The sequence below is a fragment of the Variovorax paradoxus genome, from assembly GCF_000834655.1.
Taxonomy (GTDB): Bacteria; Pseudomonadota; Gammaproteobacteria; order Burkholderiales; family Burkholderiaceae_C; genus Variovorax; species Variovorax paradoxus_F.
This window is the reverse complement of the sequence record NZ_JXQQ01000076.1, coordinates 1-85,050: the sequence shown is the minus strand read 5'-3', so window position 1 is coordinate 85,050 and position 85,050 is coordinate 1. Positions and strand designations below refer to the sequence as shown.

At 68.4% G+C, this 85,050-nt stretch carries 75 protein-coding genes; 29 read left to right on the top strand and 46 right to left on the bottom strand.

Translation table 11 applies throughout. The annotated features are described in order from the left end of the window. Window positions 1-493: 493 nt before the first annotated feature. From RT97_RS25980 to RT97_RS25960, 5 genes are read left to right on the top strand one after another with little or no spacing between them, the layout of a single operon-like run. Window positions 494-1,015: a DUF6622 family protein gene (locus tag RT97_RS25980; protein ID WP_042581736.1), complete on the top strand. Its 522-nt coding sequence runs from the start codon at window positions 494-496 to the stop codon at window positions 1,013-1,015. A gap of 54 nt (window positions 1,016-1,069) precedes the next feature. Continuing rightward, window positions 1,070-2,026 carry a sterol desaturase family protein gene (locus tag RT97_RS25975; RefSeq protein ID WP_042581735.1) on the top strand — a complete coding sequence of 319 codons (957 nt, stop codon included), beginning with the start codon at window positions 1,070-1,072 and terminating at the stop codon, window positions 2,024-2,026. Then, window positions 2,023-2,319, top strand: coding sequence for a 2TM domain-containing protein (locus RT97_RS25970; protein WP_042581734.1), 297 nt, complete (start codon window positions 2,023-2,025; stop codon window positions 2,317-2,319). Before RT97_RS25975 ends, RT97_RS25970 begins: the two co-directional genes overlap by 4 nt. Beyond that, window positions 2,316-3,389 carry a sensor histidine kinase gene (locus tag RT97_RS25965; protein ID WP_042581733.1) on the top strand — a complete coding sequence of 358 codons (1,074 nt, stop codon included), beginning with the start codon at window positions 2,316-2,318 and terminating at the stop codon, window positions 3,387-3,389. Before RT97_RS25970 ends, RT97_RS25965 begins: the two co-directional genes overlap by 4 nt. A 14-nt stretch (window positions 3,390-3,403) precedes the next feature. Continuing rightward, window positions 3,404-4,255, top strand: a complete 852-nt coding sequence (locus tag RT97_RS25960; protein ID WP_042581732.1) for a LytR/AlgR family response regulator transcription factor — start codon at window positions 3,404-3,406, stop codon at window positions 4,253-4,255. Window positions 4,256-4,336: 81 nt separating this feature from the next. Here the strand turns inward: RT97_RS25960 and RT97_RS25955 are convergent, their stop codons facing one another. Next, on the bottom strand, window positions 4,337-4,690 hold the full coding sequence (locus tag RT97_RS25955; RefSeq protein WP_042581731.1) for a hypothetical protein: 354 nt from the start codon (window positions 4,688-4,690) through the stop codon (window positions 4,337-4,339). A gap of 147 nt (window positions 4,691-4,837) precedes the next feature. Here RT97_RS25955 and RT97_RS25950 point away from each other — a divergent pair, with 147 nt between their 5' ends. Further along, window positions 4,838-6,652, top strand: coding sequence for a glutamine--tRNA ligase/YqeY domain fusion protein (locus RT97_RS25950; RefSeq protein ID WP_042581730.1), 1,815 nt, complete (start codon window positions 4,838-4,840; stop codon window positions 6,650-6,652). Window positions 6,653-6,709: 57 nt separating this feature from the next. On the opposite strand, the gene RT97_RS25945 is transcribed toward RT97_RS25950, so the two are convergent. Further along, window positions 6,710-7,012, bottom strand: coding sequence for a hypothetical protein (locus RT97_RS25945; RefSeq protein ID WP_042581729.1), 303 nt, complete (start codon window positions 7,010-7,012; stop codon window positions 6,710-6,712). Between the two features lie 120 nt (window positions 7,013-7,132). Here RT97_RS25945 and RT97_RS25940 point away from each other — a divergent pair, with 120 nt between their 5' ends. The 6 genes from RT97_RS25940 to RT97_RS33225 are packed head-to-tail and all read left to right on the top strand — an operon-like array spanning window position 7,133 to window position 9,650. Beyond that, window positions 7,133-7,681: a pseudouridine synthase gene (locus RT97_RS25940; protein ID WP_042581728.1), complete on the top strand. Its 549-nt coding sequence runs from the start codon at window positions 7,133-7,135 to the stop codon at window positions 7,679-7,681. Window positions 7,682-7,728: 47 nt separating this feature from the next. Further along, window positions 7,729-8,637, top strand: coding sequence for a M23 family metallopeptidase (locus RT97_RS25935; RefSeq protein WP_042581727.1), 909 nt, complete (start codon window positions 7,729-7,731; stop codon window positions 8,635-8,637). A gap of 34 nt (window positions 8,638-8,671) precedes the next feature. Beyond that, window positions 8,672-8,962 (top strand): nucleotidyltransferase family protein, encoded by a 291-nt coding sequence (locus RT97_RS25930; protein ID WP_042581726.1) that lies wholly within the window; start codon window positions 8,672-8,674, stop codon window positions 8,960-8,962. After that, window positions 8,959-9,318 (top strand): HepT-like ribonuclease domain-containing protein, encoded by a 360-nt coding sequence (locus RT97_RS25925; protein WP_042581725.1) that lies wholly within the window; start codon window positions 8,959-8,961, stop codon window positions 9,316-9,318. The genes RT97_RS25930 and RT97_RS25925 overlap by 4 nt, the downstream gene beginning before the upstream one ends. 8 nt (window positions 9,319-9,326) lie before the next feature. Beyond that, window positions 9,327-9,497 carry a hypothetical protein gene (locus RT97_RS33230; RefSeq protein ID WP_155403892.1) on the top strand — a complete coding sequence of 57 codons (171 nt, stop codon included), beginning with the start codon at window positions 9,327-9,329 and terminating at the stop codon, window positions 9,495-9,497. A gap of 15 nt (window positions 9,498-9,512) precedes the next feature. Further along, complete coding sequence (locus RT97_RS33225; protein WP_155403891.1) at window positions 9,513-9,650, top strand: hypothetical protein; 138 nt, start codon at window positions 9,513-9,515, stop codon at window positions 9,648-9,650. Here RT97_RS33225 and RT97_RS25920 read toward each other — a convergent pair. From RT97_RS25920 to RT97_RS25900, 5 genes are all read right to left on the bottom strand, one after another. Then, window positions 9,640-10,050 (bottom strand): DoxX family protein, encoded by a 411-nt coding sequence (locus RT97_RS25920; RefSeq protein WP_253278319.1) that lies wholly within the window; start codon window positions 10,048-10,050, stop codon window positions 9,640-9,642. The genes RT97_RS33225 and RT97_RS25920 overlap by 11 nt on opposite strands. Beyond that, window positions 10,050-10,985 carry a succinylglutamate desuccinylase/aspartoacylase domain-containing protein gene (locus tag RT97_RS25915; RefSeq protein WP_042581724.1) on the bottom strand — a complete coding sequence of 312 codons (936 nt, stop codon included), beginning with the start codon at window positions 10,983-10,985 and terminating at the stop codon, window positions 10,050-10,052. The genes RT97_RS25920 and RT97_RS25915 overlap by 1 nt, the downstream gene beginning before the upstream one ends. A 151-nt stretch (window positions 10,986-11,136) precedes the next feature. Then, window positions 11,137-12,105 carry an MBL fold metallo-hydrolase gene (locus RT97_RS25910; RefSeq protein WP_042581723.1) on the bottom strand — a complete coding sequence of 323 codons (969 nt, stop codon included), beginning with the start codon at window positions 12,103-12,105 and terminating at the stop codon, window positions 11,137-11,139. Between the two features lie 82 nt (window positions 12,106-12,187). Next, window positions 12,188-13,390 (bottom strand): ammonium transporter, encoded by a 1,203-nt coding sequence (locus tag RT97_RS25905; RefSeq protein ID WP_042581722.1) that lies wholly within the window; start codon window positions 13,388-13,390, stop codon window positions 12,188-12,190. A gap of 153 nt (window positions 13,391-13,543) precedes the next feature. Then, window positions 13,544-14,521, bottom strand: a complete 978-nt coding sequence (locus RT97_RS25900; protein WP_042581721.1) for a LytTR family DNA-binding domain-containing protein — start codon at window positions 14,519-14,521, stop codon at window positions 13,544-13,546. 155 nt (window positions 14,522-14,676) lie between these two features. Here RT97_RS25900 and RT97_RS25895 point away from each other — a divergent pair, with 155 nt between their 5' ends. Then, window positions 14,677-15,909 (top strand): acyltransferase family protein, encoded by a 1,233-nt coding sequence (locus RT97_RS25895; RefSeq protein ID WP_042581720.1) that lies wholly within the window; start codon window positions 14,677-14,679, stop codon window positions 15,907-15,909. On the opposite strand, the gene RT97_RS25890 is transcribed toward RT97_RS25895, so the two are convergent. From RT97_RS25890 to RT97_RS33220, 5 genes are read right to left on the bottom strand one after another with little or no spacing between them, the layout of a single operon-like run. After that, window positions 15,870-18,059, bottom strand: coding sequence for a biotin/lipoyl-binding protein (locus RT97_RS25890; RefSeq protein ID WP_052810756.1), 2,190 nt, complete (start codon window positions 18,057-18,059; stop codon window positions 15,870-15,872). The two genes, RT97_RS25895 and RT97_RS25890, sit on opposite strands and share 40 nt — an antisense overlap. Window positions 18,060-18,061: 2 nt before the next feature. Next, entirely contained in the window at window positions 18,062-19,501 is a 1,440-nt protein-coding gene (locus RT97_RS25885) for an efflux RND transporter periplasmic adaptor subunit (protein ID WP_080898435.1), read from the bottom strand. Continuing rightward, window positions 19,498-20,598, bottom strand: a complete 1,101-nt coding sequence (locus RT97_RS25880) for an efflux RND transporter periplasmic adaptor subunit (RefSeq protein ID WP_080898434.1) — start codon at window positions 20,596-20,598, stop codon at window positions 19,498-19,500. Before RT97_RS25880 ends, RT97_RS25885 begins: the two co-directional genes overlap by 4 nt. Further along, on the bottom strand, window positions 20,595-22,178 hold the full coding sequence (locus tag RT97_RS25875) for a TolC family protein (RefSeq protein WP_042581740.1): 1,584 nt from the start codon (window positions 22,176-22,178) through the stop codon (window positions 20,595-20,597). The genes RT97_RS25880 and RT97_RS25875 overlap by 4 nt, the downstream gene beginning before the upstream one ends. Window positions 22,179-22,229: 51 nt before the next feature. Further along, window positions 22,230-43,100, bottom strand: a complete 20,871-nt coding sequence (locus RT97_RS33220) for a tandem-95 repeat protein (RefSeq protein WP_155403890.1) — start codon at window positions 43,098-43,100, stop codon at window positions 22,230-22,232. Between RT97_RS33220 and RT97_RS33215 the strand changes: the two genes are divergently transcribed. Further along, window positions 43,099-43,482, top strand: a complete 384-nt coding sequence (locus RT97_RS33215; protein ID WP_155403889.1) for a hypothetical protein — start codon at window positions 43,099-43,101, stop codon at window positions 43,480-43,482. The genes RT97_RS33220 and RT97_RS33215 overlap by 2 nt on opposite strands. 247 nt (window positions 43,483-43,729) lie before the next feature. On the opposite strand, the gene RT97_RS25865 is transcribed toward RT97_RS33215, so the two are convergent. Beyond that, window positions 43,730-44,158, bottom strand: coding sequence for a PaaI family thioesterase (locus tag RT97_RS25865; RefSeq protein WP_042581718.1), 429 nt, complete (start codon window positions 44,156-44,158; stop codon window positions 43,730-43,732). 239 nt (window positions 44,159-44,397) lie between these two features. Between RT97_RS25865 and RT97_RS25860 the strand changes: the two genes are divergently transcribed. After that, a complete protein-coding gene (locus RT97_RS25860; RefSeq protein ID WP_042581717.1) occupies window positions 44,398-46,056 on the top strand; it encodes a DUF4139 domain-containing protein in 1,659 nt (552 codons plus the stop codon). A 10-nt stretch (window positions 46,057-46,066) separates the two neighbouring features. On the opposite strand, the gene RT97_RS25855 is transcribed toward RT97_RS25860, so the two are convergent. From RT97_RS25855 to ylqF, 7 genes are all read right to left on the bottom strand, one after another. Then, the gene (locus tag RT97_RS25855; RefSeq protein WP_042581716.1) at window positions 46,067-48,247 is read right to left on the bottom strand and encodes a TonB-dependent receptor; all 2,181 of its coding nucleotides are present in this window, start codon (window positions 48,245-48,247) and stop codon (window positions 46,067-46,069) included. Window positions 48,248-48,292: 45 nt separating this feature from the next. After that, on the bottom strand, window positions 48,293-49,774 hold the full coding sequence (locus RT97_RS25850; protein WP_080898433.1) for an ABC transporter permease subunit: 1,482 nt from the start codon (window positions 49,772-49,774) through the stop codon (window positions 48,293-48,295). A 13-nt stretch (window positions 49,775-49,787) separates the two neighbouring features. Next, a complete protein-coding gene (locus tag RT97_RS25845; RefSeq protein ID WP_172672251.1) occupies window positions 49,788-51,188 on the bottom strand; it encodes an ABC transporter permease subunit in 1,401 nt (466 codons plus the stop codon). Between the two features lie 2 nt (window positions 51,189-51,190). Then, window positions 51,191-51,898: an ABC transporter ATP-binding protein gene (locus RT97_RS25840; protein WP_042581715.1), complete on the bottom strand. Its 708-nt coding sequence runs from the start codon at window positions 51,896-51,898 to the stop codon at window positions 51,191-51,193. A gap of 128 nt (window positions 51,899-52,026) precedes the next feature. Further along, on the bottom strand, window positions 52,027-52,176 hold the full coding sequence (gene ykgO / locus RT97_RS25835; RefSeq protein WP_019654976.1) for a type B 50S ribosomal protein L36: 150 nt from the start codon (window positions 52,174-52,176) through the stop codon (window positions 52,027-52,029). Window positions 52,177-52,267: 91 nt separating this feature from the next. After that, a complete protein-coding gene (locus tag RT97_RS25830) occupies window positions 52,268-52,717 on the bottom strand; it encodes a Fur family transcriptional regulator (protein ID WP_042581714.1) in 450 nt (149 codons plus the stop codon). Between the two features lie 55 nt (window positions 52,718-52,772). Continuing rightward, entirely contained in the window at window positions 52,773-53,729 is a 957-nt protein-coding gene (gene ylqF, locus RT97_RS25825; RefSeq protein WP_042581713.1) for a ribosome biogenesis GTPase YlqF, read from the bottom strand. A 208-nt stretch (window positions 53,730-53,937) separates the two neighbouring features. On the opposite strand from ylqF, the gene bamE reads away from it, so the two are divergent. The 3 genes from bamE to RT97_RS25810 all read left to right on the top strand — a co-directional run bounded on the left by bamE (window position 53,938) and on the right by RT97_RS25810 (window position 55,591). After that, complete coding sequence (bamE, locus tag RT97_RS25820) at window positions 53,938-54,537, top strand: outer membrane protein assembly factor BamE domain-containing protein (RefSeq protein ID WP_042581712.1); 600 nt, start codon at window positions 53,938-53,940, stop codon at window positions 54,535-54,537. Between the two features lie 136 nt (window positions 54,538-54,673). Beyond that, on the top strand, window positions 54,674-55,102 hold the full coding sequence (locus tag RT97_RS25815; protein WP_042581711.1) for a CBS domain-containing protein: 429 nt from the start codon (window positions 54,674-54,676) through the stop codon (window positions 55,100-55,102). Between the two features lie 129 nt (window positions 55,103-55,231). Continuing rightward, window positions 55,232-55,591, top strand: coding sequence for an HPF/RaiA family ribosome-associated protein (locus RT97_RS25810; protein WP_042581710.1), 360 nt, complete (start codon window positions 55,232-55,234; stop codon window positions 55,589-55,591). Window positions 55,592-55,607: 16 nt separating this feature from the next. Here the strand turns inward: RT97_RS25810 and RT97_RS25805 are convergent, their stop codons facing one another. From RT97_RS25805 to RT97_RS25775, 7 genes are all read right to left on the bottom strand, one after another. Continuing rightward, window positions 55,608-56,087: a MerR family transcriptional regulator gene (locus RT97_RS25805; RefSeq protein WP_042581709.1), complete on the bottom strand. Its 480-nt coding sequence runs from the start codon at window positions 56,085-56,087 to the stop codon at window positions 55,608-55,610. Further along, the gene (locus RT97_RS25800; protein WP_042581708.1) at window positions 56,077-56,499 is read right to left on the bottom strand and encodes a nuclear transport factor 2 family protein; all 423 of its coding nucleotides are present in this window, start codon (window positions 56,497-56,499) and stop codon (window positions 56,077-56,079) included. The genes RT97_RS25805 and RT97_RS25800 overlap by 11 nt, the downstream gene beginning before the upstream one ends. Window positions 56,500-56,601: 102 nt before the next feature. Further along, on the bottom strand, window positions 56,602-57,528 hold the full coding sequence (locus RT97_RS25795; protein WP_042581707.1) for an SDR family NAD(P)-dependent oxidoreductase: 927 nt from the start codon (window positions 57,526-57,528) through the stop codon (window positions 56,602-56,604). A 115-nt stretch (window positions 57,529-57,643) separates the two neighbouring features. After that, window positions 57,644-58,024 carry a response regulator gene (locus RT97_RS25790; RefSeq protein WP_042581706.1) on the bottom strand — a complete coding sequence of 127 codons (381 nt, stop codon included), beginning with the start codon at window positions 58,022-58,024 and terminating at the stop codon, window positions 57,644-57,646. 188 nt (window positions 58,025-58,212) lie between these two features. After that, window positions 58,213-59,769: a glutamate--cysteine ligase gene (gene gshA, locus RT97_RS25785; RefSeq protein ID WP_042581705.1), complete on the bottom strand. Its 1,557-nt coding sequence runs from the start codon at window positions 59,767-59,769 to the stop codon at window positions 58,213-58,215. 172 nt (window positions 59,770-59,941) lie between these two features. After that, on the bottom strand, window positions 59,942-60,253 hold the full coding sequence (locus RT97_RS25780) for a putative quinol monooxygenase (protein WP_042581704.1): 312 nt from the start codon (window positions 60,251-60,253) through the stop codon (window positions 59,942-59,944). A 59-nt stretch (window positions 60,254-60,312) separates the two neighbouring features. Next, complete coding sequence (locus tag RT97_RS25775; protein WP_042581703.1) at window positions 60,313-60,975, bottom strand: alpha/beta hydrolase; 663 nt, start codon at window positions 60,973-60,975, stop codon at window positions 60,313-60,315. 131 nt (window positions 60,976-61,106) lie between these two features. On the opposite strand from RT97_RS25775, the gene RT97_RS25770 reads away from it, so the two are divergent. Then, entirely contained in the window at window positions 61,107-61,415 is a 309-nt protein-coding gene (locus tag RT97_RS25770; protein ID WP_042581702.1) for a hypothetical protein, read from the top strand. A gap of 6 nt (window positions 61,416-61,421) precedes the next feature. Here the strand turns inward: RT97_RS25770 and RT97_RS25765 are convergent, their stop codons facing one another. The 4 genes from RT97_RS25765 to RT97_RS25750 all read right to left on the bottom strand — a co-directional run bounded on the left by RT97_RS25765 (window position 61,422) and on the right by RT97_RS25750 (window position 65,693). After that, a complete protein-coding gene (locus tag RT97_RS25765; RefSeq protein WP_042581701.1) occupies window positions 61,422-62,408 on the bottom strand; it encodes a Bug family tripartite tricarboxylate transporter substrate binding protein in 987 nt (328 codons plus the stop codon). A gap of 112 nt (window positions 62,409-62,520) precedes the next feature. Next, the gene (locus tag RT97_RS25760) at window positions 62,521-63,687 is read right to left on the bottom strand and encodes an FAD-dependent oxidoreductase (RefSeq protein ID WP_042581700.1); all 1,167 of its coding nucleotides are present in this window, start codon (window positions 63,685-63,687) and stop codon (window positions 62,521-62,523) included. A gap of 11 nt (window positions 63,688-63,698) precedes the next feature. Further along, entirely contained in the window at window positions 63,699-64,634 is a 936-nt protein-coding gene (locus RT97_RS25755; RefSeq protein ID WP_042581699.1) for a tryptophan 2,3-dioxygenase, read from the bottom strand. Between the two features lie 81 nt (window positions 64,635-64,715). Next, window positions 64,716-65,693, bottom strand: coding sequence for an AraC family transcriptional regulator (locus tag RT97_RS25750; protein WP_042581698.1), 978 nt, complete (start codon window positions 65,691-65,693; stop codon window positions 64,716-64,718). A gap of 124 nt (window positions 65,694-65,817) precedes the next feature. On the opposite strand from RT97_RS25750, the gene RT97_RS25745 reads away from it, so the two are divergent. Next, the gene (locus tag RT97_RS25745; RefSeq protein WP_042581737.1) at window positions 65,818-66,288 is read left to right on the top strand and encodes a Fur family transcriptional regulator; all 471 of its coding nucleotides are present in this window, start codon (window positions 65,818-65,820) and stop codon (window positions 66,286-66,288) included. 115 nt (window positions 66,289-66,403) lie between these two features. Here the strand turns inward: RT97_RS25745 and zigA are convergent, their stop codons facing one another. The 4 genes from zigA to RT97_RS25725 form a co-directional block, all read right to left on the bottom strand. Beyond that, a complete protein-coding gene (gene zigA / locus RT97_RS25740; protein WP_042581697.1) occupies window positions 66,404-67,597 on the bottom strand; it encodes a zinc metallochaperone GTPase ZigA in 1,194 nt (397 codons plus the stop codon). Window positions 67,598-67,691: 94 nt separating this feature from the next. Next, entirely contained in the window at window positions 67,692-68,396 is a 705-nt protein-coding gene (locus RT97_RS25735; protein WP_042581696.1) for a DUF899 family protein, read from the bottom strand. A gap of 109 nt (window positions 68,397-68,505) precedes the next feature. Beyond that, window positions 68,506-69,405 carry an SDR family oxidoreductase gene (locus tag RT97_RS25730; protein WP_042581695.1) on the bottom strand — a complete coding sequence of 300 codons (900 nt, stop codon included), beginning with the start codon at window positions 69,403-69,405 and terminating at the stop codon, window positions 68,506-68,508. A 42-nt stretch (window positions 69,406-69,447) separates the two neighbouring features. Continuing rightward, window positions 69,448-70,317 (bottom strand): helix-turn-helix transcriptional regulator, encoded by an 870-nt coding sequence (locus tag RT97_RS25725; RefSeq protein WP_042581694.1) that lies wholly within the window; start codon window positions 70,315-70,317, stop codon window positions 69,448-69,450. A gap of 68 nt (window positions 70,318-70,385) precedes the next feature. Between RT97_RS25725 and RT97_RS25720 the strand changes: the two genes are divergently transcribed. Beyond that, on the top strand, window positions 70,386-71,042 hold the full coding sequence (locus RT97_RS25720; protein WP_042581693.1) for a glutathione S-transferase: 657 nt from the start codon (window positions 70,386-70,388) through the stop codon (window positions 71,040-71,042). Here the strand turns inward: RT97_RS25720 and RT97_RS25715 are convergent. After that, entirely contained in the window at window positions 71,039-71,929 is an 891-nt protein-coding gene (locus tag RT97_RS25715) for a LysR substrate-binding domain-containing protein (protein WP_042581692.1), read from the bottom strand. The two genes, RT97_RS25720 and RT97_RS25715, sit on opposite strands and share 4 nt — an antisense overlap. 145 nt (window positions 71,930-72,074) lie before the next feature. Here RT97_RS25715 and RT97_RS25710 point away from each other — a divergent pair, with 145 nt between their 5' ends. Together RT97_RS25710 and RT97_RS25705 are read left to right on the top strand one after the other, a co-directional pair. Beyond that, window positions 72,075-73,388 (top strand): MFS transporter, encoded by a 1,314-nt coding sequence (locus tag RT97_RS25710; RefSeq protein WP_042581691.1) that lies wholly within the window; start codon window positions 72,075-72,077, stop codon window positions 73,386-73,388. Between the two features lie 38 nt (window positions 73,389-73,426). After that, entirely contained in the window at window positions 73,427-74,530 is a 1,104-nt protein-coding gene (locus tag RT97_RS25705; protein ID WP_042581690.1) for a M14 family metallopeptidase, read from the top strand. A gap of 27 nt (window positions 74,531-74,557) precedes the next feature. On the opposite strand, the gene RT97_RS25700 is transcribed toward RT97_RS25705, so the two are convergent. From RT97_RS25700 to RT97_RS25690, 3 genes are all read right to left on the bottom strand, one after another. Beyond that, a complete protein-coding gene (locus tag RT97_RS25700) occupies window positions 74,558-75,355 on the bottom strand; it encodes an enoyl-CoA hydratase/isomerase family protein (protein WP_042581689.1) in 798 nt (265 codons plus the stop codon). A gap of 61 nt (window positions 75,356-75,416) precedes the next feature. Continuing rightward, entirely contained in the window at window positions 75,417-75,845 is a 429-nt protein-coding gene (locus tag RT97_RS25695; RefSeq protein WP_042581688.1) for a hypothetical protein, read from the bottom strand. 69 nt (window positions 75,846-75,914) lie between these two features. Next, window positions 75,915-76,190, bottom strand: coding sequence for a DUF2164 domain-containing protein (locus tag RT97_RS25690; RefSeq protein WP_042581687.1), 276 nt, complete (start codon window positions 76,188-76,190; stop codon window positions 75,915-75,917). Window positions 76,191-76,291: 101 nt separating this feature from the next. Here RT97_RS25690 and RT97_RS25685 point away from each other — a divergent pair, with 101 nt between their 5' ends. Then, window positions 76,292-77,488, top strand: coding sequence for a lactonase family protein (locus tag RT97_RS25685; RefSeq protein ID WP_042581686.1), 1,197 nt, complete (start codon window positions 76,292-76,294; stop codon window positions 77,486-77,488). Between the two features lie 37 nt (window positions 77,489-77,525). After that, window positions 77,526-77,741, top strand: a complete 216-nt coding sequence (locus RT97_RS25680; RefSeq protein ID WP_042581685.1) for a hypothetical protein — start codon at window positions 77,526-77,528, stop codon at window positions 77,739-77,741. A 55-nt stretch (window positions 77,742-77,796) separates the two neighbouring features. Here the strand turns inward: RT97_RS25680 and RT97_RS25675 are convergent, their stop codons facing one another. From RT97_RS25675 to RT97_RS25665, 3 genes are all read right to left on the bottom strand, one after another. After that, window positions 77,797-78,705, bottom strand: coding sequence for a DUF808 domain-containing protein (locus RT97_RS25675; protein WP_042581684.1), 909 nt, complete (start codon window positions 78,703-78,705; stop codon window positions 77,797-77,799). Window positions 78,706-78,798: 93 nt separating this feature from the next. Next, the gene (locus RT97_RS25670; protein ID WP_042581683.1) at window positions 78,799-79,494 is read right to left on the bottom strand and encodes a PepSY-associated TM helix domain-containing protein; all 696 of its coding nucleotides are present in this window, start codon (window positions 79,492-79,494) and stop codon (window positions 78,799-78,801) included. A gap of 4 nt (window positions 79,495-79,498) precedes the next feature. Continuing rightward, complete coding sequence (locus RT97_RS25665) at window positions 79,499-80,017, bottom strand: GNAT family N-acetyltransferase (protein WP_042581682.1); 519 nt, start codon at window positions 80,015-80,017, stop codon at window positions 79,499-79,501. A gap of 86 nt (window positions 80,018-80,103) precedes the next feature. On the opposite strand from RT97_RS25665, the gene RT97_RS33535 reads away from it, so the two are divergent. Genes RT97_RS33535 through RT97_RS25655 form a run of 3 tightly spaced genes read left to right on the top strand, consistent with a single transcriptional unit; the run spans window position 80,104 to window position 80,830 of the window. After that, window positions 80,104-80,253 (top strand): hypothetical protein, encoded by a 150-nt coding sequence (locus RT97_RS33535; RefSeq protein ID WP_013542593.1) that lies wholly within the window; start codon window positions 80,104-80,106, stop codon window positions 80,251-80,253. Continuing rightward, on the top strand, window positions 80,250-80,552 hold the full coding sequence (locus RT97_RS25660; protein ID WP_042581681.1) for a VF530 family DNA-binding protein: 303 nt from the start codon (window positions 80,250-80,252) through the stop codon (window positions 80,550-80,552). The genes RT97_RS33535 and RT97_RS25660 overlap by 4 nt, the downstream gene beginning before the upstream one ends. After that, entirely contained in the window at window positions 80,549-80,830 is a 282-nt protein-coding gene (locus RT97_RS25655; RefSeq protein ID WP_042581680.1) for a 2Fe-2S iron-sulfur cluster-binding protein, read from the top strand. The genes RT97_RS25660 and RT97_RS25655 overlap by 4 nt, the downstream gene beginning before the upstream one ends. Here the strand turns inward: RT97_RS25655 and RT97_RS25650 are convergent. Continuing rightward, a complete protein-coding gene (locus RT97_RS25650; protein ID WP_301280768.1) occupies window positions 80,827-82,119 on the bottom strand; it encodes an MFS transporter in 1,293 nt (430 codons plus the stop codon). The two genes, RT97_RS25655 and RT97_RS25650, sit on opposite strands and share 4 nt — an antisense overlap. A gap of 90 nt (window positions 82,120-82,209) precedes the next feature. On the opposite strand from RT97_RS25650, the gene RT97_RS25645 reads away from it, so the two are divergent. Next, window positions 82,210-82,881 (top strand): RluA family pseudouridine synthase, encoded by a 672-nt coding sequence (locus RT97_RS25645; protein ID WP_042581678.1) that lies wholly within the window; start codon window positions 82,210-82,212, stop codon window positions 82,879-82,881. A 49-nt stretch (window positions 82,882-82,930) separates the two neighbouring features. Here RT97_RS25645 and RT97_RS25640 read toward each other — a convergent pair whose 3' ends face one another. The 3 genes from RT97_RS25640 to RT97_RS25630 all read right to left on the bottom strand — a co-directional run bounded on the left by RT97_RS25640 (window position 82,931) and on the right by RT97_RS25630 (window position 84,533). Beyond that, the gene (locus tag RT97_RS25640; protein ID WP_042581677.1) at window positions 82,931-83,371 is read right to left on the bottom strand and encodes a universal stress protein; all 441 of its coding nucleotides are present in this window, start codon (window positions 83,369-83,371) and stop codon (window positions 82,931-82,933) included. Between the two features lie 128 nt (window positions 83,372-83,499). Beyond that, complete coding sequence (locus tag RT97_RS25635; protein ID WP_042581676.1) at window positions 83,500-84,255, bottom strand: 2OG-Fe dioxygenase family protein; 756 nt, start codon at window positions 84,253-84,255, stop codon at window positions 83,500-83,502. Beyond that, window positions 84,252-84,533, bottom strand: a complete 282-nt coding sequence (locus RT97_RS25630) for a DUF427 domain-containing protein (protein WP_042581675.1) — start codon at window positions 84,531-84,533, stop codon at window positions 84,252-84,254. The genes RT97_RS25635 and RT97_RS25630 overlap by 4 nt, the downstream gene beginning before the upstream one ends. Between the last annotated feature and the right edge of the window lie 517 nt (window positions 84,534-85,050).

The following is an 85,050-nucleotide window of genomic DNA, read 5'->3' as shown; positions in this document are numbered from 1 at the left end:
CGCCGCCCCGCCCACCGGGCCCGCCGCCGCCCGGCCGGCCACCGCCTGGGCCACCGGGGCCACCCGCGCCGCCGGGTCCGGCTGCCGGCGCCTTGGAACGCTGGATCAGATACCAAGCCCCGCCTCCCAGGGCCACCAGCAGCGCCAGGGTCAGCAGCCACCCCAGCCACCGGCGCCTGCGTGCCGGTGGGTGAGTCGGCGACACGGTGGGCGGCAGGGGCTCGGGGGGAGTTTTGGGGTCCATGGGATGCGTCGGGAGGGGTGCAGAGGTGCGGCCTAGAGTACAGCGCCGAATGGTAGTACCGCTGTTTGCTGCGCCGTAAAGCGGCGGTAAAGCTCGCGCCGCGCGTCCGCAATTCGCGCCGGCCGGATGCGGTTCGCGCCGCGTTCGGGCATTTCGTCGCATGCCGGTGGCCCGAGAAGCGGAGCACCGGCACAGTCCGCCCATCGCTTCCCCACACACGCTTTTCACACCCTTCACCGGAGAAACACCATGCTGCTGCAGATCCTTCTTCACACGCCCAAGTGGGTGTTCGCCGTCTTCGTGCTGCTCGTCTGGCTCGGCGCCAAGCAGTTGCTGTCGAACAGCGTGAGCCTCACCCGGGTCACGCTGATGCCCATCGCCATGGGCGGGCTGTCGGTCTTCGGCGTGCTCTCTGCCTTCGGCGATTCGCTGGGCGCCCTGCTCGGCTGGGCGGCCGCGGCGGCAGTGCTGATCGCGCTGGTGCTGCAGCGCCCGCTGCCGGCCACCACCCGCTTCGATGCGGCGGCCCGCACCTTCCACGTGGCCGGCAGCGCCGTGCCGCTCGCGCTGATGATGGGCATCTTCTGCACCAAGTACGTGGTGGGCGTGGCGCTGGCCATGCACCCCGAGCTGCGCCATCAGGCCGTTTTTGCCCTGGCCATCCCGACGCTGTACGGCGCCTTCAGCGGCATCTTCGCGGCCCGCGCGGTGCGCCTGTGGAAGCTGGCGATCGCCACCGACGCTGTCGCCACCGGCGTGCGCGCGGCCTAAGATCCGGGCCCGAGCCCCGCGCGCCACGCCAACGCCAGCCAGCCAGGAACCGCCATGACCGTGCTCTTTCTGCTCCTCAAGATCTCCGTCACGGTGGTGCTGGTCGCGTCGATCCTGGAGGCGCTGGTGCTCTCCTTTCGCAACGGCTGGGCCAGCTACGACTGGAAGGCGGCCGGCGTCTCGGTGTTCGACTTTCTCGTGCGCGAATACCCGCTGCGCTGGCTGTTGCCGGTGGCCTTCTGGACCGGCGCAATGGACTGGTTCTGGAACCACCGTCTCTTCACCCTGCCGATGGACCACTGGAGCGGCTGGGTCGCCTGCTTCATCGGCCAGGAGTTCTGCTACTACTGGTACCACCGCGCGGCCCACCGGGTGCGCTGGTTCTGGTGCACCCACGCCATCCACCATTCGCCGAACCAGCTGAACCTGTCGGCCGCCTATCGATTCGGCTGGACCGGCAGGCTCACCGGCACGCTGCTCTTCTTCATGCTGGCGCCGCTGCTGGGCATGCCGCCCAAGGTGATCCTGCTGATGCTCACGCTGAACCTGCTGTATCAGTTCTGGATTCACGCGACGTGGATCCCGCGCCTCGGGCCGCTCGAATGGGTGCTCAACACGCCCTCGGCGCACCGCGTGCACCATGCCTCGAACCTCGAATACCTGGACGGCAACTACGGCGGCGTGCTCATCGTGTTCGACCGGCTCTTCGGCACCTACATCCCCGAGCGCGCCGACCTGCCGTGCCGCTACGGCCTAGTGAACCCGATCACCTCGCACAACATCCTGGAGATCGAGTTCACGCACTGGCGCGCCCTGTTGCGCGACCTGCGTTCGGCGCGCTCGGCGCGGGCCTTCGTGGGCTACCTGGTCAAGCCGCCGGGCTGGCGGCCGGATGGGCCCGGCGACACCACCGAGGAACTGCGCCAGCGCGCGGCTCTCCAGTCGGCCCCTTCGCCTCGACAGCCGGCCACACCCGATTTCATTCCTGTCCAATTCAAGGAGTTGTCATGAACACCACCACCTCCAACGCCTCGCAGCCCAACCTCGAGAAGCTCGCCCGCCGCCGCGCTGGCGCCAAGATGGGCTGGTACATCCACGCCTTCGTCTATGTGCTGGTCAACCTCGGGCTGGTCACGCTGTCGGCCGCCAATGGCCGCACCTGGGCGATGTACCCGCTGATGGGCTGGGGCCTGGGCCTGCTCATCCACGGCGCGGTGATCTGGTTCCTCGCACCCGGCGGCAGCTTCTACGACAGGCTGGTGGCACGCGAGCGCCGCGCACTGGGCGCCGGGGATCGCTGGTGACACCTGACACGCTGCCGCGGTTTCGTGCGGAGAACTTCCGCAACATGCTTCGGCATGGCCTGATCACCGTCGCCTTCTGCTGCGTGATCGGGACAGGGCTGTCCATCTCGGGCAACGGCACCTGGGCATCGCAGATGGTGTATTCGCTGTCGATCGGAACGATCAGCTGGCTCGTCATCGACAGCGGCCGGTTGATGCTGAGCGGCCACAAGGAGGTGCTGTGGCCGAAGGGCCTCTGGGGATATGGACTGGTGGCGCTGGGCGTCACTGTCGGCTTTTTCGTCGGCAACGCCATCGGCGACGCCTTCGTCGGCGCGCCGCCGCTCGAGTTCCGCAGCTTCGCCGCGCGCAAGACCGCCTCGACCATCGTCATCACCCTGGCCGCCACCATCGGCATGTGCTACTTCTTCTTCAGCCTCGGCAAGAGCAGGCACATGCAGAGCCAGCTCGATGTGGCGCAGCGCGAGGCGACCGAGGCACGGCTCAAGCTGCTGGAGACGCAGCTGGAGCCGCACATGCTCTTCAATACGCTGGCAAACCTGCGCGTGCTGATCACCCTCGACCCGCCGCGCGCCGTGGCGATGCTCGACCGCCTCAACAGCTACCTGCGCGTGACGCTCAGCGGCTCGCGCACCCTGGCGCATCCGCTCTCGGCCGAGTTCGACCGGCTGGGCGACTACCTCGAACTGATGTCGGTGCGCATGGGCGAGCGCCTGCGCTACACGCTCGACCTGCCCGAGGACCTGCGCGACATTCCGGTGCCGCCGCTGCTCCTGCAGCCGCTGGTGGAAAACAGCATCCGCCACGGGCTGGAGCCCAAGGTCGAAGGCGGCGAGATCGCCGTGCGCGCGCGCAGGAACGGGGACCGTCTGGTCATCGAAGTGAACGACACCGGCGTCGGGCTCGATGCGGCGTTGCCCCCGGACGGCGGCAGCGGCTTCGGGCTCGAGCAGGTGCGCGAGCGCCTGGCCACCGTGTATGGCGCGCACAGCGAGATGCGGCTTGCGGCCGCGCCGGCGGGCGGAGCCTGCGCGATGCTGAGTTTTCCGCTGCCCATGGCGGCCCCATGAACACGACGACAACGATGAACCCCACCGCACTGATCGCCGAAGACGAGCCCCTTCTGGCCCAAGCCCTCAAGGCCGAGCTGGCGGCCGCATGGCCCGCACTGCAGATCGCCGCCATCGCCGGCGACGGCCGCAGCGCGGTGCGCGAGGCGCTGCGCCACCTGCCGCAGGTGCTGTTTTTCGACATCCGCATGCCGGGGCTGGACGGCCTCGGCGCCGCTGCCGAGCTGGCCGACAGCTGGCCCACCGACGAGGCGCCGATGCCGCAGCTGGTGTTCGTCACCGCCTACGACGAATACGCGGCGCGCGCCTTCGAGGCAGAGGCCATCGACTACGTGCTCAAGCCGGTGCAACCCGAACGGCTGCGCAAGACCGTGGCACGGCTGCAGCAGGCGCTGGCGGCGCAGCAGCCTTCGGCCTCGCCCTCCCCTGCCGTGGCCGGCCAAACCGGCGAAGGGCTCGAGCAAACCCTTGCGCAATGGCGCCAGGTGCTCGCAGCGGCCGGCGCCGGCGGCCCCTCGCCGTCAGCGGCCCCGGCACCGCTGCGGATGATTGCCGCCAGCGATGCCGGCGGCACCACCGTGCGCATGGTGCCCATCGACGAGGTGCTGTATTTCGAGGCGGCAGACAAATACCTGCGCGTGCTCACCGCGACGCACGAGTACCTGATCCGCACGCCGCTCAAGCAATTGCTGACGCAGCTCGATGCCGACACCTTCTGGCAGGTGCACCGGGCGGTGGTGGTGCGCAGCGCGGCCATCGAGTCGGTGCACCGCGACGAGGCCGGCAAGCTGCACCTGGCACTGCGCGGGCGGTCCGAGAAGATCCCGGTCAGCCGGCTCTACGCCCATCTTTTTCGCGCCATGTGAAATTCGCCGGGCGAGGCCCAAGAAAAAGCCGGCCTTTTCGGAGGCCGGCTTTTTTCATTCAGTCACGAATCGTGTGGCAATTTAGCGCCAGTGGCCATGACGGTGGCCGCCGCGGTAGTACCCACCGCCGTAGTAGCGGGGACCGTAGTAAGCCGGCGGGCCGTAGTAGACCGGGGCCGGACGGTAATACACCGGCGGCGGCGGACGGTAGTAGACCGGCGGCGGCGGTGCGTAGTAAACGGGAGCCGGCGGCGCGTAGACCGGTGCCGGGTAGTAGGCGGGACCGCCCACGCCGACCGCAACGCCTGGCAAGCCGACACCGACCGACCAGCTCACGTCGCTGCGAGCGCTGGCCGAGGTGGCTGCGAACAATGCACCGGCTGCCACGACGCCCGCGGCGGCCCATTTGAAGAAGGTGGAACGTGTGAGGCTCATGATGTTGACTCCTTGTTTCGAGGGCTGCGTCCGGGTCTGGACCGCCCATGTGTGTATTGAACGCGGCAATTGCAAACGGGGTGCACCGGCCAATGTGAAGAACGTTGCCAAAGGTAACCTATAAGGGGCGCCCTCTAGAATGAGGCAATGACCTCCCCGACCGACAAAAACGGCGCCAAAACGACCGCTGCACCGAGCAATTTCCTGCGCCACGTGATCGAGAACGACCTCGCACAGGGCGCGTATTCTGGCCGCAAATGGGGCGGCTCCCCGGGCAACGCCGACCACCACGCCCAGGGCATGACCGACCCGGCCAAGGTGCGCCTTCGCTTTCCGCCCGAACCCAACGGCTACCTGCACATCGGCCACGCCAAGAGCATCTGGCTCAACTTCGAGCTGGCCCGCGAATACGGCGGCGTGAGCCACCTGCGCTTTGACGACACCAACCCCGAAAAAGAAGAGCAGGAATACGTCGACTCCATCCGCGACGCCGTGAAGTGGCTCGGCTACGAGACCTACCTGGCCGACCGCCCCAGCGCCCCCGGCACCCTGCAGCCGCACGAGTACTTCGCGAGCAACTACTTCGACTTCATGTACGAAGCGGCCGAATACCTCATCGGCGCCGGCCTCGCCTACGTGGACGAGCAAACGCCCGAGGAAATGCGCGCCAACCGCGGCGACTTCAACACGCCCGGCACCGACAGCCCCTTCCGCAGCCGCAGCCCGGAAGAAAACCTCGCCCGCTTTCGCGAGATGCGCGACGGCAAGCTCGACGACGGCGCCGCCATCCTGCGCGCGAAGATCGACATGGCGAGCCCCAACATCAACATGCGCGACCCGGCGCTCTACCGCATCCGCCGGGCCACGCACCACAACACCGGCGACAAGTGGTGCATCTACCCGATGTACACCTACGCGCACCCGATCGAAGACGCGCTGGAGCAGATCACCCATTCGATCTGCACGCTCGAATTCGAAGACCAGCGCCCCTTCTACGACTGGCTGCTCGACCGCCTCGCCGAGGGCGGCCTCATCGCGAGCCCGCATCCGCGCCAGTACGAATTCGCGCGACTGAACGTTACCCACGTCATGACCAGCAAGCGCAAGCTGCGCCAGCTCGTCGAGGAAGGCCACGTCGACGGCTGGGACGACCCCCGCATGCCCACCATCGCGGGCCTGCGCCGTCGCGGCTACACGCCCGAGGCGCTGCGCCTGTTCTGCGAGCGCAGCGGCACCACCAAGTCGGGCGGATGGATCGACTACGCGAGCCTCGAAGCCGCGCTGCGCGACAGCCTCGACCCCATCGCCCCGCGCGCCATGGCCGTGCTCGACCCGGTCAAGCTGGTGATCACGAACTGGGGCGAGCTCATGGGCGGCGACGAGGTTCTGGACGACTGCTCCGCCCCCGTGCACCCGCACCACCCCGAGATGGGCAAGCGCGAATTCAAGCTCGGTCGCGAGGTGTGGATCGAAAGCACCGACTACGAGGACGTGCAGCCCAAGGGCTTCTTCCGCCTCTTCCCCGGCAACCGGGTGCGGCTGAAGTACGGCCACGTCATCGAATGCACCGGCGCCACGCGCGATGCCGGCGGCAAGCTCGTCGAAGTGCAGGCCACGCTGGTGCCCGACACCAAGAGCGGCACGCCCGGCGCGGACGCGATCAAGGTGAAGGGAACCATCACCTGGGTGGCCGCGGCCGATGCGGTGCAGGCCGAGGTGCGGCTGTACGAGCGGCTGTTCGCGGCGGCGAATCCGGGGAGTGGTGAGCTGCTGGACGAGTTGAACAAGCAGAGCCTGGAGATTTGCTCGGCGTACGTTGAGCCGTCATTGGCGAAGGCTGAAGCCGGCGTGGGGATTCAGTTCGAGCGGCATGGGTACTTCGTGGTGGATACGAAGACGGATGCGCCTGGCAAGCGAGTGTTCAATCGGGCCGCCGGCATGCGGGACAGCTGGGGCAAGTAACTCGCTTGCTTCTCTTCCGCGCAAAGCCGGGCTCTTCAAGGGCCCGGCTTTTTTCATTCATTCGGGCCGCTTGTAGACCACGCCCAGCACCGCACTGTTTTCGTCCGTCGTGCACACCGCCGAGCGGCCTTGCGGGCCGACCTTCAGGTTGATCGTGTAGACGCCGTCGCGCGGCGTCGAGCCGCTGTCCACCACGATGCTGCCCGCCGGAACGCGCAGTTCGCGCGCCGCTGCGGTCACGCAGTTCTTGATGCTCGCATCGGGCGCACCACCGACACGCAGCGAGGTGCTGGTGCATCCGGTCGCCACCACACCTGCAGCTACAGCCCACACCCATCTGTTGAAACTTCGCATCGTCATTTTTCGACTCCGTGTATTGATGAATTCGTCTTGGCCGTTCAAGTAGATTGAAAGTCACCCGCAAGGGTTCGCGCTGTAGGACGGCCACCCCACCACGGACCCGGGCTATCCTGTGCATTCATGAATTTTCCGAGCCCTTCCCGCCTCATCCGCTTCAACAAGCCCTACGGCGTCCTCAGCCAGTTCACCCCCGAGGGCCGCTGGCGCGGGCTCAAGGACTTCATCGACATCCCCGACGTCTACGTCGCCGGCCGCCTCGATGCCGACAGCGAAGGCCTGCTGCTCCTCACCAACGACGGCCAGCTCCAGGCGCGCATTGCCGATCCGCGCTTCAAGATGGAGAAGACCTATTGGGTGCAGGTGGAAGGCGTGCCGACTGAAGAGGCGCTCGCCGCGCTGCGCCAGGGCGTGCAACTCAACGACGGCCTCACGCGCCCTGCCCGCGCCCGCCTGCTCGACCCGCCGCCCGACGTATGGCCGCGGCAACCGCCCATCCGCGAGCGCAAGAGCATTCCGACCGCATGGCTGGAACTGGCGATCAGCGAAGGCCGCAACCGCCAGGTGCGGCGCATGACCGCCGCTGTCGGGCTGCCCACGCTTCGCCTGATCCGCGCCGCCATCGGGCCGCACACGCTCGATGGACTGGCGCCCGGCACGTGGCGCGAATAACGCGGCCACGCAACGACGTCACAGAACCTGTTTCATTCGATCTCTTCATGCACAACTTCCGAACCACCTCGTCCGACCTCCTCACGCCCGCAATGAATCGCCGCAGCGCACTGCTCGGCACGCTGGGCCTGCTCGCGCTGCCCGCGACGCATGCCGTCGCTGCCGCACCCGCGAAGTCCAAACAGCCCCCGCCCGCCGTCTGGCCGCACGCATCGCAGGTGCCGGGCGGCGTGGCGCGCCTTTCGCTGGGCCCGAACGCCAAGCGCCCGTCCGCCTTCGCAGGCGACGTGCCCTTACTCGTGCTCGGCGACGCCATCGAATGGACTGCACTGGTCGGCATACCGCTCGCGGCCACCCCCGGCGATGCAAGCATCACGGTGCGCGCCGAGAACGGCAGCGAACGGCAGGTCGCCTACACGGTGGCCGACAAGCAATACCGCGAGCAGCGCCTGACCGTGGCGCCGCGCACGGTCGATCTCTCGCCCGAGGACGAAGCGCGCTACGTGCGCGAACGCGATCACCAGGCCGGCGTGATGGCCACGCTCACCGACCTGCGGCCCGACGCCTCGCTGCAGATGCGCGTGCCCGTGCCAGGTCGCCGCTCCAGCTCGTTCGGCCTGCGCCGCGTGTTCAACGGGCAGTCGCGCAATCCGCACAGCGGGATGGACATCGCGGCCGGCACGGGCACGCCGGTGCTGGCGCCGCTGCCGGGTCGGGTGATCGATACGGGGGACTATTTCTTCAACGGCGGCACGGTCTGGCTCGACCATGGCGGCGGGCTGCTGACGATGTATTGCCATCTGAGCCGGGTGGATGTGAAGGTCGGGGATGTGCTGAAGACAGGGGAAAAGCTGGCTGCGGTGGGTGCGACCGGGCGGGTGACGGGGCCGCATCTGCATTGGGGTGTGATGCTGAATCGGGCGATGGTGGACCCGGCGCTTTTCATCGCGGCTTGAGACTGAGCAATCCGCCGCACTACACTCCGGCCTCATGCGCCCTTCCGAAGCCCTGTCTCAGCACCGCGCCCGCATCCGCGAGATTGCGCTGAGCCATCACGTCAGCAATGTGCGGGTGTTCGGCTCGGTCTCGCGCGGCGAGGACGGTCCCGACAGCGATCTCGATCTGCTGGTCGAGCCCACGACGCAGACGACATTCATGGACATCGGGGCCATCCGGCACGAGTTGAAGGATCTGCTGGGAATGGAAGTCGACGTGCTCACGCCCAATGGCTTGCCGCCGCGCTATCGCGACCAGGTGCTTCGCGAGGCCATTCCGGTATGAGCGGCAGCGATCCGCATCGAGTTGCGGACTATCTCGGCCATATCCTGCAGGCGATCGACAACATTCGCGACTACACGAATGGCGCCACCCTCGACGCCTATCTTCTCGACAGGAAAACCCAGGATGCCGTGGTGCGGAACCTGGAAGTGATCGGCGAGGCCAGCAACAACATCGTCAAGCATCACGCGGCTTTTGCGAACTCCCACTCGGACGTCCCATGGCGCTTTGCCTACGAGATGCGCAACGCCTTGTCGCACGGCTACTTCACCATCGATCACACGATCGTCTGGCAAACCATCCAGAAGGATCTGCCGCCGCTTCGCGCACAAATCGTGGAACTGATGCAGCTGTCGTAGGCGACGGAATGTCCAGCCTTCCCGTGTTCACCGAGGCCTGCCTGGACGAAAGCTTCACTCGCGCCACCCGCCGCGAAACCCTCGCCATCCTCAACACCCGCCTGCACCCCGCCCTACAGAAAATCCTCGCCGCGGAAGTGGCCTCAGGCAACCGCGTCGTCGATGTCGGCATCGACTGACCCGATGCGGGCTCTGTGCACGTCACCCTGCACAACCGTTTCGACAACCGCCACGCGAGCGCCGAAGCCGTCTTCAGCCTCTGCGACGACCCGCACTACTGGCACGCCGACTACAGCACCACGGCCCAGCCGACGCACCTGCTCATCTGCTGACGGCCTTCTTCGGCCACGCCGACGTGCTCCACGCGATGAGCGCCAGCAACGCCACCTGCACCGGCAGCCGCACCACCAGCGCCCAATACGGCACGCTCGCAAACAGCTCCGGGCGCTGCAGCATGTAGAAATGCGCGGGCGTCACGGCCAGGGTCAAAAGAAGCAGGCCGATGCCCGCAGCGCGCCGCGTCGGCCGCCACAGGAGCCCGGCCGCGCCCAGCAGTTCGAACACACCGCTCACCAGCACGGCCGCGCGCGGCCAGGGGATGTACGGCGGCACGATGCGCATCTCGGCCTCGGTCGCCACGAAGTGCGCGACGCCGCCGAGGGCGAACCACAGGAAGACGAAGACCAGGCCCGCCACGCGCCAGCGGCTCATGGCGGGCGCGGCGCTCGCCATCAGATCGGCTTGGTGAGGTACAGCGCCTCGCGCCCCACGATCACGCGTTGCGCGGGCATGAAGATCGTGCAGTCGTCGCACGGCGCGCGGATCTCGTCCGGGCCGTTGGTGGCGATGAGCTCACCCTTGGCGAAGGTCTCGAAGCCGATCAGCGGCCGCACGAAGGCGAAGTCTTCCGACTGGATGACGTGCGTCTGCAGCAGCTGAAAGCGGCGCTGCGGCTCGGGGGCCGGCGTGGCCGGATTTTTGTCGACGAGCCCGAAGTAAGCGAGGAAGTCGTAGGTGACCGCGGTCGCCAGTTCCGATGCCGAGCGCAAAAAGTGCTGGCCGCACTCGACCACCATCGCCACGCCCTTGCCGTCCGGGCCGCCGTGGCTGCCGTACTGGATGAGCGGCGTGCCGGAGCCCAGGCCGTCGGGCATCACGAGGTGGACCGACGGGCGGCCGATGGCCAGCGCCACTTCGGCGTTGCGCTCGAACGCCGGGTACACCCAGAAGGGCACGACGGGCTGACTGGTCGAATGGATGTCCAGGATGTGATCGGCCGCATCCACCACCGGACGCAGGATGCGCGCGCGGCGCAGCTCGGGGCTGTCTTCCGCGCCGTCCAGCCATTCGGGCGACCAGATGCGGTTGAGGTTGTGCACGATCTGGCGGCTGTCGTAGGGCGACTCTTCCTTGAACGACTCGTAGGCGTCGATGTTGGCGAAGGCCACGGTGAGCGTGCCGATCTTCGGGCGCACGTTGTTGTCGAGCAGGTGGGTGGCGGCGGTCATGCCGCAGATTTCGTTGCCGTGCGTGAGCGCGTTGATCAGCACGTGCGGGCCGGGCTTGCCGGACTCGAAGCGGTGCACGTAGTCGATGCCGACGTTGCCTAGGCGGTAGGCGGAGAGGTCGCGGGGAAGGACCTCGAGGGCGGGTGGGGATTGGGTCATGGGACTATGGGCGATGAAGCGATTCGGTCGGGCGAGTTTGCTACAGCCGACGAATCCGCGCTCCGGGCGCCATGACCGGGTAGCCGGGTGACCGGGTGACCGGGTGACCGGGTTCGGGCTCGATCCGAACGAATCGAACCCGAAGCAAGGCTCAGCGCACCTGCTGGTAGTCCACAGGCACCCACACATACCCCGAGCCTTCGGCGCGGATCCGCCCCAGCCCCGGGAACGGCAGGTGTGCGCCGGCCACGAGGTAGCGCCCCTTGGCCGCATCGGCATACGCCTTCTTGCGCTCGGCCGCAGCAGGCTTGGAATCGGTGTCGAACGAGATGGTCACCTGCGGCTGCACGAACTGCACCGAGGCCACGTGCATCAGGTCGCCCCACAGCACGAGCTTCTGACCCTTGGACTCGAGCACGTAGGTGTTGTGGCCGGGCGTGTGGCCGTGGGCGGCCACGGCCTTGATGCCGGGCACGAGGTCGGCGCCGTCCTTCAGGGGCGCGAACTTGCCGGCTTCGACGTAGGGGTTCAGCGACGCCTGCGCGCCCTGGAAGAAGCCCTTCATCTCGGGCGAGGCCTTCTCCAGGTTGGCCTTGCTGAGCCAGAAGTCGGCGTCTTCCTGGCCGGCGTGGATCGTGGCGTTGGGAAAGGCCAGCTTGCCGTCGACGATGAGGCCGCCGACGTGGTCGCTGTGCATGTGGGTGATGAACACGTCGTCGACCTGCTCGGGCTTGTAGCCGGAGGCCAGCAGGTTGTTGCGCAGGTTGCCCAGCGTGGGGCCGAAGAGCGAGCCGGCGCCGGTGTCGATCAGCACCAGCTTGCTGCCGGTGTTCACGAGGTAGCTGTTCACCGAGGTGGGCACCAGGTCCTGCTTGAAGGAGCGGTCGAGGAGCTTGCCAACCTGCGCCTGGGTGGTGTTGGTCAGGAGCTTCTTGACCTCCAGGTCGATGGTGCCGTCGAAGAGCGCGGTGACCTCGAAGTCGCCGAGCATCATGCGGTAGAAGCCCGGCGCCTGGGTCTTGATCTGCGGGGCGCCGGCGTGCGCCGCGAACGAAAGCATCAGCATGCTGCTTGCGAGTGCGGCAATGCCGCGACGCAGCCAGTGGGTGGGGTGGGTCATCGGTGTTTCTCTCGGGCGTGTCGTTGGAGGGGGCGAAGAATAGCCCAAACCCCGTGCGCCCAATATCTCTCTTTTGGAGCGGTCACCAGTTCACTTCGCGCTCCGGCGTGGCCGAGATGTGGTGGATCGACAGGTCGGCACCGTCGTATTCCTCTTCCTGCGACAGGCGCAGGCCCATCGTGGCCTTGAGCGCGCCGTACACCGCCGCGCCCGCGAGCGCCGCCCACGCCACGCCCATCAGCGTGCCCATGAGCTGCGCCCACACGTTCACCCCGCCGATGCCGCCCAGCGCCTGCGTGCCGAAGATGCCTGCCGCGATGCCGCCCCAGGTGCCGCACAGGCCGTGCAGCGGCCACACGCCCAGCACGTCGTCGATCTTCCATTTGTTCTGCGTGAGCGTGAACATGAAGACGAAGATGGCGCCCGCCACGCCGCCCACCACCAGCGCGCCCAGCGGGTGCATCAGGTCGGAGCCGGCGCATACGGCCACGAGGCCGGCGAGCGGGCCGTTGTAGACGAAGCCCGGGTCGTTCTTGCCCATGGCCAGCGCCACCAGCGTGCCGCCGACCATCGCCATCAGCGAGTTGACGGCCACCAGGCCCGAGATCTTGTCGATGCTCTGCGCGCTCATCACGTTGAAGCCGAACCAGCCCACGCACAGCACCCAGGCACCGAGCGCGAGGAACGGGATGTTCGACGGCGGATGCGCGCTCAGCGATCCGTCGCCGCGGTAGCGGTTGCGCCGCGCGCCCAAGAGAATGACCGCCGGCAGCGCCAGCCAGCCGCCCACCGCATGCACCACCACCGAGCCCGCGAAGTCATGGAATTCGTGGCCGGTGACCGAAGCGATCCAGCCCTGGATGCCGAAGTGCTTGTTCCACGCGATGCCCTCGAACAGCGGATACACCACGCCCACGATCACCGCGGTGGCAATGAGCTGCGGCCAGAACTTGGCGCGCTCGGCGATGCCGCCCGAAATGATGGCCGGAATGGCCGCTGCAAAGGTCAGCAGGAAGAAGAACTTCACCAGCTCGTAGCCGCTCTTCGCCGCAAGCTCCGTGGCGCCCACGAAGAAGTGGGTGCCGTAGGCCACGCCGTAGCCCACGAGGAAGTACACGATGGTCGAGACCGAGAAGTCGACCAATATCTTCACCAGCGCATTGACCTGGTTCTTCTTGCGCACGGTGCCCAGTTCCAGAAAAGCGAAACCGGCATGCATGGCCAACACCATGATGGCGCCGAGAAGGATGAACAGCGCGTCTGCGCCCTGTTTGAGTGCGTCCATGGGAGCTTCTTGCAGTTTTTGGTTTGAATTGGTGCATCGCCGCCGGAGGGCCCGGCGCGATGGTGCAAGGAAGCAAAAATGGTGCCCGAAGGCTCCCGGATGGTGCGAAACGGGCCATAACGGCGCGCCTGCGCACCGGAACAGGAAGATTTTTCAGCCGGCGGAGCCGACGCCGGCCCTGAGCGCATCGCGGTACCGGCGGCTGCATGGCACTGTCGTGCCGTCGTGCATGTGCAGCCGGGCGTCGCCGCCGTCCAGCGGCTCGATTTCCTTGATGCGCGCGAGGTTCACCGCATGGCTTCGGTGCACGCGCACGAACCGGGCGGGGTCCAGCTGGGTCAGGAAATCGGTGAGCGTGGCGCGCAGCAGGTAGTCGTGGCCGTTGACGTGCAGGCCGACATAGTTGCCCTCGGCCTGGAGCCAGTCGATGTCGGTGGCGGCGATCAGGAATTCGCGGCGCAGCTTGCGCACGAGAAAGCGCTCCGGCCGCGCCGGCGGCAGTGGCGCAGGTGGCGGCGGGGCTTCCTCCGGCGCGGGCGGCGCGTCATCGGCCGGGGGCGATGGCGATGGCGGCGGCGCTGGCGGTGCCTCGGGCGGATCGGACACCCCCGCCTCCGGCGCATCGAGCACCCGGGCCTCGCCCTGCAAACGCAGCATGAAGAGCCGGTAGGCCCAGATCCCGAAGACGATCGAGACGTAGACCCGCACGTCCTTCAGGTACTCGTAGCCCCACTGGCCGGTCCAGCCACCGAACTCGTAGCGGCCGCCGGCCAGGGCGTAGACCAAGGAGCGCACCGCGAACATGCCCGCCACGTGCACCAGGCTGATGGCCACGCTGGCCACCACGTGCCCGGCGACAAAGCGCACCCAGCGGCCGGGCAGGAGCGGCGCGAGCCGGCGCTCGACGGCCACGAACACCGGGATCAGCATCAGCAGCACCAGGTGGCTCGATCCCTCCCAGGTGACGATTTCCCAGGTGGCGCGCGGCACGGCGCGGTTGCGGGCATCGACTACGGCGACCATGGTGCTGAACACGCCCTGCAGCGTCATCAGCACGATCCAGAAGCCCACTTCGACGTAGCGGCGGATCGGTTCGTAGCGCTCGTACAGGTTCCGGTGGGACGCTTTCATGCCCGGGATTCTCGCCATCCGCGCGGCCTGGGGGCGAATTTCGTCCCACGTGGGCTACCGCTCGTCACAAAGGCCAGGCGATCCGTCCCGCGGGCGCCCCGCCAGGCCGCGCCGGGCCACACGATGGCCGCACTTTCTGTTTCGAGGACCCTGAAATGAACCTCCCGACTCCCCTGCCCGACGCGGGCCGGCGACACGACATCGACGCCCTGCGCGCCCTCGCCTTCCTGTTCGTGATCCTCTATCACGTGGGCATGTACTACGTGGCCGACTGGCCCTGGCACCTCAAGAGCCCGCACGCGGCCGAATGGCTGCAGTGGCCGATGCGGGTGCTGAACATCTGGCGCATGGACCTGGTGTTTTTGATCTCGGGCGTGTCGCTCGGCTTCCTCGCCCGCCACCAGGGCACCGCGGCGCTGCTGCGCAGCCGGGGCGCGCGGCTGGTGCTGCCGCTGGTGTTCGGAATGATCGTGATCGTGCCCTACCAGGCCTACGCGCAGGGCGTGGCAAATGGGCTGGTCGCACCGGGCTTCGGCGCCTTCCTGCTGCGCTACCTGTCGATGGCCGAGCCCTGGCCCAAGCGCGCCTTCGACGGCGCCGAGTTCGGCATGACCTGGAACCACCTCTGGTACCTGCCCTATCTCTTTGCGTACACCGCGCTGGTCGCGCTGACGCTGCCGCTGTGGAGGTCGCCCGCCGGCCAGTGGGTGCGCCGGCGGTTCAACGCGCTGCGCGGCTGGCAGTTGCTGCTCTTGCCGGTGCTCCCGCTCGTGGCGTGGACGGTGCTGCTGGCCCCGCACTTCCCGCCCACGCACAACCTGGTGCGCGACTTCTACCTGCACGCCATTTACCTCACCGTGTTTCTCTATGGCTACTGGATGGGCGTGGACACCGGTATCTGGAAGGAGCTGGAGCGGCTGCGCCGGCTGTCGCTGGTGCTGGCCGTGGCGGCGATCGGCACGCTCATCGCGGTGCGGGTCGGCGCCAGGGGGTCGGCGCCGGGCTTCGTCATCGACCTGTTGCGCACGCTCTACATGTGGCTGGCCATCGCAACGATCCTGGGCCATGGCCACCGCCACCTGAACCGCCCGTGGCCGTGGCTGCGCTGGGCCAACGAGTCGGTGTACCCGTGGTACGTGCTGCACCAGACGCTGATCGTCGTGGCCGTGGTGTGGCTCGCGCCGCTGGCGCTGGGCCCGGTGCTGGAGCCCGCGCTGATCCTGATCGCCACCATCGGCGGCTGCTGGCTGCTGACCGACGCGCTCGTGCGCCGCGTGCGCTGGCTGCGGCCGCTGTTCGGGCTCACGCGCCGCGCACGCCACACGGGCGCGGCACCGCAAGCGCAGGATCAGAGCCCGCTTTCCCTGGCCAGCACACGCAGCACCTGACGCGCCACCTTGGCGAACAGGCTCTCGCCACGCGCATCCATCGTCACCACGCCGCGCACGATCTGCTGGACGTGCGCGTCTTCACGCGCGTTGTCCAGCGGGCGCATCAGCACCGGGTACTGGCTCAGGTTGGGCACGGCCTTTCCCTTGTCGGTCACGTTGACCGCGATCGGGCCGCCGTTCACCGACTGCAGGTAGACCGAGTCGATCTCTTCCGCCGCCACGGCCGACATGCCCACCAGCGCCACCTTGAAGCTGGCCTGGCGCGGATCGTCGGGCACGAAGCGGCCCTCGGCCCCGTCGCGCAGCCGCCAGGCATGCTGCCCTTCGACATACCCGCGCAGGTCTTGCGCGCCCCGCTCGTCGACGACGCGCGCGAGCAGCTGCTTGCCGGTGATCCAGCGCGAGGCATGCAGCTCGGCATCGAAGTCGGCGGCGGTGCCCGCAAAGGGCGCCTTCACCTGCAGCAGCGCGCGGCGCTTGGCCAGCCCGCTCAGGTTTTCCTGCTCGGCGACCACGCCGCGCAGCAGCTCCTGCGTCTGCGCGCGGTCGATGCGGTCGGAGCCCGAGCGCGCGATGCGCGCCTGCAGCAGCGCCAGGCGAATGCGCGCTTCGCGCTGCTCCTGTTCGAGCATGGGCGAATGCAGCGTGAAGAGCACCTGCCCTTCGCGCACCTGCGCACCCGGCCGCACATGCAGCTGCGCGATCTGCGAGGCCTCGGGCGCGAAGACCGGCTCCTCCCGCGTGGCGCCCAGCACGGCGGGCACCTTCACGCTCAAGTCCAGCGGCAGGAACAGCGCAACGAACGCCAGCGCCAGCAGCGAGAACGTCCAGACGCTGCGGGGCCGCCGCGCGATGGCGACGCGCATCGCCCACCAATGTTTCACTTCGCGCCAGATGGGCATGACGATGAACCAGCAGATTTCGACCGCGAACAGGAAGATGCCCGCGGCCTTGAAGAAGAAGTGATAGACCACCAGCGCAATGCCCAGGAACAGGAAGAACCGGTAGAGCCAGGTGGCCCACGCGAAGAACGCGAACGCGCGCGCGGTGTGCGGCGTCACCGGCTCGGGCATGGGTGCGCCCAGGCCGAACAGCCACTCGCGCATCTTCCATTGGCCGAAGGCCTGCGAACGCGCGCTGAGGTTGGGCACGCCCAGCATGTCCGACAGGAAGTAATAGCCGTCGAAGCGCATGAACGGGCTCAGGTTGATCGCCAGCGTGCTCACCCAGCTCGTGGTGGCGATCACGAAGGCGGCGCTCCTCACCGGCCCGTCGGGCAGGAAGGCCCACAGCAGCGTCGCGATGCTCGCCAGGCACAGCTCGGTGATCACGCCCGCGCCATCCACGAGCAGCCGCTGCTTGCGGGAGCGCAGCTTCCAGGTGTCGGTGGTGTCGGTGTAGAGCACCGGCACCATCACCAGGAACGACACGCCCATGGTCGGCACCCGGCAGCCGTAGCGCGTGGCCGTGTAGGCATGGCCGAGCTCGTGCATCGTCTTGGTGAGCGCCAGGCTCAGCCCGTACACCGCCAGCCCCTTGAGCGAGAAGAAGTACGGAAAGGTGTGCAGGAATTCGTCCCACTGCCGCGACACGAAGTAAAGCCCCAGCAGCCCCGCCAGCACGATGAAGACCACGAAGGTGCGCGTGAACAGCGGCGCCACCCAGTGCACCGTGCGGCGCAAAAAGCGGTCGGGCTTGACCAGCGGCACGCGAATGAACAGGTAGTGGTGCAGCAGCCACTGCCACCACGACTGCCTGTGCGCCGCGGCCTGCGCGCTCAGGCTCTTGACCGCATCGCCCAGCGGCGCGCGCGTGAGGCTGTTGGCCAGCAGGAACTGCAGCAGCGCCTTGATGGCGTTCGGGTCGGGCTCGCTGCCCTGCTGCTGCATGAAGAGGCGGCGCATCTCGCCCACCGTGCCGCCGCGCCAGGCGCCCAGCAGCGCCAGCTCGGCCTGCCCGACCTGGAAGTACGCGTGGCGCACCGGGTCGAAGATCGTCCAGCTCGGCGCCCCGTCCAGCAGCGGCGCGCCGCGCTCGAAGCGCAACTCCTCGCGCAGTTCGGGCAGGCGCGCATCGTCGGGCAGCTCGCCCGCAGGTTGCCGCGGCACCTCGGGCGCCGGGCCGGGCATCAGCTCTTCGATGCCCATGGCTACCAGCCCACCGTCTGGCGCAGCACCGTGATCGGGCGGCGCAGCACGTAGAAGAGCAGCGGCACCTTGCCGCCATACACCTGCGCCGTGCCTCGCGTGCCGATGCGCAGGTCCTTCAGCGCGGCGCTGTCGTTGGCGCGTGCCGCCAGGCGGAAGGCCAGGTTGTTGTTCTCGGTCTTCTCGGCCTGGTAGCCCGCGCGCAGCAGCTGTGCATCGATGGGGCGCAGCGGGTCGCTGTCCAGGTAGATCTTCACGCGCGCGCCGTCCTCGATGAGCAGGCTGTCCTGCACCGGCAGGAAGATGCTGAACTCGATGTGCTCGGGATTCGCGATCTTCATGATCTGCTGGCCCGTCTCCACCGGCCGGCCCTGCCAGTCGCGGCGGTCCGAGTACACCGCGATGCCGTCCACCGGCGCGCTCAGCACCGACTTGGCCATGAGGTCGCGCGCGTAGTCGTATTGCGCGGTGGCCAGCTCCAGCTCGGCCTTGTTGATGGCCACCTCGCGGTTGGCGTCGGCGCTGTCGATGGCCGCCTGCGAGGTGCTCGCGAAGCGCGCGGTGGCGACCTGCATCTTGCGCTGCGCGAGCTCGAGCTCGTTGCGCAGCTTGGTGTCCTCGAAGCGCAGGATGGGCTGGTTGGCCTTCACCGGCGAATTGGGCGGCACGAGGATCTCGGCCACCACGCCGGTGAGCGGCGCGGCGATCACCGACGGGTCGGCCGCGGCCACTTCCATCGGCGCGAGCGCGCTCATCGACACCGGGAAGATGCAGGCCAGCAGCAGCGCGGCGGCCAGCAGCCAGCGCGTCTTGCGGTCGAAGCGCCAGCGCTGCCACGCGCGCTCGGGGCCGGCCAGCGCGCCCCAGGCGTGCGAGTAGGTCTCGGCCAGCCGCGCGGCGATCTTCTGCTGCGACTCGGTCCACGGCTCGCCCGCGAACAGCAGCGCGCCGCCGAGCGCCTGGCCGTCTTTCAGGCGCATGGGCAGCCACAGCGCATGCGCGAACGGGTAGCTGGCCGCATCGCGCTCCTGCGGATCGGCGAAGGCCTCGCGGCCGAAGGCCAGCGGCTCCGCGGTCTGCGAGGCCTCCGGCGGCAGGCTCGCCACCACGCGCTCGACCCAGCGGATGAGCGGCACGTTGCGGTCCACCGCGGCCAGGCTGGACACGCCGGCCACCTGGAACGGCGCGTCCGAGTGACGGCGGCGCAGCGCGAAAGCCTGGCGAAACGGCAGGATGCGCTTGGCCTCGTTGAGCAGGTGAAAGAGCAACTCTTTCTCTGTCTGCTGGCGCCGGATTTCGGCCTCCAGCTCCAGCAGCACCAGCGTGCCGTCGCGAAAGCGCGGCGTGGCGTCCACCACGCGCGCGCCCTGCGGCGGCTGCGGTGCCTGCAGCGGCTGCAACGGCGAAGGGGGCGGTTGTCCTTCCTTGGGCACGGGTGTCATGGCTTGGCCTGCGGGTCCGCGGCCGCCGCACGCTGCGACGCCGGGTTCTGCGGAAATTCGGCGCTGCCGCTCATGCCGGGCAGCACCGCTTCGCGGCTGCCCGTGAACACGCCCACCACGCGCACCGTCTGGCTCACCGGATCGACCGAGGCGCCCAGCCGGGTGACCTTGCCCTCGTAGCTGCGCGCGGTCTCGTCGATCCTGAACTTGAAGGGGCTGCCCGGCTGCAGCCAGCTCAGCCAGGCCGAGGGCGCGATCAGGTGCATTTCAAGCTCGCTGTCGTTCAGCACGCGGGTGAGCTCCTTGCCGGCCGCGGCGTTCTCGTGCTGGTGCGAGATGTTCTCCACCACGATGCCGGAGAACGGCGCGGTGATGGTGCAGTCGCGCATCTGCGCCTCCAGCGCACCGGCCTCGGCGCCGCTTTGCTCGGCCTTGGCCTTGGCGATCTGCACGTCGGTCTTGCCGATGGCGTTGTACTTGTCCAGCTCCTCGCTCTGCCGCAGCACCTGGGTGCTCGCCCGGTTGGCGGCCCAGGCCGCATTGGCCTCGGCGCGGATGCGCGTGCAGTCGAAGGCCACCAGCACCGCGCCCTTCTGGAAACGCTCGCCCTCCTTGTAGGGCATCTGCGCGATGCGCGCGGCGATCTTGGCGGAGAACAGCACTTCGTCCTTGGGCTTGATCACGCCGCGCACGGCAGTGGCCTCGGGCCGGGGCGGCGATGCATCGCCGGGCAGGCCCGGTGCGGCTTGTGCAGGCACGGCGGGGGCTGCAGGCGTGGCGGCCGCGGCCGCCAGGTCGACGCGCGGCGCGGCGGCGGACGCTGCCGGTGCCGCAGGCGATGCAGCGACGCCAGGCGCGGGCACGGGCACGGGCACGGGCGCGGGCACAGGCACAGCCGCAGATGGCCCCGGACTCGTCGCCCCACCCGAAGGCACAGCCACGGCCGGTGCAGCTGGCGCTGCGCGCCGGGCATCTCCCCCCATGTAACCCCAGGCGATGGCCACCAGCGCGACCACGAAGGCCGCGCCGATCGCCACGGTCCGCACCGGCACGCCGCCGCGTGGACCTGGCTGCGGCCCTGGTGCCTGTTCGCTCATGAACTGGCCGTGCAGGCGGCTGCACTGGTGACGCCGGTCACGTCCTGGCGGCTCTGCCACAGGCGCTGCAGGCCCGAGGCCAGGTCGCGCACCGAGTCGCGGCTGCTCACCTCGGGCGTGAAGCTGTCCAGCCCGATCGAGCTGTACACGTTGGCGAAGGCGTTCTGCATGTCCGCGTAGGCCAGGTCGTAGCGCACCTCGGCGAGCAGGCCGTTCATCTCTTCGCGGATCAGGCGCTGGCGGCCCTCCTGCTTGGCCTTGAAGGCCGAGCGGATCTGATCGTTGATGCCCGTCTGCACCTGCGTGTAGCGGCTGGCCGTGACCAGCGACTGCCGCGCGAAAGCGAATTGCGCGCGGCTCACGTGCACCTGCGTCATCACCGCCATCGTGAGCGCGCGTTCGCGCTCGCCCAGCCACTCGGTCTGCGCCTGGATCACGCGCTTGTCGGCCGGATAGCGGAACAGGCTGAGCACGTTCCAGCTCGCGCGCACGCCGACGCCCGACCAGTTGTTGTTGTAGAGATAGCTGTTGGAGTCGTAGTTGGCGCCGATGAACGCGCGCAGGCTGGGCAGGTTGCGCAGCAGCGCCACGGTGCCGTCCTGCTCGTTGATGCGCAGGCGGTAGGCGATGTCGCGCAGCTCCGAGCGGTTTTCCAGCGCGGTGCGGATCATGGCCTCGCCCGAGAGGCAGAAGTCGGTCGACAGCGCCGTGCGCTCGGGCAGCGAGAGCCTGAACTCGGTGCCCGGCGTGAGGTTCATCAGCGCGGCCAGCTGCGCCTTGGCGATCACCAGCTCGCGCTGCAGCGCCTGGATCTGGCGCTCCACGTCGATCAGGTCGCGCTGGTAGGTGAGCGCGGCCAGCGGGCTGGCGGTGCGGCGGCGCGCGATTTCCTCGGAGTCGCCGAGTGCGGAAGTCACGTCGCCCGAGAGCTGCGTGAGCTTGGCGATGAGCCGCTCGGCGCTCACTGCGCGCCAGTAGGCGGTGCGCACGTCCTCCACCATGCGGGCGGCGACCTTGCGGCGGCTCTCCAGCGAGATCAGGCGCTGGTCGGCGGCCTGCTTGGCGCGCGCGTACGACACGCCGAAATCCAGCACGTCCCAGCTCAGGCTCAGGTCCGCCGCGGTGGTCTGGCGCTCCACCGAGGTGGAAGGCTCCAGCGACTGGCGCCCGCTCAGCAGGGAGCGGCTGCTCGCGCCGCTGTCATTGCTGCGCGAGTTGTAGCCCGCATTCGCCACCAGCTGCGGCAGCATGTCGAAGCGCGTGCGGTCCAGCTCCTGGCCGCGCACCGCCTCCTCCATCATCGCGACCTTGTAGTCCAGGTTGTATTTCAGCGCGCGCGCCATCGCCTCGTAGAGCGTGATCTCGCCGCCCACGGGCTCCTGGCCCTCGGTGAGCCCAGCGAGGTTGCGGTCCACGCGAAGGCGCAAATGGTCCTTGGCGAGCGGCTCGGGCGTCACGCTGCAGCCGGCGAGCAGCGCGGCCAGCGCGGCCGTGCAGACGGCCGGCACCGAGCGGGCGAAACGGCGGCGCGACGCGGCGCGCGCACCGGTCTTGTTGCGGGGCGATGGGGTCAATGGCATCTCGAACATCTTTCTCGTCTTTCTTGTTTCAGGTGTTTCAGGTGTCATGTGTCAGCGGGTGACGGGTACGGAAGGAATCTGGGTCCTGAGCGCCGCGGCCAGGAGGTCGGCCTCGGCGAACGACTGCCCGATGTGCAGGGCGATCTGCTCGCTGAACATCAGCGCGTCGACGTCCAGCGCGGCCATCGCGGTCATCGCGGGTGAAGCGCTGCCCTCGGCGCCCACGGACTTCGGCGCACCGGAAGCCGCAGGCGAGGACGGCACGGGCCGCACGTCGCGATCGTTCGCCGCCGGCTCGCGTTCGCCGCCCAGCACGATCTCGCTGCCCGCGCGGGTGGCGTCCAGGATGCGCGCGTCCGCCTGCGCGCTGAAGATCGCCTGCACCGGATCGAGCAGCTGGAAGCGGTGCTGCAGGTGCTCGGCCAGGTCCAGGATCGGCGTGGGCGTGTCCAGCGGCGGCGTACCGTCGAGCGTTCGGATTCCTTCGATCGCCGAGCGCACCGGGCCCTTTGCGTCGAGCGAAGCCAGGCCGCGCAGGTCGCGCATGCCGTTGATCGCCTGGATGATGTGCCCCGGGACGTACATGGTGCGAAGGGCGTCGTCCCTCGCGTCCCATTTGCCGTCGGTGGGCCGGCCCGCGGCCAGCAGTTGCTCCACGTCCGCGCCGCCCGTGGGCACCGGTGCCGGCGCCGCCGTGACCACCAGGCCCACGGTGCCGCTGGACTCGGCGCCCGCGCTGTCCGCCACGGTGTAGGTGAAGCTCGGCGTGCCCACGAAGCCGAAGTCGGGCACGAAGGTGAGCGTGCCGTTCGCATTGAGCGTGACGCGCCCGCCATCGACCGCCACCGAGCCGCCCGCCGCAACGGGAACGCCGTTGATGCTGCGCACGCTGAGCGCATCGCCTTCGGCATCGGAGTCGTTGCCCAGCACATCGATGGTCACGGCCGCGCCGCCGAGCGCGGCGCCGGCATCGGGCCGCGCCACCGGCGCATCGTTCACCGGGGTGATGCCCACCGGCACGGTCACGCTGATCGTGCCGCCGCGGCCGTCGGACACCTGCACCGTGAAGCTGTCGGTGCCGTTGAAGTCGGCGGCCGGCGTGTACACGTAGCTGCCGTCGGGATTGATCACCAGCGTGCCGTGCGCCGGCGCGGTGGTGACGGTGTAGGTCAGCGCATCGCCGTCGGGGTCGGCCACCTGCAGGGAGCCTGCGAGCGGCGTGTCCTCCGGCGTGACCGTGCCGGTGGGCGGTGCAACGACCACCGGCGGCGCATTGGTGGGCGCCACGTTCACCGGCACCGTGACCGGCGTCAGGCCGCCCTGCCCATCGGACACCAGGATGGTGAAGCTGTCGCTGCCGCTGAAGTTGGCCGCCGGCGTGTACACATAGCTGCCGTCAGGGTTGAGCACCAGGGTGCCGTGCGCGGGACCTTGCTGCAGCGCGTAGCCGAGCGGGTCGCCGTCCGCATCCGTAGCGACGATCTGGCCCGCGACCGGGGTGTTCTGGCTGGTGTTGGCCGGTGCGCCGGAGGCGGTGGGCGCATCGTTGACCGCGGCGATGGCGAAGGTGAGCGTGTTGGGCGACGTGTCGAACCCGCCCGCCGTGTCCTGCACCGAGAAGCCCAGGCTCGCGTAAGCCGCGCCGTTGCCGTTCGCGCCGGGCACGAAGGTCAGGCGGCCGGCCGCGATGTCGGTCGCCGAAATCACCTGGCCTGCCACCACCGCCGAGCCGTTCAGCAACAGCGTGCCGTTGGCCGGCAGCGCATCGATGCGCACCCCCGCCAGGGCCTGGCCCGCGTCGGGGTCGGTGAACGGGAAGTTCGCCGGGCCAAGCACCAGCGGCGTGTCCTCGGTGCCGTTGGCCGTCGCGTCCGCGCCTTGCGGCGGCGTGTTGGCGCCGACCGTCACGGTGAGGGTCGCGGTGTCGACGCCACCCTTGCCGTCGCTCACGGTGTAGGTGATCTGCACCGGGCCCGTCACGCCGCTGGCCGGCGTGAAGTCGATGGTGCCGTCGGGGTTCACGCTGACCGTGCCCTGCCCCGCACCGACGCTCGCGCCGGTGACGGTGAGCGGGTCGCCGTCGGCATCGGTGTCGTTGGCGAGCACCGGGATGTTCACGAGCGGCGTGTTGATCGGCGTGGTGGCCGTGTCGTTCACCGCGTCGGGCGCGTCGTTCACCGCGGCGACGGTGATCGTGAGCGTCGAGGTGTCGGTGCTCGATCCGTCGCTGGTGGTGTAGGTGACCACCGGCACGGCGCCGTTGTAGTTGGTCGCGGGCGTGAAGGTGTAGCTGCCGTCCGCGTTGATGACCAGCGTGCCCGCGCCCGCGATGGTGGCGGTCTGGCCTGCGGTGTAGGTGGTGCCGTCACCCGCGACCGTGAAGCTCGCCACGGTGACGGGGCCGTCCACGCTGCTCGTGCCGGTCAGCACGGAGCCGGCGAGCGGCGTGTCCTCGTCGGTCGTGACCGTCTCGCTCGCATCGGTGAACGGGTCGTCCACCGGCGCCACGGCGATCGTGAGCGTCGAGGTGTCGGTGCTGGAGCCGTCGGTGAGGCTGTACGTCACCACCGGCACCGGGCCGTTGTAGTTGGCGGCCGGCGTGAAGGTGTAGCTGCCGTTGGCATTGATGACCAGCGTGCCGACGTTCGCGATGGTGGCCGTCTGGCCCGCGGTGTACGTCGTCGCGTCGCCGGCCACCGTGAAGCCGGTGACCGTGACGGGACCATCCACGCTCGTGGTGCCGGTGAGCACCGAGCCCGTGAGCGGCACATCTTCGTTCGTGCTCACGGTCTCGTCGGCGTCGGTGAAGGCATCGTCCACCGGCGTGACGGTGATGGTGAGCGCCGAGGTGTCGGTGCTGGAACCATCGGTCATGCTGTATGTGACCACGGGCACGGGCCCGTTGTAGTTCGCAGCCGGGGTGAAGGTGTAGGTGCCGTCGGCGTTGATGGCGAGCGTGCCCACGCCCACGATGGTGGCCGTCTGCCCTGCGGTGTACGTCGTCGCGTCGCCCGCGACCGTGAAGCCCGTGACGGTGACCGGGCCGTCCACGCTCGTGGTGCCGGTGAGCACCGAGCCGGTGAGCGGCGTGTCCTCGTTGGTGCTGACGGTTTCGTTCGCATCGGTGAACGGGTCGTCCACCGGCGTGACGGTGATGGTCAGCGTCGAGGTGTCGGTGCTCGACCCGTCCGTCATGCTGTACGTGGCGACAGGCACCGGGCCGTTGTAGTTGGCCGCGGGCGTGAAGGTGTAGCTGCCGTTGGCGTTGATCACCAGCGTGCCGACATTGGCAATGGTGGCCGTCTGGCCCGCGGTGTACGTCGTCGCGTCGCCCGCCACCGTGAAGCTCGTGACCGTGACGGAGCCGTCCACGCTCGTGGTGCCCGTGAGGACCGAACCGGTGAGCGGCGTGTCTTCGTTCGTGCTCGCGATCTCGTCGGCATCGGTGAACGCATCGTCCACGGGCGCGACGATGATCGTGAGCGTCGAGGTGTCGGTGCTCGACCCGTCCGTCATGCTGTACGTGGCGACAGGCACCGGGCCGTTGTAGTTGGCCGCGGGCGTGAAGGTGTAGCTGCCGTTGGCGTTGATCACCAGCGTGCCGACGTTGGCGATGGTGGCCGTCTGGCCCGCCGTGTACGTCGTCGCGTCGCCCGCCACCGTGAAGCTCGTGACCGTGACGGGGCCGTCCACGCTCGTTGTGCCCGTGAGCACCGAGCCGGTGAGCGGCGTGTCCTCGTTCGTGCTCACGATCTCGTCGGCATCGATGAACGCATCGTCCACGGGCGTGACGGTGATCGTGAGCGTCGAGGTGTCCGTGCTCGAACCGTCCGTCAGGCTGTACGTGGCGACCGGCACCGGGCCGTTGTAGTTGGCTGCAGGCGTGAAGGTGTAGCTGCCGTTCGCGTTGATCACCAGCGTGCCGACGTTCGCGATGGTGGCCGTCTGGCCCGCGGTGTACGTCGTCGCGTCGCCGGCCACCGTGAAACTCGTGACGGTGACGGGGCCGTCCACGCTCGTGGTGCCCGTGAGCACCGAGCCTGTGAGCGGCGTGTCTTCGTTGGTGCTCGCCGTCTCGTCGGCATCGGTGAACGCATCGTCCACCGGTGCAACCGTGATCGTGAGCGTCGAGGTATCGCCGCTCGACCCGTCGGTCATGCTGTACGTGACGACGGGCACAGGACCGTTGTAGTTGGCGACCGGCGTGAAGGTGTAGCTGCCGTTGGCATTGATCACCAAGGTGCCGACGCCCGCGATGTTCGCGGTCTGCCCGGCGGTGTACGCCGTGCCGTCGCCGGCCACCGTGAAGCCCGTCACCGTGACGGGGCCATCGACGCTCGTGGTGCCCGTGAGCACCGAGCCGGTCAACGGCGTGTCTTCGTTCGTCGTGACCGTCTCGTTCGCGTCGGTGAACGCATCGTCCACCGGCGCTACCGTGATGGTCAGGGTCGAAGTGTCGGTGCTGGAGCCATCGGTGGCGGTGTAGGTGACCAGCGGCACCGGTCCGTTGTAGTTGGCGGCCGGCGTGAAGGTGTAGCTGCCGTTCGCGTTGATCACCAGCGTGCCGACGTTGGCGATGGTGGCCGTCTGGCCCGCGCTGTACGTCGTTGCGTCACCTGCCACCGTGAAGCTCGCGACGGTGACGGGGCCGTCCACGCTGGTGGTGCCAGTGAGCACCGAGCCGGTGAGCGGCGTGTCTTCGTTCGTGCCCACGGTCTCGTTCGCGTCGGTGAACGCGTCGTCCACCGGCGACACGGTGATGGTCAGCGTCGAGGTGTCGGTGCTGGAGCCATCGGTGGCGGTGTAGGTGACCAGGGGCACGGGGCCGTTGTAGTTGGCGGCCGGCGTGAAGGTGTAGCTGCCGTTCGCGTTGATCACCAGCGTGCCGACGTTGGCGATGGTCGCCGTCTGCCCCGCCGTGTAGGTCGTGGCGTCGCCCGCCACGCTGAAGCTCGCGACGGTGACGGGGCCGTCCACGCTGCTCGTGCCGGTCAGCACGGAGCCGGTGAGCGGCGTGTCCTCGTTCGTGCTCGCGATTTCGTCCGCGTCGGTGAATGGATCGTCCACGGGCGCCACGGTGATGGTGAGCGTCGAGGTGTCGCCGCTCGAACCGTCCGTCATGCTGTACGTGACCACCGGGACCGGCCCGTTGTAGTTCGCGGCCGGCGTGAAGGTGTAGCTGCCGTTCGCGTTGATCACCAGCGTGCCGACGTTGGCGATGGTGGCCGTCTGGCCCGCGGTGTAGGCCGTGCCGTCGCCTGCGACGGTGAAGCCCGTCACAGTGACGGGGCCGTCCACGCTGCTCGTGCCGGTCAGCACGGAGCCGGTGAGCGGCGTGTCCTCGTTGGTGGTGACCGTCTCGTTCGCATCGGTGAACGCATCGTCCACCGGAGCCACCGTGATCGTGAGCGTCGAGGTGTCGGTGCTGGAGCCGTCGGTGGCGGTGTAGGTGACCAGCGGCACCGGGCCGTTGTAGTTGGCCGCGGGGGTGAAGGTGTAGCTGCCGTCCGTGTTGATGACCAGCGTGCCGACGTTCGCGATGGTCGCGGTCTGGCCCGCGGTGTATGTCGTTGCGTCTCCCGCCACCGTGAAGCTGGCAACCGTGACCGGGCCATCGACGCTCGTGGTGCCCGTGAGCACCGAGCCGGTGAGCGGCGTGTCTTCGTTCGTGCTCGCGATTTCGTCCGCATCGGTGAACGAATCGTCCACCGGCGCGACGGTGATGATGAGCGTCGAGGTGTCTCCGCTCGACCCGTCGGTCATGCTGTACGTCACCACCGGCACCGGGCCGTTGTAGTTCGCGGCCGGCGTGAAGGTGTAGCTGCCGTTGGCGTTGATCACCAGCGTGCCCACGCCTGCGATGTTCGCGGTCTGGCCGGCCGTGTAGGTCGTGCCGTCGCCGGCCACGGTGAAGTTCGTCACCGTGACCGGGCCGTCCACGCTCGTGGTGCCGGTCAGCACGGAGCCGGTGAGCGGCGTGTCCTCGTTCGTGCTCACGGTTTCGTCGGCGTCGGTGAAGGCGTCGTCCACGGCCGTCACGCTGAAGGTGAGCGTGGAAGTGACCGTGGCCGCGCCGTCGCTCACCGTGTAGGTGGCCACGGGCACCGGGCCGTTGTAGTTCGCGGCCGGCGTGAAGGTGTAGCTGCCGTCGGCGTTGATGACCAGCGAGCCCACGCCCGCGATGGTCGCCGTCTGGCCCGCGGTGAAGGTGTTGCCGCCCACCACGAACTGCGTCACCGTGAGCGGGCCGCCGTCGATGTCCGTGTCGTTGGCCAGCACGTTGCCTGTGGCCGGCGTGTCCTCTGCGGTGACCACGGTGTCGGGGGCGGCCACCGGTGCGTCGTTGACCGGCGCGATGTTGAAGGTCATCGTGTTCGGCACACCGTCGAAAGCCCCACCCGAGTCCTGCACCGAGAAAGTGAAGCTCGCGTAGGCCGCGCCGTTGCCGTTGGCGGCCGGCACGAAGCTCAGGTTGCCCGCGTCGATGTCGGCGACCGAGATCACCTGCCCCGCCACCACCGCCACGCCGTTGAGCAGCAGCGTGCCGTTCAGTGGCACGGTGTCGATGCGCACGTTGGCCAGCGTCTGGCCCGCATCGGGATCGAAGAAGATGAAGTTGGCGCGGGTGATCGGCAGCGGCGTGTCCTCGGTGCCGTTCAGCGTCACATCCTCGCCCTGCGGCTGCGTGTTCGTGCCCACGTTCACCGTGAGGACGGCGGTGTCGGTGCCGCCCTTGCCGTCGCTCACCGTGTAGGTGATCTGCACCGGGCCGGTCACGTTGTTGGCCGGCGTGAAGTTCAGCGTGCCGTTCGCGTTGACCGTGACGGTGCCCAGCGCCGGGTCCACCGTGGCGGAGGTGACGGTGAGCACATCGCCGTCCACGTCGATGTCGTTGCCCAGCACCGGGATGTTCGCCAGCGGCGTGTTGATCGGCGTGCTGGCCAGGTCGTCGCCGGCCACCGGGGCGTCGTTGACCGCGCCCACGTTCACCGTGACCGTGGCCGTCGATGTGCCGCCGTTGCCGTCGCTCACCGTGTAGGTGAAGCTGGCCGCGCCGTTGAAGTTCGGCGCGGGTGTGAAGACCACATTGCCGCCGACGAGACTCACCGTTCCGTTCACCGCGCCCTGCACGCTGGTGATGGTGAGCGTGTTGCCCTCCACGTCGGTGTCGTTGCCCAGCAAGGTCGCCACCGGGATCGACACCGGCGTGTCTTCCGTGGCCGCCACGGTGTCGGGGTTGGCCACCGGCGCGTCGTTGACGGCGGCGATGTTGAAGGTGATGGTGTTGGGCGCCGCATCGAACGCACCGCCCGAGTCCTGCACCGAGAAGGTGAAGCTCGCATACGCGGCGCCGTTGCCGTTGGCGCCCGGCACGAAGCGCAGGTTGCCGGCGGCGATGTCGCTGGCCGACACCGTCTGCCCGACCGCGACCGCCACGCCGTTGAGCAGCAGCGTGCCGTTGACCGGCAGCGAGTCGATGCGAACGCCCGCCAGGCTCTGGCCTGCGTCCGCATCGGTGAATGCGAAGTTCGCGGGCACGAGCACCACGGGCGTGTCCTCGGTGCCGCCGACCGTGGCGTCCGCGCTCTGCGGCGGCGTGTTGGCACCGATGTTGACGGTGAGCACGCCGGTGTCGGTGCCGCCCTTGCCGTCGCTCACCGTGTATTCGATCTGCACCGGCCCCGACACGTTGGCCGCCGGGTTGAAGTTGAGCGTGCCGTTCGCGTTGACGGTGACGGTGCCCAGCGCCGGATCGACCGTCGCGCCGGTCACCGTGAGCGGGTCGCCATCGACGTCGGTGTCGTTCGCGAGCACCGGGATGCTGGAGATCGGCGTGTTGATCGGCGTGGTCGCCACGTCGTCCGTCGCCACGGGGGCGTCGTTGACGGCGCCCACGTTGACGGTGACTGTCGCGGTCGATGTGCCGCCGTTGCCGTCGCTCACCGTGTAGGTGAAGCTGGCCGCGCCGTTGAAGTTCGGCGCAGGAGTGAAGACCACGTTGCCGCCGACGAGGCTCACCGTTCCATTCACCGCGCCCTGAACGCTGGTGATCGTGAGGGTGTTGCCTTCCACGTCGGTGTCGTTGCCCAGCAGGTTCGCCACCGGGGTCGACAGCGGGGTGTCTTCGGTCGCCGCCACGGTGTCGGGGTTGGCCACCGGCGCGTCGTTGACGGCCGCGATGTTGAAGGTGATGGTGTTGGGCGCCGCATCGAACGCACCGCCCGAGTCCTGCACCGAGAAGGTGAAGCTCGCATAAGCGGCGCCGTTGCCATTCGCGCCAGGCACGAAGGTCAGGCGCCCCGCCGCGATGTCCGCGGCAGAAACGTTCTGCCCCGCCGTGACCGCCACGCCATTGAGCAGCAGCGTGCCGTTGACCGGCAGCGTGTCGATGCGCACGCCCGCCAGGCTCTGGCCCGCATCCGTGTCGGTGAACGCGAAGTTCGCGAGCGTGAGCGGCACGGCCGTGTCTTCGGTGCCGTTGACCGTGGCGTCCGCGCTTTGTGGCGGCGTGTTGGCGCCGATGTTGACGGTGAGGATCGCGGTGTCGGTGCCGCCCTTGCCGTCGCTCACGGTGTAGGTGATCTGCACCGGGCCGCTCACATTGTTGGCCGGCGTGAAGTTGAGCGTGCCGTCGGCGTTGACGGTGACGGTGCCCAGCGCCGGGTCCACCGTTGCACCGGTCACGGTGAGCGGATCGCCGTCCACGTCGGTGTCGTTGGCGAGCACCGGGATGCTGGAAATCGGCGTGTTGATCGGCGTCGTCGCCACGTCGTCCGTGGCCACGGGTGCATCGTTCACTGCACCTACGTTGACGGTCACCGTGGCCGTCGATGTGCCGCCGTTGCCGTCGCTCACCGTGTAGGTGAAGCTGGCCGTGCCGTTGAAGTTCGGCGCGGGCGTGAAGACCACATTGCCGCCGACGAGGCTCACTGTGCCGTTGACCGCGCCCTGCACGCTGGTGATCGTGAGGGTGTTGCCTTCCACGTCGGTGTCGTTGCCCAGCAGGTTCCCCACCGGAATCGACAGCGGCGTGTCTTCGGTCGCCGCCACGGTGTCGGGGTTGGCCACCGGCGCGTCGTTGACGGCGGTGACGTTGAAGCTGAAGGTGTTGGGCGTCGGGTCGGTGTTCTGGCCGTCGTTCGCGGTGCCGCCGCTGTCCACCACCTGGAAGGTGAAGGCGCCGATGCCCGCGCCGTTCACGTTCGCTGCCGGCGTGAAGGTGAGCTGGCCGAGGCTGCCGACCGGAATCACCTGCCCTGCCGTCACGGCCACGCCGTTCAGGCGCAGCACGCCTTGCGCCGCATCGGGCAAGGTGGTGATGACCACCGACTGCAGGCTGTGGGCCGGCGTGTCGTTGGCATCGGTGATCGGGAAATCAGCCGCCGAGAAGGTGTACGTGCCGTCTTCGTTGATCGTGACCGTGCGGTCGGTGCCCGCGGGTGCGTCGTTGACATCGGCGATGCCGATGGTCGCGGTGTCGGTGTCCGTGAGCGTGCCGCCGGTGCCCGTGTTGCCCAGGTCGCTGGTGGTCATGGTCAGCGTCACGCTGCCGTTGAAGTTGGCCACCGGCACGTAGTTGGGGCGTGCCGCGCTCGCCAGGTACGCATTGATGCTGGCTTGCGAGCCTTCGAGCACCAGGGTGCCCGTGCCGCTGCCGGTGACCGTCACGCCCGCGCCCGACGCCGCAGTGAGTGCGCCGCTCGGCACGCTCAGGGTCACGCGCATGGGGCTGCTGCCCGCATCCGCATCGGCGATCTGCAGGCCGGTCAGTCCGACCGTCGCGTCTTCATTGGTCGTCCAGCCCGTGGGCAGGGTGTTGACCGGCGCATCGTTCACCGCCGAGACCGTGAAGGTCAGCGTCGAGGTGGCGGTGGCCGTGCCATCGCTCACCGTGTAGGTGATGACCGGGACCGGCCCGTTGTAGTTGGCCGCCGGCGTGAAGGTATAGCTGCCGTTGGCGTTGATGACCAGCGTGCCCACGCCCGCGATGGTGGCCGTCTGGCCCGCAGTGAAGGTGCCGTCGCCGGCCACGCTGAAGCTGGTGACGGTGAGTGCGTCGCCATCCACGTCCGTGTCGTTGGCCAGCACGTTGCCCGTGGCGGGCACGTCTTCGGTGACGGTCACGGTGTCGGGGTTGCCCACCGGTGCATCGTTGGCTGCGGTGACGCTGATGGTCAGCGTCGAGGTGTCGCCGCTGGAGCCATCGGTCAGGCTGTACGTGACGACGGGCACGGGGCCGTTGTAGTTCGCGGCCGGCGTGAAGGTGTAGCTGCCGTTGGCGTTGATGACCAAGGTGCCGACATTCGCGATGGTCGCGGTCTGGCCGGCCGTGTACGTGGTGCCGTCACCGGCCACCGTGAAGCCCGTCACCGTGACGGGGCCGTCCACGCTCGTCGTGCCCGTGAGCACCGAGCCGGTCAGCGGCGTGTCTTCGTTCGTCGTGACGGTTTCGTTCGCATCGGTGAACGGATCGTCCACCGGAGCAACCGTGATCGTGAGCGTCGAGGTGTCGCCGCTCGAACCGTCGGTCATGCTGTACGTGACCACCGGCACCGGGCCGTTGTAGTTCGCGGCCGGCGTGAAGGTGTAGCTGCCGTTGGCATTGATCACCAGCGTGCCCACGCCCGCGATGGTCGCGGTCTGGCCCGCCGTGTAGATCGTGTCGTCGCCGGCCACGGTGAAGTTCGTCACCGTGACAGGGCCGTCCACGCTCGTGGTGCCCGTGAGCACCGAGCCCGTAAGCGGCGTGTCTTCGTTCGTCGTGACCGCTTCGTTCGCATCGGTGAACGGGTCGTCCACCGGCGTGACGGTGATGGTGAGCGTGGAGACGTCGCCGCTCGAGCCGTCGGTCAGGCTGTAGGTGGCTACGGGCACGGGCCCGTTGTAGTTCGCTGCCGGCGTGAAGGTGTAGCTGCCGTTGGCGTTGATCACCAGCGTGCCGACGCCTGCGATGGTCGCGGTCTGGCCTGCGGTGTAGGTCGTCGCATCACCCGCCACCGTGAAGCCGGTGACCGTCACCGGACCGTCCACGCTGGTGGTGCCCGTGAGCACCGAGCCGGTGAGCGGCGTGTCTTCGTTGGTGGTGGCCGTCTCGTCCGCGTCGGTGAACGGGTCGTCCACCGGAGCCACCGTGATCGTGAGCGTGGACGTGTCGCCGCTGGAGCCATCGGTCAGGCTGTACGTGACGACCGGCACCGGGCCGTTGTAGTTGGCGGACGGCGTGAAGGTGTAGCTGCCGTTCGCGTTGATGACCAGCGTGCCGACGCCCGCGATATTGGCCGTCTGCCCTGCGGTGTAGGTCGCCGGATCTCCTGCCACGGTGAAGCTGGTGACCGTCACCGGGCCATCGACGCTCGTGGTGCCCGTGAGCACCGAGCCGGTGAGCGGCGTGTCTTCGTTGGTGGTGACCGTTTCGTTCGCGTCGGTGAACGCATCGTCCACCGGCGCCACGGTGATGGTGAGCGTGGATGTATCGCCGCTCGACCCGTCGGTCATGCTGTAGGTGACGACCGGCACCGGCCCGTTGTAGTTCGCGGCCGGCGTGAAGGTATAGCTGCCGTTGGCGTTGATCACCAGGGTGCCGACGTTCGCGATGGTCGCGGTCTGGCCGGCCGTGTACGTGGTGCCGTCGCCGGCCACCGTGAAGCCCGTCACGGTGACGGGGCCGTCCACGCTCGTGGTGCCGATCAGCACCGAGCCCGTGAGCGGCGTGTCTTCGTTCGTCGTGACGGTCTCGTTCGCATCGGTGAACGGATCGTCCACCGGTGCGACGGTGATGGTGAGCGTCGAGGTATCGCCGCTCGACCCATCGGTCATGCTGTACGTGACGACCGGCACGGGCCCGTTGTAGTTCGCGGCCGGGGTGAATGTGTAGCTGCCGTCGGTGTTGATGACCAGCGTTCCCACGCCCGCAATGGTGGCCGTCTGGCCTGCGGTGTACGTCGTCGCATCGCCCGCCACCGTGAAGCTGGTGACCGTGACCGGACCATCGACGCTCGTGGTGCCCGTGAGTACCGAGCCCGTGAGCGGCGTGTCTTCGTTCGTCGACACGGTTTCGTTCGCATCGGTGAAGGCATCGTCCACCGGCGCGACCGTGATCGTGAGCGTCGAGGTGTCTCCGCTCGAACCATCCGTCATGCTGTAAGTGACGACCGGCACGGGGCCGTTGTAGTTCGCAGCCGGCGTGAAGGTGTAGCTGCCGTTGGCGTTGATCACCAGCGTGCCCACGCCCGCGATGGTCGCGGTCTGGCCGGCGGTGTAGGTCGTTGCATCGCCGGCGACCGTGAAGCCGGTGACCGTGACAGGCCCGTCCACGCTCGTGGTACCCGTGAGCACCGAGCCGGTGAGCGGCGTGTCTTCGTTGGTGGTGACCGTCTCGTTCGCGTCGGTGAACGGGTCGTCCACCGGAGCCACCGTGATCGTGAGCGTGGAGGTGTCGCCGCTCGACCCGTCGGTCATGCTGTACGTGACGACCGGCACCGGGCCGTTGTAGTTCGCAGCCGGCGTGAAGGTGTAGCTGCCGTTGGCGTTGATCACCAGCGTGCCGACGTTCGCGATGGTCGCGGTCTGGCCCGCGGTGTACGTGGTGCCGTCGCCGGCCACCGTGAAGTTCGTCACCGTGACCGGGCCGTCCACGCTGCTCGTGCCGGTCAGCACGGAGCCCGTAAGCGGCGTGTCTTCGTTCGTCGTGACCGTCTCGTTCGCATCGGTGAACGGATCGTCCACGGGCGCCACGGTGATGGTGAGCGTGGACGTGTCTCCGCTCGACCCGTCGGTCATGCTGTACGTCACCACCGGCACGGGCCCGTTGTAGTTCGCCGCCGGCGTGAAGGTGTAGCTGCCGTTGGCATTGATCACCAGCGTGCCGACGCCCGCGATGTTGGCCGTCTGCCCCGCCGTGTAGGTCGTGCCGTCGCCTGCCACCGTGAAGCTGGTGACGGTGACCGGGCCGTCCACGCTCGTGGTGCCGGTGAGCACCGAGCCCGTGAGCGGCGTGTCTTCATTGGTCGTGACCGTCTCGTTCGCATCGGTGAACGGGTCGTCCACCGGCGTCACGCTGAAGGTGAGGGTCGAAGTGGCCGTGGCCGCGCCGTCGCTCACCGTGTAGGTGGCCACCGGCACGGGGCCGTTGTAGTTCGCAGCCGGCGTGAAGGTGTAGCTGCCGTTCGCGTTGATCACGAGCGTGCCGACGCCCGCGATGGTGGCCGTCTGCCCTGCGGTGAAGGTGTTGCCGCCCACCACGAATTGCGTCACCGTGAGCGGACCGCCGTCGATGTCCGTGTCGTTGGCCAGCACGTTGCCCGTGGCCGGCGTGTCTTCGGCGGTGACCACGGTGTCGGGGTTGGCCACCGGCGCGTCGTTGACCGCGGCGATGTTGAAGGTCAGCGTGTTCGGCGTCGCATCGAAGGCGCCGCCCGAGTCCTGCACCGAGAAATTGAAGCTCGCGTAGGTCGCGCCGTTGCCGTTCGCGCCTGGCACGAAGGTCAGCCGGCCCGCGGTGATGTCGGCCACGGTGACCGTCTGCCCCGCGGTAACCGCCACGCCGTTGAGCAGCAGCGTGCCGTTGACGGGCAGCGTGTCGATGCGCACGCTCGCCAGGCTCTGGCCGACGTCGGTGTCGGTGAACGGGAAGTTCGCCGGGGTCAGCACCACCGGCGTGTCCTCGGTGCCGTTGACCGTGGTGTTCGCGCTCTGCGGCGGCGTGTTCGCGCCGACGTTCACCGTGAGAACCGCGCTCGAGGTGCCCCCCTTGCCGTCGCTCACCGTGTAGTTGACCTGCACCGGCCCGGTCACGTTGTTGGCGGGCGTGAAGCTCAGCGTGCCGTTGGCATTGATGGTGACCGTGCCCAGCGCCGGATTCACCGTGGCCGCGGTGATGGTGAGCGGGTCGCCGTCCACGTCGGTGTCGTTGCCCAGCACCGGGATGTTCGCCAGCGGCGTGTTGATCGGCGTGCTGGCGGAGTCGTTGGCAGCCACCGGCGCGTCGTTCACCGCCGCGACGTTGACCGTTACCGTCGTGGTGGCCGTGCCGCCGTTGCCGTCGCTCACGGTGTAGGTGAAGCTCGCGGTGCCGTTGAAGTTCGGCGCGGGCGTGAAGACCACGTTGCCGCCGACCAGGCTCACGGTGCCGTTCACCGCACCCTGCACGCTGGTGATGGTGAGCGTGTCGCCCTCCACGTCGGTGTCGTTGCCCAGCAGGTTCGCCACGGGGATCGACAGCGGCGTGTCTTCGGTCGCGGCCACGGTGTCGGGGTTGGCCACCGGCGCGTCGTTGACGGCCGTGACGTTGAAGCTGAAGGTGTTGGGCGATTGGTCGGTGTTCTGTCCGCCGTTCGCGGTGCCGCCGTTGTCCACCACCTGGAAGGTGAAGGCGCCGATGCCAGCGCCGTTGACATTGGCTGCCGGCGTGAAGGTGAGCTGGCCGAGGCTCCCCACCGGAATCACCTGCCCTGCCGTCACGGCCACGCCGTTCAGGCGCAGCACGCCCTGCGCTGCCGGCGGCAGCGTGGTGATGACGACCGACTGCAGGCTGTTGGCCGGCGTGTCGTTCGCATCGGTGATCGGAAAGTCCGCGGCGGAGAAGGTGTAGGTGCCGTCCTCGTTCAACGACACCGTGCGGTCCGTGCCGGCCGGGGCATCGTTCACGGCAGCGACGGTGATGGTCGCTGTGTCCGTGTCGGTCAGCGTGCCGCCCGTGCCCGTGTTGCCCAGGTCGCTGGTGGTCATGGTCAGCGTGACGCTGCCGTTGAAGTTGCCCACCGGCACGTAGTTGGGCCGCGCCGCGCTGGCGAGATACGCATTGATGCTGGCCTGCGAGCCTTCGAGCACCAGGGTGCCCGTGCCGCTGCCGGTGACCGTGACGCCTGCGCCCGAAGCGCCGGTGAGCGAACCGCTCGGCACGCTCAAGGTGACGCGCACTGTCGAAGTGCCAGCGTCCACGTCGGATATCTGCAGGCCGGTGATGCCGACCGTGGTGTCTTCGTTGGTCGTCCAGCCCGCAGGCAAGGTGTTGACCGGCGCATCGTTCACCGCCGTGACCGTGAGGGCCAGCGTCGAGGTGGCGGTGGCCGTGCCGTCGCTCACCGTGTAGGTCACCACGGGCGCCGCGCCGTTGTAGTTGGCCGCGGGCGTGAAGGTGTAGCTGCCGTTGGCATTGACCTGCAGCGTGCCCACGCCCGCGATGGTGGCGGTCTGCCCCGCGGTGAAGGTGCTGCCGTTCACCACGAACTGCGTGACCGCGAGCGCGTCGCCGTCCACGTCGGTGTCGTTCGTCAGCACGTTGCCGGTGATGACGGTGTCTTCGGCACCGGTGCCCGTGTCGGCATTGCCGACCGGCGCATCGTTCACCGCCGTGATGTTGAAGCCGAAGGTGTTGGGCGACTGGTCGGTGTTCTGGCCGCCGTTCGCGGTGCCGCCGTTGTCCACCACCTGGAAGGTGAAGGAACCGATGCCCGCGCCGTTCACGTTGGCGGCGGGCGTGAAGGTCAGCTGGCCGAGGCTGCCAACGGGAATCACCTGCCCTGCCGTCACCGCCACGCCGTTCAGGCGCAGCACGCCCTGCGCCGGATTGGGCAAGGTGGTGATGACCACCGACTGCAGGCTGTTGGCGGGCGTGTCGTTGGCGTCGGTGATCGGAAAGTCGGCGGCAGAGAAGGTGTAGGTGCCGTCTTCGTTGATGGTGACCGTGCGGTCGGCGCCCGCGGGCGCGTCGTTCACCGTGTTGACCGTAATGGTCGCGGTGTCGGTGTCCGTGAGCGTGCCGCCGGTGCCGGTGTTGCCCAGGTCGCTGGTGGTCATCGTCAGCGTCACGCTGCCGTTGAAGTTGCCCACCGGCACGTAGTTGGGGCGCGCCGCGCTGGCGAGGTAGGCGTTGATGCTGGCCTGCGAGCCTTCGAGCACGAGGGTGCCCGTGCCGCTGCCGGTGACCGTCACGCCTGCGCCCGAGGCCGCCGTGAGCGAGCCGTTCGGCACGCTCAGCGTCACGCGCATCGTGGCGCTGCCCGCGTCCACGTCGGTGATCTGCAGGCCGGTGAGGCCCACCGTCGCGTCTTCGTTGGTCGTCCAGCCCGCGGGCAAGGTGTTGACCGGCGCATCGTTCACCGCCGTGACGGTGATGGTCAGCGTCGAGGTGACCGCGGTGCTGCCGTCGCTCACCGAGTAGGTCGTCACCACGGGCGGGGTGCCGTTGTAGTCGGCCGCCGGAGTGAAGGTGAAGCTGCCGTTGGCGTTGATCACCAGCGTGCCCACGCCCGCGATGGCGGCCGTCTGGCCGGCGGTGAAGGTGTTGCCGTTCACCACGAACTGCGTCACCGTGAGCACGTCGCCGTCCACGTCGGTGTCGTTGGCCAGCACGTTGCCCGAGACGGGCGTGTCTTCCAGGCCGTTGGCGGTGTCGGGGTTGATCACCGGCGCGTCGTTGACGGCCGTGATGTTGAAGTTGAAGGTGTTGGGCGAGAGGTCGGTGTTCTGGCCACCATTGGCCGTGCCGCCGTTGTCCACCACCTGGAAGGTGAAGGCGCCGATGCCGTTGCCGTTCAGGTTGGCAGCGGGTGTGAAGGTGAGCTGGCCGAGGCTGCCGGCCGGGATGACCTGCCCCGCCGTCACGGCCACGCCGTTCAGCCGCAGCACGCCCTGCGAGGCCGGCGGCAGCGTGGTGATGATGACCGACTGCAGGCCGTTGGCCGGCGTGTCGCTCGCGTCGGTGACCGGAAAATCGGCCGCCGAGAAGGTGTAGGTGCCGTCTTCGTTGATCGTGACCGTGCGGTCCGTGCCCGCGGGCGCGTCGTTCACCGCGGCGACGGTGATGGTCGCGGTGTCGGTGTCGGTCTGCGCACCGCCGCCGCCGGCGTTGCCCAGGTCGGTGGTGGTCATGGTCAGCGTCACGCTGCCGTTGAAGTTGGCCGTCGGCACGAAGTTCGGCCGCGCCGCGCTCGCCAGGTACGCGTTGATGCTGGCCTGCGAGCCTTCGAGCACCAGGGTGCCCGTGCCGCTGCCCGTCACGGTCACGCCGCCGCCCGAGGCCGCGGTGAGCGAGCCGGTGGGCACGCTCAGCGTCACGCGCAGGGTGCCGCTGCCGGCGTCCACGTCGCTCACCTGCAGGCCGGTGATGCCGACTGCCGCGTCTTCGTTCGTGCTCCAGCCTGCGGGGAGCGTGTTGACCGGCGCGTCGTTCACCGGCGCCACGTTCACCGTCGAGGTGACGGTGTTCGAGTTGGCCGCGCTGTCGTTCACCGTGTAGGTCACGGTGCGCGCGACCGACGACGGGTCTTCCGACGTGTTGGCGTACTGCACCGCGCGCAGTGCCGCCTGCCACTGCGCGGTGGTGGCGGTGTTGCCCGCCGAGCTCAGCGTCATCACGCCGGTCGCGGAGTTGTAGGTGCCGGTGATGTTGCCCATGGTGGCGGGCACGTTGGTGAAGCTCAGCACGTCCTGCCCCGGCACGAAGTTGCCGGTAATGGCCACCGTGCCGCTCGCGAGCGTGGCGTTGTCCAGGTCGGAGACGACGATGGCGCCGTTCACCGCGGTGGCCGCGCCGTTCTCGGTGTAGGTGACGGTGGAGCCGCCCGAGAGCACCGGCGCATCGTTCACCGCCGTCACGTTCACGGTGGAGGTGACGACGTTGGAGTTCAGCGCGCTGTCGTTCACCGTGTAGCTCACGGTGCGCGCGGCGGTGGAGGGGTTGTCCGAGCTGTTGCTGTACTGCACCGCGCGCAGCGCCGCCTGCCACTGCGCGGTGGTGGCGGTGTTGCCCGCCGAGCTCAGCGTCATGACGCCGGTCGCCGCGTTGTAGGTGCCGCTGATGTTGCCCATGGTGGCGGGCACGTTCACGAAGGCCAGGATGTCCTGCCCCGCCGCGAAGTTGCCGGTGATCGCCACCGAGGCCGATGCGAGCGTGGCGTTGTCCACGTCGGCCACGGTGATCGACGGGGCCACCGCCGTGCCCGCGCCGTTCTCGGTGTACGAGATGGTCGAGCCGGTGCTCAGCACCGGCGCATCGTTCACCGGCACCACCGTGATGAACGAGTGCGCCACGTTGGAGGTGAAGGCGCCGTCGCTCACCGTCACCGTGATGTCCCGCACCGGCGAGGCCGGGGGGTTCTGCAGCGTGCTCTCGAAGGTGATGGCGCCGATGGTGCTGGCATACACCGCCTTGGTGGCCGAGCCGGTGAGGTTGATGGTGGTGACCCCGCCGCTCACGACCACGGTGTAGGTCAGGCCGTTCAGCGTGCCGGTCGCGCCGTTGGTGAGCGCCACGCCGCCGATGCGCATGAGGTCGCCGGCCTGGCCGTTGGTGAGCACGATCTGCGCCGACACCATGTTGGTCGAGTCGCTGTCCACGACGGTGGCGTCGGTGTCGCTGATCGACACCGGCGCGCCGTCTTCCGTGAAGCTCGCGTTCCAGTCGCGCCCGGGGGTGATGTCCGCCGAGGTGAACACGCGCACGTTGTCGATCGAGACGTCGTCCCCCGTGGTCAGCAAGGTGGTGCCGGGCGTGAAGCCGAAGACCAGGCTGCCGGCGTTGGCCACGGTGCTCGGCAGGTTGATGGTGATGTCCGTGTACGTCCAGTTGTTGAACGTGCTCGGCGCGATCAAGCTGCTCGGCCCCGTTGCGCCGTTCGAATAGACGACGGTGGCAATGTTCGGGTTCAGCCCCGAGCGGCCGGTGGTGATGGTCGCGTAGACCACGCCGCCCACGCTCACGGTGAAGACCGACGGCTCGTTGGAATCGGGCACGCCGTTGTTCCAGCCGAAGCCGAACACGATCTGGGCCGCGCCGTTGGTGCCCGGCCCCGACTGCAGGCCGGTAAGGCCCGCCTGCGTGAGCGTGCCGGAGCTGATGTCCGAGGTCCACTGCGCCCGGTCGCTGCTGAAGGTGGTCGAGCCCGTCGAGCTCCAGCCCGAGCCACCGCCGGTGAAGCCCGGGTTGTTGACGATGTTGGTGGTGTTGGTGCCCGAGTTCAGGTCGACCACCGGCGGCACCTTGTCGTAGGCGAAGTCCGAGGTGAGGTCCGAGCCGCCGATGGTGGCCAGCGACACCGCGCGGAACGCCGCGCCGTTGGTCGGCGAGCTGCCGCCCAGCACGCCGTTGGTGTCGGTCACGCGCACCACGTAGGCACCCGGCAGCACGCCGGTGAAAAGGTAGTTGCCGGTGGCGTTGGTGGTGTCGGTGGCCAGCACGCGCTCGCCGGCATCGGCCACGCCGTTGCCGTTCACGTCGTCGATGAGCTGCACCGTCACGTTGGCGATGCCGGTGTCGCCGGTGCCGAAGACGCCGTCGCCGTTGTTGTCGTCGAAGATCCGGTCGCCGATGGTGCCGGTGGCCGGCACGGCGCCGGCGCCGTCGGCCACCGCGCCGCCGATGGCGGTGGAGCCGTCGGTGGTGACGTTCACCGTCGAAATGAGCGCGCCGGTGGCCGGGTTGATGCTCTGGATGGTGGTGCCGCCCAGGGCATACACCGCACCGTTGGTGCCCGTGGCCAGTTGCACCGCGGTCGGCGTGAAGGCGGCGTTGGTCAGCTGGGTGCCCGTGGCCAGGTCCCAGCGCACGAACGACCGCCCGCTCGCGTCGTTGTTGGCCACGCTCACGAGCGCGTTGTTGGCGGTGTCGATGGCCAGGTCACCCCAGTCGGCGCCGCCCGATACGGAACTGACGAACACCGACGTGCCGGTGACGGTTCGCCCGTCGGCCGAGAACGCGAGCCTGAAGATGCGGTCGGTCGTGGTGCTGCCGATGTTCTCCACGCCCAGGTACATCGCGCCGTTGAAGAAGGCGGCGCCGCCGCCGCTCACGCCCTGGCTGCCCGCCGCGACCACGCTGCCGCTGTCGGTGATGTCCGCGTCGATCAGGATGTGCGTGTTGTTGATGTAGTCGTAGGCGAACAGCGCCCGCGACGCGGTCGAGGCGCCGTCCAGGTAGTAGACGAGGCCGGCCGCCGCGTTGAGCGACAGCGCGTTGGGCGTGCCGCCCACCGCAATGCCGCCCACCGAGGTCGGAACGCTGGTGAGCACCGTGGCCTTGCCGGTGGTGACGTCGATGCTCACGATGTTGCGCCCGTACGCGGCCAGCACGGCGCCGTTGCCGTTGTTCACGGCCGCATCGAGCGTGCTGTCGTAGAGCGACTGCGCATGCTCGTCCACGACCACGCGGCTTTCGATGTGGCCCACCTGGTATTCCAGGTTCCAGTTCCCGCCCAGGCGCTGGGCTCCGGTCAGGTCCACGGAGGCGGCGACGTCCGCGCCGGTCAGGCGCGAGAGGCTGTGGGTGAACTGCTCGCCCACCACGCCCTGCGCGGTGTCGCAGCCGTACAGGAGGATGTCGCCATCCGCGCCCAGCGCACGGCCGATGGCCGCCAGGTCGGCCGCCCGCGCCGACAGGTCGGCGTTGTCGTAGACCGCGTTGCCCAGGCGCAGCTCGCCCGGGTCGCCGTGCGAAAGGATGTGGATGGCGCCGATGTCGGTGCGGCCGTTCAGCGCGCTGGCGATCTGCGAGAGCCCGTCGGAGCGGCTGTCCAGGAACACGACCTCGGCCGAGGGGTCGATGCCCTGCAGCAGCGTCGACACATCGGAGATGCCCGGATCGATGAACACGATCTGCGCGCCCTGCGTGTCCTGCATGCCCCGCGGGGCATACGCCTGCAAGGCATCGCCCAGCCCCTCGAACGCCTTGACGTCGTAGCCCTGGTTCACAGGGCCCTTCGAGTCGGGCGAGGTGTACATGTAGGAGGTGTCCTCCCGCGCGTGATCGGGCCGGGGCAACTCCGCGGGAGCGGGCGCGGGTGCCGCGGCCGGTGCGTGGTCCGCCTGGCGTGCGGCGTCCGCGATGGCGGCATCCGCCTGCTGGGCCGCCGCTTGCGCGGCCAGGACCTCGGCGCCGGTGGCCACGGCCGCGGCGTCGAACATGTAGCGAGCCTCGAGCGCCATGGCGCGCAATGCGAAACGCTCCGGTGCCGCTGCGATGGGGGTATCGACCGTGCGCTCGACGCGCTTGCGTGAAAACTTTTTAGCCATAGTTCAAATAAAAGCTAATGCCTTTGATTTACCGCAAAAATTCGCGCGTGCGCGCACGTCCGCGTGTACGAACGCACGCGAACATCGGATTCAAGAAAATGGGGAAGGCCGCGCAATTGACCGCGGGGTGCGGCAGGTGACGCCTTGCTGCCTGCAAGGCGTCGAATTCGATAACCGGCAAAACGCGCGAGAAAAGATGCAGGCGGCACATCCGGAAGATCAACAGAGCCGTCGGGCCAAACCCCTCACAGGATGGCGAGGGCATCCGCCTCAGACCGGAGCCTCTCTCTTCTAACAGTTGATTTACATTTGTCGCGCGGCGTTTACTTCAAAGTGTCAATTTCGTAAAAGACTCGTTGTCGTATTGCATCAACGCCTTTTTTGAATTAGGCGCAATGAAAACTTTACGCTGCATTGCAGCACGACAGCGCCAGCACGCCAATGCAATTGCAATTGCGGCACGCCGAAATTCAATAGCTTGCGCAGTAATAAGGAAGCGTTCAAAACGCAGCGGCACTACCGCCCGCAACCTGCACCCGGCGTTACATTTTTGGCGCGTCGGGCGCGGCCGGCGTCACCGGCACGAGGATCGCGCTGCCGGTGGCGAGCAACTTCTGCGCGCCGTTCTCGTCTTCGCCGAAGAGCTCGGCCGTGGCAAACACCTGCTTGCGGCCGGCCTTCACCACCCGTGCGCGGGCCACGAAAACCTGCCCCACCGCGGGCGACATGCAGTTCACCGAAAAGTGCGAGGCCAGCACATGGCCCGCGACCGTGGCGGCTGCGAAGCCGCAGGCCGTGTCCAGCATCGCGCCGATCAGCCCCGCGTGCAGAAAGCCGGCGTACTGCGCCATGTCCGACTCGCGCCAGCGCATGCGCAACTGCGCTTCGCCGTTGGCGGCGCTTTCGACTTCGAAGCCGGCCCAGCGGTTGAACGCGGCGGTGCGGTTGATGGCCTGGATGGTGTCGAGCATGGCGGTCTCTCCTTGAAGGAACGGACGTGGGGATGGGGACGAATCCACTCTACGAAGCGCACGAGGGGCGCGTCGTCGCGCGGGTGACCCGAAGGCCTGCGGCGGTTGCATTGGCGACAGCCGCTGCGCGGGCCGAGAAGAATTTCGGCTCCCTTTAACCCCGTTCACCGGGCCCCGCCGTATGAGTGCAAGGCGAGGCGATTCGCCTCCTTGTTCATTCACTCTCCCGAAGGCTCTCCATGAACGCACCGTCTTGCGCCCTCCTCCTGCGCGCCTCCGTGTTTGCCGCCACCTGCCTGGCCCTGAGCGCGGGCGCCCAGGTGCCGGCGACCGGCCCGGCATCGGGCATTGCACCGGCCGACAACTCGCGCATCACCCAGGTCAAGGTCTACCCCGGCAGCGCGACCGTGGAACGCGTGGCGCGGGTCGCGGCCGGCAGCCGGTCGGTCACCTTCGCCTGCCTCCCGGCGGGGCTGGACGTTCAGAGCCTGCAGGTGTCGGCCGATGCCTCGGTGCGCGTGGGCGAAACCTCGGTGCTCGCCGAGCAGCGCGAGCTCTCGGCGCGATGCGCCACCAGCGCGCTCGACGGCCGCATTCGCGAGCTCGAAGACCAGAAAGCCGCGCTGCAGGCCGAGAGCGATGCGTTCGGCATGGTCACCGGCTACCTCAAAGGCCTCTCGGGCGGCGGCGGCGAATCGGCGCAGGGCGCCCGCGCGCCGATGGACGCGCGCAACCTCGCCGCGATGACCGAGGCGATGCGCCGCACCGGGCAGGACTCGCTGCTCAAGCAACACCAGCTCGCGCGCAGGCAGGGCGACATCGATCGACAGCTCAAGCCGCTGCTCGCCGAGCGCACGCGCTCCCAGGGCAACGGTGCGCAGGTGGTGGCCGTGACCGTCACGCTGGCCGCCAGCGCCGATGCCGAGGTGAAGCTCAGCTACCAGGTCGCCGGCCCCGGCTGGACGCCGACCTACCGCGCGCTGCTGGACACCGCCACACGCAAGGTGCGCATCGAGCGCCAGGCGCTGGTGGCGCAGGCCACGGGCGAAGACTGGCGCGGCGTGAAGCTGGTGCTCTCCACCGGCCAGCCGCGCCGCGAGACCGCCGGCCGCCTGCCCGGTGCGTGGCGCATCGGCATCGAGCCGCCGCCGCAGCGCGCAAGGGCCGACATGGCCTACCCGGCGGCACCGGCTGCTGCGCCGGTCATGGCCGGTGCGATGTCCGCCAGGGAGTCGGCCATGGAGCGCCGCGCGCCGCTGTTCGACGTGAGCGTGTTCGACAACAGCTTCGCCACCGAATTCTCGGTGCCGCAAAGCATCGACGTGCCCTCCAACGGCCAGCGCGTGACGATGCCGCTCGGCCAGCATGAAGACACCGCAAAGCTCGCCTCGCGCACCAGCCCGCGCGTGGACCCGAGCGCCTTCCTGGTTGCCGATCTCGCACAGCCCACCGGCGTGTGGCCGGCCGGCCCGATGCAGCTTTACCGCGACGGCAACTTCGTCGGCAACGGCCAGTGGACCGCCCCGAGCGATGCGCGCCTGACGCTGTCCTTCGGCCGCGACGAACTGGTGCGCGTGCAGGCCGATCCCGAGAAGGACAACCAGGGCTCAGGCGGCTTCGCCGGCACGCGCGCCGAACGCACGGTGCAGCGCGCCTACGTGGTCGAGAACCGCCACCGCACGCCCGTCGCGGTGCAGGTGATCGAGGCCGCGCCGGTGTCGGTCGACGAGCAGGTGCGCGTCGCCTCGCAGTTCTCGCCGCAACCGGGCGAGCTCTCGTGGAACAAACAGCCGGGCCTGGCGATGTGGAGCTTCGACCTCGATGCCGACAAGACCGCGCGGGTGGCCGCCGACTACACGATCAGCTATCCGAAGGACGCGCGGCTGCAGATGCGTTGAGTCCGCGCGCTCAGAAGTCGAACTTGGCCGACACCTCGAAGGTGCGCCGCGGCGCCAGCAGCACCTGGCTGGTGGCGCGCCCCGCCCAGGTGGCGTAGAGCTTGTCGGTCAGGTTGCGCACGCGAAAACTCAGCAGCGCATTCTTCAGGCGATAGCTCACCGCCGCATCCATGGTGGTGTAGCCGTTGATGCGGATCTGATTGGCGGTGTCGGTGAACATGTGGCCGGTGCGGTTGAGCGACACGAAGTACTCGAACTTCGAGTTGTCGGGCCGGTAGGTCGCAAAGAGGTTGGCCACGCGCTCGGGCACGTTGGGCGGCGTCTTGCCCACCCGCGAGACGTTGCCCGCCTCCACCAGCGTGTCGAAGCGCGCATCGAGCGCCGCGAGGTTGCCCGCGAGCGTCCATTCGCGCGTGGGCTTCCACACCGCCGAAAGCTCCAGGCCGCGCGACGACTGGCGGCCGTTGTTCACCGTGTTGGCGGCGTTCGCCGGATCGCGCGAGAGCACGTTGTCCAGCTCGATCCTGTAGGCGGCCGCGGTCCACTCCAGGTTCGCATCGGGCAGGCTCTGCTTGAAGCCCACTTCGGCCTGCTTGCCGCGCGACATCGGGAACGCCGCGTTCGATGCCGACAGCAGGAAGAGAGAATTCACCGGCAGCGTCGCGTTGGTGTACTGCGCATAGATGCTCGACTGCGGCGTGAGGTCGTACACCGCGCCGATGCGGCCCGAGGTCGAGCGGTAGCTGGTGCCGAAGCGCGTGTAGCTGCCCAGGTTCAGGTCGGTGATGGCGCGGTCCACCTCGGTGCGGTCGTGGCGCAGGCCCCCGACCAGCGTGAGGTTGCGAACCGGCTTGAGCGCGTCTTCGACGAAGAGCGAAGTGACCTTCACCTTCGACATCGTGTTCGTCCGGTTGCCGCCGCCCACGCTCAGCGCCGGGTCGTCGTTGAAGAGGCCCAGGTACGGGTCGAACACCGGCACGCGCAGGAGGTTCGCCGTGCTCGCGCTGCCGTTCGAAAAGCGGCGCTGGCTGCCGAAGCGCGTCTCGCTGTATTCGCCGCCGACGACGAAGCGGTTGTCCATGCCGCCGACGGTGCCCTTGTGGGTGGCGTCGAAGCGGTCGAGCCAGAAGTCCTGGTCATGCGTGATCAGCGTCTGGTCGCGCGCGATGCTGGCCGGCGGCAGGAAGGTGGCGCTCTCCGAGTTGCGGAACACGCGCTTCGACTGGTTGGCCGAGAACTCGTTGCGCCACGACCAGCCGCCGTCGAGCTGGCCCGTGAGGCGCGCGCGTAGCCAGTAGGTTTCGGACGAGTTGTCGTCGTCCAGCACGTTGTAGTTGGTGCGTGCCATGCGCCGGTCGATCACGCGGCCGTCGGGCGTGCTCACCACGCTCGTCGGCTGCGTGGCGAAGCTGCGCGGCACCAGCGGTGTGCCCCAGTAGGCGTCGTTGTTGTCGCGCAGGTAATCGAACGAAAGGTCCAGCTTCACCGAGCCGCCGAGGTCCAGCGCGAGGCCGCTGGTGAAGTGGTCGATGCGCTCGCCGTTGCGGTCGATGGTGCCGACCTTCGTGTCGTTGCGGCTGTAGTCGATGCGGTAGGCGCTCGCATCGCCCAGCGCGCCGCCGAAGCCGAAGCCCGCGCGCGTGGCACCGTAGCTGCCGTACGAGAGCAGCGCCTCCTTGTGCGGGTTGTCGCGGTCGGGCCGCTTGGTCACGAAGTTGACGACGCCGCCGATGGCGCCCTCGCCGTCGAGCACCGAGGCCGGGCCCTTGAGCACCTCGATGCGGTCGTAGTTCCAGGTGTCCTGCACGCGGTTGGTGACGCCCGCGCCGGAGCTGCGCACGCCGTCGTAGAGGTACATGAGGCTGGTGAAGCCGCGCGTGGAAAGCGTCGTCGGCGACGAAGGCGGCCCGCCGCCCGACAGGCCCGCCATGCCGCGCAATGCCTCGCTGAAGGTGCGCGCGCCGCGCTGCTGGATCGCGTCCTGCGAAAGGATCTCGACGGAGGCGGGCGTCTCGCGCACCGAGAGGCCCAGGCGCGAGGCGGTGCCGCTCGATTCCCCGAGGTGCAGGCTGCTCGCATCGCGGCTGCCTTCGACGGTGATGGCGTCGAGGCTGGCGCCGCCCTGTGCATGCGCTGCCTGGAAAGCCGTGACGGCGGCCACCGCGAGGGCCGTGCGGGTGAACTGGATCATTGGACTGCCTGGTTGGAAAAGAAACTGAAAAGCGGGGGTCGCCCGCTAGGCGACCGAGAAGCGGCGCAGCCGCCAGGCCGCGAGGCCGAAGAGCAGCAGGCTGGGCACCAGCAACTGCACCACGGCCAGTGCGGCCTGCCCGCGCATCAGGCTGGCGGGCTCCTCCTGCCAGGCGAACGTGGGAATGCGGTCGAACCCGTCGGGCGTGAATGCATCGCGCGCATCGATGCGCGGGAAGAAGAAGGCCTTCCACGCCTCGTGGTGCGCGACGGTCTGCGCCTCGAAGCGCGCATGGCGGCGCGCGCCGTTGCCGGCCAGCGCGGTCATGCCCTCGTAGGCCACCGCCGCGGGCGACACCGCGCCGAAGCGGCCGAGCAGCTGCTGCTGGCGTGCCTGCTGCGCATCGAAGCGGTCGAGCGCGGGGCGGATCGCCTCGTCCACCTCGCGCTCGATCCTGTAGTTGGCGAGCGCGCGGCCGGCGATCTCGATCTTGCCGTTGCGCGGCACGAGGATCGCGCCTTGGCCCACGTGCTGGTACTCGGTGCCCAGCAGGTCCTGGTGGCGCTTCATCGCCTCGGCCGTGACGACACGCTGGCGCGTGGCGAGCTCGGTGCGCGAAGGCGCCGGCGCGGCCTGCGTGACGGCAAGGTTGAGCAGCACCGGCGCGACCAGCACCAGCACGACCCAGGCAATGACCAGCACCATCGCATTCGTTGCCGACGAGGCGCCGAAGGCATTCACCGCCACGACCAGCGCGAACCAGAAGAGCGCATAGGCGCCCACGAGCAGCGCCCACCAGAGCGTCGCGCTGCCCATCTCGCCGGACGCGCCCGCGAGCCCCGCATGGCGCGCGATCCACAGCACCGCCACCGGCAGCAGCACCGCCGGCCCCAGCAACACCGCGGCGCGCACCGTGAGCTTGCCCGCGAGCAGCGTGCGCAGGCGCAACGGTTGCGAGAGCAGCAAGCGCAAGGTGCCGTTCTCGCGCTCCGCCGACAGCAGGTTGTAGCTGAGCGCGAAGATCAGGAGCGGCAGCAGATAGACGATGACGAAGGCCAGGTCGAAGTGCCCGCTCAGCAGGTGCCACGGGTTCTCGATGTCGCTCGGGTTCATGAACACGACGCGGCTCTGGTTCGTGACCTTGTACTGGCTCGGGAACAGGTCGCTCTGCCCGAGCGCGACCGGGCCCAGCGGCGCGGTCGGCAGCAGCGCGTGCTGCCCGCCGTAGCCGCTCGCCATGCGCGAGGGATCGGCCGGGTTCTCGAACGGCGTGGGCTGCGCGGTGCCGGCAAGGATGGCTTCGAGCTGCACGCGCTGCGCGGCGCGGGTGTCGCGGTCGGCCTGTGCAACCGCTGCCTGCGCGCGGTCGCGCTTGGCGGTCTGCACCAGGCCGTTGCCGAGCGCGTACGCCACGAGCAAAAGGAACAGCGCGCCGACGAGCCAAAGGCCGCGCTCGGCGAGCATCAGGCGGAATTCCTGGCGCATCACGGCCAGCAGGCGGCGGCCCTGGGGAGGATGGATCGACATGTGTGGCATCCCCTCAGAGCGCGCGCTGGCGCACGGTGGCGAAGACTGCGAACGCGGCCGCCAGCAGCAGGCCGGCGCACAGCACGGCCAGGCTGCGCGCCTGGTGCAGCAACGCCCATCCCGCGCCCGGCGGGTGGTAGTCGAACGGTGGCACGGTGGCCCAGAGTTCGGGCGTGGCCTGGTAGGAGAAGTGGCGGTCGCCCAGCGGATCGGCATGCGCCACCAGGTCCTTGCTCATCAGGTCCTGGATGTCGCGGCGATGCAGTTCAGCCGCGGTCGTGAAACGGCGGTGGTGCGAGAAGTCGGTGCCCGCCATGCCCATCGAGAAGCTGCGGATCGCAAGGATCGGCAGCACGAGGCCGCTCCATTCCTGCACCGCCTGCTGCTGCTCCCAGGTGTCCCACAGGCGCCCGTAGTGGCGGTCGTACACGGGGTACGAGGCCTGGTCGTCCAGCCGCAGCGCGATGCCCCATTTGCTCAGCGGCACGTCGCGGCCCCAGCGCTCGGTGGTGCCGAAGTTCTCTTGCCAGACCTTGTTCGACACGGTCTTGAGTTCGGCGCCGAGCTGCCGGTTGAACTCCAGCCGCGTCGGGCTCGGAAACCAGGTGCGCGACAGCTCGGAGAGCACGCGCGGCGCCATCACCGCCTGGCCGATCCACAGCGCCAGCAGCACGGTGATCGCGGTGCGCGACGTGGCCGACATCGCCGACACGCCGAGCACGAGGAACACGAAGATGCCCAGGTACACCGCATAGCCGAGCGCCCATGCGGCCAGGCGCAGCAGCGCGTCGATGCGCTCGCCCTCTCCTGCGCCCACGGCCACCGCGATGGCTGCGACAAGTGCCGCCGGCACGAGCAGCACCGCCAGCGATGCCGCGAGCGCCAGCGCCTTGCCGGCCAGGAGCCGCAGCGGCGCCACGCCCAGGCTCAGCGTCTGCCGCAGGATGCCCTGCTCGCGCTCGCCCGCGAAGGCGTTGAAGCCCAGCACGATCACCAGCAGCGGCCCGAGCACCTGCAGGATCCAGCCGACCGAGAGGTTGCCGAAGCGCTGCAGGCCGGTCGCGTCCTGCGCGGCGTTGAACTTCACCTCGCTCTGGCGGTGCGCCTGCAGCCACACGGTGCTGCCGATGAACGGGTTGATGCCCGAGTCGACCATCGACAGCGGCGGCTCGGGCTTGAAGGCGTGCATGCCCTGGTGGGCGGCATCGTGCGGATGGCGCTTGTCCTGGTGCAGCCAGTCGCGGTAGTCCATCGCCTGCGCGGCGACCTGCTCGGCATGGGCGCCCTGCTGGTGCGCCCAGCCCACGGCGAGTGCCGTGAAGAGCAGCACCGCCACGAGCCCGCCGGCCCAATAAAGGCGCCCGTCGCGCAGGCGCTCGATGAATTCGCGTCGTGCGATCCAGTGCAGCAGCATGATCAGGCCCTCATGTGCTGCAGGTACAGCGACTGCAGGTCGGTGTGCACGATCTGCGCATCGCCGTCGAGGCTTTCGACAAGGCGGCCGCGCTTCATGATGCCGACGCGCGTGGCGGTCTGCTGTGCATGGAACAGGTCGTGCGTGGTGGTGAGCACGGCCACGCCGGTGTCGGCGGCGCGGCGCAGCAGGTCGGAGAACTCGGCGGCGGCGTGCGGGTCGAGCCCCGAGGTGGGCTCGTCGAGCAGAAGCGCCTTCGCCTCCTTGGCGATCGCCACCGCGATCCACACCTTCTGGCGCATGCCCTTCGAATACGCGGAGACGCGCTTGTCCGCGGCCGCGTGGTCGAGCCCCACCTCGGTCATCAATTCGAGAAGGCGCGCGCGTGGCAGCTCGTGGCCGAGCGCGAGTCCTGCGAAGAAGCGCAGGTTCTCCAGGCCCGAGAGCGTGCCGTAGAGCGTGACCTGCTCGGGGATGTACGCCACGTCCTGCTTGGTGGCGACGGGGTGGCGCGTGACATCGACGCCGTTGATCTCCACCGCGCCGCCGGTCGGCGCGATGAAGTTGAGGAACAGGTTGATGGTCGTCGTCTTGCCCGCGCCGTTCGCGCCCAGCAGGCAGTAGATGTCGCCGCCGCGGATGTCGAGGTCGAGGCGGTCGAGCGCGGTGTGCGCGCCGTACTGTTTGGTGAGGCCGATGGCTCGGAGCATGGACAGGGTTCCGGTTGGAGAAAAGGACGCACGCAGGCCTGCGGCGGCGCAGGGTGCGCCGATGCGGATCGGTTCAGTCGTCGTGGAGGTGTCGGCGGAAGATGCCCCGCCTTGCGGTCAGCGCCGGTTCAGCGCTTATGCCTGTTCTTTGCGCCGCCCTGCCGCGCCTTGAAGCGCGGGTTGGACTTGCAGATGACGTAGGTGCGGCCGCGCCGCGTCACCACTTGGCAATCGCGGTGACGCTTCTTGGCTTCCTTGAGCGAGGACAGGACTTGCATGGGTCGATCGAAAAGGTTCGGACCCGCGACTATACGTTATTGAGAATACGTTCTCAATAACATTGCAAAGCTGGCTGCAGCCTGACGCGGGTCAGTGCGCCTTGCGCCCGCCCGCTTTGTCGCCGGCCTCCACGCACGATGCGCAGAGGCCATGCAGCGTCACCTCGTGGCTCTTGACCTGGAAGCCCTTGGGCGCGAGATCGTCCATCGGGCCCGGGCATGCATGCAGCAGGAACACCTGCCCGCAGCCCGAGCAATGGAAGTAGTGATGGTGGTGGTCGGCCTCTTTGCCGTCGTGGTGCGCGTGGCGGTGCGCGGCGGGCTTGCAGGCCACTTCGTAGCGCGCCGGCTCGCCCGGCAGTTCGACCTTCGCGATCTCGCCGTCGGCCAGCAGCAGCGAGACCTGGCGGTACACGGTGGAGAGGCTGATCTCGGGCACGATCTCGCGTGCATGTTCGAGGATTTCCGGTGCCGTGAGAACCCGCCCGGCGTCGCTGAAGGCGGAAAAAACGGCGTTGCGTTGGCGCGTGAGGCGTTGCATTTTTCGATGATAGTGGGCGGGCCGCCTGCGTTCAGCCGGCGGCCCCGATGCCCATTCAATCCGCGGCTGCGGGCTCGTCGCCGGACTTGCGTTTCTTTCCGCGCGCCGCCTTCCTGGCTGCGCGCTCCGCATCGATGCGCTGCCCTTCGGCCAGCCACTGCGCAAACTCCTCGGGGGTCTCGAGCGTGATGCGCCCGAGATTGCCGGCGCGGAACTCGTGCATCACGATTTCCGCCGCCTTCTGCAGGTTGACCCGGCCCTTGCCCAGCAGCGCGCCGCGCTTGCGGCCGATGGTGTCGAGCACGTCTTCGTCCTTCATGCCGGCGATGGTCTCGGCATCGAGTTCGACGAGCTTGAAGCGCTCCGCGATGCCCGCCGCGTAGTGCGTCTTCAGGTAGTTGAGCAGCTCGAGCGCCACTTCCTCCTCGTCGAAGGCATTGCGCCCGACCGCGCCGCTGGCCGCGAGGTTGTAGCCGCTCTTGGGCACGACGATGCGCGGCCACAGCATGCCGGGCGTGTCCCACAGGTAGAAGTCGTCGGCCAGCGTGATGCGCTGCTCCAGCTTGGTGATGCCGGCCTCGTCGCCGGTCTTGGCCTTGCGCCCGCCGGTCAGCGTGTTGATGAGGGTGGACTTGCCCACGTTCGGAATGCCGCAGATCAGCACGCGCATCGGCTTGGCCATGCCGCCGCGGTTGGGCGAGAGCTCGTGGCAGGCCTTGACGATCTGCTGCGCGGGCGTGGTCTGGCTCGCATCGAGGCCGATGGCGCGCGTGGCGGGCAGCGCGTTGTAGTGCGCGAGCCAGAGCGCGGTGCGCGCGGGGTCGGCCAGGTCCTGCTTGTTGAGCACCTTCAATGTCGGGCGGCCGGCCGTGAGCTCGGCCAGCATCGGGTTGGCGCTGGAGCCGGGCAGGCGCGCGTCGAGCAGCTCGATGACCACGTCGATGTCCTTCACCCGCTCGGTGATGGCCTTCTGGGTCGTGTACATGTGCCCGGGGAACCACTGGATCGCCATCGATGGATGCTCTTTCTTTCGCGCTGTCTGCTGGGGAGGTTGGCCCGAGGGCCGGGTGCGCATTGTGAACCGGGAACGTGCGCTTCCTCACGTTGCTATCTTTTCGATAGCTCGGGGCGCCCATTCTGCCTCCATCGCGGGTTTGTCCAGCCCCTAGAATCCGCGCGCTGCGCCCCGCAGCCATTCCAACAAATACCGAGGGAAATCCGTGCTCAAGCGCCTTGCCGCTGCCGCCCTGCTGGCAGCCACCGTCGTTCCCGTGTCCGTCGTTCACGCCCAGCGCCCTTCGCCGCCGGCCGGGCCGATGATCAACGGCTACCTGTGCTGCAACATGCGCACCTACGGCGACTCCATCAGCGACATCAACTACGACGAGCAAGGCACGAGCATCGTGGCCGTTGGCACGCCGGCGCGCATCACGGCCTACGACTTCCGCTTCTTCAACCTCGACCTGGCGGGCAAGCCCCAGCGCATCAAGAACGACTACAGCCGCAACATCACGCTGATCGACTTCGCCAAGCGCTACGTGGTCACCGAAGATCCGAAGCAGAAGATGGCGACCTTCCCGCCCGCGGTCAGCACCGCCATTCGCGCCGGCAAGGTGATGCCCGGCATGACGCGCGAGCAGGTGCTCATGGCCATCGGCTACCCCATCGCCGGCGAAAACCCGAGCCTGGACGCCGCCACGTGGCGCTACTGGCGCGACAGCTGGTCGGAGTACCAGGTCAACTTCGACGACAAGGGCCTCGTGAAAGCCGTGGTGGGCGACCCCGTGGCGCTCAGCCGCGTGCTGGCTGCGACACCTTAAGTTCTCGCGCGTGGGCACACGCGCAATCCCCTAGAGGGTTTTGCATCGCGGGGGGCTTTTCCGCCCCTATGATTTGACCGAGTGCGGCGCCTCGCGCGTCGGTGTGAATCGAAAACTTTTTGATGGAGTTACCGCGATGAAACCCGTCTCCGAACTGCTCAAGCGCCACGACTCCGCCGCCTGGCGCACGGCGCCCGACACCAGCGTGTTCGATGCGCTGGCCACGCTGGCCCGCTTCGAGGTCGGCGCGCTCATGGTGATGGACGGCGAGAAGCTCGTGGGCTTTCTCTCCGAACGCGACTACACCCGAAAGGTCGCGCTGCAGGGCAAGAACTCCAAGGAGATGAAGGTCTCGGAGATCATGACGCCCGACGTGATGACAGTCACACCGCAAACCCGCACCCGCGCCTGCATGGCGCTGATGAGCCAGCGCAAGTTCCGCCACCTGCCGGTGGTCGACGGCGACAAGGTGGTGGGCATGATCTCGATCCAGGACCTGATGGACGACATCATCAGCGAGCACGAGCAGACGATCACCCAGCTTACAAGCTACATCCAGAGCTGAGCCGCGGCTTCCTCGTCGCCAGATTGCGGACCCTGCCCGGCGCGTGGGTAGGGAATAGACCTACGCACGGCACGGCGCTTCAGGGCGCACAGTGGGCTTTCGTTCATCCATCCAGCAGAAGGACATTGCATGCAGATTCAGGTCAACACGAGCAACGGTATCGAGAACAAGGACACGCTGGAACGCTGGGCCGACACGGAGATCAAGCAACACCTGAGCCGCTTCGTCGAAGACGTGACGCGCGTGGAGGTGCATCTGAGCGACGAGAACCACGACAAGGCCGGCGGCGGCGACAAGCGCTGCGTGATGGAAGCACGCCTTGCCCACCACCAGCCGCTGGCCGTGACGCAGCACGGCAACACGCTCGACGAGGCCTTCCGCGGCGCGGCCGACAAGCTCAAGCGCCTGCTCGACAGCACGCTGGGGCGCCTGAACAACCACCGCGACCGCGATTCGATCCGCAAGGACGCGGGGTTCGTCGCCGAATAGCGCCAGCGGCGCACGCTCAGGGCGTCTTGCGCCGCTTCGGCGGCGCGGCGCGCGGCGTGTCCGCGGGAATCAGGGGCGGCCGATGGCCGCTCGCCATCCACGCGTCGTAGAAGTCGATCTTCCGATCGACCAGCGTGAGCGCCCTTTTCCAGTCGGCAATCGTCTCGGTCACCCGCGCGCGGTGCGCAGCGAGCATGTCGCGGCGCTGCTGCAGCGTGGCCTTGCCCTGGAGCGCAAGCGCGGTGTACTCGCGCATCTCGGCAATCGACATGCCGGTGCGGCGCAAGCGCTCCATGAGGTCGAGCCAGCCGACGTGCAACTCGCCGTAGAGGCGCCGGCCGCCGTGGTCGCGCGCCACGCCGGGCACGAGGCCCTGCGTTTCGTACCAGCGGATGGCGTGCACCGTGCGGCCGGTGCGGGTGGCCAGTTCGCCGATGTGGAAGGGGGTTCCCTTCACGACCGGCGCGGCGGGTGCGGTCGGTGCGCTAGCCGGCATGCGCGGCAGCCGGCGGCGCTTCGAGCGCCTCCTGAACCAATGCGGTGTCGAAGTACTCGGTCAGCTCTTTCACCTTGCCTCCTTCGAGTCGGTAGACGTAGCAGTAGCGGTTGTTGTAGCGCTTGCCGGCCTTGGTGGGCACGTCGCCGCTGAACAGCACCACCACCCGGTCGCCCTCGGCAATGATGCGCTCGGTCTTGCTCGCGTAGGGCGCGGCGAATTGCGCGAACAGCGGCGCGATCAGCTCCTCGCGAATGGCCGCCTTGCCCGCGTAGGTGCGCGACCAGGGCGTGGTGCCCTCCAGCGTCCAGCTGGCGTCGTCGGCCAGGCTGTCGATGAAGGCCTGGCCGTTGCCCTTGTCCAGCTCCGCGTGGATGTGCTGGACCAGGGCCTTGTTGTCGATCGTGTTCATGGCTTGATTTCCTTGGCAGTTGAATGAACCGGAAGTCCCGGTGAATTCATTGGAAATGCTCGAGTGCGCTCTAGGTCAAGCGCCATGAACGGGTGCGCCGGCTCAGCCTTGCCTAGCGTTTGCCATCGCCTTGGCGACTTCGTTCCCGCCCTGGGCGGTTCCGGCCAGCGGCACGGACTCGCCCTCGCGCGAAGTCACCTCGGCCAGCCGCGCAGCCAGTTGCTCGGCGGCGTCAGGGCCGTTGCCCAGCCACACGCCTTGCGTGAGCGTGATGTGCGCGGCCTCGAACACCCCGGCGCCGGCGCAGAGCACCGTGCGGTTCGGTGCGTCCTGCGCGGCCAACACCAGCATCGCCGGCACCACGGCTTCGGGCTGGAAGGCCTCCAGCATTTCCGGCGGGAACAGGTCCTCGGTCATGCGGGTGGCGGCGGTGGGTGCCAGGCAGTTCACGCGGATGTCGTTCTTGGCGCCCTCGATGCTCAGGGTCTGCATCAGGCCCACGAGGGCGAGCTTGGCGGCGCCGTAGTTGCTCTGGCCGAAGTTGCCGTACAGGCCCGACGACGACGTGGTCATCACGATGCGGCCGTATTTCTGCGCATTCATGAGCGCCCAGACCGCTTTGGTGCAGTTCACCGCGCCCATCAGGTGCACGTCGACCACCAGCTTGAAGTCGGCGATTTCCATCTTGGCGAAGCTCTTGTCGCGCAGGATGCCGGCGTTGTTGACCAGGATGTCGACGCGGCCCCAGGTGTCCACCGCCTGCTGCACCATGGCCTGCACGGCCTCGAAATCGGTGACGGAGGCGCCGTTGGCGATGGCTTCGCCGCCGGCCGCCTCGATCTCGTCGACCACCGCCTGCGCGGCGCTGACCGAGCCGCCGGAGCCATCGCGCGCCCCGCCCAGGTCGTTGACCACCACCTTGGCGCCGCGTGCCGCCAGGGCCAAAGCATGCTGTCGGCCAAGGCCCCCGCCTGCGCCGGTCACGATGGCCACGCGGCCCTTGAAGTCGATGGTGTTGCTGCTGCTCATGGTGGGTCTCTCTTGGCTGCTTTCGTTGGGGATGTTCCGGCGTTGCCGCTCTGCGGCAGCGTGGCGTTTTACCCCAGAAAAGCGCGGCGCCGCCTTGGCAGGCGCGCGGCCCCAGTCACCCGTGCGACGGCTGCATGGCGGCGCAATAGGCCACCAGCTGGTCGAGTTCGGCCGATTTGTCGAAGAAGGCGTCGGCACCCAACTGCGTCGAACGGTCGCGCATGTCGGCCGTGGCGTAGTTGCTGAGCACCACCACCTTCTGGTGCGGCGAGCGATTGCGGCAGGCGTTGATCACGCCTAGCCCGTTGCCCCGCTGCAGGAACAGGTCGACGATGGTGAGGTCCCAACCGTCGCGATGCTGGCGCAGCCAGTTCACGGCTTCTTCCTCGGTGCTGGCGGAGGCCACGACCTGCGCATCGGCCACGTCCTCGAGAAATCCGACGAGGTTTTCGCGGATCACGGGACTGTCCTCGACGAGGTAGGCCTTGAACGTCATGGCGAAACCGAAGAGGCGGGGCTTTTGGTGCTGTGCATGGGAATCATCCTCGCAGCGCAGCCGAGGGGCACGGTGGGCAATGCAAGCCAATGCCTGTAGGCCATCGGCCAGCGCCCTTGTCGTCCCCGACGGCGAGGCAAGGCGCCCGGTGGCCCCGCACAGCGGGCGCTGGCGACCAGGCCCGACGGCTAGGCGGCGACCGCCATGCGGCCTCGGGCCATGCCCAGCCGCGCGGGCGAGACGTACTGCTCGCGGTAGATCTCGAAGGGCATGGTGTCCGCCGCCTCGATGCGCTTTTGCTCCTGGATCGACTCGGCGGTCATGCGCTCGAATTCGGCCTGCTGCTCGGCCGAGAACGGCAGGGCCAGCAGCGCGGCGCGGGTCTGCTCCGACTGGGCACGCACGAAGCCGACGAACGAGTTGCCGTGCTGCTGCTCGATGGCCGCGAGCACGCGGGCCGAGGGCACGCTGTCGGGGTCCTGCAGCGCGGCCCGGGCCGCCTTCACCGCGTCGGTGTGCTGCGTGCCACCCTGCGCCGCGTCGATCGCGGCGGCGATGGGCAGGCACTCGTCGACCAGTTCCAGGCCCCAGTCGGTCAGCGTCGCTTCGCTGCCGCCGCGCGACAGGCGAAGGCCAGGCTCGCGGCCGCGCGCGGCGGTCAGGTGCTGGTTGCGTGCCAGGTCGGCAATTTCCTCGGGCGTGTCGTCGGGGCTGTCGCTCAGCAGGCAGTGCAGCAGGAACACGTCGATGAAGCGCATGGTCTGCGCGTTGATGCCGACGGTCTCGAAGGGATCGAGGTCCATGAGGCGCACCTCGACATATTCGACGCCGCGCTCGCGCAGCGCATGCAGCGGGCGCTCGCCGGGGTTGATCACGCGCTTGGGGCGGATGGTGCCGTAGAACTCGTTCTCGATCTGCAGGAGGCTCGTGCCCAGCTGGTTGTAGTCGCCGCCCAGGTTGCGGATGCCGATGGTCTCGTAGCCCGGCCATGGACGGGTGAGCGCGTCCTGCAGCGAGGCGCCGTAGCCCTCCAGGCTGTTGTAGCTCACGGCGAGCGACGCCTGCGCATCGCTCTGGTAGCCCAGGGGCCCCATGCGCAGCGAGGTGCCGTGCGGCATGAACATGCTGCCGTCGCCCAGCGGCTGCAGCTCGTGCGGGCGGCCCGCGACGAAGCTCGAACACAGCGCCGGCGAGGCGCCGAAGAGGTACAGCAAGAGGAAGGCGTGGCGGCGGAAATTGCGGATCAGCGCGAAATACTGTTCGCTCGACACGTCGGGCAGCGACCAGTTGTAGTGGATGCCCGAGATGGTCTGCATGCGACGGCCGTAGCGGTGGCTCAGGCCCATGCGGTAGACGCTCTTGGCGCGGCCCACGTTCGAGGAGCCGTAGCGCCCGATGGGAATGGTTTCGTCGGTCGGCAGGCCGCAGGGCATGCTGGAAACCCAGAGGCGCTCGTCGCCCAGCTGGTCGAGCACGCGGTAGGTGAACTGGTGGACCCGGGTCAATTCTTCCAGCGCCGATTCGACGCCGGCATGCACGCCGGTGATGAGCTCGAGTTGCGATTCGCTGAAGTCGGTCGTGATGTGCGGATGCGTGAGCGCCGAACCCAGCGCCTGGGGATGCGGCGTCAGCGCGAGCTTGCCGTCGGGCAGCGCACGCAGGCTTTCCTTCTCGATGCCGCGTCGCATGCCGTGGAGGCGTGCGGCTGAAAGGGCACCCAACCTCTCCTGCAATCTGTTGCTCATATTGTTATGACCCATCAATCTTCTGAGGGGCTGGAAGGTAGCACGGGCGCGCGGGCACTGCTCGTGCAGGGAATCCCGGTTCCGGCTAGGCGTCCGCCCGCTACTTTTTTGATAGCTCCCTGCATAGGCACCGTGGAGGCTGCAAGCCTTTTTTGTAGAGAAAAATGCGGGGTCAGGCGCGGCCGGCCCGCAGGTCTATCTCATCCGACTGGTAGACGTGGATTTCCGGCATGCCGTCGGCCATCGCCGCGAGCGCCTTGCCGAAGGCGCGCGAGGCATCGACGCGAAAGTGCGCCTGCAGCGCGGGCATGTCGCTCCAGCGCTCCACGAAGGTCAGCCGCAGCGGGTCTTGCGCGTCGGTCGAGACTTCGTGCGAGATGCAGCCGGGCTCGGCGCGCGAGCGCAGCACGTGCTCCACGCTGATGGCCAGCATCGCCTGCAGGGTGTCGGGTTTGGCGAGGGCATGTCCGATGACGAGGATCATGGGATGTCTCCTTCTTCGTCCGTATGTCTAGCGGTTGCCGCGGCGGCCCCGTTCGCGCTTCAGCCCAGCACGCGCAGCAGGAAATCGTTCAGGTCGGCCACTTCCTCCATGCAGACCGAATGCGCCATCGCGTACTCGTGCCATTCGACGGTGTAGCCCAGGGCGGCGAGCGCGTCGCGCGATTGCACAGCCCGTGCCAGCGGCACCATCGGGTCCTGACGGCCATGGCCGAGGAACACCGGCGTCTTGTGGTTGGCCGCGTGGCGCTCTGCCGCGGTGCTGGCCGCCAGCGGCAGCCAGCCCGAGAGGCCGACGATGCCGGCCAGGCGCTCGGTGTGGCGCAGGCCCGTCAGCAGCGCCATCGCGCAGCCCTGCGAGAAGCCGGCCACCACGATGCGGCTGGCGGGGATGCCGCGGGCCTTTTCGTTGGCGATCAGCGCCTCGATGGTGGCCTGCGAGCGGCGCAGGCCCGCGGCATCTTCCTGCACGTCGAAATCGGGGGCTGCGATGTCGAACCAGGCCGGCATCTGGTAGCCGTTGTTGAGGGTGACCGGGATCACCGGCGCATTGGGGAACACGAAGCGCACGGGCCCCACGGCGGACAGGTCGAGCTCGCCGGCGATCGGCACGAAGTCGTTGCCGTCGGCGCCCAGGCCGTGCATGAGGATCACGGAGGCGGTCGGGTTCGGGGCGGTTTCGATTTCGATGGGCGTACGGGACATGGTCGGGCAAAGGTATTCAGGAACGTGGATGACCGGACCTTAGCGCATTCGGGCGGTCGGCTGACTTGCGCGGCGTGCGTTCGCGCCCAAGATGGGCTGAAACAAAAGCAAAGAAAAAAGGAACAACCCGCGTGAGCCATTCCCCTCCCCTGGTCGAAACCAAGCTGTCCGGCGTCGTGCTGGTGTGCGGCGATTGCGAAGAGCGCAGCGACGGCCCCACCAAACTCAAGGCGAAGCAGGTCCGCAAGGAACTCAAGCGTGACCTGGTGCATGTGCCGGGGCGCCTTCGCGTGGTGCAGTCCACCTGCCTTGGCCTCTGCCCGAAAAAGGCGATGGCGCTGGTCGCCGTGGCCGGCGGGCATGCGCCGATGGCCGCCGAGGTGTGCCGCGACGACGATGTCGCGGATTTCTCCAAGGCGCTGTCCCGGTCGATCCGCTAGCCCGGGCTACTCGGCCTTGATGCCGGTGGCCTTCACGATCTGCGCATAGCGCTCGTATTCGGCCGACACCAGCTGCTGGAACTGCCGCTGCGGAAAACCCGTGGCCTCGATGCCTTGCAGCGCCAGGTCGGCGCGCGCCGCGGGCGTCTGCACGATGCGCCCCGCGTCGGCGGCGATGGCATCGAGCACCGGTTGCGGCGTGCGCGCCGGCGCGAACAGGCCGAACCAGGTTCCCGAGCGGTAGCCCGCATAGGTCTCGGCGACGGTCGGCACCTCGGGCAGCAGCGCATGGCGCTTCTCGCCGCTGGTACCCAGCGCCACCAGCTTGCCGGCGCGGATGTGCTGCAGCGCTGGGCCGACCGCGATGAACATCACGTCGACCTGCCCCGCGATCACGTCCTGCATGCCCAGCGGGCCGCCGCGGTAAGGGATGTGCGTGACGTAGATGCCGGTCTTCTGCTTGAGCAGTTCCATGCTCAGTTGCTGCGGGCTGCCGTTGCCGGCCGATGCATAGTTGATGCGCCCCGGCTGCGCCTTGGCGGCGCGCACGAAATCGGCGACGGTGCGAAAGCCCGTCCTCGGGTTCGCGACCAGCACGAAGTCGATCTGGCCGAGCGACACCACCGGCACGAGGTCGCGGCGCGCGTCGTAAGGCAGGCCGGCCTGGAGGTTGGGCAGGATGGTGATCGGCCCGTCGGCGCCCACCAGCAGCGAATAACCGTCGGCCGGCGCCTTGGCGAGCCCATCGGCGGCCAGGATGCCCGCGGCCCCGGCGCGGTTGTCGACCACCACGGGCTGCTTCCATTGCTCGGCGAGGCGTTGCGACAGGTAGCGCGCGAGCACGTCGGGCGAGCTGCCGGGCGTGTTGGCGACCGTGATGTGCACGGGCTTCGACGGGTAGGCCGCCGGCGGCTGCTGCGCCTGGGCGCCCAGCGAGACCGCCGCACCGGCCCAGAGTGCGAGGAACGGTTTCAGCCAGGGATGGACGCGCATGGAGGACTTTCGGTTGCAAAAAGACAAAGCGCGCGATTCTGTCGCGCACCTGCCTTTCCGCGAACGACCCATTCGTCAGATGCTTAGCTGGATCCGGGCATAAGCAGTTCCATCAGGCCGGTGCCGAGCGCAACCGGTCCAGCGCCTGATAGAAGGCATCGACCTGTTGCTGGGCCGTCTCCCGCATCGCCGCGTTGCGGCGCGCGCAGCTCGCGGCGTCTTCCATGGCGCCGGCTTCGCCGACCTTGCGCGAGGCGTCCTGCACGAAGCGGCACATGGGAAAGCGTCGCTCGCCGAAGGCCTTCAGGGTCTGCTCGCCGATGCCGTCCGCGGCAAGCATCCGGGCGAGCACGACAGCGTCTTCCACTGCCATTGCGCCGCCCTGCCCCATGAACGGCGTCGAGGCATGCGCCGCATCGCCGATCAGCAGGACGCGACCCGCATGCCAGGGCAGCGGCGCCTGCACTTCCTCGACGGCGGTGTAGAGCACTTCCGAATCCGCCGAGAGCTGGTCGAGAAACTGCCGCGCCGGGCCGCCGAATTCCGCGAACCGCTCTCGCATCAACGCGGGCCATTGGTCTCGCGGATACCAACGGCCGGCAGGCTCGCTCACCGTGCCGAAGATGTAGAGCCTGTCGTCGCTGATCGGCATGATGCCCAGGCGCTTGCCGATGCCCATCATCATGATCTTCGCGTCGAGCGTGCGCGGCCGCTCGTGCACGCTGCGCCAGACGCCGAAGCCGGTGTAGCGCGGCGTCACAGGCCCGCACACGGCTTCGCGGACCTGCGAGCGGATGCCGTCGGCGCCGATGACCAGATCGAAGCGCTCGCGCGTCCCGTCGGAGAAAGCGACCTCGCCGCCGGGCGCATGGATGTCCGCCACCGTCGTCGCCAGCCGGATGTCGACCCCCAGCGCACCGAGCCGGCCCGCGAGGATGCGATGCATCTCGGCGCGCTTGATGCCCAGGATCGGCACCGCGCCGCCGTGCGAGCGCGGATAGAACACATCGACGATCGGCGCGCCGCGATGGTCGAGGTAGACATTGCGCCCGTCCGCGATGCCGAAGCCCGCATCGAGGATCTGCGGCAGCACCCCGATGCTGCGCAGCGCCTCCAGCCCGTTGCCGTAGATGAAGATGCCCGAGCTCTGGAAGCGCCATCGGGCCTCCTTCTCGACCAGCGTGACCTGCATGCCCTTGTCGGCCAGGGCGACGGCGGCCGAGCAGCCGGCGATGCCGGCGCCGACGATCAGCACCTTGTTGTTGTGTGTTGCGGTCATGAACGGACGCCTCAGAGTTGCGTGCGCACGGACCACAGCTCCGGAAAGAAGCGGTGATCGACCACGCTGCGCAGCCACCCCACGCCGGCCGAGCCGCCCGTGCCCGGCTTGAAGCCGAGGATGCGCTCGACCGACACGAAGTGCCGCCAGCGGTATTGCGAGAACACGTCGGCGATGTCCATCAGCGCCTCGCCGAGCCGGTAGAGATCGTTCTCCGGCGTCGGGTCGCCGTAGACCCGCAGCCACGCGGCTTCCACGCCCGGGTTCACCGCATAGGGCGCCGACCAGTCGCGCGCCAGCGCCTCGGGCGGCATCGCGATGTCGCGGCGGTGCAGCAGCGCGAGCACGTCGTCGTAGAGGCTCGGCGAATTCAGCGCGCGCTCCATGTAGGGCCATACGTCGGGGTTGTTCGCATGCGCACGCGCGAGCGGCACCGACTTGTTGCCCAGGATGAACTCCACGTGCCGGTACATGTACGACTGCTGCCCCGACGCGATGCCCAGCGTGTTGCGGAACTGGTTGAACTCGTGCGGCGTGATGGTGGAGAGCACATCCCAGGTCTTGCCCAGGAACTCCAGCAGCGCCCGCACCCACGGCACCAGCTGCAGCGCGCCGGCCACGTCGTCGGCGCGGATGCGCGCCTGCATGTTGACCAGCTCGTAGTGAGTGGCCTTGAAGGTCAGCTCCTTGCAGTGCGTGATGCACATGAAGACCATCTCGTCGTGGCCTTCGCTGCGCATGTGCTGGATGCTCAGAAGCAGGTCGTTGCGCTGATGTTCCAGGTACGGGTTGCTGCGGCCTTCGAACTGCAGCAGCGGCTCGCCATCGGTGGTCTTCACCGTGGCTTCGCGCTGCCGGTCGTCGCCGGACGCGATCGACCTCACGAGGGAGTTTTCGAGCGCCGGGTCGCGGACTTCGGGAATGACTCTGTGGCGTTGGATGGGCATGCGCCGATTGTTCGGCGCGCATGCCGTCGCCTCAACCTCCGGCACGCCGGATTTGGGCACCGATCGTCCGGTGCACGGTGATCAGCTGGATTCGGAACTGCCGAGCCGGCGCGCGTAGGCGCTGGGCGTCATGCCCGTCCAGCGCTGGAAGGCGCGCGAGAACGCCTTTTCCGAGGCATAGCCCACCGCCTCGGCCACCTGGTGCAGGCTCAGCTGCCGGTTCTTGAGCTTCTCGGCCGCGAGCGTCATGCGGTAGGAGCCCAGGTAATGCATCGGCGTCACGCCGACCAGCGCGCGAAAGCGCTCGCTGAAGATGGTGCGCGAGAGGTAGCTGGCCTGCGCCAGCGTGGCCACCGACCACGGGTGCGCGGGCCGCTCGTGTATCAGCGACATCGCGCGGGCGATGCTTTCGTCGTCCAGCCCGCGCAGCTGGCCGGCCTGCTGCACCTGCTCGGCCTGGGGCTGGGCGTACAGGTGCTCGCAGAGGATGTGCACCAGCAGCAGGTCGGCCATGCGCGCCGCCGAGAGCTGCCAGCCTGGCCGCTGCGCGACGGTTTCGTTCACCAGCGACTCCATCGCCTGCGCGAGCGACGCGGTCGTGGGAATCTGCGCCTGCCGCAGCACGATCAGCGGCGGCAGGCTCGCCATGATGGAGCCCAGGCCCTCCGCGGGCATCCACAGGTGCAGCGAGAACAGCGCGGTCGCCGCGCCGCCACCGCCGTGCGAGAACACGATCGGGTGGTCGCCGTGCCGGCCGACCGAGTGCGCGGTGATCAGGTCGCGAAAGGGCTCGGCCTGGAGCCCCGGCGCGGACGACACGGTGTGGGCGCTGCCCTGCGGCAGCATCGCGATGTCGTGCGGCGCAACGGCCACCGGCTCGGCGCCGTCCACGGCGATCCAGTACGGCGCGCCGGTGCACATGCGGATCAGCGGGCCATCGACGCCGGCCGAATGCAGCGCCCAGGGAGAGGTCAGCGAAAAACGGGCCGTGACCGCGCGCTCGGACCTGTACGTCGCAAGCACGTGGCTGAGTACGTCGCCGCCCCGCTCTGTGTCCATGCTGTTCGTGCCGCCCGGTGATCTGGAAGCCGGCGATTATCTGGCATGGCAACCGCGCGGATTGCAGGCGATTTGTCGTCGCTTTGCACAATGCACCCGGGGATGCAACACAATGGCGTTTCCCATGAAGACCCCGAACCCGAAGCCCCCGCTCGCCGCCGCTGCCTTCGACAGCGAATCCCTGTTGCGCGAAAGCGGCCTGCGCGTGACACGCGCCGCCCAGACGGTGCTGGAGCTCCTCCGGCACACCTCCCAGCCGCTCACGCACGAGGAAGTGGCCGCGGCCTACACCACCGCGACGGGCGAGGCCCCCGACCGGGTGACCATCTACCGCGTGCTCGACCGCCTCGTCGAAGCGGGCCTGTGCGACCGCCGCGTGGGCGCCGATCGCGTCAACCGCTTCGCGCGGCACGTCGAGGCCGCCTCGGGCAACACCTTCGAATGCGACCAGTGCCACAAGGTGCTGGCGCTGCCGTCCGACCCCGAACTGCCCAAGGTGATGGGGCGCCTCGGGCGGGCGTTGCGCAAGCAAGGCATCGACACCCGCCACACCGCACTGACGCTTCACGGCACCTGCGGCGACTGCGCCCGATAACAAGGGCTCTCCCCCGGGCTTTGCGCACTTCGTGTCGCTTCGTCAACCCGCTTCCGGGGGCAACGCCTGCGGCCCGGAAAAGCCGGTTGCGCGGGCGTTTCGCGCCATGCCGTTTTCAGACGTTCCAGGACGGAAACGGATCGGGCAGGTTCTGCCACCACGAGGGGCCGAAGCGCATCTCTTCCTCGGTGAGCAGGCACGCATCCAGCCGCGCTCGCATCGCGGCCTCGTCCATGCCGATGCCGATCAGCACCAGCTCCTGCCGCGCATCGCCCGTGGCCGGGTCCCAGTTCTTGCGGATCAGCTCCAGCGCATCGGCCTCGGTCGGCCAGTGTTCGCGCGGCACGGCCGCCCACCAGAACCCGGCCGCGCCGTAGCGGCAGGCACCGCCGGCCTGCGACCACGAACCCGCGCGCGTGGCGCGGCTCGCGAGCCAGAAGAAACCTTTGGAGCGCACCACGCCCTCCCACTCGCCCTGCACCAGGTCCCAGAAGCGCTTCGGATGGAACGGCAGGCGCGAGCGGTAGACGAAGCTGCGGATGCCGTAGGCCTCGCTCTCGGGCAGATGTTCGCCGCGCAGTTCGGCCAGCCAGCCCGGCGCCTGCTCGGCCTGCTCGAAATCGAAGAGGCCCGTCTCGAGCACCCGGTCGAGCGCAACGCGGCCGAACTGCGACACCTCGATGCGCGCCCGCGGGTTCAGGCTCTGCAGGATCGCCATCAGCCGCTCGCGTTCCTCGGGCGTGACCAGGTCGGTCTTGTTGACCACCAGCACGTCGCAGAACTCGATCTGCTCGATCAGCAGGTCGACCACCGTGCGCGTGTCTTCGTCGCCGAGCGATTGGCCGCGCTGGCCCAGGCTGTCGGGCGAGCCGTAGTCGCGCAGGAAGTTGAAGGCATCGACCACCGTCACCATGGTGTCCAGCCGCGCCACGTCGGCCAGGCTCCTGCCGTCCTCACCCGCGAAGGTGAAGGTCTCGGCCACGGGAAGCGGTTCGGAGATGCCGGTGGATTCGATCACCAGCTGGTCGAAGCGCCCCTCCTTGGCCAGGCGATTCACCTCGACGAGCAGGTCCTCGCGCAGCGTGCAGCAGATGCAGCCGTTGCTCATCTCGACCAGTTTCTCTTCGGTGCGCGAGAGCTTGGCACCGCCGTCCCGCACCAGCGCCGCGTCGATGTTGACCTCGCTCATGTCGTTGACGATGACCGCCACCCGGCGCCCCTCGCGGTTGTGCAGGATGTGGTTGAGCAAGGTGGTCTTGCCTGCGCCGAGGAAGCCGGACAGGACCGTGACGGGGAGACGATGGGGCATGAGAGCGAATTCCATATATGCAACAGCATTGCATTATAGGGATCAACCGCAACAAGGTTGCACTTGATGCAACCCCGCCAACCTCTCGGAGCCGTCAGTAGCTCAGCTTCGGATACCAATCCTTGCCGCGGCCTTCGGGCGTCATGTCCAGCAGGTTCCAGATCGGCATCGGGTCTGGTGCGCCGCGCGGGTCCTGCCCGGGGTCGGCACTGCCCGCGCCCATCTCGGCGGCCCAGAAATGACGGATGGTGCCGCCGCTGCGGTGGAACACGTTGAACGCTGCGTTGTCGCCGCTGTCCGGCGTCTCGCCGGCGTAGTCGCGATTGAAGCTGTTCCCGGCCGACGAGTAGAGCGGCAGGTAGCGCCAGCCGCGCTCCACGGCGAAGGCGCGCATCCGCTCGATCGGCGAGGTCGCGATCACCGCGAAGGCCACGCGCTGCAGGATGTCGGGCATTTCGCCGTCGTAGGCGCTCAGGAGCGACGTGCACATGGGGCACGGGCGCTCGCGCTTCGGACCGTACATCCAGTTGTAGGTGATCAGCGTGTCGTGCCTGCCGAAGAGTTCGGAGAGCTTCGCCGGGCCATTCGGCCCCTGGAACTCGTAGTCCTCGGGCACCTCGCCTCCGGGCGGCAATCGGCGGCGCTGCTCGGCAACGCGCTCGCAGTGCCGGCGAAGCTCGATCTCTTCGGCCAGCAGCGCGGTGCGTGCCGCGCGGTAGGCCGCGCTCTCGTTGGGCAGTCGCATGGGGTTGGCATCGGCGAGCTGGCGCGCGGGTTCAAGTTGGGTTGGCAAAGACATGGGTATCGCTCCTGAAAGAGAAGATCAGGTTGAACATGTCGTTCGATGCTGTGCCCGCGCCCCTGCGTTCCCGGTCCGAACAGTTCGCGAATCGCAGGGGCGCGCCGTCCTACATCTCGAAGGCCTTCACCTGACGGCCGTCGATGTCGGTGAAGCGGTATTCCTTCGCCAGGTCGGCCACGCGAAGCACCTCCCCCGTTTTTGCCAGCACCTGCGGATCGCCAGCCAGCGCGGCGACTGCGCGGCCGAGGTAGCGCGGCGATTCGGTACCCGCGAGCGCGGGCCGCTCCTGCCAGTGCGCCTCGTCGGTCTTGTGGCCTGCCAGCACGAACTCGGTGCGCATCCAGCCCGGCGACACGGCAACCGACGCCACGCCGTGCGGCCTGAGTTCCTCTGCCATGCCGAAGGCCAGCCGCGTCATCGAGGCCTTTGCGAGGTCGTAGAAGAGGTTGCCCTTCATGTAGCGGCCACGGTCCCAGAAGGTGGTGGTCACGATCAGGCCGCGCTGGGCGCGCACCATCAGCGGCGCAGCCGAGCGGCTGGCCAGGAGGTGGTTGCGCACGCCGCGGTCGAACATCGAATCCCAGTTGGCGAGCGGATGCTCCCAGAAGGGCGCATCGAAGACGCCATTGAAGGTCTCGTGGCCGCCCCATGCGTTGTTCACGAGCAGGTCGATGCGGCCGGCCTCGCGCTCCACCTGCGCGAAGAGCGCCTTCACGTCGTCTTCGCGGGTGTGGTCGCAGCGCACGGCAACGCCGCGCCCGCCCATGCGCGTGACTTCGTCGGCGGTGTCGTCGATGCTGCCGGGCACCGCCGGCAGGTCCGACAGGGCCAGCAGTTGGCCATAGGTGTCGGCGGGTTGCGCGCGCGTGCTGCGGCCGGTGACGTACACCGTGGCCCCGGCCGCGCCCAGCTCCATCGCAATGCCGCGCCCCGCGCCGCGGCTGGCGCCCGTGACCACCGCCACGCAGTCCTTCAGCGGGCGGCTCGGGTTCTCGTTCTGCGTCATCCGGTGCTCCTTGGTTTGAACCCCGACGAAGATAGTGCGCCCTCAGCCGGGCGTCTTGGAAGAACCCGAAATCGCGTGCCCCATGAACTCGGTCGGCGTGACGCCGCAGAGCGCGCGGAATTCGTTGACCAGATGCGACTGGTCGTAGAAACCGCTCTCCACCGCCACGTCGGCCCAGGCCGGCGCGGGCTGCAGGCGCAGCGCGCGCAGGCAGTCGTGCAGCCGCGCCAGGCGGGACCACGCGCGCGGCGACAGCCCGACATGCGCATGGAAGAGCTGTTGCAGCCGTCGCTCGCCGACACCGACGGCAGCCGCCACATCGCGCAGAGGTTGCCGACCGCCCGATGCCGCGATGAGGCGGGCTGCGTGCATCGCGGCGTGGTGCGGGGTGGTGCGGCTTTCGGGCAAGCGGCTCTCCAGCGCGGCCTGAAGCAGCAGAGCGCGCGCGGCATCGTCGGGCGCCTCGGCCATGCGCGACAGCAACGCGGCCGCGCCACCTTGCCAGAGCTCGTCCAGATGCACCGCCCGGCCCGCGATTTCGCCAGCGGGCATGCCCAGCAGCGCGGCCGCCGCGCCGGGCCGCAGCGTGACCGACACGCCCTCGACCTTGTCGCGCATGCGCACCACGACCGGCGAGACGGAGGCGCCGATCGCTTCCACCGGCTGCCCCGCGCCTTCGCCCGCGGAAGGCGCATCGCCAAGATTGAAGACGAGGCGCACCGCGCCATCGGGCAGCACGCGCTCGTGCACCTCGTGCCCCGCGGCGAAGGTCTCGCGGTACAGCAGGATGTGCGAGACATGCGGGCGCAGCGCGGCACTCACAGGCACCGCGCGCAGCGTGCCGGCGGGCACGCCCGACTCCGGCCCGTGCAGCGGGTCGTCGTCGAGCCGGAGGAAGAGACGTTCGCCCATCGTTCGATTGTGTTGAAAAACCCGGCCGTGCGCGAGCCGGCCGCACTGGCGGAAAATCGGCCGCTCGCATGCCTTCCACCGCCCTCCCCGTTCTCTATTCGTTCCGCCGCTGCCCCTACGCGATGCGCGCCCGGCTCGCGTTGATCGCGAGCGACACGCACTGCGAGCTGCGCGAAATCGTGCTGCGCGACAAGCCCTCCGAGATGCTGGCCGCCTCGCCCAAGGGCACGGTGCCCGTGCTGGTGATGGCCGACGGCACGGTGCTCGAACAGAGCCTGGACATCATGCTGTGGGCCCTGCGGCGCAACGATCCGCAGCGCTGGCTGCAGCCCCGGGCCGGCACGCTCGACGAACTGCTCGCGCTGGTGGCCGCCTGCGATGGCGAGTTCAAGCCGCAGCTCGACCGCTACAAATACCCCCATCGGTTCGACGACGCGGAGCATGCTGCGCGCGATCGCGGCGCGGCGTTCCTTCGCGATCTCGAATCCCGGCTCACGGCCTCGCCGCATCTCGCCGGCACGCACGCCACGCTGGCCGATGCGGCCCTCATGCCTTTCGTGCGCCAGTTCGCGATGGTCGATGCGCAATGGTTCGACGCCCAGCCCTGGCCCCGCCTGCACGCCTGGCTTTCCGCATGGACGTCCTCGGACCTCTTCGCACGCGCCATGCCCAAGTACGCGCCTTGGAAAACGGGCGAGGCGGGCATCGGCTTCCCGCCGGCCTAGCCGCCCATCGCGGCCGCCGAGGCGCGCTGGATGCACTCGATGAAATGCTGCGCGGCCGGTGTCGGCAACTGGCCCCTTCGCCGCACCACGCAGACATTCAACGTCGGCAGCGACTCCACCACGTCGATGCGCCGGATGCCGTGCCGCTTGAACGCGAGTTTGACCAGCGGCTCGACGAACAGGCCGATCAGGTCCATGTGCCCCGCCAGGCCCAGCGCCACCGTGACCGACTGCCCCTGGATGATGCGGGCCGGCGGCGGCAGGCCCAGCGGGGTGAAGAGCGGCGACACCGAGTCGTCGTCGCTCGGCAGGATCCACTCGGCCGCGTACAGATCGTGCAGCGAACGCGCGCCCCGCAGCGGATGGCGCTCGCGCATGCCCACCACCAATTGCACCGGAAACAGCTCGACCGCCTCGAACTGCGCATCGAGCGTGCCGGGCACCACGTGGGCCACCGCGAAATCCAGGTACCCGTCGCGCAAGCGCGCGAGCATCCATGGCAGCACCGCCTCGCTGAACTGCACGTCGACCGCGGGCAGGCGCGTGTGAAAGTCCTTGAAGGCCACGGGCAGCACGGTGAGCGCGAACGACGTGCTCACCGCCATCGACACCGAGCCGGTCGCGCCGTCGCGGATCTGCGCGATCTCGTCGCGGGCCCGCTGCATGTCGGCCAGCAGCAGCCGGGCGCGGGGCGCGAAGGCCCTGCCGAACTCGGTGAGCCGCACGCCCTTGACGCTGCGCTCCACCAGCGGCGCACCGACCTCGCGCTCCAGCTCGTGCACGATCTTGGTCACCGCGGGCTGCGAGAGCCCCAGCACACGCGCTGCGGCACGGATGCTCATCTGCTCGACCACCGCCACGAAGGCATGCAACTGATTGGGTTTCATCGGATCGGGTCAACGGGTTGCATGACAACCAAAAGTTATCGTTATCGCTCAATTATTGTCTTTTCATGACAGCATCGAGTCTCTAGCATCCGCCGCGGTCGCACGACCTTCCAACCAGACCACACAAAAGCACACCTGGAGAGACATGAGCACCCCAAGCACGCAGCCCCCGTCCGCACGCCGGCGCCAGACCATCGTCGCCACCACCATCGGCAACGGGCTCGAGTTCTTCGACTTCACGGTCTACGGGTTCCTCGCGCTCGTGATCGGCAAGCTCTTCTTTCCGACCTTCAATTCGTACGGCCAGCTGCTCCTGACGGTGGCGAGCTTCGGCGTCGGCTTCATCATGCGGCCGCTGGGCGGCATCGTGATCGGCGCCTACGCCGACCGCGCCGGCCGCAAGAAGGCCATGACGCTCACCATCTTCCTCATGGCGCTGGGCTGCGCGCTCATCGCCTTCACGCCGACCTACGCGGCCATCGGCGTCGCGGCGCCGATCGTGATCGTGCTGGCGCGGCTCATCCAGGGCTTCTCGGCCGGCGGCGAAGTGGGCGCATCGACCACGCTGCTGGTGGAGCACGCCACACCCGCCAACCGCGGCTACATGGCAAGCTGGCAGTTCGCGAGCCAGGGCCTGGGCGTGATGCTCGGCGCCGTCGTGGTGGGCGCGCTCACCTTCTCGCTCACGCCCGAGGCCATGCAGAGCTGGGGCTGGCGCGTGCCCTTCGTCATCGGCATGCTGATCGCGCCGGTGGGCATGTACATCCGCCGCCACCTCGAAGAGTCGCTGCACATCTCGCCCGCAGAAGCCGCTGCGCCGCGCGAGAGCAGCCTGAAGATCGTCTGCACGCAGCACGGCAGGACGGTGCTGGCGGCCATCCTGGCGCTCGTCGGCGGCACCACAGCGGCGTATGTCGTGACCTTCTACATGCCCACATATGCCGTGCGCGAGCTCGGCCTCACGCCCTCGGTGGCGCTGTTCGGCGCGGCGCTCACGGGACTGATCTCTTTCGCGTTCGCGCCGTTCGTGGGCAAGCTGTCGGACAGCGTGGGCCGCAAGACGCTCATCTTCTGGAGCCGGGTCGTGATGGCGATCCTGATCTACCCGGCCTTTCTCTGGCTCAACGCCTCGCCCACGCCCGTGGTGCTGTTCACCGTGCTCGGCGTGCTGAGCATCGGCCTCGTGGTGCAGACGGTGCCGGGCATCACGATGCTGCCTGAGATGTTTCCCAAGCGCGTGCGCGCGAGCGGCATGTCGCTCGTGTACAGCGTGGGCGTCGCGCTTTTCGGCGGCTTTGCGCCCTTCATCAGCACCTGGCTGGTCAATGCCACCGGCAGCAAGCTCGCGCCGGCCTGGTACCTCGTGGCGATGACGGTGATCTCGCTGTTGGGCCTGATCTGGCTGCGCGACCACACGGGCCGCGACATCGACGCTGCGGACGCCTACGCGACCGCCTGAAAAACATTCCCACGAATCCGCACAGGAGCCCTTCACCCATGCAAACGCAACCCACAGCCGCCACCCGCCACTTCTCGGGCACGTATGTCGAAGCCCGCGCCAAGTTCCTCGACGCCGCAACCCAGCGCGGCGCCGCCATCGAATCGTTCGTGCATCCCGCGCACCGCGGCGCGCTCGGCGAAGAACTCGCCACCGACGTGGCGCTGATCGGCACGAAGGACGCGAAGAAGATCTTGCTCGTCACCTCCGGCACTCACGGCCCCGAAGGCTTCTGCGGCTCGGGCGCACAGGTCTCGACGCTGCACGACACCGACCTGCTCGCGCGGCTCGAACAGGCCGGGGTGGCGCTGCTGCTGGTGCATGCGGTCAACCCGCACGGCTTCTCGCACCTTCACCGCACGAACGAAGACAACATCGACCTGAACCGCAACCACATCGACTTCAGCGCGCCGCTGCCGGTGAACGCCGAATACGCCGATGTCGAGCCGCTGGTGCTGACCGCGACCTGGCCGCCCACGCCGGCCGACGAAGCCGCGGTGGCCGCCTATGTCGAAAAGCACGGCATGCGCGCCTTCCGCGCGGCCGTGACCAGGGGCCAGTACGTGTCGCCGGACGGCCTGTTCTACGGCGGCACCGCGCCTTCGTGGAGCAACGGCACGATGCGCGCCATCCTGCGCAGATACGCCGCGTCGGCCACGCACATCGGCTGGATCGACATCCACACCGGCCTCGGCCCCTACGGCCACGGCGAGAAGATCTACCCGGGCCGCAACACGCCCGCCGACCTCGCGCAGGCGCACGCATGGTGGGGCGCCGACGTGTTCGCGCCCTTTGCCGGCGACTCGGCTTCGGCCGACGTGTCGGGGCCCGTGGTGTCGATCGCGTACGACGAATGCCCGAACGCGAGCATCGCGCCCATGGGGCTCGAATTCGGCACGCTGCCCGATGGCGAGGTGCTCACGCGCCTGCGCGCCGACACCTGGCTGCGCCGCCACCCCGAGGCGCCGGAAGCGCAGAAGCGCGAGATCCGCCAGGGCCTGCGCGACGCGTTCTACTGCGACAACGACGAGTGGAAGGGCATGGTGCTCGGGCAGACGCGCGTCGTGCTGCTGCAGACGCTGCAAGGCCTGAAGAAGGCCTGAAAAAAGCCTGATCCGGCAGCCCGGACTTCAGCCGAAGTTCGGTGCGCGACGCTCGCGCAGCGACGCCACGCCTTCGCGCACGTCGGCGCCCGCGAAGCCCATGAATTCGAGCGCCAGCGAGGCGTCGAAGGTCGGGCCGGCCTGGCGCAGCCAGTTGTTGAGCGCGTACTTGGTGAAGCGGATCGCACTCTGGCTTCCGGCCGCGAGCCGGTCGGCCACTTCGTAGGCACGCGGCAGGAGGTCTGCCTCGTCCACCGCGAGCGACACGAGGCCGATGCGCTCGGCCTCCTCGCCGCTCACCGGCTCGCACAGCAGGAGGTGGTACTTGGCCTTGGCCATGCCGCACAGCAGCGGCCAGACGATGGCCGCATGGTCGCCCGCCGCCACGCCCAGGCGCGTATGGCCGTCGACGATCTTCGCGGTCTTCGCGGCGATCGAGATGTCGGCGAGCAAGCCGGCCACCAGCCCCGCGCCCACGGCCGGGCCGTGCATCGCGCTCACGATGGGCTTGTCGCAATTGATGATGTTGTAGACGAGGTCGCGCGCCTCTTTCCACACGCGCTGGCGGATGGCGTCGTCGGTGGCCATGTCCTGCACCAGCGAGAGGTCGCCGCCGCCCGAGAAGCCGAGGCCTTCGCCCCGCAACACCGCGCAGCGCACGGAGTCGTCGCCCGCGATGTCACGCCATATTTCGGCGAGTTCGCGGTGGCCGTCGTGGCCGGCGGTCGGCAGCTTGCCGTTGGCCGCGCGCATCTGGATGTCGAGCACGGTGCCGTTGGTGCCGCGGCGCGTGATGGCGAGGGTCTGGTAGCGGGAATAGTCCATGGTGTCTCCGTCCTTCGGCCGAAAGGACGAGGACTTTCTTCTTCGTTGAAAGATCGGAGCGCTATTTTCGCGCGGCCATCTCGCGGCAGCGCTGCACATTGGCGTCGAAACGTGGCCCGAGGCCGGGCTCGCAGGCCTCGTCTCCGGGGGTGAGCCTGCACATGCCGACGACCACGTAGTCCATCACCGCCGAGGTGCACATCGAGTAGGCCGCGAGGTCCGGATTGGCCTTCACCTTGAAGCCCCAGCGCTCGGAGAACTGCACCGTGCGGACCATCGCGCCGTGGAAGAAGCTGCGGTCCCTGGCGGCGATGGCGGCCTCCATGCGGGGCAGTTCCTCGTTCAGGTAGCCGGTGGCGTCCAGCGGAAATGCCGAGGGCGGCTCCTGCTGGGCAGTTGCAAGGGACGCAGCCAGCATGAGCGGCACGGCGACCAGGGTGCGCAGCAGCGAAGAAGGCAGAAAGCGGGTGGTCAGGCGGTGAAGTTGCATGGCTTGGGATTCTGCAACGTTTGGAAGCATCTTTGAATTCCAAACGATGCGTGCGCGCGACGGCCGGGCCTACTTGCCCTTTTTCTGCTTGTTGTCGAACTTGCGCCAGTACTGGAACTCGTCCTCGTGCACCTCCAGATCGACTTCGGAGATGCGCGACTGCAGCCGCTCCTGCACCTCGGCCACGGCCTTGTTGTAGACCAGGGGCCCGACCTCCTCCAGGAAGAAGCCGAGCAGCGCGCCGGCCGCGATGTTGCCGATCTTCTCTTCCATGTTCTCGTTGAAGTAACGCTCGATCGAGGCGATCGCCTGCTGGCGCGCCTCCTTTGATATCTCGATGGTCATGCGGGTTGCTCTGGGGTGTTGGGGCGAACGATTGTGCCGCTACGATGCGCAGCGGCCCCCAGGGCCCGCGCAACAACGACACAACAACGGAGACACGCACCATGAAGTTCCAACCGGCCGCTTTGGCCGCCCTTGCGCTGGCCGCCCTGGCCGCGCTCCCGGGCTGCACCAACCTCACCCCCACCGTACCGCAGCGCCAGCTGATGGTCGTGGCCAACGACGAGAAGCAGTCGTGGAGCGACGCGGGCGCGGTCATCCTCGCCCCCATGGGGCGCGACACGGTGCAGGTGCTGGACATCGGCACCGACCCGCTCGCGCCCAAGCTGGTCGGCACGCTGCAGCTGGACAACACCATCGCCGGCCCGCCGACCAACCTGGCGATCACGCCCGGCGAAACGCTCGCGCTGGTCGCCAACTCGCTCAACGTGGTCGAGGAAAACGGCGTGCGAAAGCAGGTGCCCGACAACCGCCTTTTCGTGGTCGACCTGACCGCGACGCCACCCAAGCTGATCGATACGCTCGCCGTGGGCAAGCAACCGTCGGGCCTGTCGATCAACCGCGCGGGCACGCTCGCGCTGGTGGCCAACCGCGCCGACAACTCGGTGAGCGTGCTGCGCATCGCGGGCAAGAAGGTGACGCTCATCGACACCGTGGCCATGAACGATTCGGTGGCGCACGTGCGCTTCACGCCCGACGGCAAGCGAGCCCTGGCCGCCAAGTTTCCGACCCACAAGATCGCGCTGCTCGAAGTGGACGGCGAGAAGGTCAGCTACAACAAGGTCGACCTCGCGGCGGGCCTCTGGCCCTACAACGTGGACGTGACGCCCGACGGCAAGCTCGCGCTCACGGCCGACAACGGCAACTCCGGCGCATCGGACGGGCAGGTCGACACCGTGAGCGTGATCGACATGGAAGCCACGCCGCCGCGCGTGATCGACAAGGTCGTGGTCGGCGACGGCCCCGAAGGCCTCGCGGTGAGCCCGACCGGCAGGCACGCGGTGGCGGTGATCCTGCGCGGCAGCAATTCGGCCAAGAACGCGTACTTCTACAACCGCAACGGCTCGGTGGTGCTGCTCAAGATCGACGGCAAGAAGGTCACGCGCGCCAACGAGGTGGTGGTGCGCGGCCTGCCCGAAGGCGCGGTATGGAGCGCGGACGGCAAGTACCTCTACGTGGGCAATTTCATCGACCAGGACATCACGATCCTGCGCGTCGATGGCGACACGCTGGTGCCGACGGGGAAATCGGTTCCGTTGCAGGGTCACCCGGCCGCGATGCGCGGGACAATGACGCACTGATCCGCCTCACCGCACAGACCGACTGAAACCACACGCCATGGCCAAACCCCAACGCACCCTCCGCACGCTCGAACGCGGCATTCTCTGTCTGGTCATCGGCGCCGCCGTCCTGCTGGCGCCGCGCTTCCTGCAGGGCACGCGCTGGTTCGAGATGGTGGCGGGCGCGTACATCGTCGGCTGGTTCGCGCTGGTGCTGGGCATCGCGCTGGTCGGCGTCGGGCTGTTCCAGCGCAACAAGCAGCAGCGCCCCTGAAAGAAAAAACCCGCCTTTCGTCGGGTTCATCGCAAGGAGCGTGCGTGCGGCAGGCTCAGCCCTTCTTGCCGCGCAGCTTGCCGACGAGCTCCACGACCGCCAGCACGATCGCGCCGGCAACCAGCCCCACGACGGCGTTCACGCCCATCGAGCCGAGCGTGCCGAACACGCCGCCCGTCGCCTTGGCCCAGTCTTCGACCGCATGGCCGAACGCGGGCACGCCGTGCACGAGGATGCCGCCGCCCACGAGAAACATGGCGGCGGTGCCGGCCACCGACAGCGCCTTCATGAGCCAGGGCGCCGTGGCGAGGATGCCGCGGCCGAGAGCCCGCGCGGCGGCGCTCGTGCGCTGGCTCAGGTAGAGGCCCGCGTCGTCGAGCTTCACGATGCCGGCCACCAGGCCGTACACGCCGATGGTCATGATCAGCGCGATGCCGACCAGCACGCTCAGCTGCGTCGTGAACGGCTGGCCCTGCACGGTGCCCAGCGTGATCGCGATGATCTCGGCCGAGAGGATGAAGTCGGTGCGCACCGCGCCCTTGATCTTGTCCTTCTCGATGGCCACCACGTCAACCGCCTCGTCGGCCACGGCCTTCTCGTGGCGCTGCGTGTCGGCTTCGTGTTCCTTCTTGTGCAGGAACTTGTGCGCGAGTTTTTCGGCGCCCTCGAAGCAGAGGAAGGCGCCGCCGATCATCAGGAGCGGCGTCACCAGCCAGGGCAGCCAGGTGCCGATGGCCAGCGCCGCGGGCACCAGGATGGCCTTGTTGATGAACGATCCCTTGCAGACCGCCCACACCACCGGGATCTCGCGCTCGGCCCGAACGCCGGAGACCTGCTGCGCATTGAGCGCGAGGTCGTCGCCGAGCACGCCGGCCGTCTTCTTGGCGGCGACTTTGGTGAGGATCGACACGTCGTCCAGAACGGTGGCGATGTCGTCGAGCAGCAGGAGCAGGCTGGTGGCCATGTGAAAAGGTCAGTCTGAAAAAGAATCGGCGAGCTTAGCCGCAGCGGCCGCCGGCACAGGCAATAACCGTATGCGGCAGCCCCGGGGCACCGGTCAGAGGGCGCTGAAAGCGATGGCGAGCATCGCTGCCAGCGACGCGCCGAACAGCGCGAGCCCCACGCGGCGGCGGCGGTGCGTGAGCATCCACAGCGCCACGCCCGAAATCGACAGGAAGATCAGGCTGCCGGCCAGCGTGTCGACCAGCAGGATCCACGCGAGCGGCATGCCGCCGCCCTTGTGCATGCTGGTGAGCGTGGCGACGAAGCCGTTGTGCGTGGTGTTGACCCCGACCGAGCGGTTGCCCTGCCAGTAGTCGGCCTGCACGGTCGCGTTGGGGCCGCCGAAGTTGAACACCCAGTGCGCCGGCTGCGTGAGTGCGGGCGCCGACTTGTCGCTCTTGTCGGCCCAGGCCACCGGTTTGGCGGGCTCGATGCGCGACGAATTGGGCGGCCCGCTCATGCGCAGCGCGCCCTGCAGCCACTGGCTCATCGCCTCGGGCGTTGCGGGCACCGGATCGGGCAGCGCCAGCTGGGCGCGCGTGCGCTCCTGGGCCTGAGGCAGCTTGAGTACGTTGCGGTGGTTGAGCCAGATGCCGCTGAAACCGAACAGGAGCCCCAGCACCGCGCCCCAGAGGCCGAACCAGCCGTGGGTGCGGCGAATCCACTGCACGAGGGTCGTGCGGCGCTGGTGCGCAAGCACCCGCGCGGCGTGGTTGCTGTGGCCGGCTTCCGGCGCAGTCGGCGTCGTCATCGGATCAGGCGACGGTCCGCTTGAGGCGGATTTCCTCGATGCGCACGGTGCCCAGCAGCGTGGTCTTGGCGGTCTTCATCTCGCGCTTGAAGCCCGCGAGTTCGTGGAAGCGCATGGCGCGGTCGTTGCGAATGGGTACCCAGATGGTGACGTTGGTGCAGCCCTCTTCCTCGAGGCCTTCGCGCGCGGCGTCCCAGAGGGCGACGCCCACGCCCTTGCCCCAGTGCTCGGGTTTGACGTAGATGGCCCAGATCTCGCCCGTGGTGGACGGCGTCTTGGGGTCGCGCGAACGGTCGAAGCCGACGAAGCCGACGATCTCGCTGCCGAGGGTGGCCACCTGCACCTGCGGTTCGCTGTATTCGATGGCTTCGCGCCACTTGGCTTCGCGGGTGGCGGGGGCCAGCGTGCGCAGCTCTTCTTCGGGGAGGATGCCTTCGTAGGCGGCCTTGGCGGCCAGGGCATGGACTTCGGCGACGGCCTTGGCGTCGCGCATCGTGGCGGGGCGAACTTCGTAATCGGACATGAATGCGGGAAATCGGATGGAACCGGCTATTGTCGCCGCACCGCTAAACTGCCCGCTGCATCCGTAGCATCAACTGGAGAAAAGTCATGGCAAAGAGTCAGCAACGCAGCACCAAGGAAGCCAAGAAACCGAAGAAGGACACCTCGCCGCCCAAGCCCGTGGGCACCGGCGGCATCGAGCCGGTCCGCACGATCACCACCGCGGTGATTCCGCGCGGCAAGCTCAAGAACAAGTGACCGGCGAGGCACCGGCCGGGGGCTCACCGCCCCCCGCCAAGCCGGCGCAGCCCCGCAACCCGCTGCACGGGCTCACGCTGGAGGCCATCGTCACCTCCCTGGCCGACTGGTACGGCTGGGAACACCTCGGCGAACTCGTTCCCATCCGCTGCTTCCAGATCGACCCGAGCGTGGGCTCCAGCCTCAAATTCCTGCGCAAGACGCCGTGGGCGCGCGAGAAGGTCGAGAGCCTCTATCTCTTCATGCTGCGCGAACAGCGCCGCGAGCAGCAGCAACAACAACAGCCTCCCCGCGAATGAAGGTCCGACTCGAGCCCACGGGCCTCGACTTCGAGACCGAGACGGGCACCACGCTCCTGAAGGCGGCCGAGGCCGCCGGCATCGAACTGCCGAGTTCCTGCCGCAACGGCACGTGCCGCACCTGCATCTGCCAACTGGTGTCGGGCCACGTGCGCCACATCATCGAATGGCCCGGCCTGAGCGCCGACGAAAAAGACGAGGGCTGGATCCTCCCCTGCGTGGCCGAGGCGCTGGACGACCTCACGCTCGACGCGCCGAAAGCCTTTTCGGTGTTCTAGACCGGTGCGGCGGGTGCAGCGGGCTTGACGGCTGCAGGCATTGCCACCACGAGGCGATCGCGGTGCGCGAGCGACGGGAACAGCTTGAACCACGTCAGCGCCACCAGCATCGTTCCCACGCCGCCGACCACCACCGACCCCACGGGCCCGAGCAGCGCGGCCGTGGCGCCCGATTCGAATTCGCCCAGCTGGTTGCTCGCGCCGATGAAGATCGAATTGACCGCGCTCACCCGCCCGCGCATGGCATCGGGCGTCTCCAGCTGCACCAGCGTCTGGCGGATCACCACGTTGACCATGTCCGCCCCGCCCGAGACTGCGAGCGCGACGAGCGAAACGATGAAGCTCCTGGAGATGCCGAACACCACCATGCAAAGGCCGAAAAGCCCGATGGCCAGGAGCAGTGTGCGCCCCACGTGCCGCTCGACCGGCCGCCGCGTGAGCGCGATCGACATCACCAGCGCCCCCACGGCGGGCGCGCCGCGCAAGAGGCCGAGCCCCCAGGGACCGGTATGCAGGATGTCCTTGGCGTAGATCGGCAGCAGCGCCACAGCGCCGCCCAGCAGCACCGCGAAGAGGTCGAGCGACACGGCGCCGAGCACCGGCTTGCGCTTCCAGATGAAGTCGACGCCCGCGAACACCGTGGCCAGCGTGACCGGCTCGCGCGCGGCCGGCGTGTACGCGTAGCGCAGCCGCAGCACCAGCGCGCAGGCGACGACGAAGAACGCCACGCTCGCGCCGTACACCACCGACATTCCCGCCACGAACAGCAGCCCGCCGAGCGCAGGCCCGCCGATGATCGCGCCCTGCATGCCGGCCGAGCTGAACGCCATGGCCCGCGCGAGCATCGAGGGCGGCACCAGCAAAGGCGTCAACGCCTGCTGCGCCGGCATCTGGAAGGCGCGCACCGCGCCCAGCACGAGCGAGAGCCCCAGCAGCAGCCCGCGCGTGTCGTGCTTTTCCAGCACGGCCAGCAGCAGCACCAGGCCCACGAGCCCCTGCACCGCGAAGCACGCCGCCACGATGCGGCCGCGGTGGTGGCGGTCGACGATGTGGCCGGCCAGCAGCGCCAGCAGCAGTGCGGGAACGAATTGGTAGAGCCCGACGAGGCCGAGGTCCCAGGCGCTGCTGGTGAGCTCGTACATGTGCCATCCGATGGCCACCAGCAGCATCTGCGAGGCGGCGGTGCCGAAGAGCCGCGCCGTCCACATGTGCATGAACGGGCGCTCGCGCGTCAGGTCGGAAAAGCTGGGTTGGGGGGAGGAAGCGGAGGCGGGAGCGGGGCCGGACATTGTGCGTCGAGGATAGCCGAGGCGCCGTGAGCCGCCCGTTAGCAAGCGCAATGCCCTGCCTCTCGCGCCCTCTCTACACTCGCTTGCTCCATGACCGCGCCGCCGCTCGCTCCCATCCACGAAGACGCCCACCTGCTGGTGCTCGAAAAGCCCGCGGGCCTGCTGTGCGTGCCCGGGCGCGGCGACGACAAGCAGGACTGCCTGAGCGCACGCGCGATGCGCCAATGGCCCGATGCGCTGATCGTGCACCGCCTGGACATGGCCACCAGCGGCCTCGTGGTGATGGCGCGCGGCCTGGCCATGCAACGCGCGTTGAGCGCCGCCTTTGCAGAACGGCAGGTGCACAAGCGCTACGAAGCCATCGTCGATGGCGCAATGCCCATGCGCGAAGACTGGTCGGTCATCGACGCGCCTTTGATGGCCGACTGGCCGCGCAGGCCGCTGCAGAAAACCGATCCGGCGGGCAAGCCCAGCCTCACGCGCTGGCGTGCGCTGGCCTCATCGGTACAGGGAAATTTCAACGCGACGCATGTGCTGCTCGAACCGGAGACCGGCCGCTCGCACCAGTTGCGCGTGCACCTGCTGTCGATCGGTCATCCGATCCTGGGAGATGCGTTGTATGGCGACGCCGAAGTGCAATCGCGTGCGCCGCGACTGCTGCTGCATGCGAGCACGCTGGCCTTCGTACACCCGGCGACGCAGCAGGCCCTTCGCTTCGAAAGTCCGTCGGGCTTTTCGCTCAGAAGGCGTGAAGTACGGTGAGGACCGCAGGTGCCAGATCGAGCCGCGCAGCAGGTTTATTCATGCCTTCTCAGCCGCCCTTGACCACGAGCACCGGCATGGTCGCGTCTTGGAGCACGCGCTGCGTGACGCTGCCCAGCAGAAGTTTCTCGATGCCGCTGCGTCCGTGCGAGCCCATCACGATCAGGTCGGCCGCGATGGCGATGGCCGTGTCCACGATGCCTTCGTGCACCACGTGGCCGTCGATCACGCGCTGGTCGCTGTGCAGGCCTTCGGCCGCGAGGGCTGCGACGCCGCGTGCGAGGGCCGCGTTCGCGCTCGTGGTGGCGGCGGCGAGGTATTCGTTCTGGCCGAGCGCGTAGTCCGCGCCCACGCCGATGAAGGGGTAGTTGTCGATCACGTGGATCAGCGTGATGCGGCTTCCGAAAGCCAGTGCGAGGCCGCTGGCCTTGCTGACGGCGAGCATGGAAGTTTCAGAACCGTCGATGGGAACCAGGATGTGATTGAACATGGCGGACCTCGCTTTCGTTCGCAGACAGACACGGCTCGAAGTCGAACCGGGTCCCGAATTTAACCGCTACGCCGATGGGTGGCTGTAGGACTCGTGCCAGCGGCGCCTTCAAGTGCCGCCAGAGGGCTTCAATCGCCCTGGAAACCCTGCGATCGGCAGGTGATCACGAGCGTATCGCGCCAGCCCGCGCCGCCCTCTTCGAGCGGCTGGATCGGCGTCGATTCGTGGATGACGCGCGCATCGTCGAGCACGAGCAGCGTCCACGGCTCGGTCATGGTGAAGCGCTCGCCGCGCCGGCCATTGGCCTCGAACACGCGCGTCTCGCCGCCCTTGATGCCTTGGCGAGCGACCAGCGCCACGGCCACGAGGTCGACACCGTCGCGGTGCGCGCCTTCGGGCGTCGGACGGCCGATGCCGCCCGCGGTGTCGATGCGGAACTGGTGCGCCTCGACGAACCATTTCTGCGGCGCACCGCGCATGTCGCTCGCCGCGGTACCCAGGCGCTGCAGCAGGCGCTGCCACACCGGCTGCACGATGGTCTCGGCGAGCATCGGCGCGAACCAGCGCTGCATGCCGCCGTGCAGCGCGTTGTATTCGACCGGCTGCCAATGTGCGCGATGCGGCACCTGCTCCAGCGTGGCGTTGTCGCCGGCCTCGACGGTGAAGCACGCATGGCGGCGCGTGCGGTAGCGGCCGCCGTCCTTCAGGTACTCGTCGGGCGGAAGATCGTTCCAGTCTGCGTGCAGTGCCTCGAGCTGCGAGAGCGGCGCGCCGAGCCAATCGCTCACGCCCTGCGGGCTGAGCACCGCATAGCCCTGTTCGCGCAGCGCGGCGGGCAGTTCGGCGGGATCGATGAACGGCGGCGTGAAGGCGGCGGTGGTCACGCGCTGACCTTCACATCCTTCCAGAACGCGACGCGGTCGCGAATTTCCTCGGCTTCGGGCTTCGGGTCGGCGTAGTACCAGGCGGCATCGGTGTTGAGCTCGCCGTTGACCAAGAGCGAGTAGTAGCTCGCGGTGCCCTTCCAGGGGCAGGTGGTCTTGTGGTTGCTGAAGGTGACGTGATCGCGGTTGAGCGAACTCATCGGGAAGTAGTGGTTGCCTTCGACGAGCACGGTGTCGTCGCTTTCGGCGATGGTGACGCCGTTCCAGGTTGCTTTCATGAACTTGATCTCCGAGGGAGTGGTGCGGGGGAGCTGGCCGTTGCGGTGGCCTTGGTCGCTGGGCGCACGGGGCTTGGGTATTGTGCCGTTGCTTGGGACGACTGCTTTTTTTGGGTTGTATGAACCTTATTTGGTTGTTTGTTTTCCGGGGCCGGGTCTCGGCCCGGCGGCCGACCTACTTTTCTTTGCTTCGCCAAAGAAACGTAGGCAAAAGAAAGGCGACCCTGCTGTCTGCGTCCCTTCGCTTCGCTACGGGCAACCTGCGGTGCTCGCGTTTCGCGGGGTCTCGCCCAAACTCGCTTCGCTCAGACAAGGGCGAGCCCTGATCCGCGAAACGCTGCGCTCCTCGGCGCATACAGAAGGGCTTGGGGAACCGGTACGCCATCGCTGCGCTCGGCGAGCTCACGGGCCTTCGCTTCGCTTCGCTAGGCTTGGCTCTCTCTACGAGTATGGGTCTTTGCTCCACTCGGCCTGGATTGGCTCCCTCCCCTTCCGGGGGAGGGTTGGGGTGGGGGCA

Coding starts and splice junctions, on each gene's coding strand:
- zigA (WP_042581697.1), bottom strand. CDS start 67,597: ATGCCCCATCGTCTCCCCGTCACGGTCCTGTCCGGCTTCCTCGGCGCA.
- RT97_RS25710 (WP_042581691.1), top strand. CDS start 72,075: ATGAGCACCCCAAGCACGCAGCCCCCGTCCGCACGCCGGCGCCAGACC.
- RT97_RS25760 (WP_042581700.1), bottom strand. CDS start 63,687: ATGACCGCAACACACAACAACAAGGTGCTGATCGTCGGCGCCGGCATC.
- RT97_RS25900 (WP_042581721.1), bottom strand. CDS start 14,521: ATGAAAGCGTCCCACCGGAACCTGTACGAGCGCTACGAACCGATCCGC.
- RT97_RS25845 (WP_172672251.1), bottom strand. CDS start 51,188: ATGCTGCTGCACTGGATCGCACGACGCGAATTCATCGAGCGCCTGCGC.
- RT97_RS25895 (WP_042581720.1), top strand. CDS start 14,677: ATGAACCTCCCGACTCCCCTGCCCGACGCGGGCCGGCGACACGACATC.
- RT97_RS25670 (WP_042581683.1), bottom strand. CDS start 79,494: ATGACGACGCCGACTGCGCCGGAAGCCGGCCACAGCAACCACGCCGCG.
- RT97_RS33535 (WP_013542593.1), top strand. CDS start 80,104: ATGGCAAAGAGTCAGCAACGCAGCACCAAGGAAGCCAAGAAACCGAAG.
- RT97_RS25680 (WP_042581685.1), top strand. CDS start 77,526: ATGGCCAAACCCCAACGCACCCTCCGCACGCTCGAACGCGGCATTCTC.
- RT97_RS25755 (WP_042581699.1), bottom strand. CDS start 64,634: ATGCCCATCCAACGCCACAGAGTCATTCCCGAAGTCCGCGACCCGGCG.
- RT97_RS25675 (WP_042581684.1), bottom strand. CDS start 78,705: ATGGCCACCAGCCTGCTCCTGCTGCTCGACGACATCGCCACCGTTCTG.
- RT97_RS25735 (WP_042581696.1), bottom strand. CDS start 68,396: ATGTCTTTGCCAACCCAACTTGAACCCGCGCGCCAGCTCGCCGATGCC.
- RT97_RS25850 (WP_080898433.1), bottom strand. CDS start 49,774: ATGTCGATCCATCCTCCCCAGGGCCGCCGCCTGCTGGCCGTGATGCGC.
- RT97_RS25935 (WP_042581727.1), top strand. CDS start 7,729: ATGCACAACTTCCGAACCACCTCGTCCGACCTCCTCACGCCCGCAATG.
- RT97_RS25865 (WP_042581718.1), bottom strand. CDS start 44,158: ATGCTCGACACCATCCAGGCCATCAACCGCACCGCCGCGTTCAACCGC.
- RT97_RS25775 (WP_042581703.1), bottom strand. CDS start 60,975: ATGTCCCGTACGCCCATCGAAATCGAAACCGCCCCGAACCCGACCGCC.
- RT97_RS25970 (WP_042581734.1), top strand. CDS start 2,023: ATGAACACCACCACCTCCAACGCCTCGCAGCCCAACCTCGAGAAGCTC.
- RT97_RS25750 (WP_042581698.1), bottom strand. CDS start 65,693: ATGGACACAGAGCGGGGCGGCGACGTACTCAGCCACGTGCTTGCGACG.
- RT97_RS25855 (WP_042581716.1), bottom strand. CDS start 48,247: ATGATCCAGTTCACCCGCACGGCCCTCGCGGTGGCCGCCGTCACGGCT.
- RT97_RS25840 (WP_042581715.1), bottom strand. CDS start 51,898: ATGCTCCGAGCCATCGGCCTCACCAAACAGTACGGCGCGCACACCGCG.
- RT97_RS25910 (WP_042581723.1), bottom strand. CDS start 12,105: ATGACCCACCCCACCCACTGGCTGCGTCGCGGCATTGCCGCACTCGCA.
- RT97_RS25645 (WP_042581678.1), top strand. CDS start 82,210: ATGACCGCGCCGCCGCTCGCTCCCATCCACGAAGACGCCCACCTGCTG.
- RT97_RS25890 (WP_052810756.1), bottom strand. CDS start 18,059: ATGGGCATCGAAGAGCTGATGCCCGGCCCGGCGCCCGAGGTGCCGCGG.
- RT97_RS25765 (WP_042581701.1), bottom strand. CDS start 62,408: ATGCGCGTCCATCCCTGGCTGAAACCGTTCCTCGCACTCTGGGCCGGT.
- RT97_RS25745 (WP_042581737.1), top strand. CDS start 65,818: ATGAAGACCCCGAACCCGAAGCCCCCGCTCGCCGCCGCTGCCTTCGAC.
- RT97_RS25830 (WP_042581714.1), bottom strand. CDS start 52,717: ATGCAACGCCTCACGCGCCAACGCAACGCCGTTTTTTCCGCCTTCAGC.
- RT97_RS25930 (WP_042581726.1), top strand. CDS start 8,672: ATGCGCCCTTCCGAAGCCCTGTCTCAGCACCGCGCCCGCATCCGCGAG.
- RT97_RS25945 (WP_042581729.1), bottom strand. CDS start 7,012: ATGACGATGCGAAGTTTCAACAGATGGGTGTGGGCTGTAGCTGCAGGT.
- RT97_RS25810 (WP_042581710.1), top strand. CDS start 55,232: ATGCAGATTCAGGTCAACACGAGCAACGGTATCGAGAACAAGGACACG.
- RT97_RS25630 (WP_042581675.1), bottom strand. CDS start 84,533: ATGAAAGCAACCTGGAACGGCGTCACCATCGCCGAAAGCGACGACACC.
- RT97_RS25725 (WP_042581694.1), bottom strand. CDS start 70,317: ATGGGCGAACGTCTCTTCCTCCGGCTCGACGACGACCCGCTGCACGGG.
- RT97_RS25920 (WP_253278319.1), bottom strand. CDS start 10,050: ATGGCGAGCGCCGCGCCCGCCATGAGCCGCTGGCGCGTGGCGGGCCTG.
- RT97_RS25715 (WP_042581692.1), bottom strand. CDS start 71,929: ATGAAACCCAATCAGTTGCATGCCTTCGTGGCGGTGGTCGAGCAGATG.
- RT97_RS25885 (WP_080898435.1), bottom strand. CDS start 19,501: ATGACACCCGTGCCCAAGGAAGGACAACCGCCCCCTTCGCCGTTGCAG.
- RT97_RS25790 (WP_042581706.1), bottom strand. CDS start 58,024: ATGACGTTCAAGGCCTACCTCGTCGAGGACAGTCCCGTGATCCGCGAA.
- RT97_RS25795 (WP_042581707.1), bottom strand. CDS start 57,528: ATGAGCAGCAGCAACACCATCGACTTCAAGGGCCGCGTGGCCATCGTG.
- RT97_RS25905 (WP_042581722.1), bottom strand. CDS start 13,390: ATGGACGCACTCAAACAGGGCGCAGACGCGCTGTTCATCCTTCTCGGC.
- RT97_RS25640 (WP_042581677.1), bottom strand. CDS start 83,371: ATGTTCAATCACATCCTGGTTCCCATCGACGGTTCTGAAACTTCCATG.
- RT97_RS25695 (WP_042581688.1), bottom strand. CDS start 75,845: ATGCAACTTCACCGCCTGACCACCCGCTTTCTGCCTTCTTCGCTGCTG.
- RT97_RS25960 (WP_042581732.1), top strand. CDS start 3,404: ATGAACCCCACCGCACTGATCGCCGAAGACGAGCCCCTTCTGGCCCAA.
- gshA (WP_042581705.1), bottom strand. CDS start 59,769: ATGAGCAACAGATTGCAGGAGAGGTTGGGTGCCCTTTCAGCCGCACGC.
- RT97_RS25950 (WP_042581730.1), top strand. CDS start 4,838: ATGACCTCCCCGACCGACAAAAACGGCGCCAAAACGACCGCTGCACCG.
- RT97_RS25805 (WP_042581709.1), bottom strand. CDS start 56,087: ATGCCGGCTAGCGCACCGACCGCACCCGCCGCGCCGGTCGTGAAGGGA.
- RT97_RS25650 (WP_301280768.1), bottom strand. CDS start 82,119: ATGTCCGGCCCCGCTCCCGCCTCCGCTTCCTCCCCCCAACCCAGCTTT.
- RT97_RS25940 (WP_042581728.1), top strand. CDS start 7,133: ATGAATTTTCCGAGCCCTTCCCGCCTCATCCGCTTCAACAAGCCCTAC.
- RT97_RS25800 (WP_042581708.1), bottom strand. CDS start 56,499: ATGAACACGATCGACAACAAGGCCCTGGTCCAGCACATCCACGCGGAG.
- RT97_RS33220 (WP_155403890.1), bottom strand. CDS start 43,100: ATGGCGCTCGAGGCTCGCTACATGTTCGACGCCGCGGCCGTGGCCACC.
- ykgO (WP_019654976.1), bottom strand. CDS start 52,176: ATGCAAGTCCTGTCCTCGCTCAAGGAAGCCAAGAAGCGTCACCGCGAT.
- RT97_RS25925 (WP_042581725.1), top strand. CDS start 8,959: ATGAGCGGCAGCGATCCGCATCGAGTTGCGGACTATCTCGGCCATATC.
- RT97_RS25880 (WP_080898434.1), bottom strand. CDS start 20,598: ATGAGCGAACAGGCACCAGGGCCGCAGCCAGGTCCACGCGGCGGCGTG.
- RT97_RS33215 (WP_155403889.1), top strand. CDS start 43,099: ATGGCGCGCAATGCGAAACGCTCCGGTGCCGCTGCGATGGGGGTATCG.
- RT97_RS25700 (WP_042581689.1), bottom strand. CDS start 75,355: ATGGACTATTCCCGCTACCAGACCCTCGCCATCACGCGCCGCGGCACC.
- RT97_RS25875 (WP_042581740.1), bottom strand. CDS start 22,178: ATGCCATTGACCCCATCGCCCCGCAACAAGACCGGTGCGCGCGCCGCG.
- ylqF (WP_042581713.1), bottom strand. CDS start 53,729: ATGGCGATCCAGTGGTTCCCCGGGCACATGTACACGACCCAGAAGGCC.
- RT97_RS33230 (WP_155403892.1), top strand. CDS start 9,327: ATGTCCAGCCTTCCCGTGTTCACCGAGGCCTGCCTGGACGAAAGCTTC.
- RT97_RS25665 (WP_042581682.1), bottom strand. CDS start 80,017: ATGTCCGATTACGAAGTTCGCCCCGCCACGATGCGCGACGCCAAGGCC.
- RT97_RS25780 (WP_042581704.1), bottom strand. CDS start 60,253: ATGATCCTCGTCATCGGACATGCCCTCGCCAAACCCGACACCCTGCAG.
- RT97_RS25815 (WP_042581711.1), top strand. CDS start 54,674: ATGAAACCCGTCTCCGAACTGCTCAAGCGCCACGACTCCGCCGCCTGG.
- RT97_RS25655 (WP_042581680.1), top strand. CDS start 80,549: ATGAAGGTCCGACTCGAGCCCACGGGCCTCGACTTCGAGACCGAGACG.
- RT97_RS25730 (WP_042581695.1), bottom strand. CDS start 69,405: ATGACGCAGAACGAGAACCCGAGCCGCCCGCTGAAGGACTGCGTGGCG.
- RT97_RS25955 (WP_042581731.1), bottom strand. CDS start 4,690: ATGAGCCTCACACGTTCCACCTTCTTCAAATGGGCCGCCGCGGGCGTC.
- RT97_RS25690 (WP_042581687.1), bottom strand. CDS start 76,190: ATGACCATCGAGATATCAAAGGAGGCGCGCCAGCAGGCGATCGCCTCG.
- RT97_RS25860 (WP_042581717.1), top strand. CDS start 44,398: ATGAACGCACCGTCTTGCGCCCTCCTCCTGCGCGCCTCCGTGTTTGCC.
- RT97_RS25975 (WP_042581735.1), top strand. CDS start 1,070: ATGACCGTGCTCTTTCTGCTCCTCAAGATCTCCGTCACGGTGGTGCTG.
- RT97_RS25705 (WP_042581690.1), top strand. CDS start 73,427: ATGCAAACGCAACCCACAGCCGCCACCCGCCACTTCTCGGGCACGTAT.
- RT97_RS25980 (WP_042581736.1), top strand. CDS start 494: ATGCTGCTGCAGATCCTTCTTCACACGCCCAAGTGGGTGTTCGCCGTC.
- RT97_RS25685 (WP_042581686.1), top strand. CDS start 76,292: ATGAAGTTCCAACCGGCCGCTTTGGCCGCCCTTGCGCTGGCCGCCCTG.
- RT97_RS25915 (WP_042581724.1), bottom strand. CDS start 10,985: ATGACCCAATCCCCACCCGCCCTCGAGGTCCTTCCCCGCGACCTCTCC.
- RT97_RS25720 (WP_042581693.1), top strand. CDS start 70,386: ATGCCTTCCACCGCCCTCCCCGTTCTCTATTCGTTCCGCCGCTGCCCC.